The organism is Pararhizobium capsulatum DSM 1112 (assembly GCF_030814475.1).
GTDB classification, from domain to species: domain Bacteria; phylum Pseudomonadota; class Alphaproteobacteria; order Rhizobiales; family Rhizobiaceae; genus Pararhizobium; species Pararhizobium capsulatum.
In genome coordinates, this window is the sequence record NZ_JAUSVF010000001.1 from 681,541 (window position 1) to 795,202 (window position 113,662).

The 113,662-nt window shown below is 60.4% G+C and carries 109 protein-coding genes, 2 tRNA genes, 4 pseudogenes and 1 riboswitch (1 of these 116 cut by a window edge); of the genes and pseudogenes, 81 read left to right on the forward strand and 34 right to left on the reverse strand.

Annotation, left to right across the window (positions count from 1 at the left end; all coding sequences use genetic code 11):
• The first annotated feature begins 90 nt into the window (after nt 1–90).
• The gene (locus tag QO002_RS03165; protein WP_307226601.1) at nt 91–1,473 is read left to right on the forward strand and encodes a nicotinate phosphoribosyltransferase; all 1,383 of its coding nucleotides are present in this window, start codon (nt 91–93) and stop codon (nt 1,471–1,473) included.
• Between the two features lie 82 nt (nt 1,474–1,555).
• Nucleotides 1,556–1,891: a DUF6665 family protein gene (locus QO002_RS03170; protein ID WP_307226603.1), complete on the forward strand. Its 336-nt coding sequence runs from the start codon at nt 1,556–1,558 to the stop codon at nt 1,889–1,891.
• Nucleotides 1,892–2,051: 160 nt separating this feature from the next.
• Here the strand turns inward: QO002_RS03170 and QO002_RS03175 are convergent, their stop codons facing one another.
• Entirely contained in the window at nt 2,052–2,678 is a 627-nt protein-coding gene (locus tag QO002_RS03175; protein WP_307226604.1) for a ribonuclease D, read from the reverse strand.
• Between the two features lie 100 nt (nt 2,679–2,778).
• Between QO002_RS03175 and QO002_RS03180 the strand changes: the two genes are divergently transcribed.
• The 6 genes from QO002_RS03180 (at nt 2,779) to QO002_RS03205 (ending at nt 9,129) form a co-directional block, all read left to right on the forward strand.
• Nucleotides 2,779–3,117 (forward strand): hypothetical protein, encoded by a 339-nt coding sequence (locus tag QO002_RS03180; protein ID WP_307226606.1) that lies wholly within the window; start codon nt 2,779–2,781, stop codon nt 3,115–3,117.
• A 178-nt stretch (nt 3,118–3,295) separates the two neighbouring features.
• Nucleotides 3,296–3,736, forward strand: a complete 441-nt coding sequence (locus QO002_RS03185; RefSeq protein ID WP_307226608.1) for a hypothetical protein — start codon at nt 3,296–3,298, stop codon at nt 3,734–3,736.
• A gap of 140 nt (nt 3,737–3,876) precedes the next feature.
• On the forward strand, nt 3,877–4,545 hold the full coding sequence (locus QO002_RS03190; protein ID WP_307226610.1) for a hypothetical protein: 669 nt from the start codon (nt 3,877–3,879) through the stop codon (nt 4,543–4,545).
• Nucleotides 4,546–5,084: 539 nt separating this feature from the next.
• Complete coding sequence (locus QO002_RS03195) at nt 5,085–6,068, forward strand: O-antigen ligase family protein (protein WP_307226613.1); 984 nt, start codon at nt 5,085–5,087, stop codon at nt 6,066–6,068.
• Nucleotides 6,065–6,841: a metallophosphoesterase gene (locus tag QO002_RS03200; protein ID WP_307226615.1), complete on the forward strand. Its 777-nt coding sequence runs from the start codon at nt 6,065–6,067 to the stop codon at nt 6,839–6,841. The genes QO002_RS03195 and QO002_RS03200 overlap by 4 nt, the downstream gene beginning before the upstream one ends.
• A gap of 140 nt (nt 6,842–6,981) precedes the next feature.
• Nucleotides 6,982–9,129: a GumC family protein gene (locus QO002_RS03205; RefSeq protein ID WP_307226616.1), complete on the forward strand. Its 2,148-nt coding sequence runs from the start codon at nt 6,982–6,984 to the stop codon at nt 9,127–9,129.
• Between the two features lie 176 nt (nt 9,130–9,305).
• Here QO002_RS03205 and QO002_RS03210 read toward each other — a convergent pair whose 3' ends face one another.
• Entirely contained in the window at nt 9,306–9,920 is a 615-nt protein-coding gene (locus QO002_RS03210; RefSeq protein WP_307226618.1) for an MOSC domain-containing protein, read from the reverse strand.
• A gap of 58 nt (nt 9,921–9,978) precedes the next feature.
• Here QO002_RS03210 and recR point away from each other — a divergent pair, with 58 nt between their 5' ends.
• Together recR and QO002_RS03220 are read left to right on the forward strand one after the other, a co-directional pair.
• Nucleotides 9,979–10,584 carry a recombination mediator RecR gene (recR, locus tag QO002_RS03215; RefSeq protein WP_307226620.1) on the forward strand — a complete coding sequence of 202 codons (606 nt, stop codon included), beginning with the start codon at nt 9,979–9,981 and terminating at the stop codon, nt 10,582–10,584.
• A gap of 44 nt (nt 10,585–10,628) precedes the next feature.
• Nucleotides 10,629–11,849, forward strand: a complete 1,221-nt coding sequence (locus tag QO002_RS03220; RefSeq protein ID WP_307233118.1) for a lytic murein transglycosylase — start codon at nt 10,629–10,631, stop codon at nt 11,847–11,849.
• Nucleotides 11,850–11,863: 14 nt separating this feature from the next.
• Here the strand turns inward: QO002_RS03220 and QO002_RS03225 are convergent, their stop codons facing one another.
• Nucleotides 11,864–13,081 carry a PQQ-dependent sugar dehydrogenase gene (locus QO002_RS03225; protein ID WP_307226623.1) on the reverse strand — a complete coding sequence of 406 codons (1,218 nt, stop codon included), beginning with the start codon at nt 13,079–13,081 and terminating at the stop codon, nt 11,864–11,866.
• Nucleotides 13,082–13,283: 202 nt separating this feature from the next.
• Nucleotides 13,284–14,912 carry an MFS transporter gene (locus QO002_RS03230; protein WP_307226625.1) on the reverse strand — a complete coding sequence of 543 codons (1,629 nt, stop codon included), beginning with the start codon at nt 14,910–14,912 and terminating at the stop codon, nt 13,284–13,286.
• 259 nt (nt 14,913–15,171) lie between these two features.
• Between QO002_RS03230 and rimP the strand changes: the two genes are divergently transcribed.
• The 4 genes from rimP to infB all read left to right on the forward strand — a co-directional run bounded on the left by rimP (nt 15,172) and on the right by infB (nt 20,983).
• Nucleotides 15,172–15,804 carry a ribosome maturation factor RimP gene (gene rimP, locus QO002_RS03235; protein WP_307226627.1) on the forward strand — a complete coding sequence of 211 codons (633 nt, stop codon included), beginning with the start codon at nt 15,172–15,174 and terminating at the stop codon, nt 15,802–15,804.
• Nucleotides 15,805–15,869: 65 nt separating this feature from the next.
• Entirely contained in the window at nt 15,870–17,480 is a 1,611-nt protein-coding gene (nusA, locus tag QO002_RS03240; protein WP_307226629.1) for a transcription termination factor NusA, read from the forward strand.
• Nucleotides 17,481–17,510: 30 nt separating this feature from the next.
• The gene (locus QO002_RS03245) at nt 17,511–18,203 is read left to right on the forward strand and encodes an RNA-binding protein (protein ID WP_307226631.1); all 693 of its coding nucleotides are present in this window, start codon (nt 17,511–17,513) and stop codon (nt 18,201–18,203) included.
• Between the two features lie 101 nt (nt 18,204–18,304).
• Entirely contained in the window at nt 18,305–20,983 is a 2,679-nt protein-coding gene (gene infB, locus QO002_RS03250) for a translation initiation factor IF-2 (RefSeq protein WP_307226633.1), read from the forward strand.
• 85 nt (nt 20,984–21,068) lie between these two features.
• Here infB and QO002_RS03255 read toward each other — a convergent pair.
• Nucleotides 21,069–21,512: pseudogene (locus tag QO002_RS03255) on the reverse strand (DoxX family protein); the annotation flags it as partial.
• A gap of 276 nt (nt 21,513–21,788) precedes the next feature.
• Between QO002_RS03255 and QO002_RS03260 the strand changes: the two are divergent.
• Nucleotides 21,789–22,070, forward strand: a complete 282-nt coding sequence (locus tag QO002_RS03260; RefSeq protein WP_307226636.1) for an Rdx family protein — start codon at nt 21,789–21,791, stop codon at nt 22,068–22,070.
• A gap of 60 nt (nt 22,071–22,130) precedes the next feature.
• Complete coding sequence (locus QO002_RS03265; RefSeq protein ID WP_370878535.1) at nt 22,131–22,508, forward strand: YqaA family protein; 378 nt, start codon at nt 22,131–22,133, stop codon at nt 22,506–22,508.
• Nucleotides 22,509–22,511: 3 nt separating this feature from the next.
• On the opposite strand, the gene QO002_RS03270 is transcribed toward QO002_RS03265, so the two are convergent.
• Nucleotides 22,512–22,937 (reverse strand): BA14K family protein, encoded by a 426-nt coding sequence (locus QO002_RS03270; protein WP_307226638.1) that lies wholly within the window; start codon nt 22,935–22,937, stop codon nt 22,512–22,514.
• Nucleotides 22,938–23,275: 338 nt separating this feature from the next.
• Between QO002_RS03270 and QO002_RS03275 the strand changes: the two genes are divergently transcribed.
• The 4 genes from QO002_RS03275 (at nt 23,276) to QO002_RS03290 (ending at nt 25,966) form a co-directional block, all read left to right on the forward strand.
• On the forward strand, nt 23,276–24,703 hold the full coding sequence (locus QO002_RS03275; RefSeq protein WP_307226641.1) for a phosphomannomutase: 1,428 nt from the start codon (nt 23,276–23,278) through the stop codon (nt 24,701–24,703).
• 135 nt (nt 24,704–24,838) lie between these two features.
• Nucleotides 24,839–24,925: transfer RNA gene (locus tag QO002_RS03280), tRNA-Leu, on the forward strand.
• A 108-nt stretch (nt 24,926–25,033) separates the two neighbouring features.
• Complete coding sequence (locus tag QO002_RS03285) at nt 25,034–25,582, forward strand: hypothetical protein (RefSeq protein WP_307226643.1); 549 nt, start codon at nt 25,034–25,036, stop codon at nt 25,580–25,582.
• An 81-nt stretch (nt 25,583–25,663) separates the two neighbouring features.
• The gene (locus QO002_RS03290; RefSeq protein WP_307226646.1) at nt 25,664–25,966 is read left to right on the forward strand and encodes a hypothetical protein; all 303 of its coding nucleotides are present in this window, start codon (nt 25,664–25,666) and stop codon (nt 25,964–25,966) included.
• Nucleotides 25,967–25,988: 22 nt separating this feature from the next.
• Here the strand turns inward: QO002_RS03290 and QO002_RS03295 are convergent, their stop codons facing one another.
• Together QO002_RS03295 and QO002_RS03300 are read right to left on the reverse strand one after the other, a co-directional pair.
• The gene (locus QO002_RS03295) at nt 25,989–26,981 is read right to left on the reverse strand and encodes a lysophospholipid acyltransferase family protein (protein WP_307226648.1); all 993 of its coding nucleotides are present in this window, start codon (nt 26,979–26,981) and stop codon (nt 25,989–25,991) included.
• A complete protein-coding gene (locus QO002_RS03300) occupies nt 26,978–28,276 on the reverse strand; it encodes a cytochrome P450 (protein WP_307226651.1) in 1,299 nt (432 codons plus the stop codon). The genes QO002_RS03295 and QO002_RS03300 overlap by 4 nt, the downstream gene beginning before the upstream one ends.
• A 334-nt stretch (nt 28,277–28,610) precedes the next feature.
• On the opposite strand from QO002_RS03300, the gene QO002_RS03305 reads away from it, so the two are divergent.
• From QO002_RS03305 to QO002_RS03350, 10 genes are all read left to right on the forward strand, one after another.
• Complete coding sequence (locus tag QO002_RS03305; RefSeq protein ID WP_307226653.1) at nt 28,611–29,027, forward strand: NUDIX hydrolase; 417 nt, start codon at nt 28,611–28,613, stop codon at nt 29,025–29,027.
• A 19-nt stretch (nt 29,028–29,046) separates the two neighbouring features.
• Nucleotides 29,047–29,829: an SDR family NAD(P)-dependent oxidoreductase gene (locus tag QO002_RS03310; protein ID WP_307226655.1), complete on the forward strand. Its 783-nt coding sequence runs from the start codon at nt 29,047–29,049 to the stop codon at nt 29,827–29,829.
• Between the two features lie 22 nt (nt 29,830–29,851).
• On the forward strand, nt 29,852–30,517 hold the full coding sequence (locus tag QO002_RS03315; RefSeq protein ID WP_307226657.1) for a DUF2161 domain-containing phosphodiesterase: 666 nt from the start codon (nt 29,852–29,854) through the stop codon (nt 30,515–30,517).
• Between the two features lie 63 nt (nt 30,518–30,580).
• Nucleotides 30,581–34,177: a FecR domain-containing protein gene (locus tag QO002_RS03320; RefSeq protein WP_307226659.1), complete on the forward strand. Its 3,597-nt coding sequence runs from the start codon at nt 30,581–30,583 to the stop codon at nt 34,175–34,177.
• A 280-nt stretch (nt 34,178–34,457) separates the two neighbouring features.
• The gene (gene yghU, locus QO002_RS03325) at nt 34,458–35,363 is read left to right on the forward strand and encodes a glutathione-dependent disulfide-bond oxidoreductase (protein WP_307226661.1); all 906 of its coding nucleotides are present in this window, start codon (nt 34,458–34,460) and stop codon (nt 35,361–35,363) included.
• Between the two features lie 22 nt (nt 35,364–35,385).
• A complete protein-coding gene (locus QO002_RS03330) occupies nt 35,386–35,763 on the forward strand; it encodes a hypothetical protein (RefSeq protein WP_307226663.1) in 378 nt (125 codons plus the stop codon).
• Between the two features lie 256 nt (nt 35,764–36,019).
• Complete coding sequence (locus tag QO002_RS03335; protein WP_307226665.1) at nt 36,020–36,208, forward strand: hypothetical protein; 189 nt, start codon at nt 36,020–36,022, stop codon at nt 36,206–36,208.
• 116 nt (nt 36,209–36,324) lie between these two features.
• Nucleotides 36,325–36,540, forward strand: a complete 216-nt coding sequence (locus QO002_RS03340) for a hypothetical protein (RefSeq protein ID WP_307226667.1) — start codon at nt 36,325–36,327, stop codon at nt 36,538–36,540.
• Nucleotides 36,541–36,603: 63 nt separating this feature from the next.
• The gene (locus QO002_RS03345) at nt 36,604–37,050 is read left to right on the forward strand and encodes a winged helix-turn-helix transcriptional regulator (RefSeq protein WP_307226669.1); all 447 of its coding nucleotides are present in this window, start codon (nt 36,604–36,606) and stop codon (nt 37,048–37,050) included.
• A gap of 505 nt (nt 37,051–37,555) precedes the next feature.
• A complete protein-coding gene (locus tag QO002_RS03350; RefSeq protein ID WP_307226670.1) occupies nt 37,556–38,830 on the forward strand; it encodes an MFS transporter in 1,275 nt (424 codons plus the stop codon).
• A 21-nt stretch (nt 38,831–38,851) separates the two neighbouring features.
• Here the strand turns inward: QO002_RS03350 and QO002_RS03355 are convergent, their stop codons facing one another.
• The 3 genes from QO002_RS03355 to QO002_RS03365 form a co-directional block, all read right to left on the reverse strand.
• Entirely contained in the window at nt 38,852–39,883 is a 1,032-nt protein-coding gene (locus tag QO002_RS03355; RefSeq protein WP_307226672.1) for a hydroxyacid dehydrogenase, read from the reverse strand.
• A 102-nt stretch (nt 39,884–39,985) separates the two neighbouring features.
• Nucleotides 39,986–40,165: a hypothetical protein gene (locus QO002_RS03360; protein ID WP_307233566.1), complete on the reverse strand. Its 180-nt coding sequence runs from the start codon at nt 40,163–40,165 to the stop codon at nt 39,986–39,988.
• A 137-nt stretch (nt 40,166–40,302) separates the two neighbouring features.
• Nucleotides 40,303–40,392, reverse strand: a tRNA-Ser gene (locus QO002_RS03365).
• 290 nt (nt 40,393–40,682) lie between these two features.
• Between QO002_RS03365 and QO002_RS03370 the strand changes: the two genes are divergently transcribed.
• From QO002_RS03370 to QO002_RS03385, 4 genes are all read left to right on the forward strand, one after another.
• Nucleotides 40,683–41,000: a hypothetical protein gene (locus QO002_RS03370; protein ID WP_307226674.1), complete on the forward strand. Its 318-nt coding sequence runs from the start codon at nt 40,683–40,685 to the stop codon at nt 40,998–41,000.
• A 162-nt stretch (nt 41,001–41,162) separates the two neighbouring features.
• Nucleotides 41,163–42,044, forward strand: a complete 882-nt coding sequence (locus tag QO002_RS03375) for a helix-turn-helix domain-containing protein (protein ID WP_307226676.1) — start codon at nt 41,163–41,165, stop codon at nt 42,042–42,044.
• Nucleotides 42,045–42,208: 164 nt separating this feature from the next.
• Nucleotides 42,209–44,416 (forward strand): TonB-dependent siderophore receptor, encoded by a 2,208-nt coding sequence (locus QO002_RS03380; RefSeq protein WP_307226678.1) that lies wholly within the window; start codon nt 42,209–42,211, stop codon nt 44,414–44,416.
• A 341-nt stretch (nt 44,417–44,757) separates the two neighbouring features.
• The gene (locus QO002_RS03385) at nt 44,758–45,750 is read left to right on the forward strand and encodes a BMP family lipoprotein (protein ID WP_307226681.1); all 993 of its coding nucleotides are present in this window, start codon (nt 44,758–44,760) and stop codon (nt 45,748–45,750) included.
• 252 nt (nt 45,751–46,002) lie between these two features.
• On the opposite strand, the gene QO002_RS03390 is transcribed toward QO002_RS03385, so the two are convergent.
• Nucleotides 46,003–46,212 carry a SlyX family protein gene (locus QO002_RS03390; protein WP_307226683.1) on the reverse strand — a complete coding sequence of 70 codons (210 nt, stop codon included), beginning with the start codon at nt 46,210–46,212 and terminating at the stop codon, nt 46,003–46,005.
• Nucleotides 46,213–46,470: 258 nt separating this feature from the next.
• Between QO002_RS03390 and QO002_RS03395 the strand changes: the two genes are divergently transcribed.
• From QO002_RS03395 to deoA, 7 genes are read left to right on the forward strand one after another with little or no spacing between them, the layout of a single operon-like run.
• Entirely contained in the window at nt 46,471–48,006 is a 1,536-nt protein-coding gene (locus QO002_RS03395) for an ABC transporter ATP-binding protein (RefSeq protein ID WP_307226687.1), read from the forward strand.
• Nucleotides 48,003–49,136: an ABC transporter permease gene (locus QO002_RS03400; protein WP_307226689.1), complete on the forward strand. Its 1,134-nt coding sequence runs from the start codon at nt 48,003–48,005 to the stop codon at nt 49,134–49,136. Before QO002_RS03395 ends, QO002_RS03400 begins: the two co-directional genes overlap by 4 nt.
• 3 nt (nt 49,137–49,139) lie before the next feature.
• Nucleotides 49,140–50,111 (forward strand): ABC transporter permease, encoded by a 972-nt coding sequence (locus tag QO002_RS03405; RefSeq protein WP_307226691.1) that lies wholly within the window; start codon nt 49,140–49,142, stop codon nt 50,109–50,111.
• A 3-nt stretch (nt 50,112–50,114) separates the two neighbouring features.
• Nucleotides 50,115–50,507: a cytidine deaminase gene (locus tag QO002_RS03410; protein ID WP_075290877.1), complete on the forward strand. Its 393-nt coding sequence runs from the start codon at nt 50,115–50,117 to the stop codon at nt 50,505–50,507.
• Entirely contained in the window at nt 50,504–51,301 is a 798-nt protein-coding gene (locus QO002_RS03415) for a purine-nucleoside phosphorylase (protein ID WP_307226695.1), read from the forward strand. The genes QO002_RS03410 and QO002_RS03415 overlap by 4 nt, the downstream gene beginning before the upstream one ends.
• A 31-nt stretch (nt 51,302–51,332) precedes the next feature.
• Nucleotides 51,333–52,106, forward strand: a complete 774-nt coding sequence (gene deoC / locus QO002_RS03420; protein WP_307233121.1) for a deoxyribose-phosphate aldolase — start codon at nt 51,333–51,335, stop codon at nt 52,104–52,106.
• On the forward strand, nt 52,103–53,419 hold the full coding sequence (deoA, locus tag QO002_RS03425) for a thymidine phosphorylase (RefSeq protein WP_307226698.1): 1,317 nt from the start codon (nt 52,103–52,105) through the stop codon (nt 53,417–53,419). The genes deoC and deoA overlap by 4 nt, the downstream gene beginning before the upstream one ends.
• Here deoA and QO002_RS03430 read toward each other — a convergent pair.
• Complete coding sequence (locus QO002_RS03430) at nt 53,412–53,930, reverse strand: TIGR02281 family clan AA aspartic protease (RefSeq protein ID WP_307226699.1); 519 nt, start codon at nt 53,928–53,930, stop codon at nt 53,412–53,414. The two genes, deoA and QO002_RS03430, sit on opposite strands and share 8 nt — an antisense overlap.
• Before the next feature lie 187 nt (nt 53,931–54,117).
• On the opposite strand from QO002_RS03430, the gene QO002_RS03435 reads away from it, so the two are divergent.
• The gene (locus QO002_RS03435) at nt 54,118–54,336 is read left to right on the forward strand and encodes an antitoxin MazE family protein (RefSeq protein ID WP_307226701.1); all 219 of its coding nucleotides are present in this window, start codon (nt 54,118–54,120) and stop codon (nt 54,334–54,336) included.
• A complete protein-coding gene (locus QO002_RS03440) occupies nt 54,333–54,656 on the forward strand; it encodes a type II toxin-antitoxin system PemK/MazF family toxin (protein ID WP_307226704.1) in 324 nt (107 codons plus the stop codon). Before QO002_RS03435 ends, QO002_RS03440 begins: the two co-directional genes overlap by 4 nt.
• A gap of 4 nt (nt 54,657–54,660) precedes the next feature.
• Here QO002_RS03440 and upp read toward each other — a convergent pair whose 3' ends face one another.
• The 6 genes from upp to QO002_RS03470 form a co-directional block, all read right to left on the reverse strand.
• The gene (gene upp / locus QO002_RS03445; protein ID WP_307226706.1) at nt 54,661–55,290 is read right to left on the reverse strand and encodes a uracil phosphoribosyltransferase; all 630 of its coding nucleotides are present in this window, start codon (nt 55,288–55,290) and stop codon (nt 54,661–54,663) included.
• A gap of 125 nt (nt 55,291–55,415) precedes the next feature.
• A complete protein-coding gene (locus QO002_RS03450) occupies nt 55,416–56,384 on the reverse strand; it encodes an adenosine deaminase (RefSeq protein ID WP_307226709.1) in 969 nt (322 codons plus the stop codon).
• On the reverse strand, nt 56,381–57,601 hold the full coding sequence (locus QO002_RS03455) for a phosphopentomutase (protein WP_307226711.1): 1,221 nt from the start codon (nt 57,599–57,601) through the stop codon (nt 56,381–56,383). The genes QO002_RS03450 and QO002_RS03455 overlap by 4 nt, the downstream gene beginning before the upstream one ends.
• Nucleotides 57,602–57,783: 182 nt before the next feature.
• Entirely contained in the window at nt 57,784–58,389 is a 606-nt protein-coding gene (locus QO002_RS03460) for a TadE/TadG family type IV pilus assembly protein (protein WP_307226713.1), read from the reverse strand.
• Nucleotides 58,389–58,943 (reverse strand): TadE/TadG family type IV pilus assembly protein, encoded by a 555-nt coding sequence (locus QO002_RS03465; RefSeq protein ID WP_370878536.1) that lies wholly within the window; start codon nt 58,941–58,943, stop codon nt 58,389–58,391. The genes QO002_RS03460 and QO002_RS03465 overlap by 1 nt, the downstream gene beginning before the upstream one ends.
• A gap of 198 nt (nt 58,944–59,141) precedes the next feature.
• Complete coding sequence (locus tag QO002_RS03470) at nt 59,142–59,492, reverse strand: pilus assembly protein N-terminal domain-containing protein (protein ID WP_307233125.1); 351 nt, start codon at nt 59,490–59,492, stop codon at nt 59,142–59,144.
• 394 nt (nt 59,493–59,886) lie between these two features.
• Here QO002_RS03470 and QO002_RS03475 point away from each other — a divergent pair, with 394 nt between their 5' ends.
• The 9 genes from QO002_RS03475 (at nt 59,887) to QO002_RS03515 (ending at nt 68,897) form a co-directional block, all read left to right on the forward strand.
• The gene (locus QO002_RS03475; RefSeq protein ID WP_307226715.1) at nt 59,887–60,063 is read left to right on the forward strand and encodes a Flp family type IVb pilin; all 177 of its coding nucleotides are present in this window, start codon (nt 59,887–59,889) and stop codon (nt 60,061–60,063) included.
• Nucleotides 60,064–60,201: 138 nt separating this feature from the next.
• Nucleotides 60,202–60,714, forward strand: a complete 513-nt coding sequence (locus tag QO002_RS03480; RefSeq protein ID WP_307226717.1) for an A24 family peptidase — start codon at nt 60,202–60,204, stop codon at nt 60,712–60,714.
• A 136-nt stretch (nt 60,715–60,850) separates the two neighbouring features.
• Complete coding sequence (gene cpaB / locus QO002_RS03485) at nt 60,851–61,669, forward strand: Flp pilus assembly protein CpaB (protein ID WP_307226719.1); 819 nt, start codon at nt 60,851–60,853, stop codon at nt 61,667–61,669.
• Nucleotides 61,666–63,234, forward strand: a complete 1,569-nt coding sequence (locus tag QO002_RS03490) for a type II and III secretion system protein family protein (RefSeq protein WP_307226721.1) — start codon at nt 61,666–61,668, stop codon at nt 63,232–63,234. Before cpaB ends, QO002_RS03490 begins: the two co-directional genes overlap by 4 nt.
• A 60-nt stretch (nt 63,235–63,294) precedes the next feature.
• The gene (locus QO002_RS03495) at nt 63,295–63,993 is read left to right on the forward strand and encodes a CpaD family pilus assembly protein (RefSeq protein ID WP_307226722.1); all 699 of its coding nucleotides are present in this window, start codon (nt 63,295–63,297) and stop codon (nt 63,991–63,993) included.
• Between the two features lie 28 nt (nt 63,994–64,021).
• Nucleotides 64,022–65,308, forward strand: coding sequence for a CpaE/TadZ family protein (locus QO002_RS03500; protein WP_307226725.1), 1,287 nt, complete (start codon nt 64,022–64,024; stop codon nt 65,306–65,308).
• 87 nt (nt 65,309–65,395) lie between these two features.
• A complete protein-coding gene (locus tag QO002_RS03505) occupies nt 65,396–66,871 on the forward strand; it encodes a TadA family conjugal transfer-associated ATPase (protein ID WP_307226727.1) in 1,476 nt (491 codons plus the stop codon).
• Between the two features lie 6 nt (nt 66,872–66,877).
• The gene (locus QO002_RS03510) at nt 66,878–67,888 is read left to right on the forward strand and encodes a type II secretion system F family protein (RefSeq protein WP_307226730.1); all 1,011 of its coding nucleotides are present in this window, start codon (nt 66,878–66,880) and stop codon (nt 67,886–67,888) included.
• Between the two features lie 25 nt (nt 67,889–67,913).
• Entirely contained in the window at nt 67,914–68,897 is a 984-nt protein-coding gene (locus QO002_RS03515) for a type II secretion system F family protein (RefSeq protein ID WP_307226731.1), read from the forward strand.
• 222 nt (nt 68,898–69,119) lie between these two features.
• Here the strand turns inward: QO002_RS03515 and QO002_RS03520 are convergent, their stop codons facing one another.
• The gene (locus tag QO002_RS03520) at nt 69,120–69,938 is read right to left on the reverse strand and encodes a tetratricopeptide repeat protein (RefSeq protein WP_307226734.1); all 819 of its coding nucleotides are present in this window, start codon (nt 69,936–69,938) and stop codon (nt 69,120–69,122) included.
• 145 nt (nt 69,939–70,083) lie between these two features.
• Between QO002_RS03520 and QO002_RS03525 the strand changes: the two genes are divergently transcribed.
• Nucleotides 70,084–71,475 carry a leucyl aminopeptidase family protein gene (locus QO002_RS03525; RefSeq protein ID WP_307226735.1) on the forward strand — a complete coding sequence of 464 codons (1,392 nt, stop codon included), beginning with the start codon at nt 70,084–70,086 and terminating at the stop codon, nt 71,473–71,475.
• A 116-nt stretch (nt 71,476–71,591) separates the two neighbouring features.
• Here the strand turns inward: QO002_RS03525 and dnaA are convergent, their stop codons facing one another.
• The 3 genes from dnaA to mutM all read right to left on the reverse strand — a co-directional run bounded on the left by dnaA (nt 71,592) and on the right by mutM (nt 75,550).
• On the reverse strand, nt 71,592–73,169 hold the full coding sequence (gene dnaA / locus QO002_RS03530; protein WP_370878537.1) for a chromosomal replication initiator protein DnaA: 1,578 nt from the start codon (nt 73,167–73,169) through the stop codon (nt 71,592–71,594).
• Between the two features lie 1,043 nt (nt 73,170–74,212).
• The gene (gene rpsT, locus QO002_RS03535; RefSeq protein ID WP_307226741.1) at nt 74,213–74,479 is read right to left on the reverse strand and encodes a 30S ribosomal protein S20; all 267 of its coding nucleotides are present in this window, start codon (nt 74,477–74,479) and stop codon (nt 74,213–74,215) included.
• Between the two features lie 180 nt (nt 74,480–74,659).
• Nucleotides 74,660–75,550, reverse strand: coding sequence for a bifunctional DNA-formamidopyrimidine glycosylase/DNA-(apurinic or apyrimidinic site) lyase (gene mutM / locus QO002_RS03540; protein ID WP_307226743.1), 891 nt, complete (start codon nt 75,548–75,550; stop codon nt 74,660–74,662).
• 171 nt (nt 75,551–75,721) lie between these two features.
• Between mutM and ubiE the strand changes: the two genes are divergently transcribed.
• The 5 genes from ubiE (at nt 75,722) to coaBC (ending at nt 82,890) form a co-directional block, all read left to right on the forward strand.
• A complete protein-coding gene (gene ubiE, locus QO002_RS03545) occupies nt 75,722–76,498 on the forward strand; it encodes a bifunctional demethylmenaquinone methyltransferase/2-methoxy-6-polyprenyl-1,4-benzoquinol methylase UbiE (RefSeq protein ID WP_307226745.1) in 777 nt (258 codons plus the stop codon).
• A 50-nt stretch (nt 76,499–76,548) separates the two neighbouring features.
• Nucleotides 76,549–78,123: a 2-polyprenylphenol 6-hydroxylase gene (ubiB, locus tag QO002_RS03550; protein ID WP_307226747.1), complete on the forward strand. Its 1,575-nt coding sequence runs from the start codon at nt 76,549–76,551 to the stop codon at nt 78,121–78,123.
• Between the two features lie 174 nt (nt 78,124–78,297).
• Nucleotides 78,298–79,554: an efflux RND transporter periplasmic adaptor subunit gene (locus QO002_RS03555; protein ID WP_307226749.1), complete on the forward strand. Its 1,257-nt coding sequence runs from the start codon at nt 78,298–78,300 to the stop codon at nt 79,552–79,554.
• 11 nt (nt 79,555–79,565) lie between these two features.
• Nucleotides 79,566–81,512, forward strand: a complete 1,947-nt coding sequence (locus QO002_RS03560) for a MacB family efflux pump subunit (RefSeq protein WP_307226752.1) — start codon at nt 79,566–79,568, stop codon at nt 81,510–81,512.
• 172 nt (nt 81,513–81,684) lie between these two features.
• Entirely contained in the window at nt 81,685–82,890 is a 1,206-nt protein-coding gene (coaBC, locus tag QO002_RS03565; RefSeq protein ID WP_307226755.1) for a bifunctional phosphopantothenoylcysteine decarboxylase/phosphopantothenate--cysteine ligase CoaBC, read from the forward strand.
• Here coaBC and QO002_RS03570 read toward each other — a convergent pair.
• Nucleotides 82,876–83,718 carry a class II glutamine amidotransferase gene (locus QO002_RS03570; RefSeq protein ID WP_307226757.1) on the reverse strand — a complete coding sequence of 281 codons (843 nt, stop codon included), beginning with the start codon at nt 83,716–83,718 and terminating at the stop codon, nt 82,876–82,878. The genes coaBC and QO002_RS03570 overlap by 15 nt on opposite strands.
• A gap of 339 nt (nt 83,719–84,057) precedes the next feature.
• Between QO002_RS03570 and QO002_RS03575 the strand changes: the two genes are divergently transcribed.
• The 10 genes and pseudogenes from QO002_RS03575 to QO002_RS03615 all read left to right on the forward strand — a co-directional run bounded on the left by QO002_RS03575 (nt 84,058) and on the right by QO002_RS03615 (nt 94,045).
• Nucleotides 84,058–84,906: a MurR/RpiR family transcriptional regulator gene (locus tag QO002_RS03575; RefSeq protein WP_307226759.1), complete on the forward strand. Its 849-nt coding sequence runs from the start codon at nt 84,058–84,060 to the stop codon at nt 84,904–84,906.
• 91 nt (nt 84,907–84,997) lie between these two features.
• Nucleotides 84,998–86,935, forward strand: a complete 1,938-nt coding sequence (locus QO002_RS03580; protein ID WP_307226761.1) for a bifunctional 5-dehydro-2-deoxygluconokinase/5-dehydro-2-deoxyphosphogluconate aldolase — start codon at nt 84,998–85,000, stop codon at nt 86,933–86,935.
• A 271-nt stretch (nt 86,936–87,206) separates the two neighbouring features.
• Entirely contained in the window at nt 87,207–89,060 is a 1,854-nt protein-coding gene (gene iolD, locus QO002_RS03585) for a 3D-(3,5/4)-trihydroxycyclohexane-1,2-dione acylhydrolase (decyclizing) (RefSeq protein WP_307226763.1), read from the forward strand.
• 65 nt (nt 89,061–89,125) lie between these two features.
• Complete coding sequence (gene iolE / locus QO002_RS03590; RefSeq protein WP_307226765.1) at nt 89,126–90,043, forward strand: myo-inosose-2 dehydratase; 918 nt, start codon at nt 89,126–89,128, stop codon at nt 90,041–90,043.
• Nucleotides 90,044–90,078: 35 nt separating this feature from the next.
• Entirely contained in the window at nt 90,079–90,879 is an 801-nt protein-coding gene (gene iolB, locus QO002_RS03595) for a 5-deoxy-glucuronate isomerase (protein WP_307226767.1), read from the forward strand.
• Nucleotides 90,880–90,924: 45 nt separating this feature from the next.
• On the forward strand, nt 90,925–91,329 hold the full coding sequence (locus tag QO002_RS03600) for a GFA family protein (protein WP_307226769.1): 405 nt from the start codon (nt 90,925–90,927) through the stop codon (nt 91,327–91,329).
• A gap of 68 nt (nt 91,330–91,397) precedes the next feature.
• Nucleotides 91,398–91,736 (forward strand): annotated as a pseudogene (locus QO002_RS31100) (AraC family ligand binding domain-containing protein); the annotation flags it as partial.
• 267 nt (nt 91,737–92,003) lie between these two features.
• Nucleotides 92,004–92,393: a helix-turn-helix transcriptional regulator gene (locus tag QO002_RS31105; RefSeq protein ID WP_442417767.1), complete on the forward strand. Its 390-nt coding sequence runs from the start codon at nt 92,004–92,006 to the stop codon at nt 92,391–92,393.
• Nucleotides 92,394–92,465: 72 nt separating this feature from the next.
• Nucleotides 92,466–93,077, forward strand: a complete 612-nt coding sequence (locus QO002_RS03610) for a LysE family translocator (RefSeq protein ID WP_307226774.1) — start codon at nt 92,466–92,468, stop codon at nt 93,075–93,077.
• Nucleotides 93,078–93,370: 293 nt separating this feature from the next.
• Nucleotides 93,371–94,045, forward strand: coding sequence for an HAD family hydrolase (locus tag QO002_RS03615; protein WP_307226776.1), 675 nt, complete (start codon nt 93,371–93,373; stop codon nt 94,043–94,045).
• A gap of 10 nt (nt 94,046–94,055) precedes the next feature.
• Here the strand turns inward: QO002_RS03615 and thiD are convergent, their stop codons facing one another.
• From thiD to QO002_RS03635, 4 genes are all read right to left on the reverse strand, one after another.
• Nucleotides 94,056–94,859, reverse strand: a complete 804-nt coding sequence (gene thiD / locus QO002_RS03620) for a bifunctional hydroxymethylpyrimidine kinase/phosphomethylpyrimidine kinase (RefSeq protein ID WP_307226777.1) — start codon at nt 94,857–94,859, stop codon at nt 94,056–94,058.
• Entirely contained in the window at nt 94,856–95,491 is a 636-nt protein-coding gene (gene thiE / locus QO002_RS03625; RefSeq protein ID WP_307226779.1) for a thiamine phosphate synthase, read from the reverse strand. Before thiE ends, thiD begins: the two co-directional genes overlap by 4 nt.
• On the reverse strand, nt 95,488–96,285 hold the full coding sequence (gene thiM, locus QO002_RS03630; RefSeq protein ID WP_307226782.1) for a hydroxyethylthiazole kinase: 798 nt from the start codon (nt 96,283–96,285) through the stop codon (nt 95,488–95,490). Before thiM ends, thiE begins: the two co-directional genes overlap by 4 nt.
• Nucleotides 96,286–96,333: 48 nt before the next feature.
• A riboswitch (TPP riboswitch) is annotated at nt 96,334–96,430 on the reverse strand.
• Nucleotides 96,431–96,546: 116 nt separating this feature from the next.
• On the reverse strand, nt 96,547–98,130 hold the full coding sequence (locus QO002_RS03635; protein ID WP_307226784.1) for a peptide chain release factor 3: 1,584 nt from the start codon (nt 98,128–98,130) through the stop codon (nt 96,547–96,549).
• Nucleotides 98,131–98,220: 90 nt separating this feature from the next.
• Between QO002_RS03635 and dut the strand changes: the two genes are divergently transcribed.
• Together dut and QO002_RS03645 are read left to right on the forward strand one after the other, a co-directional pair.
• A complete protein-coding gene (dut, locus tag QO002_RS03640; protein ID WP_307226786.1) occupies nt 98,221–98,691 on the forward strand; it encodes a dUTP diphosphatase in 471 nt (156 codons plus the stop codon).
• Nucleotides 98,692–99,573, forward strand: coding sequence for a GNAT family N-acetyltransferase (locus QO002_RS03645; protein ID WP_307226788.1), 882 nt, complete (start codon nt 98,692–98,694; stop codon nt 99,571–99,573).
• A gap of 323 nt (nt 99,574–99,896) precedes the next feature.
• Here the strand turns inward: QO002_RS03645 and QO002_RS03650 are convergent, their stop codons facing one another.
• Entirely contained in the window at nt 99,897–100,340 is a 444-nt protein-coding gene (locus QO002_RS03650; RefSeq protein ID WP_307226790.1) for an Lrp/AsnC family transcriptional regulator, read from the reverse strand.
• 131 nt (nt 100,341–100,471) lie between these two features.
• Here QO002_RS03650 and QO002_RS03655 point away from each other — a divergent pair, with 131 nt between their 5' ends.
• Nucleotides 100,472–101,365: a DMT family transporter gene (locus QO002_RS03655; protein WP_307226792.1), complete on the forward strand. Its 894-nt coding sequence runs from the start codon at nt 100,472–100,474 to the stop codon at nt 101,363–101,365.
• Between the two features lie 56 nt (nt 101,366–101,421).
• Here QO002_RS03655 and QO002_RS03660 read toward each other — a convergent pair whose 3' ends face one another.
• Nucleotides 101,422–101,940 (reverse strand): Dps family protein, encoded by a 519-nt coding sequence (locus QO002_RS03660; RefSeq protein WP_307226794.1) that lies wholly within the window; start codon nt 101,938–101,940, stop codon nt 101,422–101,424.
• Nucleotides 101,941–102,214: 274 nt separating this feature from the next.
• Here QO002_RS03660 and QO002_RS03665 point away from each other — a divergent pair, with 274 nt between their 5' ends.
• Both QO002_RS03665 and cysK read left to right on the forward strand, forming a co-directional pair.
• Nucleotides 102,215–102,832, forward strand: coding sequence for a LysE family translocator (locus tag QO002_RS03665; protein ID WP_307226796.1), 618 nt, complete (start codon nt 102,215–102,217; stop codon nt 102,830–102,832).
• Between the two features lie 132 nt (nt 102,833–102,964).
• Nucleotides 102,965–103,933: a cysteine synthase A gene (gene cysK / locus QO002_RS03670; protein ID WP_307226798.1), complete on the forward strand. Its 969-nt coding sequence runs from the start codon at nt 102,965–102,967 to the stop codon at nt 103,931–103,933.
• 133 nt (nt 103,934–104,066) lie between these two features.
• On the opposite strand, the pseudogene QO002_RS03675 reads toward cysK, so the two are convergent.
• A pseudogene (locus tag QO002_RS03675) lies at nt 104,067–105,188 on the reverse strand (YifB family Mg chelatase-like AAA ATPase); the annotation flags it as partial.
• Between the two features lie 420 nt (nt 105,189–105,608).
• On the reverse strand, nt 105,609–106,394 hold the full coding sequence (locus QO002_RS03680; RefSeq protein WP_307226801.1) for a hypothetical protein: 786 nt from the start codon (nt 106,392–106,394) through the stop codon (nt 105,609–105,611).
• 12 nt (nt 106,395–106,406) lie between these two features.
• Between QO002_RS03680 and QO002_RS03685 the strand changes: the two genes are divergently transcribed.
• The 8 genes and pseudogenes from QO002_RS03685 (at nt 106,407) to QO002_RS03720 (ending at nt 111,949) form a co-directional block, all read left to right on the forward strand.
• The gene (locus QO002_RS03685) at nt 106,407–106,586 is read left to right on the forward strand and encodes a DUF6634 family protein (protein ID WP_307226803.1); all 180 of its coding nucleotides are present in this window, start codon (nt 106,407–106,409) and stop codon (nt 106,584–106,586) included.
• A 63-nt stretch (nt 106,587–106,649) separates the two neighbouring features.
• On the forward strand, nt 106,650–108,095 hold the full coding sequence (locus tag QO002_RS03690; protein ID WP_307226805.1) for an AAA family ATPase: 1,446 nt from the start codon (nt 106,650–106,652) through the stop codon (nt 108,093–108,095).
• Nucleotides 108,092–108,592: a M41 family metallopeptidase gene (locus QO002_RS03695; protein WP_307226807.1), complete on the forward strand. Its 501-nt coding sequence runs from the start codon at nt 108,092–108,094 to the stop codon at nt 108,590–108,592. Before QO002_RS03690 ends, QO002_RS03695 begins: the two co-directional genes overlap by 4 nt.
• Entirely contained in the window at nt 108,592–109,581 is a 990-nt protein-coding gene (locus QO002_RS03700) for a hypothetical protein (RefSeq protein ID WP_307226810.1), read from the forward strand. The genes QO002_RS03695 and QO002_RS03700 overlap by 1 nt, the downstream gene beginning before the upstream one ends.
• 3 nt (nt 109,582–109,584) lie before the next feature.
• Nucleotides 109,585–110,346 carry a metallophosphoesterase gene (locus QO002_RS03705; protein WP_307226812.1) on the forward strand — a complete coding sequence of 254 codons (762 nt, stop codon included), beginning with the start codon at nt 109,585–109,587 and terminating at the stop codon, nt 110,344–110,346.
• A gap of 178 nt (nt 110,347–110,524) precedes the next feature.
• Complete coding sequence (locus QO002_RS03710) at nt 110,525–110,668, forward strand: hypothetical protein (protein WP_307226814.1); 144 nt, start codon at nt 110,525–110,527, stop codon at nt 110,666–110,668.
• Between the two features lie 89 nt (nt 110,669–110,757).
• Nucleotides 110,758–110,904, forward strand: a pseudogene (locus tag QO002_RS03715) (type II toxin-antitoxin system ParD family antitoxin); the annotation flags it as partial.
• A gap of 265 nt (nt 110,905–111,169) precedes the next feature.
• Nucleotides 111,170–111,949: a hypothetical protein gene (locus tag QO002_RS03720; RefSeq protein WP_307226816.1), complete on the forward strand. Its 780-nt coding sequence runs from the start codon at nt 111,170–111,172 to the stop codon at nt 111,947–111,949.
• A gap of 60 nt (nt 111,950–112,009) precedes the next feature.
• Here the strand turns inward: QO002_RS03720 and QO002_RS03725 are convergent, their stop codons facing one another.
• Nucleotides 112,010–112,393: a RidA family protein gene (locus QO002_RS03725; protein ID WP_307226818.1), complete on the reverse strand. Its 384-nt coding sequence runs from the start codon at nt 112,391–112,393 to the stop codon at nt 112,010–112,012.
• A 25-nt stretch (nt 112,394–112,418) separates the two neighbouring features.
• Nucleotides 112,419–113,662 carry the 3' portion of a D-amino acid dehydrogenase gene (locus QO002_RS03730; RefSeq protein ID WP_307226819.1) on the reverse strand. It continues 7 nt past the right edge of the window, so only the last 1,244 of its 1,251 coding nucleotides appear in the window; its start codon lies beyond the right edge, outside the window — the gene reads right to left on this strand; the stop codon is at nt 112,419–112,421.

Sequence of the window (113,662 nt, forward strand, 5' to 3'; positions counted from 1 at the left end):
CATGTCACTCGCCTTTGCTTTGTGCTTGCCGCTCTCCGGGGCCTCGCGTACATCTGGCAAAAATCGACAGCCGCTTCGGGGAGGAGCGATATGGACTTCGGCAACCCAATCCTGAACACCGACAGTTACAAGTTCGGGCATTTTCTACAATATCCGCCGGGAACCCGGGCCATCTCCTCCTACATTGAGACCCGTGGTCAGCCCGACGAGGCGGATGTGTTGTTCTTCGGGCTGCAGATGTTCCTCAAGGACTATCTCGCACGCCCGGTGACGCGCGCCGATGTCGATGAAGCGGAAGCGATTGTCACCGCCCATGGTCAACCTTTCGACCGCGACGGATGGCTCCATATCGTTGAGCGGTTTGGTGGCTATCTGCCGCTTCGGATCGAAGCATTGCCGGAAGGAACGCTGGTGCGGCGCGGCGTTCCGCTCGTCCAGGTCGTTAATACCGATCCGCGATGCTTTTGGTTGACCTCCCATATCGAGACCGCATTGCTGCGCGCCGTCTGGTATCCGTCCACCGTCGCCAGCCAGATCCGCAAGCTGAAGCGTATCCTCCAGCCGATGCTGGAAAAAACAGCTGACAATCCCGAGGCCGTGCTGCCCTTCAGCCTTCATGATTTTGGCGCACGCGGCGCAACCTCCATGGAGCAGGCAGGCCTCGGCGGGGCGGCCCACCTCGTGCATTTCCGCGCCACCGACACGATGACCGGCATCCTCTATGCCCGACGCTATTACGATGCGGCGATGGCCGGTCTCTCCATGCCCGCGTCCGAGCACTCGACGATGACCACCTGGCGCGTGGGCGGAGAAACCCGCGCCTATGCCAACATGGTCGATCATTTCGCGGCCAAAGGCAGCGTGTCCGTCGTTTCCGACAGCTTTGACATCAACTACGCCGTCACCGAGATCTGGGGCAAGGAACTGAGGGAAAAGGTAAAGGCCAGCGGCGGCCGCGTCGTCATTCGCCCCGACAGCGGCGATCCGATCGAAACGCCCGTGCATGTGGTGCGCCAGCTCGATTATCATTTCGGCTCCACGCTGAACGGCAAGGGATACAAGGTGCTGCATCCCTCCGTCCGGGTGCTGCAGGGGGATGGCCTGTCTTCTGCCGACATGGGGCAGATCCTCGGCCGGCTGGAAGCGTTTGGCTTCTCGGCGGAAAACATCTCCTTTGCCATGGGGTCGGGCATCCTGCAGAAGGTGAACCGCGATACCTATTCCTTTGCCATGAAGGCGAACGGTCGAATGGACGACAAGGGCCGCTGGCACGATGTCTTCAAGCGACCTGCGACGATGAATGTGAAGGCTTCTAAGGCAGGGCGGCAGGCTGTCGTGAACACTGCCCTTGGGCTTGAGGCCGTGCGGCTTGCCGACCTCGGCGACCGCCACAACCACCTTATCCCTATCTGGGAAAATGGCCGATTGCTCAAGGACTGGAGCCTTGCGGAGGTGCGCGAACGCGCCCGCTGAAAGCGCCGTTCGGTATGAGAATGGTCTTGCGGATTGGCGTGGCGCGCTCCATGTTTCCTGGCGAGAAAACAGGAAGCTTCCCATGACGGTTCGCCCACCGCAGGCGCTTGCACCTTCCTTCAGCCGTAACAGCGGGCTGAACCTGCTCGAATACGAGCTGATGTCCGAGCGGGCCGATTCGCTTGGCCGCCATGGCCTGAAAGTGGAAAAGGCGATTGCCGCTCTCGCCGCGATTGACCTGCACACCCCGCCGGAGCGGCGCGAGGCACTGTTGAATGAAGCGGCAGATGTCGTCTGGGCGTTCTTCATTCAGCGCGAAATCTGTGGCCTGCGTTCAAATCGCGATGCCATCCAGCGCTATGGCATCCCTAAACAAGTGATTGCCCGACTTGGGATCGTGCGACCGAAGTCGATCTAGAGGATGTCTGGTTCAGATTGAACCAGACATCCTCTAGCTCCTTTTGTTTCCGTTTGTCTTTTCGGGAAAACCGGTTTCCACTTTTCCCTGACAAACTCTAGCCGCCGGAAAGCCGCAGCGATCGGTTCCCCAGTGTTTCAGGACTTTCCAGCTGCCCAATTCAGCTGTGTGCGAAAATGTCGGTTTCTTCCCATCCGAGAAGATCGAGCTTGCAGCGTGTCGGCAGGAACGCGAAGCATGCATCCGCATGCTCCATGCGCCCGTCGCGCAGCAGGCGCGCTGTGAGTTTGTCGCGCAGGGCATGAAGATGCAGCACATCCGAAGCCGCATATTCGAGCTGCGCCTGCGAGAGCTTTTCAGCACCCCAGTCGGAAGACTGCTGTTGCTTGGAGATATCAACTTCAAGCAGTTCCTTGAGATTGTCCTTCAGGCCGTGGCGGTCCGTATAGGTGCGGGTCAGTCGCGAGGCAATCTTGGTGCAAAACACCGGTGTCGTCGTGACGCCGAAGGTGTGAAACAGAACGGCAATATCGAAGCGCCCGAAGTGAAAGATCTTCTGCCGGGTCGGATCCTCAAGCATGGCAACCAGTTTGGGCGCCTGCTTCTGTCCCGCGGCGATCTGGATGACATCGGCCGTTCCGTCGCCGGGGGAAAGCTGGACGACACAGAGACGGTCGCGGCGCGGGATCAGGCCAAGGGTTTCGGTGTCGATGGCAATCGCGCCTCTGTAGCGCTCGGCATCGGCGGCCGGGATATCGCCATTGTGAAACCGTATTGTAGTGGCCATGGAAAATCTCCACATGTCATATAGATGGATGCGCTATAACGCATGTGGCTGTGGAGCGATACCGTTTCAACATGCACAGCAAGGTAAGCTGGAGTAGAGGATGTCATTGTCGAAAATCCGGTTCCTGTTGCCCGCCACCCTGCTGCTCCTGGTTCCTGCGTCCGTCCACGCGCAGCTCGCGGCAGCGAATGAGGCTTCTCCCCCGCGCGAGATCGCGCAATTCTTCAACGACCTGCCGGGCGTTCACGCCCAGGACCTGCTCAACGAGCCAAGCAAGGTGGTTTGCGAGCAAATCGTGCAACACCGGCCAGGCGTCGAGCCGACCAATGGTCTGCGCTACCACGTTCTCAACAGCTGCAGTGATGAAGGTGGTCCTGCATTCCAATCTCCGCAGTTACCGCTTTCCCTTGAGCGTGAAAAACGGGGACTTGGTTACTGAGAAAAGTATTTCGGGCGAACTTCGGCGCCGTGCTCTATGCGTAAGATTCCGGCTACCTACCCGCAAAACCTTGTATCTTAAGCATTTCACGAGAATCCGTATTGACAGTCGCCATAAGAGGATTCTAATGTGGTTAGTATAAGTTTAATGGCGTCAGGCGTACAGAGTCTTTCGCATATTGAGAGGTTTTATTATGTTTAAGAAGACTTTCTTTGTTGCAGCTCTAGCTTTTGCGAGTGTCTCTGCTCTCTCTTCCGCGCAGGCAGCGACGCCGGCAGAGACTGATCTGGCCATTTCGTCCGTCTCCGGATGTGAGGCTTCCTCCTGCGTCGGTCTTGTACAGGCTGCTCTGGCGGCCGCAAACAGCCTTCCGGATGGTGCTGAAAAGGATGCGTTGTTGCAGAAGTTGATTGCTGCTGTTGCGGCAGCAGGTGTTGCGAATCCTGAGATCGCCGGTGAATTGAGTGCCTTGGCCGAGAGCGCAAATGGTTCGCTTTCCGCTGAAGCAAAGGCTGCTGCAGCTACAGCCGCTACAGAGACCACTGCTGGCGCATCCACGGATAGCGGCGCATCGCATGGTGAGCAGGGTGACGGTTTAGGCGGCGTTGACGCAAGCTGATATCGGCTCCAAATTTTGTGTATTAAAAGCGTCCTCTCGGGGCGCTTTTTTTATACCGCAGGTTTCATTCTTTTTTTAAGCGGAATGCGTTACGAAAGAATACTGAACTGTAGGGCATCTTCAGCTCAGGGTCATGGTAGATGAAAAAAACATATATATTCTTTTCTGTAGTATGCCTTGCTCTTGCTGCTGGAAGTCTACACGTCTTGTCTGGAGAGCTTGAACCATTTGTTGCAGAGCGGTTTCCCGACGCAAAGATAAGTGGTGCCTTTTCGGCAGATGCTTTGGCGCATGGCATGTCTTCATATTCAAAGGAAATGATTATGAAGGACTGTTTCGTGGGCATTCGCGGTTATAACAAAGCGGATATCTACAATATCAAGGCAATGAGCGCCGTCGAAAAATGTCGCATACGAGCTTCAGGGATTGTGAAAACAACGCCTACGGACTCCTTTGCCTGGTTGGTACGCGCGGCGGCTTCAATTCGTTTGGGAAAAGTAGAAGAGTTCAACCAGTCTGTCACGAATTCGCAGATGAGCGGGCCAAACGAGCAGTGGATTGCGCGTCATCGAGTTGAGCTAGTCGAAAATTTTCTACCGCAAGCAGATGCTCCAACTCTTGCATCGCATACGATAGATCTTGGAAGTCTTGCTAGCAGCGGGCGCGGGGTAAGATATCTTGCGGGGCGTTACATTTCGAATCCGGATTTCAGAGAGAGAATCACTGCAATCGTCGAGACTTTGCCTCCAAAGGAACAGCGTGCTTTTCTCGCGAACATAAAACGGGTGATGCGTGAAGGTGAGATTTGACGTGATCTAGCGTTGCTGAAGTTGGACGTGTAGCACACGAGGCCATTCATCTTAAAGTCCGCCTGCCATTTTGGAAGATTGGGCTTCATATCGCTCCGCGTACAGAAGACATCTAAGTCATGAAATCATCCACCTCTCCCAATCTGCCGCGCACCCGCCTCAACGGCCAAATCATGTGGCCGATCTTGTTGGTACTTGCAGTTGCGCCCTATCTGTTCGGAAGTACAAAACCTGCGGCGTGGGCGTTGTGGGCAACGATTATATTCGCATGCGGTTTCTACTTCTTTCTGCGTATGGGGTTTTCCAATGCGCGACTGCGTATATCGCCGCGAAATTTCCTGGTCATTGGCGTGCTTTTTTTGTTGTGCGCTTTCTACATGGTCATTCAGGTTACCCCGATCGCTGATCTCTCTCCTGCCATGCCGACAGGGACACAGGGAGAAATTGGTCTTCCGATAGGAACGATAAGTCTAACGCCAGATGATACCGTTTTATCGCTCGTCAGGTGGCTAACCTACGGATTATTGTTCTTTCTCGTTATGCAACTCTCTGCCAACCAGCAGCGCGCGCAGCTTTTTCTGAAAATCGTCTTTTGGAGCATTGTTCTGCATGCGATCCTCGCTCTGCTGTTTCTTCTGCAGTTTGGGGATACGATCCTTGGCATTCCCAAGTGGAAATATTTCGGCGATGCGCTGGGCGGCTTCATCAATAGAAATTCCTTTGCAACGTTCCTGGCGCTGGGGAGCCTCATCGGCATCAACATGCTGCTTCCGGGAACCATGGCGTCAAGCAAATCCAAGGCCGGCAAAGCGCGGGATCGCGTTGGGCAAGACACCATCTTGATCGCGGTCGGCCTCCTGATCCTGTTGGTAACGCTGATCGCCACGAACTCGCGCATGGGCGTGTTTGCGGCGCTCTGCGGCATGGCTTTTTCCCTGGGTCTCGCGTTCTTCAAGCGAATCGAAGGCGTCCAGGGATTTCGCTTTTGGCCGTTCCTGGTTCTTCTTCTTGCCGCGGTCGTCTTTGGCGTCGTCACCTATGGCGCGACATTTACGGAGCGGCTCGGTCGCGCTGGCGACGACGCGGCAATCCGTCAGCAGCTCTATGCGCAGGTGCTCGAGATGATCCGCTTGCGGCCATTGACCGGGTATGGCGGCGAGAGCTTTGAACGCGTCTTTCCGCTGTTCCACCGCCCGCCGGTGAGCGTTGATCTGATCTGGAGCAAGACGCACTCGACCTATCTCGCACTTTGGAGCGACTACGGTTTGATTTTCGGCACGTTGCCAATGTTGCTCGTTGCCTTCGTTTTCTTCCAGCTCCTTTCCATTCATCGCAGAATAGCTGGACAGGATGCCTTGCTGAGATGCGGCATCGGCGCAATCGTGGTCGGCGCGGTTCATTCTCTGGTGGATTTCAGCCTGGAGATCGAAGCTGTGACCTTTGTCTTCGTTTCGATACTTGCCGTGGCCTGCGCGCGACAGTACGAACTTCGCAACATGATAGAGCGAGAGGAGGCCTTGTGATCGCCAACCTTTTTGGCTTCCTGCGCCGCAATCGCGACCCGCAGCCCGTTGGCCAACGGACAAAGCAGATATTGGATACGGGTCCGGACCATTTGTATGCGATTGGCGACGTACATGGTTGTGAAGACCTGCTGGAGAAACTGGAAGCGAAGATCCGCGAAGATGGCCGACATCGGGAGGGCCGCAAATGGATCGTCATGCTGGGCGACTACGTCGATCGAGGACCCAAATCAGCCTCCGTTCTGGATCGGTTGACGGCGCGTGCGCCGGAGGGGTTTCAACGCTTCTGCCTGGCCGGCAACCATGAGGAGGTCATGCTCGATTTCCTGAACCATCCGGCACCTGACCATCGGTGGCTCGATTTCGGCGGGTTGGAAACGTTGTACTCCTATGGCATCCACAAACTGCCGAGCAATCGGCAGGCGATTCACAATGTGCTTCTCAGCCATATTCCGCAGGAGCACATCACCTTTCTGGAAACGTTGCCATCGCTGCTGAGTGTTCCGGGAATTTGCCTGGTGCATGCAGGTATTCGTGAGGACGTGCCTCTGGAAGAGCAGAAGGATGCGGATCTATTGTGGCTACGTCCGCGATCGAGTGAGAGCCCGCCGACGGCCAGATCGTTTGTCGTCGTTCATGGTCACACGCCTGTACCCCAGGTCGAGATCACGCAGGGTCGGATCAACATCGATACCGGCGCCTATATGTCTGCAAAACTGTCCGCCATTCGCCTTTCGAAAAACGAAGCTCCTGCCATTCTTCAATGCGATTAATGATGTTGCAATTTCGCAATTGTCGCTCTGTGTTTATCTGCTAAGACTAATGAGCATAAGAAGGCATTTCTATGCCCGCGAGAAAATTCGCATTTTTTTATTAATAGCGGCAAGATCCGCAAAATAATGGTCGCCACATAATGGATGCAGAAATTGATCTCAAAGGCATTCTCGGAATAGTTCGTCGCCAGATGTGGCTTATTCTGAGTACTATAGCCACCATACTTGTTGTTACGATTATTTTCACATACTCATTAACACCAAAGTATACTGCTACTTCTCTCATTCTTGTCGATACAAGTCAGAAGAATGTTTTGGACGCGACCAACGCCCTCGCTAATCCGAGTGCCGACAACGCGCGCGTTGAGAGCGAGGTCGGCATCCTGAAGTCCAACCGGATTCTTCTTGACGTCGTTCGGGATAACAACCTCGTCACCGATGACGAGTTCGGCCTCAAAGTGTCGATGAAGGATCGTGTCCTGTCGTGGCTACGTGTGCCCCTGCCGCCGGCTCCAACGCCTGACGAGGCTGTGGCCATGGTTCTCGACAAGTTCAAGAATGCCGTGACGGTCAGCCGTTCGGGTCTTACCTATCTGATCAATGTCAGCGCCGTTTCGGTCGATCCTGCAAAGGCCGCCAAGCTCGCGAACTCCGTGTCTGACACCTATATCGAAGCCCAGATCGGGGCCAAGGTGGCCTCCACGCTTGCGGCGCGTAACGCGATCCAGAATCGCGTGCCGTCAGCGAGCGCGGCGATCGTGGAAAACGAGAAGCGTTTCGATTCCTACATCAACGAGAACATTGATCGCCTGGAGCAATCCAATTCCATTGGCCTGAAAGCGCTTCGCAGCGAGTTGGACAAGATCAATGCTCAGCGGACCGCGGAAGCAACCCGTATCGACACCGTTCAACGTTCGCTGCAGACCCAGGATTTTGCCTCGCTGGTCAATGAGCTGGGATCCGACGCTCTGAAGCAGTTGCAGGACCAGCGGGAAACGCTGGCGACACAGATGTCGCAGGTCGCGGAAGGCACCACGGAGGCTATCAACCTTAAAGCTGAGCTTGCCAAGCTCGACGAGAGGCTGACAGCGACTGCGAGCAATGAAGTAAGCGGACTGCAGCAGTCTCTGGGTTCCTATCAGGAACGGGCCAACGACGTCCGCCAGCAGATCCGCACCACCGTGCTCCAGGGCGACCTGCCGCCGGAAGTGCTGACAGAATTCCTGGGCTTGCAGCAATCCGCCGAGAGCGCGCGCGCCCAATACCAGAACCTGCTGAAGCGCGTTCAGGATCTTGATGCCCAGTCGACGCTGCAGCTGCCCGACAGCCGCGTCGCTTCGGCGGCGATGGTTCCCAATTCGCCCTCCTTCCCGAACAAGACGCTGATCATTTCGCTGTCGTTGCTTGTTGCGATCGGCCTCGGTCTCGGCCTTGCGATCCTGCGGGAGTATTTCATTGGCGGCTTCGTTGATGAAAATCAGATCGAAACGGTGCTCAAGCTGCCGCTTTCGGCGATTGCGCCGCGCCAGTCGAGCAGTGACGAGCATAACAAGCTCGCTACGCCAACATCCAGTCTTTCTGATCTGATGGTCACAGCACCGCTTTCGCTCTTTGCGGAATCGGTGCGACGCCTGCGTCTGACCCTTGACCAGCAGGAAAGAAAACGCCCGCAGGCGGCCCGGGGCGAGAGCGATGATGGCCAGATCATCATGGTCTCCTCGGCCCTTCCGAACGAAGGCAAGTCGACGATGGCCCTGTCGCTGGCGCGGGCCTACGCGCTGACCGGCAAGCGGACTCTGCTGATCGACTGCGACCTGCGCAAACCGAGCATCAATCGTCACCTGAACCTCGAGCCGAACCATGACTTCATCGACTATCTGCGCCAGGATCGAAATACGGCAACGCTGACGTCGCTGATCATGCGGGATCCGATGACAAATCTGACCGTGCTTCTCGGCGGCCGGCGCAGCGATATCGCGACCGACGAGTTGGTCATGAGCGAGAAGATGGGCCGCATCCTCGCAAGCGCCCGCAAGCATTTTGACTATATCGTTCTCGATACGCCGCCGATCGAGCCTGTCGTCGATGGTCTCTATCTCGCGCGCCATGCCGACATGATTGTCTTCGTGATCAAGTGGGCCAGCACGCCGCAATCGAGTGCCAAGCACTCCGTCAATGCGCTCAAGGAAAACCGCAATCCCCATGCGGGGATCGTCACGCTGCTCAACCAGCAGGACCGGGCGAAAATGTCGGGTAACTACAGCTACTCGGGTTACTATTCCGAGTAACGACGAAGCGGCACGTATTCCAACTTGTAAGTCTGCATAAAACCCCGAAATCGGAGATTGATTTTCGGGGTTTCTCTTGCGGAGCCAGACGTCGACGCTGTTGTCCGGCGTGTTCTCGATTATTTCGATGAAACGGCGTCATCTTCATCGCGGTCCTGCCGATGGATTAAAGCAACTCAGGCGCTCGTCAGCTTCGCCCGGAGCTTCTGGTGAATCGGTGCTGCCAGATAGCGGTCGCGATCTTCGTCTGAGAGGTTCTTCCCGAAGGTTTCCAGAAGCTCGGGCATGGTTACCGGCGCACCGGTATAGGCATGGTAGGAGACGGCATCGCCCGCTTGCAGCGTCCCGTCCCGCAGCACACGGCAATAGAAGCCCGGCCTGCCCGCTTGGAGGAACCTCCGGGAAAAGGCGGCATTATCCATGCGCACGGCAAGCGTCGCGCAGGGAATGCGCGCCGAGGTCACCTCCAGCGTCACCGTTTCCGTCTCGAACCGGTCACCGACTGCAATCCGCCGGCTGTCGACATCTTCGATGACGAGGTTTTCGCCAAATGTACCCGGTACGATCTCCCGCCCCATCTCCGCCGACCACCAGTCAAGATCGAGGGAGCCCATGCAATAGACGGCCTGATCCGGCCCGCCATGGTGTTTGCGATTGCAGATGGCATCGCCAATCAGCCCCTCGCGATCCACCATTACGCCGGCATCGACGGAATGCTTGAAGATGCCGGTTTTATAGCTCTTGCCGGCGAGGCGCTCGGCGCGGCCGGTGCAGACGGCGACAATTTTCATGGGCGAGGGTGCCTCCATGGCGATTCCGTTCAAGAGGGATATGGAGTAGAACCGGCCAATGGCAAAGCGAGTCACTGGTCCCGAAATCGAAAAACTCATCCAGCTCCTGGCGAAGGTGCCGGGGCTTGGCCCCCGTTCCGCCCGACGCGCGGCGCTGCATCTCGTCAAGAAGAAGGACCAGCTCCTGGGTCCGCTGGCGGAGGCGATGGGGGAGGCGCACCGCAAGGTCTGCACGTGCTCCACCTGCGGCAATGTCGATACCCAGGATCCCTGCAGCGTCTGCACCGACGACCGCCGCGACAATTCCGTGATCATCGTCGTCGAGGACGTCTCCGATCTCTGGGCGCTGGAGCGGGCAGGTGCGATGAACACCGCCTATCACGTTCTCGGCGGCACGCTCTCGCCGCTTGATGGCGTTGGTCCCGAGGATCTGAACATTCGCGGCCTCGTCGATCGCATCGCCAAGGGCGGCGTGCGCGAACTGATCATCGCCGTCAATGCGACGGTGGAGGGTACCACGACAGCCCACTATATCACCGACCAGCTCGAAGGCTTCGACATCAAGATCAGCCGCCTCGCCCACGGCGTCCCCGTCGGTGGTGAACTGGATTATCTGGACGAGGGCACGCTCACCGCAGCCTTGCGGGCGAGGACGTCGATATGAGAGTGCTGCTCAGGCTTCTGAATGCGTGGCGGCATATTCAAACGATGTTGCTTGCCATCCTCCTTGCGCTCACTCCGCTTCCTGCCTTTGCGGCATCCAAAGCCGAGACCGAAGCGCAGTTCCGACAATGGCTGCAGCAGGATCTCTGGCCCGAAGCCCAAAAGGCCGGTATCTCCGCTTCCGCCTTCAAGGCCGCCTTTGCCGATGTGAAACTCAACTGGGATCTGCCGGATCTCGCGCCTCCAGGCACGAAGCCCCCGAATGAGCAGAAGCAGAGCCAGGCCGAATTCTCCTCGCCCGGCGCTTATTTTTCGGAGCAGCGCCTGCAGGGGCTTGCCGCCACCGGTCGCAGTCTTGCCAAAACCCATGCGGCGACGCTCCGGCGGATTGAGAAGAACTATGGTGTGCCCGGTTCCGTCGTGCTCGCCATCTGGGGTCGAGAATCCGGCTTCGGACGCGCAAAAATCCCCCATCCCGTGATGGACGTGCTTGCAACGAAAGCCTTCATGTCCTCACGGCCCGAGCTTTTTCGCCGCGAACTGATCGCCGCCCTTCATATCCTGGAAAGCGGCGATGTGCGGGAGGCCGATATGCGCGGCTCCTGGGCAGGCGCCATGGGTCAACCGCAGTTCCTGCCGTCAAGCTTCCTGCAATATGCCGTCGATTTCGATGGTGACGGCAGACGCGACATCTGGAGTTCAGTGCCGGATGTCCTTGGTTCGATTGCCCACTATCTCTCGGAGAAGGGCTGGCAACGCGGCCGCGACTGGGGTTTCGAAGTTTCGATCCCTGAGGGTGTCTCCTGCGCACAGGAAGGTCCGGATCTCGCAAAGCCGATCTCTGCCTGGGCCAGGGATGGCATCACCCGCATTTCCGGCAAGGCTTTTCCTTCCTCCGAAGCGTCCGCCAGCGGCATGATGCTGGTCCCCGCCGGCCGCCACGGCCCGGAATTCATCGTCACGCCCAATTTTTACGTGATCAAGGAATACAACAATTCAGATCTTTATGCGCTGTTCATCGGCAACCTCGCGGACCGCATTTCGTCCGGTGGCGGTGCCTTCCGCGGCACCTGGGGCGATGTCGGCAAGATGCTGCGTTCCGAGGTCCTGAAGATGCAGAAGAGCCTGCAGGCGAAGGGTTACGACGTCGGCAAGGCCGATGGTCTCGCCGGCTACAAGACCCGCCGCTCGCTTGGCGACTGGCAGACCAGGAACGGTCTCGCCGCGACCTGTTTCCCCGATGTGTCGCTGAAGGCGAAGCTCTGATTTATGGGCTGTCCTCAGCTTTTCGTCAGTCTTAAAATCGTCGAAGAATCCCCGTCTTCCGTCACCGCATAGACGGCGCCATCCGGACCAACCTTCACATCCCGGATGCGCGCATCGAGCGGTACGCGCTCCTCGAATTTCACCTGGTCACCCTCCATGTGCAGCACGACGAGTCCCTGGGCTACCAGCCCGCCGATCAGGATCGCATCCTTCCACTCCGGGATTGCGTCGCCCTCGTAGAAGGCCATGCCGGAGGGGCCGATCACCGGGTCCCAATAGTAGACCGGCTGTTCCATGCCCTCGGCTGCGGTGATGCCGTCGCCGATCGGCCTGCCACTGTAGTCGATGCCATAGGTGATCACCGGCCAGCCGTAGTTTCTTCCAGCTTCCGGCCGGTTCAGTTCGTCGCCGCCCTTCGGCCCGTGTTCGACCGTCCAGAGCCGCCCCCGGCTGTCGATGGTGGCGGATTGCATGTTGCGGTGACCGTAGCTCCAGATTTCCGGCTGGGCATCGTCACGGCCGACAAAGGGATTATCAGCCGGCGCCTTGCCCTCGGCATTGATGCGGAAAACCTTGCCGAAGCCTCTCGACAGGTCCTGCGCATGCACACGCGTCTTTCGGTCGGAGCGCTCGCCGACGGTCACGTAGAGCATGTTGTCCGGCCCGAAGACGAGCCGCGAGCCGAAATGCTTGCTGTTGGAATAGCTCGGTGTCTGGCGGAAGATCACCTTGGTGCCTTCGAGCGCCGCTCCATCTCCGTCCTCGATGAGTTTTGCCGACGCGACGGAGGTGCCGTTGCCGTCGTCGCGCGGCTCGGAGAACGAGAAGTAAATCAGCCGCGATTGCGTGAAGTCCGGTGCTATCGCCACATCCAGCAGCCCGCCCTGGCCGCCAGATTCGACCGTAGGCACGCCTTCAACTTCTTGCGTGCCGCCACCGTTAGGCGACACGAGAACAATCTCCCCATCCTTGGCGGTCGCCAGCATGCGCCCGTCCGGTAGAAATTCCATGGCCCAGAGATGCGGCAAGCCATCGGCGACAACTTCGGTCTTGATCTGTAGTTTGCTGGTGGGCTGCGGCGCTCTGGTCTGGTTTGGGAAGGCCGGCGTCTGCCCTTTGGCATTCGGTGCGCGGGTCTCGAACGGCTGCCCAGCGGATTGCGAAAAAACGGGCGTCGCGGCGAGCGCCAGCGAAAGAATGGTTCCGGTCAAAAGAAGGGGCGGTGCGCGCATCGTTTAGGCTCCTGTCTCTGAAAAACTTGAGCAGCTTGTCTTTGGCGCATCGCGCAGACGCGCCCATGCGTGACGGAACCGATAAGCCCGCATTTCGTTGCAGGCATCCCGTTCAACATCGAATCAACAAGAGTTTATTGCCGTGCGATCAAAGCGCCCGATGCACGTCGCGACTGCTTTTCAAAAGGAGCTGATGCCCGCTTCAGTGCATATCCATCTGCTGCTTGTAACGCTCGTAGTCGTAGGGAAGTATGGTCTGGCGTTCGATCATGCGGTGCACGTAAGGCGCAGTCGCTCCGCGATGCAGCGCGAGCAATTGCTCGCCAATCGCCGCGTCGGCCTGCGTGCGCCGTTGGTTGTGGCGCACATATTCCACCCAGGTCGGCACATGGTAGGTCTCGGTCCAGACATTCGGCTTTTCGAGATCGCGCATCAGCGCCCATTGCCCGGCCCCGTCGCGAATGCGGATGCGCCGCCGCTCGGCCATGACGGTCAGGAATGTCGATACATCCTCGTCGGCAATGTCGTAGTCGATCATCACCACGATAGGCCCGCTTCGCGGCTTGAGGTCGAGCTTCAGCAGCGGCTCGGAAAAACTGTTGAGCGGATCGAGATTGAGCGATTCGAACTGCGGCAGGGAAAGCGCAAAACCGATAGCAGCACCGACCACCATCAGGAATGCCGAACAGAGCAGAGCAAATTCCGCGCCATAATTCTCTGCCGTCAGACCCCAGATCCAGCTGCCGAATGCCATGCCGCCAAAAGTGGTCGTCTGATAGAGCGACAGCGCCCGTCCGACGACCCAGCGCGGCGTCGAAAGCTGTACGGTCGTGTTGAAGAGCGACAGTGCCAGAACCCAGCCGGCACCGGAGCCGAGCAGGGCAACGCTGGTCAGCGCGCCATTGGTGCTCATCGCCGTGATGATGCTCGATACGGCAAAGACAGCAAAGGCGATGCGCACGATCATCTCGCTCGACATCCGCTCGCGCAGACGGGCACTGAGCAGCGCTCCGCCGATCGCACCGACGCCGAAGGCGCCGAGCAGGATGCCGTAAGTCAACGGACCGCCAGCGACCAGATCGCGAGCGACAAGCGGCAGAAGCGCCAGGATCGCACTTGCGGAGAGACCGAAAACGAAGCTCCTGAGCAGAACCTTCAGGATATTGGGAGACATCGCCACATAGCGCAGGCCGGCCGAGATCGCCCGCCCGAGCGATTCGCGCGGCAAGGTCGGCAGAGCCTCGTCTCGCTGCCAGCGAGTCAGGGCAAAGATCAACGCAAAATAACTCAGCGCATTGACGGCAAAGGCGGCGGCTGCGCCCGCGGCAGCAACGATCGCGCCGCCGATCGCAGGGCCGACGGAGCGGGTGATGTTGAAGCCCATGCTGTTCAGCGCCACGGCTCCCGGCAAATCCTCCCGCGGCACCATGTCGCCGACCGAGGCCTGCCAGGCGGGATTGTTGAGCGCCGTGCCGCAGCCGATCAGGAAGGTGAAAAGCAGCAGCGACCAGGGGGTCAATACGCCCATCCAGGCACAGACGGTCAGTGCAACCGACACGACGAGCATGAAGCTCTGGGCGGTGAGCATAATGCGGCGACGGTCAAAATTGTCGGCGAGCGCACCCGAAACCAGCGAGAACAGCATGATCGGCAGCGTGGTCGAGGCCTGCACGAGGGCGATGATGTCGGCCGACTTGGAAAGCGTGGTCATCATCCAGGCCGCGCCAACCGCCTGGACGAGACCGCCGAAATTCGAGGCGAGGCTGGCGATCCAGATGGTTCGGAATATCTGGTGCCGGAAGGGTGCGAGCGGCGAGAGTCGAGACGGCACGGCGTATCCTGCTTTCTATCGGGTGACCGGAAGGAAACTAGAAAAGGATTAGCGCGAGACAACCGGGAGTGCCATCGTGAACGGCAGGATTTCGCGGTAACAAGTGACCTAAATCACCAACCCGATCCAGCTTTACCCGAGATAACTTGCATTTGCCGATGATGAAGCGTATATGACGCTCAAATTCTTGATCGGTTGATGAAGAGTGGGCCCGTCAGGACCCGCTCTTTTTTATTACCGATGGTACGGGAGAGCATCGTTGTCCGACACTACGCCGGCCGCATCTGAGCAGGAACCGCGTCTCGTCATCGAGACCGGCGTTGACCTGCGCGTCGCCGAAATCATCGAGCCCGTCATTGTTCCCATGGGCTACCAGCTGGTGCGCGTGCGCCTGTCTTCGCAGAATGGCGCGACGCTGCAGATCATGGCTGAACGCACCGACGGCACCATGACCGTGGAAGATTGTGAAGCAATCTCGACCGCGATTTCGCCGGTTCTCGATGTGGAAGACCCGATCGACAAGCAATATCATCTGGAAGTGTCGTCGCCGGGCATCGACCGGCCGATGGTGCGTAAGTCCGATTTCGGTCGCTGGGTCGGCCATCTGGTCAAGCTGGAAACGTCGATCCTGGTCGAGAGCCGCAAGCGTTTCCGCGGCAAGATCACCGACGCTGACGAAGAGGGCTTCACCATCGAGCGCGACCAGCCAGCCTATGGCGAGGAACCGGTCGTCAAGATCCCGTTCACGGCACTTGCCGAAGCGCGGTTGATTCTGACGGACGATCTGATCCGCGACGCTCTGACCGCGGACAAGAAGGCCAAGGCTGCCCAGGCCGCACAAGGGATCGCGGCCAACGAAAACTTCGAAGACGAAGATTCGCCGATCAACTGAGTTTATGAGTTCAAGAGCGCGGGACGCCTCCACAGAGGCCCCGGCAATCAGACGGAGACTTTAACATGGCAGTGAGTGCTAACCGGCTCGAACTTCTGCAAATCGCGGATGCCGTCGCGCGCGAAAAAGTGATCGACCGCGAAATCGTTCTGGCCGCCATGGCCGATGCGATCCAGAAAGCGGCCCGCTCGCGCTACGGTTCGGAGAGCAACATCCGCGCCGACATCAATTCCAAAACCGGCGAAATCCGGCTTCAGCGTCTGCTCGAAGTCGTCGAGGTCGCTGAGGATTACTCGACGCAGATCCCGCTTGAGCTGGCCCGTGACCGCAACCCGGATGCCAAGCTCGGCGATTTCATCGCCGATCCGCTGCCGCCGATGGATTTCGGCCGCATCGCCGCCCAGTCGGCCAAGCAGGTCATCGTCCAGAAGGTGCGCGAAGCAGAGCGTGACCGCCAGTTCGACGAGTTCAAGGATCGCATCGGCGAAATCGTCAACGGCACGGTCAAGCGCGTCGAATACGGCAACGTCATCGTCGATCTCGGCCGGGGCGAAGGTATCATTCGCCGCGACGAAATGATCCCGCGCGAAAACATGCGCTACGGCGATCGCGTCCGTGCATACGTCTATGATGTCCGTCGCGAACAGCGCGGGCCCCAGATCTTCCTGTCGCGTACCCATCCGCAGTTCATGGTGAAGCTCTTCACCATGGAAGTCCCGGAAATCTACGACGGCATCATCCAGATCCGCTCGGTCGCCCGCGATCCGGGTTCGCGCGCCAAGATCGCCGTGATCTCGAACGATTCATCGATCGATCCGGTCGGCGCCTGCGTCGGTATGCGCGGCTCGCGCGTTCAGGCCGTCGTCGGCGAGCTGCAGGGCGAAAAGATCGACATCATTCCGTGGTCGCAGGATCCGGCGTCGTTCATCGTCAATGCACTGCAGCCGGCGGAAGTCGCCAAGGTCGTTCTCGACGAGGATGCGGAGCGCATTGAAGTCGTCGTTCCGGACGAACAGCTGTCGCTGGCCATCGGCCGTCGCGGCCAGAACGTTCGCCTGGCCTCGCAGCTCACCGGCTGGGACATCGACATCATGACGGAAGCGGAAGAATCCGAGCGCCGCCAGAAGGAATTCAACGAGCGCACCGCCCTCTTCATGGACGCGCTCGATGTCGACGAGATGGTCGGCCAGGTTCTGGCTTCGGAAGGCTTCGCGGCCGTCGAGGAACTGGCCTATGTCGATCTCGACGAAATCGCCTCGATCGATGGTTTCGACGAGGACACGGCAAGCGAGCTCCAGACCCGCGCTCGCGAGTACCTGGAAAAGCTCGAAGGCGAAATGGATGCCAAGCGCAAGGAACTCGGCGTTGCCGACGAGCTGCGCACCATCGACGGCATGACCGGCCAGATGCTGGTCGCGCTCGGCGAAGACGGCATCAAGACGATGGAAGATTTTGCAGGCTGCGCTGCTGACGATCTCGTCGGCTGGTCGGAGCGCAAGAACGGCGAGACCAAGCGCTTCGAGGGCCTGTTCTCCAAGTTCGAGCTTTCGCGCACGGAAGCCGAGCGCATGGTTCTCCAGGCCCGTCTCGCTGCTGGCTGGATCACGGAAGAGGATCTGGTGCGCGAAGAAGCGGCCCTTGAAGAAACCGTCGAAGGCGCGGAAGAGGACGCATGAGCGCGTCCTCCTTTGTGACCGGGGCATCCCATGTTGCCTGAAGACAACGAACCCGCCGGCGATATCGGCGGGGATGCGGAAGGCGGCGAGATCAATGGCCGCATGTGCATCGTAACGCGGCAGAGCGGATCGACAGACGATCTGATCCGCTTCGTCGCAGCGCCCGACGGGCGTGTGGTGACCGATTTGAAGAAGCAGCTGCCCGGTCGCGGCTGCTGGGTGACAGCCGAACGGGCTGTCGTTGAAAAGGCAATCGCAAAGAAGCTCTTTGCGCGTGCACTCAAGGCCGATGTCACGGCTGGACCGGAGCTTGCCGACGAGGTCGACAGGATACTGTCGGTCCAGCTCGCAGGCATGATGAACATGGCTCGCAAGGCGGCCCAGTTCGTCACCGGGGCTTCGAAGGTGGAGCAGGCCGTGCGCGGTCTGGCCGCAATCGCGACGTTTCATGCGGTTGATGCTGCAGCGGACGGCGTGCGCAAGATAGACCAGGCGCGCAAGGCGATGAGCTTTGTAGTGGCCGACGAACAGGAAATACCCTCCTTCCGCTTCCATACTGAGGCGGAAATGGAAGGGCTTTTGGCAAGTAATGCTTTTATCCATGCCGCGGCGCTTGCAGGGCAGGCGGGTGAGGGTGTAGTGAAGCGCGCAAACATGCTCGAACGTTATCGGGGAACCGTCCCGGACCGAGCCTCTGGCCCTGCGCGCCAGACGAGAACATGACGCGGGTCACCGGCCGAGCCCGGAGCCATCGCGAACGTAATTCGAGAGAACGACAGGGTCTGGTGATACGCATCCGGCCTTGATCTTAGGAACGGAACGGAATGACCGACAACAACGACGACAAGACATTCGGCAAGAAGACGCTGACCCTGCGGCCCTCGGGCGTAAACCAGGGAACGGTCCGCCAGGACATGGGGCGCGGCCGAACCAAGGCTGTCGTAGTAGAAACCCGCAAACGCCGGCCGCATCGTCCCGAAGACGATAAGCCGGTGACGCCGATCACCCCGGTGGCGCGCGCGCCCGAGCCGCGTCCGGCTCCCGTTCAGCAGCAGCGCCCGACACCGGCGCCCCAGCAGCGGCCCGACAACAATCGTCCGCGCACCGGCGTGGTTCTTAACCAGCTTTCCGCTGGTGAGATCGACGCCCGCCGCCGCGCGCTGGCCGAAGCCCAGATCCGTGATGCCGAGGAAGCCAAGGTCCGCGCCGCCGAAGAGGTGCGCCGCGCCGCCGAGGAAGCCGAACGCCTGAAGCGCGAGCAGGAAGAAGCTGCACGCCGTGCCGCTGAGGAAGCCGCCCGTCCGGCCGCCGAACGCGAAGCCGAAAAGGCTGCCGCAGAAGCCAAGGCTGCAGCTGACGCGAAGGCCGCGGAAGAAGCCGCCGCCGCCGCTGCTGCAGCGCCAGCCGTTGTTGCACGCCGCAGTGACGAACAGCCGCGTCCGCAATCGGCCCGTCCGGGCGCTGCCGCACCGGCACCAGCCCTGCGTGGCCGCAAGCCGGAAGGCGAGGACGATGCCCGTCCGAACCGTGGCGCCGCGGCACCTGCTCGTGGCAAGGTTACCCGTCCGGAACCGGCCAAGGTTCCCGCCCGTCCGAAGACCGAAGACGAACGCCGCAAGGGCAAGCTGACGCTGACTGCCGCTCTCGACGACGAGGGCAGCTCGCGTGGCCGCTCCATGGCTGCGATGCGTCGCCGCCAGGAGAAGTTCCGCCGCAGCCAGATGCAGGAAACTCGCGAAAAGGTCATTCGCGAAGTCATCCTGCCGGAAACCATCACCATTCAGGAACTGTCGCAGCGCATGTCCGAACGCGCCGTCGATGTCATCAAGTACCTGATGAAGGAAGGCCAGATGATGAAGCCGGGCGACGTCATCGACGCCGATCTGGCTGAACTGATTGCCAGCGAATTCGGCCACACGGTCAAGCGCGTCTCGGAATCCGATGTTGAAGAAGGCATCTTCGACGTTAAGGACGACGAAGGCGAAATGCAGTCGCGTCCGCCGATCGTCACGATCATGGGTCACGTCGACCACGGCAAGACCTCGCTGCTTGATGCGATCAGAAAGACCAATGTGGTTTCCGGTGAAGCGGGTGGCATCACCCAGCACATCGGCGCCTATCAGGTCGAGCACAACGGCCACAAGATCACCTTCATCGACACCCCCGGCCACGCCGCGTTCACCGCGATGCGTGCCCGTGGCGCCCAGGCGACCGACATTGCGATCCTTGTGGTTGCCGCCGATGACAGTGTCATGCCGCAGACGATCGAATCCATCGCCCATGCAAAGGCGGCCGGCGTTCCGATCATCGTGGCGATCAACAAGATCGACAAGCATGAAGCCGATCCGCAGAAGGTGCGCAACCAGCTGCTCCAGCACGACGTCTTCGTCGAAACCATGGGCGGTGAAGTTCTCGACGTCGAAGTTTCGGCCAAGAACCGCCTCAACCTCGACAAGCTGCTCGAAGCGGTCCTGCTGCAGGCCGAAATCCTCGACCTGAAGGCGGACACGAGCCGCACGGCCGAAGGTACGGTCATCGAAGCCCAGCTCGACCGCGGACGCGGTTCTGTGGCCACCGTGCTGGTCCAGAAGGGCACATTGAAGCCAGGCCAGATCATCGTTGCTGGCGATCAGTGGGGCCGTGTCCGCGCTCTCGTCAACGATCGTGGTGAGCACGTCAAGGAGGCTGGCCCGTCCATGCCGGTCGAGGTTCTCGGCTTGTCGGGTACGCCATCGGCGGGCGACCGTTTTGCCGTGGTTGAAAACGAAAGCCGCGCTCGCGAAATCTCCGAGTACCGCCAGCGTCTGGCGCGCGACAAGGCCGTTGCCCGTGCATCCGGCCAGCGCGGCTCGCTCGAGCAGATGATGAGCAAGCTGCAGAACACCGGCTACAAGGAATTCCCGCTGCTTATCAAGGGCGACGTTCAGGGCTCGATCGAAGCCATCATCGGCGCTCTCGACAAGCTCGGGACAGACGAGGTTCGCGCCCGTATCGTTCATTCGGGTGCCGGTGGCATCACCGAGTCGGATATCTCGCTGGCCGAATCCTCGGATGCGGCGATCATCGGCTTCAACGTCCGCGCCAACGCGCAGGCACGGGCAGCAGCCGAGCGTGCCGGCATCGAGATCCGCTACTACAACATCATCTACGATCTGGTGGATGACGTGAAGTCGGCGATGTCGGGTCTGTTGTCGCCGGAACGTCGCGAAACCTTCCTCGGCAATGCCGAAATCCTGGAAGTGTTCAACATCACCAAGACCGGCAAGGTCGCGGGTTGCCGTGTCGTCGAAGGCAAGGTCGAACGTGGTGCCGGTGTCCGCCTGGTGCGCGACAACGTCGTCATCCACGAAGGCAAGCTCAAGACCCTCAAGCGCTTCAAGGACGAAGTCTCCGAAGTGCCGGTGGGCCAGGAATGCGGCATGGCCTTCGAAAACTACGAAGACATCCGCGCCGGAGACACGATCGAGTGCTTCCGCGTCGAACACATCACCCGCACGCTGTAAGCGCCACGGGTTTGATGGATGCAAAAATGGCGGCCTCTCGGCCGCCATTTTTCGTTTGATGTTTTTTCGCTGGGGCTGATGAAATCTGCTTCCCGATCCTGGCGTCCACCGACTGTGCGTTCGAGCCGCGGATTGCGAAGAACAGGAAGATCGCAGCCCAGAGGATCGACTTTTCGGCGCCGCCGAGGCCTTCGCCCTGAACGACGCCATGGAAATAGACGGTCACCAGCAACACGATCATCGCGGCAAAGGATGCCGGGCGGGTGAAGAGGCCGATGGCGACCAGAATGCCGCCGAAGAACTCAGTTGCGGCAAGAAGCGGCGACCAGAAGACGCCCGGATAGAAACCAAGCCCTTCTACCATGCCGACGGCGCCGAACGGGTTCATGATCTTGCCATAGCCATGGGTGACTAGCAGAACGCCCGCGACCACGCGCAGGATGGTTTCGGCGGTCGTGCCGAGCGGCAGATAGAGGCGGGCAAGGCTGGGCAGGATCGGTTGCGGACGGCTGGAAGAAATGTCGGTCATTGGGTTCCCCGAGGGTTGTTGCACTGCGGCATTCTGTTGCCGCGAATTCCGCCAAGGGCAACCGTCAGGGATTTGAAACTTGATAAATTTAGTTGACATTCCCGCGAGATGATCGTGCGCTTGTCGCTTGTCGCTTGTCGCTTGTCGCTTGTCGCTTGTCGCTTGTCGCTTGTCGCTCGAAAGGTTATTGGCAAGGCCATGCGCCTCTTGCGGGCGGAATGAGCTTTGCCATTTGCCGCAAGAACGGCAGCATGCCCATGAAAGGACATTCGAACGATGAGCGACAAACCCCGCGTCACCATCCTCTACTGTACCCAGTGCAGCTGGCTCCTGCGGGCCGCGTGGATGGCCCAGGAACTGCTCTCGACCTTTTCCGATAGCTTGGGCGAAGTGGCGCTCATCCCCGGCACGGGTGGCAATTTTGAAATCCGCGTCAATGACGAACTTATCTGGGAGCGCAAGCGTGACGGCGGCTTTCCGGGACCGAAGGAGCTGAAACAGCGGGTGCGTGACATCATCGAGCCCGAACGGGATCTCGGCCATACGGACCGGACCTGATCGCGCGTGACAAGCACCCTCATTGGCGTCTTTGTCGCCTCGTTCCTGTCGGCGACGCTGTTGTTCGGCCTGTCCGAGGCAGCTCTGGTGCTTGCGGTGCAGGCAGGCGAGGTCCCGGTGACCGCGCTCTTCGTCGCTGCGACTATGGGCAATGTGCTCGGCGCGGTTCTCAATTTCCTCCTCGGCCGCTTCCTGATCCGTTTTGAAAGCCGCCGATGGTTCCCGCTTAATCCGAGAAACCGCGCAAAGGCCGAAGCGCTGTTTGCGCGCTACGGCCGCCCGGTGCTTCTGTTTTCCTTCCTCCCCGTCATCGGCGATCCGCTGACGCTTGTGGCCGGCCTGCTGCGAACGCCGCTTCCCGTCTTCCTTGCCTATGTGACGATTGGCAAGGCCGCCCGTTATGCTCTCATCCTCTGGGGCATCACTCTTCTCGGCTGATCCTCAGCGATAGGGAGAGTGGCAATATTTGTAGATGCCACCATAGGTCAGGAACCTGTTGGTCTGCGGATTGTAGGAGCGATAGCGCGCAAGGCACCACTCCACGTGCAGATTGGCCGCGTCACGATAGGCGGGTCGAGGCGTCACGTAAACCTCGACGCCCGGTCGATAGTAGGGCCTGTAATACGGCCGGTAGGCGTAGGGTGCTGCATATGGTCGATAGGGTCTGTAGGGGCGGTATTCGTAGGGGCGATAAGGCCGGTAGCCGGTGCCGTTCCATCCGCGATAATCGATCGTTTGAAGCGGGTTGGCTGCGGTTGTCTCAACGGCCGGTGCGGCAAGCGGCACCGCCTGTAGCCCTGCCGATGGCGTGATGATTGAAAGCGCGCTGAACACACTTCCAAATATGAAACTGCGATATCCCGACATGCTGTTTCCTCCCGTCGAAGGCGGCATCGCCCGCATCGTATTGACATATGGCCGCAGTCTCGGTTCGCGACCCGCATCCACTGTGGTTTATCGGGCAGGTACGGCCGCGCGTGCAGCCCAATCTTTGACAACGATTAGAGCACAGATTTTATTCTGGGTATTCACGCGGTCGTGATGCCGCGCCGTCGGCCGCTTGCGTTCAGGAAATCGACGTTTCATAAAGTGATAGCATCACTCTGTTTTGATTACCCCGCAAGCGGCCCGACTTTCCATCGCTGCCCAAAGCCGTAGTTTATCTTTTTCTTTGCCATTCCTGTTTGACGACGAGGATACATCTCTTGAGCCTGAAATTCGGAACCAGCGGTTTGCGCGGCCTTTCTGTCGATCTGGACGGGCCTGCTGCCGCAATCTATTCCACCGCCTTTGCCCGTTATCTCTTTGCCTCCGGCCAGGCCCAGCCCGGCGACCGCATCATGATCGGCCGCGATTTTCGTGCCTCCAGCCCCTCGATAGCGGCAATCTGCGCCGGGGCGCTCTCCCGCGCTGGGTTCAGGGTCGTGGATTGCGGCATGGTACCGACGCCAGCCCTTGCGCTTTATGCCGGCGCGCAGAAGGCTGCCGCGCTGATGGTCACCGGCTCCCATATCCCCGCTGATCGAAACGGCATCAAATTCTATCGTCCGGATGGCGAGATCGCCAAACCCGACGAGGAGGCGATTGGCGCCGAAGCCTCGAAGCTGATAGTCGAAGGCGAGCCGATCGATGCCACCCCCGCGGAAGCTGAAGACGGCATGGCCCCCGCAAGCGAGCAGTTCCTGACGCGCAACAAGGCCATCCTGCCGGAAAAGGCGCTCGCCGGCCTGCGCATCGGCGTCTACCAGCACAGCACGGTCGCCCGTGACCTGTTCATGGATGTCCTGTCACATTACGGCGCAGAGGTTATTGCGCTCGGCCGATCCACCGATTTCATCCCCGTCGATACGGAAGCCGTCTCCGCCGCCACCATCGAGAGCCTCAAGGGCTGGGCAAGCGAACATCGGCTGGATGGCATCGTCTCCGCCGACGGCGACGGCGACCGGCCGCTGGTGGCGGATGAGGCCGGCATGCCCCTGCGTGGTGATTTCATCGGGTTGGTGGCCGCCCAGTTTGTCGGTGCCACCATCGCCGTCACACCCGTCACCTCCAATTCCGGCTTGGAACGCCATATTCCGGTGCTGCGCACCCGCGTCGGATCGCCCTATGTGATCGAAGGCATGACCTGCGCGATCGCGAACGGAGAAAAAGGTGTCGTGGGCTTCGAGGCCAATGGCGGCACTCTGACGGCCACGCCTTTCACCATCAACGGCACCACGCTGACGCCGCTCCCAACGCGTGACAGCTTCCTGCCAGCGCTTGCAGTTTTCTCTTTCGCCAAATCGAAGGGCATCACCCTTTCGGCGCTTGCCGCAAGCTATGCGCTGCCGGTCGCGGTTGCCGATCGCATTGAAAATTTCTCGTCTGAGACGAGTGCAGCCTTGATGGCGTATCTGCGGGCAAGCCGTGAAAATCTCGCCGCCTTCCTGTCTAGCATCGATCGTCCGGAGACCGTCAGCGACATTGATGGGCTGCGCGTCACCCTTGCCGATGGCCGCGTCATCCACTTCCGCCCCTCGGGTAATGCACCGGAAATGCGCTGCTACGTCGAAGCAGAAACCGAAGCGGCGGCCTTGGCTTTGCTTGAAGAGGGGTTGAAACGGATTAGCGGCTTTTCAGAGGGGCACGCGTAGTTGCTTTCGTCTGAAATTTTGAAAGCGAAAAACAACTGGAATCAGAGGCTTCCAATATTTTTTTGAGGCCTCTGACACAAAACTGCAAAAACCCTGTTGACACCTGCGGCCCGTCCCCTTACATCCCAGCCCGTCGCCCAGATGGCGGAATTGGTAGACGCGCCAGCTTCAGGTGCTGGTACTCGAAAGGGTGTGGAGGTTCGAGTCCTCTTCTGGGCACCATTCCATTCTTCAGCATTGTTTATGCTGATTTTTTCCGAACATTTTTTCTAACTGTGCAGCCTTCGGGCTGCTGGAAAAAATGGATTCGGGTGTTTCCGGGATGACGTTGTGGATAGCAGGCATCTCAATCGGGACGCGGCTTTGACGCCGGGAACACTGGAAAACAGCAGCTCGTTTCGCTCGCCGCAGGTATACGACCTCGCCGCCCTGCTTTCCTTCCCGAAGATCGAAGAAACCCTGACCGGTATCGGCCGCGAACTTACCCAGATCCACGACGAGACGCCGCGCATTGTGCATTACGTCTCGGACCTGCACCGATGGCTGATCACGCAGATCGCCCTTTCTCTCTATTTCGATCAGGTAACAGGCATCGATCCTGCGGGATTGACGGTCTCACGGCTTTTGAAAATGAAGCCCCTCAAGCCATATGCCAGCCGAAATACCTTCTCTTCCCATTTCCTGCAGATGCGGCGCTTCAACATCTTCATGGTCGAAGCGCAGGGAGATATGCGCACGCGCCCGCTTATCCCCGGCGAAGATGCACTGCGACTGATTCGCATCTGGCTTGATGAACATCTGGCCGCGCTCGATGGTCTCGACGGCGGTGAGAGAGTTGCTTTTTCCAAGGCTCATCCCGCCTTGCTCTACCACGCCTAGCCGCGCATCGCCCGTGATCTTCTTGCCAATCCACGCTGGTCCGATCCGCCGGCAAGCATTGGAATTTTCACCCTTTCCGGCATGGGCAGCAATCTGCTGCATGACCTTTTGGCGCGTGTTCCCTTCCCGCGTAATCGCGAGGAACATTCGAATATCGGTCCGCTGCGCCCCCGCAATCTCGTTACCCGTTACGGTGTTTCCCGCAGCCAGGTCGTCCGCCTGCTTTCCCGCGCACAGGAGGTCGATAATCTTGGCTGGAGCAAGCCGCCCTATGACGGCGATGTCTGGATTTCCAAGCGTCTAGTCGATGACTACATGGCGTGGCAGGCAGTCAAGCTCGCGACCATTTCCCAGGCATTTGCAGAGGCCCAGGCTCTTCTTTGAGATTGACGGTAACGGGCCTGCGTCACAGCGTGTGGTCCAGAAAATACCATTGATTGATGTGGCGGCTGACGATGGGCTCGATAACGCCGTTCAACCGCTCCACATCATCGGCCAGCGCCGCGCCGGGATCGTCTGTCTCTGGCAGATCGATCGGCTTCAGCCATCGGCAAATGAAGCGCGATCCCCCTTTGCGCACCACATAAAACGGAACGATCCGCGCGCCGGCATGCCGGGCAAGACGCACCGCGATCGCCAGATTTCCGGAAAGGTGCGTCGGCCGGCCGAAAAAGGGAGCCATGATGCCGTCGTCGAAGCCTTCATCGCCGAAGATTGCGACAAGGCCGTCATGCGCCATCAGGCGCTTCATGGCGGGCCGCACGCCCTTGACGCCCGGGGGAAACAGTCCCAGGTCCAGCCTGTTGCGCACGTGGCGCGCAATCCTGTGTTCGACCCGGCTTTCCGGCGGCATGTAGAAGGTGGTGATAGGAATTTTCAATCGACGATGCGCAACCGAAATCAGTTCCCAATTGCCAAGATGCAGACCGAGCACGACAACCGGACCCTGCGCATAGGCCTCGCGCAAATTTTCCTCGCCTTCAAGCGTGACGCTGTCAGATGCATCGATGCGGGCAAGGACGGAAAATTCCGCCATGACGCGCCCTTTGCTGCGCCAGTGCAGACGGGCGGTGGAGGCCGGATCGAGATCCGGGCGTATCCGCGCCAGATTTTCCGCGATGCGTTGATTTCGTGCCGGAAAGAGATGGCGGATCGCACCGTAGTGGAAAGCGCCGAGCTCTGAAGCGAGCCCGGCGGGAAGGAGCCGCAGCAGATTGTAGCTCAAGAGCTTCGGCAGATCGCGCAGCGTGTCATGGATCCAGTAGCGGAAAAAACGACGGCGAGCATCCGCACCCTTGACGATGTCGGCAAGCGGCGGCGCCTTTTCGTCTTCCCAGACGAATGCCTTGCGGGTGGTCAGTGCAGGATCGTCGGATTTGGTCCGTAGATTTTTTTTCATCTTGGATGGATTGTCACCGGCAGGCCGCCCATCGGGCGCAGTGTAAGTCTCGATGCAGGACGAACGGCGATGCCCGGCACAAGTCGTACCTTAAACCGCTGCGCGAGAATGGCGAGGCACAGGATAGATTCAGTGAGGCCGAATTGAAGCCCTGCGCAGATGCGCGGTCCGCTCGCAAAGGGAATATAGGAGTAGGGAACCGGACGGAATCCACCAAGAAAACGTTCCGGAATGAAGTGGTTCGGCTTGTTCCAGATGTCGGTGTTCCGGTGCAGCAGCCAGGGCGATATGGTAATAAGGGCGCTGGGAATGACATCAATGTCGCCAATGCGATCGGCGTCGCGGGCCTGCCGCCCGAGCAGCGGGACCGGTGGGTAAAGCCGCAAGGTTTCTTCAATCACGGCGCGACAATATTCGAGCTTCGGCACGTCTGCGAGCGTCGGCGGTGTGTGGCCGCAAACCCGTTCGATCTCGGCGTGCAGTGCATCTTCAGCCCAGGGCGCGTTGGCGAGCAGATACCACGCCCATGTCAGCGTTGCTGCCGTCGTTTCCTGCCCCGCCATGAAGATGGTGGCGGCTTCGTTGCGAAGGGCGCGCAGATCAAGCCCCAGTTCCGGATTTTTCTGCTGCCGGCGAACGAGCAGATCCAGCATCGAACCGTCCTGCGCCTTTCCTTCCAGATGATTGCTGGCGACACGGTCGATCACGGTGCGGACGCGTGTGATCGCCCGCTTCAGGCGCGGGGTCTTGAGAAGCGGGATGCCGTTGTCGAAACCTGCGACATAGGCAAGATTGACGTTATCGACGAGGCCTTGAAAGCTGTTGAAGCCTTCGACGATTTCGCCGGCATCGTTCGGCCCGATCTTATCGCCAAAAACGGCGCGTGCGATAATTTCTGCCGTCAGGCCGCCCATTTCCGCCAGACCGTCGATGACGGTGCCTGCCGGCAGCAGGCTCCACCGTTTCACCAGGTCGAGGGTCGATTCTTCCATATGGTGAGCGAAATCCGGAAGCCGGTTTTTATGGACGATATCGCTGACGAGTGGCCGTCTGCGCTTCCAGGTCTCGCCATCGGAGATGAAAAGCCCGTCGCCCAGGAGGTATTCCAGCGCGCGGCGCATTGCCGGGCTCTTGCGTTCGAAATTGTCGTTTCGCGTCGCAAGCACGTACTTGACCTGCTCCGGCACGTTGACCACGACCAGCTGCCGCCCGAGGCCGCGCATCTGGGAAATGCGGCTGCGATAATCATTCTTGCGGAAAACACTCAGATAGTCCTTTCGGACGAGCAGGAGCATTCTGAGATAATCGCGAGGCGGGCCAGTAAACGGAGCGGGCCTGGCTGGCTCGAAATATCCGTCGCCCTGCCTTTCGATGATATTCGGCGGGGCCACCCGAAACGACAAACGCATATAAAGATAATCCTGAACTGGGCATGGGAAAAATCGGCCGAAATTTGGCAGTAACAAATCCGACAGTACATGGCGGCAGAGAAACATACATATGATAATTTACGACCGTTTATTGTTCGCAGAGGGTAGCCCGGCGAGCCCCCCATGCCTTGACGCGTTCGCCGCCGCATCTCGGCAACCGGCCCTTGCCTAAAGTCGCCCGTTCCGTTCTTGTGGCCTCATGATGGCAACAATCCGAATCGCAGCCGCCTTTGTCCTGAGGGAAGATGGTGAAACGCTTCTTGTGAGAAAGCGCGGCACTCGTGCTTTCATGCAGCCCGGCGGCAAGCTTGAGCCGGGTGAAGACGCGCGATCGGCGCTTTTGCGTGAGATCGAGGAGGAAATCGGCCTCGCCTTGACCAGCGACCGGCTCGTGCCGCTCGGTCATTTCGAAGCCGACGCCGCCAATGAACCGGGAAGTCGCGTGGTCGCCGATGTCTTTCGCATCGATGTCGCGATGCTGAAAGTTACGCCAGCAGCCGAGATCGAAGAAATCGTCTGGATCCTGCCGGAGCAGGCCGAGGCGCTCGACCTTGCGCCTCTCACCCGCGATCATATCCTGCCCGCCTATCGCGCCAGCCTTGTGGCGGCGTCCTGAACCGACGAGGAGTATGCAGATGACGATGATGGATTGGAAGACGATTACGATTCCCGATCTTGCGGACAAGGCGGTGCTGATCACCGGCGCCTCCACCGGCATTGGTGCAGCGCTCGTTCGCGCCTTTGTCGCACAGGGTGCAAAGGTCGCCATCCACTACAATGAGAGCCGCACCGCTGCCGAAGCACTCTCGGACGAGGTCGGCAAGGACGTGACATTCCTCGTGCAGGGCGATGTCTCCCAGGATGGCGAAACGGAGCGGGTCGTCGAGGCCGCTGCCAGCCATTTCGGTCGACTTGACGGCCTTGTCAACAATGCTGGCGGCATGCTCGGCCGGGTCACTACCGCCGAAATGACCGATGCCCAATACGAGCGCGTGATGAACCTCAATGCCCGCTCGGTGCTTGCCGCCACCCGCGCCGCGCATCCCCATCTCGCCCGCCAGGGCGGCTTCATCATCAACACCACCTCGATTGCCGCCCGAAACGGCGGTGGTGGTGGCGCGATCCTCTACGCCGCCTCCAAGGGGTTTGTTTCCACGATCACCAAGGGCCATGCCAAGGAATTCACGGGCGACAAGATCCGTGTCAACGGGGTGGCGCCCGGTGTCATCACCACGCCGTTCCATGAGCGCTATACCTCGCCGGAAATGCTCGATGCGCAGCGCCGCACGGTGCCGATGGCGCGCCTTGGTACGCCGGACGAATGCGTCGGCGCCTATCTGTTCCTTGCCTCCGAGATGCTCTCGGGCTACGTCACCGGCCAGATCATCGAGGTCAACGGCGGCCAGTTGATGCCGTGACGGCAAACCAGGGAAAGACGGCTTGGAAACCGAACTCTATCTGCCGATCAAGCGGTTTCTCGAAGCGGCCGGCTATGCAGTCAAGGGCGAAATCGGCGGCTGCGATATCGTCGGCCTCGGTGCCGATGATCCGCCCGTTGTCGTCATCTGCGAACTGAAGCTCTCCTTCAATCTCGAACTCGTGCTGCAGGCGGTTGATCGCGCAGCAGCAAGCGATGAGGTCTGGATCGCCGCCCGCGTCTCGGCAAAAGGCAAGGGCCGCGAGCGAGACCGCCGCTTTCGCGATCTCTGCCGTCGCCTGGGCTTCGGCATGCTCGGCGTTTCCGATCTCGGCGTGGTCGATATCCTCGTCAGTCCGGCTGCGATCCTCCCGCGCAAGAACACCAAACGCCGCTCCCGTCTGGTTGCCGAGCATCAACGCCGCAAGGGCGACCCGACCGGTGGCGGCGCCACCCGCCAGCCGATCATGACGGCCTATCGCCAGCGCACCCTCGACATGGCCCGCCTGCTCGAAGCCGGCCCGCTGCGCCCGCGCGACCTCAAGGCCGCCGCTCCCGATGCCGCCGCCATCCTCCTGCGCAACGTCTATGGCTGGTTCGACCGGCTCGACCGCGGCATCTATGGCCTCAATGACACAGGGCGCGCGGCGATTGCCCGCTGGCCCGGCATCGCCGCCGTCGAAGATTGACAATTCCTCACATGCGCAACCATAGTCTGCGCCATTGAGCGGGTGTTTTCTGCGGTGTTGGGGATGAGGGTTTGTATTGCCGTCGTTGCGGCACTGGGGAGCATATTGCCGATCGCGGCGTCTGCAAGGGCGGATGTCGTCGCGCGTCCGTCCACCGCCGAAGGCTCCGTCATTTCGCGCAAGTCGGGCGAAGAAGCGCGCTTCATCGAACTCCACAATTGGCGTGGTGTGGATGTCGATCAGGCGCTGCTTGCCGGGGATATCCTGCGCACCAACGCCGTAGGGCGTCTGGCCATCCTTTTTGCTGACGATACGCAAGTGCGTATGGGGCGGAACACCACCCTCGTCGTCAAGTCGATCAATACCAGCGCCGATAGCCGCCTGGAGCTTCAGGGCGGTACCATCTGGGCTCGCGCCAAACGCGGTGGCAATGGCATTGCGGTTGATACGCCGGCAGCCGCCGCCGCTATCCGCGGCACGGACTGGACGTTGACGGTCGAAGGCGATCACACCACGCTCTCCGTCTTGGAAGGCTCCGTGTCGCTCTCCAACCCACAAGGCTCCGTCACGGTTGCGAGAGGCGAGGGTGCCACGGTTTCGATCGGTCAGGCGCCGCGCAAATATACGCTCGTCAATCTGGAAGAGCGCGAGCAGATCCTGCTGTACAGCGAGCTCCGCGGCATTTTCTCAGGTCTGGCGGTCAGCAACCGCAAACCCGCAGCACTGCGGGCCGAGCGGGCACGCATCCTTGCGCTTGGCGAGAATGTCCGCAGCCCGGAAGACCGCGTGCTGCTGGCGGAAGCCGCGCTTGAATATGACGGCTTTGCCGCGGCAAAGGCGGCTCTCGCCTCCCTGCCACGGCCATTGCCCTCTCCACTCGAGGCCCGTGCCAAGCTGGTCGAGGCGATGATTGCCGGCGATGACCTGCGTTATGAGCAAGCCGCAAACCTCTTCCGCGCCGCCATGCCGGGCCTCAGCCGCGATCGCCGCGCATCAGCCGCATACGGCCTCTGGTTTGCCGAAGCGCTTGCCAATCCCGACCGGCAGCTCCCCCCGCCAAACATCGCCAGTTACGACGACAGCCCCGTCGCCATCCTCGCTCAGGCCTCCGTCATCGCCAACGACCGCGGAATGGCCGCCGCGATCGATTTCCTCAAGGCTGCCGAGAAGCGCTTTCCTGACGACGCCCGCCTGCCGACCGCCATTGCCGGCCTTGCCTTCGAACTCGACCGCCGGGACGAGGTGCGCGAGGCTCTCGCCCGCGCCCTGGCGCTTGATCCCGATAGTCCGGCAGCGCTCCTGACCAGCGCGCGTTTCCGCACGGCCATCGACAGCGATCTCGATGGCGCGCTGGCCGAGTTGGAGCACGCCGTAAAGGTGGCGCCGGGGGCGGATGCTGTCTGGAACGAGATCGGTATCGTCCAGAGTGATCGCAACGCCATCGTCGAGGCCGATGATGCCCATCGCCGGGCGATCGAGCTTAATCCACAGAACGCCGCGCTCTATGCCAACTATGCCCGTTTCCTGATGGACAACGAGCAGATCAGGGCGGCGAAGTCGGCGCTCGATATTGCCGAAAAGCTCGATGCCAAGTCCTATGCCGTTCTTGCCGCCAAGGGGCGTTATCTCCTGCGCATGGGTCAGACGGATGAAGGCGAGCGCACGCTGCTCGAAGCTTCCTCGATCAATCCGACTTATGGCGACAGCCTGATCGGCCTTGCGATTGCCGCCTATCAGTTGGGCAATGAGGAAGAAGCGATCCAGGCGCTCGACAATGCCGATCGCTATGAAAACGACAACCCCTCCATCCCGTTGATCCGCTCCGGTATCGCGCTCGACCAGTTCCGGGCCGATGAGGCGATCATACAGGCGCGCGAGGCGCTGAAACGCCGCCAGGCGCGCGGCGGCTATTACAGCGGCTACGATGCCAACCGGCAGGTCACGTCCTTCCTCGGCATCACCCTCGACAATCTGGGCTTGAGCGAGTGGGGCGAGTATTACGCTGACCGCGGTTACGACCCGTTCAAGGGCTCGTCCTATCTCGACGAGGCGGATTCCGGGCGCAACACCCCGTTTAGCGGCGATGCACCGCTCCTGACCCCGCAGGAGCGCAAGCAGCCCGGCAGCTCGACCTTCTCCTCGCAGATGCAGGCCCTGATGCTCGACCCGATGGCCGTTGCCGGCGAAACCAGGCGCAATTCGCTGGAAGGACGCGCGTTCTTCGAGGCTGCTTTGACCGGTGGCGTTATGTGGGAAAAGGACGGAGATCTCGGCTGGCGCGATGATCTTCTGTTGCAGGGCACGAGCTACGCAACGGTGCCGATGAGCTACTATCTCCAGGCCGAGATGGTCCGGCCGGAAAGCCCGCGCGAAAACGACCGTGACGACCTCAAGGGCGTAAACGCCGAAATCGGCCTGCGTCCGACGCTGGAGGATAACATCTTCCTCTTCGCCAATGCGGGCCACCGCGATCAGGGCTATCCTGGTCCGGATTGGAATCCCACGCCCTATGACGTGAGCGATACCGACTTTGCCAATATCGGCATCGGCTGGGCACACACGATCTCGGATCGAAACGTCATCCAGGCCTTTGTGGCTGGAAACGACATCCGCGAGCATACGGAATTCGATTATGTCGATTTCTTTGGTGACTTGAATCAACTGAAGGAAAACACGCGGCAGCGCACTTTGACCGCGGGCATTTCTCATATGCTCGGCATAGGCCCGGTCACGCTGCGCTACGGTGCAGAAGGCAGCGTCTGGAAGGGCGACTACGACTATTCGGTTTACACCTTCTGGAATGGCGACGAATACGTCTCGCCGAATTTCGAATCCAATGGCCGTTCCGCGCGCCTTTACGCAGATGCCCTGTGGGAAATCGATCACTCGCTTCAGGTGCAGGGTGGCATCTACTACAATTGGGCGGAAGATTATGACGATTGCGGCTGCGTCGACCCGCGCATCGGCATCGCCTGGGCGCCAATCGAGAACCATTGGCTGCGTGCCTATTACCGCGAAGATACCAGCCTCGATTCCAGTTATACGCTTTCGCCGATCTCCACTGTAGGCCTGGCACCGCTCGATCTGCCGCTTGTCACGACAGGTCAGTCGAAGACGGCCGCAGTCCGTTGGGATGCAGAATGGTCAGAGCGCTTCTTTACCGCGGTCGAGTATCAGCACCAGACTTTGGATGGCCTGTCGCTCCGTGTGCCGGATGTGCTCTACACCCGGTTCGGCGCCAGCGAAGGTCGTATCGATCGCCTTAATCTCAGTGCCAATTACTGGATCGGCGGCGGCTTGGGTGCTTATGGGTCTTTTACATTGATCGATAGCACAAACACGTCTCCAGGTGTTCCGGAGGATATCGGCTTGCCCTTGGTCCCGGAATACCTGGCCCAGCTGGGGCTTACCTATGTCGATCCGTCCCGTTGGACCGCAACCGTCGGCCAGACTTTTGTGGGGAAGCGCGCCGGCACCGATAGCGGCCTGGAACTCGATCCCGTCTCGCTCACCAATATCGGCGTCTCCTGGAAGTCGCCGGATGGCCATCTCGAAACAAGCCTGCAGCTTCTCAATGTCTTCGATACGGATTTCGACGTTGCCGAGGGCGTAGCCGCCCCCGGCCGCACGCTGCTTGGCAGCATCCGCGCGCGGTTCTAGGTCGAATTTGCGTTGCTCCTCAAGAGCCGGCCATTGCTTGATTGAGCCCGGGGATATGTGGAAATAAACAAAATAGGCCTTGAGCGAAAAACCACGTTCGGCACTAGAGAAATCCCGCGTGTCGCTTCCCATATGCCTACTGCATAATTCCTTAAACCGGAATCGGTTCAAGGATAAAATTATGCAGCAGAAGGTTACAGCGACCTCGGTGCCTCATATATGAGGCACGGCGCTGTAATGTGCTTCCAAGCACATCGCTCAGTAAATAAGGACCGATTTCATGACCGATAAATCCCCCGCCGATAATTTCCCCGCCGGCTACGAAGTTCCCAAGGTCTGGACCTGGGACAAGGGCAATGGCGGCCAGTTTGCCAATATCAACCGCCCGATCGCCGGCCCGACCCATGACAAGGATCTGCCGGTCGGCAAGCATCCCCTGCAGCTCTATTCGCTGGCGACGCCGAATGGCGTGAAGGTAACTATCATGCTGGAAGAGCTTCTGGCTGCCGGCCATACGGGCGCGGAATACGACGCCTGGCTGACCAGGATCGGCGAAGGTGACCAGTTCGGTTCCGGCTTTGTCGACGTCAACCCGAATTCGAAGATCCCGGCTTTGATGGACCATTCGACGCCGGAGCCGACCCGCGTCTTCGAAAGCGGCTCGATCCTGCTGTATCTTGCCAACAAGTTCGATGCCTTCCTGCCCAAGGACCACAAGGCGCATACCGAAACGATGAACTGGCTGTTCTGGCAGATGGCCTCGGCACCCTATCTCGGCGGCGGTTTCGGTCATTTCTATGCCTATGCTCCGATGCATATCAAATACGCCATCGATCGGTTTTCGATGGAGGTGAAGCGCCAGCTCGACGTCCTCGACCGGCATCTGGCCGACAACCGCTATATGGTAGGCTCCGAATATTCGATCGCCGACATCGCCATCTGGCCCTGGTACGGCAGTCTGGCGCTCGGCAAGCAGTATGGCGAATCCGGCGCCTTCCTTGAGGTCGAGAGCTACAGGAACCTGCAGCGCTGGACGGCTGAAATTGCCGAGCGCCCGGCGGTCACGCGCGGCCGTATCGTCAATCGTGCTTTCGGCGAGCCTTCGGAACAGCTACACGAACGTCACGATAGCTCGGATTTTGAAACGAAGACGCAAGACAAGATTGCCCAAGGCGCAGCGAGCTGACGCCAGGATTGAGGAGAATATGATGGCCAGACCGCCCGAAATGACGAAACACAGGGGTTTCCCCTCCGGCATGCCGGGCCATGGCCATCACTTCACCATCCGCCGGGCAAATGAGAAGGGGGCAACGCCGCTCAAGGCATTGGCTCGCCTTGCACGCCCGAACACGATCGAGCAGAAGGTGGATGCCGCCTTCCTGCACGCGCTGTGGCATCATTTCGGCAACGAGCCCTTCGAACGCGGCAATCTCGATGCCGGCCGTCTCAATCTCCTTTTTGGTCGTGAAGTCGTGCCGGCGGAAACCCCCTTCGACCCCACGTCCTACGAAGCCTTGCTTGTCATCGACGAACGGGTTGGTCGCAAGAACTTCCCGGAAGCGTTCGAAGATGTGTTCGAGGTGTGATCTCCCTTGTTCTGAAGGTCGGCATCGGTGCCATCGCCCGGAATCACTGCGGCGTGACACCCCTCTCGAACTCCTTGAAGAGCGCATCGGAAGCTGTTGAGACGCTGATTAATCACTCCCCATAAATAGTAGTTCAGAAATGCTGAAAATACCGCATCCTATGGATGTGCTCAGTGATTCGCCCCAGGTGGCCGCGTTCAGGTCGGATAGGTGAGCCGAACGATTTCGCTAAATGATTTAGCCGGGGGAAGGCGCAATGCACAAGCGCGATGAAGTCGAGAACTGGGCAGTTCACAGGGCACAGCAGATTGTAATGCGGGAAGGTATGGACCTCGTGCTTTCGGCACGGGATCTTGATCCCAAGATCATCCGCATCCGGGGCAAGCAGCTCGCCATGGCAATCGCGACCTCGCTCGTCGAGGCGTCCGCCGTCCAGGCCGATTGATACCGGGCAGGGAAGGGCGCGGGGGCGAACTTCTCTGGCAACCCCCTAAATCTGACAATTGTTATTGCGATCGCCGTAGCTACACTCGAACAGCGAGTTGCAACGGGGGTTGTGCAATGTCTTTCCTTTCGGATATGGCGCTTGAGCAGAGCGAAATCGAAGTCGTATTCGGCGCGCTCGAAGAGTGGTGCCAAAAGACGAATGTGAAGATCGACAGCCCAGACGGGCGCGATGTCGCAACCGTGATGCTCGGCCTCTACAAGACCGGCCACAACAGCAAGCCGGCGATCCTGGAAGCCATGCTCAAGGTCAACGGCCTGGAGCAGGTTTGAGCAACGTCCTTTCGGTGACGAGGGCTACTTGCATGGTGCAAGTCGAGTTTCTATATTCGACCCATGCAGCGCAAGAATTTCGATGAGATGAATTGCCCGATTGCCCGCACCCTCGACAGGGTGGGGGAGTGGTGGAGCATTCTCATCCTGCGCGACGCCTTTTTCGGCCGCACCCGCTTCGACGAGTTCCAGAAGAGCACCGGCATCGCACCCAATATCCTGACGCGACGGCTGAAATCCCTGGTCGAGGCCGGCCTGCTGGAGAAGCGCGCCTACCAGGAGCGCCCCACTCGCTATGAGTATATCCTGACCGACATGGGCCGCGATTTGCAGCCCCTGTTGATCGCCCTTTCCGATTTTGGCAACCGCTATTTCGCCGACCGCGGCGTCACCATGCAGATCACCGACAAATCCACGGGCAACCTCGCCATCCCCACCTACGTCGATGCCGCCACAGGCAAGACAATCGACCCCGCCAGCTTTGCCATTCGCTCGGTCCGCCAGCGCTAAAGCATGTCGCGCAAAAGTGCGCAGCGGTTTTGCGACAACGACATGCGTAAAAACAGACACTTAAAGCGCTAGGCGTGAATCTGAAAGATCGCGACGCGCTTTAAGGGCCGTTGCACTGCGCGACGGTCGCGTTGAAAAGGCGTGTTCCCGATATGCCCGTAACAATCTGGAAGGCGTTGGCAAAACTGGCGGCTGCCCAAGCCCGCTCTTCATCCTCCTTGCTTGCGGGGAGAGGCCAGCGGCAAGAGAATACTGTGGCTATTGCCGGAGTTCGTCGTCCTCGGTCTCCAACGCCCTGCCGAGCGCTACACCAATGCTGGCCGTCCCCTATAGGCTGGCTCCCTGAACATTATCTCCCCTCTCTCCGAACGTTCTTGCTGAAGGGAGACTTAACTCCGCTCCACCATTTTCGCAGTAGTTACTTGCATTATGAAAGTAACTACCTTATACAGCGCCACTCAAACTGCGCGTCACCCGCCGCCAACCGCCAAACGGGAGATATTGAATGCTGTCCTCCGCCATCTCTGCCCGTCTCTCCGAGCGCTCCATTCACTATGGATGGGTGGTCGCCGCCACCGCCTTCCTCACCATGCTGGTTACGGCGGGCACCATCGGCGCGCCCTCGGTGCTGCTCCTGCCCCTGCAGCGCGAGTTCGGCTGGGAAGCCTCGTCGATCTCCGCGGCACTTGCCATCCGCTTCTTCCTCTTCGGCCTGATGGCACCCTTTGCCGCCGCGCTCATGAACCGCTACGGCCTGCGCCGCATGGCGCTCACCGCGCTCTGCATCATTTTCTCCGGCATGGGGCTGTCGCTGTTCATGACCGAGCTTTGGCAGCTGATCGTGCTCTGGGGCTTCGTCATCGGCATCGGCACGGGGCTTACCGCCATGGTCATGGGTGCGACCATCGCCACGCGCTGGTTCACCGCCCGCCGCGGTTTCGTCGTCGGCCTTCTGACCGCCAGCACTGCCACCGGCCAGCTCGTCTTCATGCCGCTGGTCGCGGCCCTGACCGAAGCCTATGGCTGGCACAGCGCCGTCATCTTCATCATCGCCATGCTGCTTGTCTGCGCCGTCGCCATGCTGCTTTTCATGCGCGACCGTCCCTCCGATCTCGGCCTCAGGCCCTACGGCCAGACGGTGGACGAACCCCCGGCAGCTGCCGCGCTTTCAAGCAATTCGCCGATCGACATATTGATCGAGGCCGCAAAGACACGGATCTTCTGGGTGCTGTTCCTGTCGTTCTTCGTCTGCGGCCTGTCCACCAACGGCCTGATCCAGACGCATTTTGTCTCGCTCTGCGCCGATTACGGCATGACCCCGGTCGCCGCCACGGGTTTCCTGGCAATCATCGGCATCTTCGATTTTGTCGGCACCGTCGCCTCCGGCTGGCTGTCGGATCGCTACGACAATCGCTGGCTTCTGTTCTGGTATTACGGGTTGCGCGGCCTCTCGCTGATCTGGCTCCCTTTCACCGGCTTCGAGTTTATCGGCCTTTCCGTCTTCGCCGTCTTTTACGGCCTGGACTGGATCGCCACCGTGCCACCGACCGTGAAGCTCACGGCCCAGCATTTTGGCCGGGAGAAGGCAAACATGGTCTTCGGCTGGGTGTTCTTCGGCCATCAGGTTGGCGCCGCCACGGCGGCGTTCGGCGGCGGCTACATCCGCGACAGCTATGCGAGCTACCTGCCGGCCCTGATGGTCGCCGGCATCGCCTGCCTGATTATCGCGCCGTTCGTCCTCTCCGGCGCACGACAGCGGATGCAGCCCGCCGCGGCATAGCGACGTGCGCAAAGGCCGGTGTCAGTTCACGGTCACCGGCTTTGAGCGTATGCGCGAAACGGTCTCGCGTTCGGCCCGCTTGCAGCGCATCGGCGGCAGGTCGCGGTCCATGAGGTCCATATCCTCAAGCACCATGTCGCCCATCTTCTTGAAGGCGCTGTCGAGCGCACCCGCCCGGTGGGCGGAGCGCAGGAAACCCTTGAGGTGGCGCACCGGATGATCAAGCGGCAACGGCTCCTGTGGATAGACATCGCTCGCCGCCACGATGCGCCCGCTCTCGACGGCGACCATCAGGTCACCGAAGTCGACCACATTCGCCCGGCTGAGCAGGATGAAGGCGGCGCCATCCCGCATCTTCGCGAAGGCCGTGGCGTCGAGGAAACCCTGGTTTTCGCTGGTAGCGGCTGCAACCACGAAGATGAAGTCGCTATTGGACAAAACCTCGTCCAGCCCCGCCGGCTCGACACCATGGTCACGCAGGATCGAGGCCGGCATCCACGGATCGAACGCCCGTGTTGTCGTGCGAAAACCTGATAGCACCCGGTTCAGCGCCTTGCCGAGATCGCCGAAGCCGATGATACCGACTTCCGAGCCGGAGAGGAGCCGAGCCCGGCCATTGCCCTCGCCACCCCAGAGCTCGCGTCCCTCGCGAAAATCGAGATCCGCATCGACAATGCCGCGGGCGATGTTGAGCGCCATGGCAAGCCCAAGCTCGGCCACCGGCTCGGCAAAGACCTGACCTGTCGTCACCACATGGATGCCGCGCTCAAACAGCACCTCATAGGGCATGTTGTTGATGAGGTTGCTCTCGACATTGAGGATGGCCCGAAGCTTGGGCATGCGCTCCAATGTCTGGTGGCTGAGCGGCGGCTGCCCGATGATGTAGCTGATCTCACCGAGAATGGCGTCGTCCAGCCCGGCAACATCCTCTGGATCGGTCTCGATAATCCGATAGCGTTCGTCAAGCGCTGCCCGCGCCTCTTTGGTGAAGATGAGATCAAGCGTGCGTGGCTCCGGCGCACTGATGACGAGTTTTTTCTGCCCCGCAGCCATTCCTGTTCCTCCCGCCGGCAAAAGCCGGCCCTCTCCTGGAGGAAGGTGTATCGAGAGGCGAATGTTTTGAAAAGAGTGGGGAGGTTCCGGCCCGCCCGCCGGTCAGCGCTTGATCAGACGCTTGGCCGCTTCCTGGGCCGCGATCTGCGCTTCGAACATGGTCGCGAACTGCCCCTGGGCAGGATAGATGACGCCGCGGTGGTTGAGCACGAAACACCAGCGCCCATTCTGTCGCTTTTCAACCGTGATCTTGCTTTCCGTCGGCTTGTCCGTCGCCATCATCGTTCCTCACCTGCTCGCTGGAGCCGCCGTCATTATCCGTTCGAAGGGGGGCATGGCAAGCGAAAGCCCCGTTTCAAGTGGCATCCTATAAGGTATAAAGTTCGACTTCGGTCGAAGAACATGAAAACTGCAGAAAATGGCGGACAGAGCGGGATTCGAACCCGCGGTACGCTTTCACGTACACACACTTTCCAGGCGTGCGCCTTCAACCACTCGGCCACCTGTCCGTTGTCATCGCACCGTCGGTTGGAGCCGGTGGATCGGAGGCGCTTGCGCGTTCTCCAGAAAGGTTCATCAAGGACGAACCGTGTCACACCGGCGCAGTAACCGGGGACGGCGCGATATATACCGATGAATTCCGCCGGATCAACTGAATTCTGACAGTTTTTTGACTTCTTCATCTCAACTGTTCCAAAATCCAGCGATTGCCGTTCCCATCCGACTTGCCTAAGTCTTTGCGCGAGCTAGCTATCAAGCGCGGTCTCGATCTCTGGACCCGCAAGATTGGAGGGTTTGAATGCGGTTTCTACTGCGGTTTGCAAGTTTCCTGTCGCTCATCATCGGCGTTCTCGCCGCATCGGTGGATTCCATCCAGTCCGTCTCGGCGTCGCAAGCCGTTTTGACGCCGCTCGGAAGCGCCCTTTCCGCGACGGGTGAAACGGGGCTGGCTCTGGTTCAATCGCTGGAGCGACCGGCTGGCGCGGCGGGCCTGTTGCAGCCCGTGGCGCATTGGGTTCTGATGCAGCCGGCCTTTGCCGTGTTCCTGATGCTGGCCTTGTTGCTTTGGATGATTGCCTATCGCAGGCCGCCTATCGCGGGTCGTTTCTCGGCATAGCGCGGTGGACGCCCTTGGCGCGACCATGGCGAAAAAGTCACAACGCCCGTCGTTTCGGGCCTTCCGGTCATTTTAGCGATTGCGATAACGGGTCCCGTGGCCTAGGAAAACATGACTATTGAAGGCAGGTTTTAATAGTCCGCGACCGGACCGGATTGGGCCATGACTTTTCAGCCCCGCATGAACAATCGCATCAACGGCTTCTCTGTCATTGGCGGCCTCAATCGGCGTCAGTGGAACGGTGTTGTCGCGGATTTATGGAATGTCAACTGCGCGCCGTTGGCAGGCGGGTTCTACGTGGCGGACAATCCGCGCCTGTTCATCGTGCTTGATGCGAAAGGCGGGCGACCGAATATCCGGTTGCGCCAGCCGCAGAGCGGGTTTTCCGAAGAGGGGCAGGGGCAGGTCGCCTCCTACATTCCTGCTGGCATGGAACTGTGGGCCGAAATGATCGATGTCGAGTATGTCCGCCATCTCGACCTGCATTTCAACGTCGAGATATTGAGCCGCCGTTTGATGGAGGATCTCGATACCGCGCAACTCGAAGCGCCGCGGCTGATGTTTTCCGATCCGCGTATTCTCTCTCTCGCCGAACTTATCGCGGCGGAATGCGTCAATCCGCAGCCCCTGCATGATTTGTACGGGGATGGACTTTCGCTGGCGCTGTTGATCGATGTGATGCGACTCGGCCCTTCCAGACAGCGCAAGCGCAGCGCCCTGGCCAGCTGGCAGTTGCGCCGGGCAATCGACTATATCGAGGAAAATTGCCTGCGTGGCATCCGTATGGAAACTCTGGCGGAGCTTACCGGCCTGTCGCAATCCCATTTCAGCCACGCCTTCAAGGCTTCGACCGGCCTTCCCCCGCATCAGTGGCAGATGAAGGCCCGCATCGATCGCGCCAAGCAGATGATCGTCAAAGCCGACCAGCCGATAAGCGTCGTTGCCGTCGAAACCGGCTTCGCCGATCAGGCGCATTTTACCCGCGCGTTTCGCAAGGTCGTCGGTGTCACGCCCGGAAGCTGGGCGCGCAGTCAAAAGACGTGATGGGCAATTGCTGGCGAATGCGCGATTGGCCCAAAAACAGTCAAAGACCGCAGAGAAAGACAATCCCCATCGGAATAGCTGAGTTAGAAACTCATATTATTTATGGGGCGGCAAGGGCCAGTCGAGCGGGACTGGACATATGCCGGCAATTTCTGGGGTGACATATGCGTATCAAGGGAACGGGCCTGAACCGGTTTCTGATGGCGGGCGTTTCGCTCGCTGCGGTGACGATGACGGGTGTTGCGATGCCGGTCTCGGCATTTGCACAAGACGCCGCATCGGGCGGCGCCACGGCACTGGAGCGGCTTTCGGTCGAAGGCGGCAAGGTAACGCAAAAAGAGGCCAAGGGTCCGGTAGACGGCTATGTCGCCAAGGCGACTGATACCGGCTCCAAGGCCGCGATGACTATTTCGGAAATTCCACAGTCCGTTTCGGTGATCGGTCGCCAGGAGCTGGACGATCGCGGGGTCGTCACGAAGGTCGATGAAGCGTTGCGTTATACTCCCGGTGTCACCAGCGAACCTTTCGGCAGCGACCCGGATACGGACTGGTACTACATTCGCGGTTTTGACGCGACGCAGACCGGCGTCTTCCTTGATGGCCTCAATCTCTACAGCTTCTCCTTCGGCGGTTTCCAGACCGATGCCTTCATGCTGGAGCGAGTCGAGGTGCTGAAAGGCCCGGCGTCGGTTCTCTATGGTGGTTCCAACCCGGGCGGTATCGTCGACCTCGTGCGCAAGCGCCCACAGGACGAGCCGCTCTATTACACCGAAATCGGCATCAACAATTTTGGCAATGCCTTCTTTGGCTTTGACGCCAATGACAAGCTGAATGCAGACGGCACGATCAACTACCGGATTACCGGCAAGATCGCGGGCGGTGATAACTACAGCGATTATTCCGAGGATCTGCGAGGCTTCGTCATGCCGCAGATCACCTATACGCCGGATGATGCGACGAGCCTGACGGTCTATGCGATCATTTCCGCTCTCGACCAGACCCATGTCGGCAATGGCTTCCTGCCCTATGAAGGCACGGTGACGTCCACGCCCTTCGGTAAGATCGACCGCGACGTCTTCCCCGGCGAGCCGGATCATGACTATGGCCGCTATGACCAGCAGATGATCGGTTATGAATTCGAGCACGAATTCGACAATGGCTGGAAGGTGAGCCAGAATGCGCGCTATGCGCATCTCGACAAGAAAGAGCTGATCTACTACCCGTATGGCTGGCTCAACACCACTGATCCTGCCAGCGACAACTACTACAAGCTCTATCGCGTGGGCTTCAATCACGACACCTCTGCCGACAGCTTCAATATCGACAACCGCGCCGAGAAGGACTTCGATACCGGTCCGGTCAAGCACTCCTTCCTCGCGGGCATCGACTACAAATATTATCAGATCGACCAGACACAGGCATCGCCCTTCTGGATGACGCCGGCGACGCCGATCGACCCCTTCAATCCGATCTACGACCTGCCGCAGCCCGATAATCTGACCTATCGCGATGACGTCACGACCATGCAGCAGATCGGCATCTACGCGCAGGATCAGATGCGCTTTGGCGACGGCTGGCTGCTGACACTCAATGGCCGCTATGACTACGTCGATATTGAAGACGATGCGAAGGTTGGCACCAGCTATTCGACGCATGACGGTGCGTTGAGCGGCCGTGCCGGTCTTGCCTACGAATTTGCCAACGGCGTAACGCCCTATGTCAGCGCCGCCACTTTCTTCAATCCCTTGATCGGCACTGTATACGGTGGTGGGGCGATGAAGCCGGAAGAAGGCCATCAGATTGAAGGCGGCATCAAGTACGAGCCCACCTTCATCGACGGTCTGTTAACGGCCTCCGTTTATCATATCGTGAAGCAGAACGTGTCGCTCACCCGACCGCTTGACTTCCTGCAGGAACAGATCGGCGAGGTAACCTCCACGGGTATCGAGCTCGAAGGCAAGATCAATCTCAACGAGAAGTGGAAGCTTCTGGCCTCTTACAGCTACAATGATCTCGAGGTGACCGAAGATCTCAATCCGGCCTTGATCGGCAAGCGCCCCTATCTTATCCCGGAACAGCATGCTGCGTTGTGGCTTGATTACACATTGACTGAAGGTGCACTCGAAGGTGTGAGCATTGGCGGTGGTCTGCGGTATCAGGGGAAATCCTACGCCGATAACCTCAATACGTTGACAGTGCCAGATGCGCTGCTGGCCGATGCGGCCGTCCGCTATGAGAAGGACGGTTGGCGCGCGTCCTTGAACGTCGCCAACCTCTTTGACAAGGAATATGTCAAGGGTTGCCAGGGTGCTTCCACCTGCGGCTATGGAGACCAGCGCACTGTCACCTTGAAGCTCAGCAAGACCTTGTGACGCCACCGAAAGCCGGAATTTTAGGGCCGTCGCACGATCCGTGCGGCGGCCTTTTCTTTGTTGCAGCGGTACGGGAAGCTAAAAAGCAACGAGCATTCCGGCGCTCAAAATCCGGCGCTTTTGCCGCTGAAATCGGCAGGTTTTGAGCGGTTTTTGAGCAATTTACCTTTTTTTACCAACTGAAAAATTTCGGGTGAATTTTCGTTTGAGGCATGCAAGGATGCGCGCCAGCCAGACCTCCCGGACGGGAGGCCGGTGGTTCCGCAGACATGCTTCCCGATAAGAGGAAGCGTGCGGGAGGACCCAACAAAAAAGATCAATAGCAACAACAGGGCTGCACAATGAAGAAAACCCTCCTCGGTCTCCTTGCCTTTTCCATGGTGTCTGCAACGGCGCTCGCTGCCGACGTAAAGCCGGCGATCATTTACGATCTGGGCGGCAAGTTCGACAAATCCTTCAACGAAGCGGCTTTCAACGGCGCTGAAAAGTTCAAGACCGAAACCGGTATCGAATACCGCGAGTTCGAAATCGCCAACGATGCGCAGCGCGAGCAGGCGCTTCGCCGCTTTGCCGGCGACGGCAACAACCCGATCGTCATGGCCGGCTTTTCCTGGGCTGCAGCCCTTGAGAAGGTCTCCGTCGAATATCCGGACATCAAGTTCGCCATCATCGACATGGTGGTCGACAAGCCGAACGTGAAGTCGGTCGTCTTCAAGGAACAGGAAGGCTCCTACCTCGTCGGCGTTCTGGCCGGCATGGCCTCCAAGTCCAAGACCGTTTCCTTCGTCGGCGGCATGGACATTCCGCTGATCCACAAGTTCGCCTGCGGCTACGTCGGCGGCGCGAAATCGACCGGCGCTGACGTCAAGGTTCTCGAAGCCTATACCGGCACCACGCCGGACGCCTGGAACGACCCGGTCAAGGGTGGCGAAATTGCCAAGTCGCAGTTCGACCAGGGTTCGGACGTCGTCTACCACGCAGCTGGCGGTACCGGCGTTGGTGTTCTCCAGGCCGCCGCTGATGCGGGCAAGCTTGGCATCGGCGTCGATTCGAACCAGAACGGCATGCAGCCGGGCAAGGTTCTGACCTCGATGCTCAAGCGCGTCGACGTTGCCGTCTACGAAAGCTTCATGAGCGCCAAGGATGACAAGTTCGCCTTCGGCATCTCCAATCTCGGCCTCAAGGAAGATGGCGTCGGCTATGCTGTCGACGACAACAACAAGGCCCTGATCACCCCGGAAATGCAGGCTGCCGTCGATAAGGCCAAAGCCGACATCATTGCCGGCACGGTTCAGGTTCACGACTACATGTCGGACGAAGCCTGCCCCTACTAAGAACGGCTACGAAATGAGAAAACCGCCGGTCATTGGGCCGGCGGTTTTTTGTTGGGCGACGACGTACGCATCCTCTCCGTCATGGTCGGGCCTGACCCGACCATCTGCTGGCCTCTCGATTCGACGAGAGGCTGATAGATCCTCAGGTCAAGCCTGAGGATGACGTCAGAATATGAGGTGGGCCGCGCGGTATGCAGCGTGGGCAAGATATGTGGCGAGACGGCTGCTGATGACGGCGCTCGTCTTTGTGGCTCAGTAATGAGGCGGCCGCGTAATTGCCGGCGCTTCAAGGCTCTGTTCTTCCAGGTTCAGGAACCGCTCGGTCAGGCGATCGAGCTTGGCACGGACTTGCTCCATCACCTTCCACTGCTCGGTCAACTGGTCCGACAGTTCCTCGATAGCCTTCGCCTGATGAGCGATGGTTTCCTCAAGGTGGGTAACACGTGCGTTTTCGTCGCTCATGGGGTCTTCCTGGATGTTGCGGCTTTGCGCTCTACCATAAGATTGAAGGAAGCCGAAAGCGGCGTGTTATTTTCAGCGCGAGCGAAACAAATCGGCTCTGGACTCTCTGTGGCGAAGCGGGAAGACTGTGGTTTCGTTCGATTTTGGGCTTACGCCGCTGAAATTCGAATGATAAATATATACCAACTGGTAAAAAAATCGATGTCCGGGCCATCCGCCAGAAGATGGAACCGGGCCACTTGGGGAATATAGGCCGACATGAGCGATCTAGCCATCGAGCTCAGGGGCATAGACAAGAGCTTTGGCCTTGTTCATGCCAACAAAGATATCAATCTCAAGGTCCGCAAGGGCACGATCCATGGGATCATCGGCGAAAACGGGGCCGGAAAATCGACCCTGATGTCGATCCTCTACGGCTTCTATCAGGCCGATCGCGGCGAGATCGTCGTTGACGGCAAGACCGTGACCATCAAGGACCCGAACGCAGCTATCGCCAGCGGCATCGGCATGGTGCACCAGCACTTCATGCTGGTCGAGAATTTCACCGTGCTGGAAAACATCATGCTCGGTGCGGAAGACAGCCAGGTGCTCAACACCAGCATTTCCAAGGCCCGCGTCGAGCTGAAGCGGCTGGAAAAGGAATATGCGCTGGAGGTCAATCCGGATGCGCTGATCGAGGAGCTTCCCGTCGGCCTGCAGCAGCGGGTGGAAATCCTGAAGGCCCTGTACCGCAAGGCCGATATCCTCATCCTCGACGAGCCGACAGGCGTGCTGACGCCGCCGGAGGCCGATCATCTGTTCCGTATCCTCGGGCAGCTGAAGGACCAGGGCAAGACGATTATCCTCATCACCCACAAGCTGCGCGAGATCATGGCGATCACCGACGAGGTGTCGGTCATGCGACGCGGCGAGATGGTGGCGACCCGCAACACGAAGGAAACCTCGGTCGAGGAACTGGCCGAGCTGATGGTCGGCCGCCGCGTTCTGCTTCGTGTCGAGAAAGGCGAGGCCAATCCGGGCGCCATCAAGCTGTCGGTGAAGAACCTGACGGTGCGCGACAGCCGCGGCGTGACGATGGTAGACAATGTCTCCTTCGATCTCCGTTCTGGCGAGATCGTCGGCATTGCCGGCGTGGCGGGCAATGGCCAGTCGGAATTGCTGGAGGCGATTTCGGGCATCCGGCGCGCCATCTCCGGTTCCGTTGTGCTGAATGGCTCCGATGTCGATGTCACCGGTTATGCCGATCCCGGCGAATTGCGCGCGCTCGGCCTCGGCCATGTGCCGGAAGACCGCCATCACGTCGGCCTCGTCCTGAAATTCGAGGAGAGCGAAAACGCCATCCTGGGCTATCATCGCGACAAGCGCTATCTCAACGGCCCCTTCCTCAATGTCGATGCGATCCGCGCCGATGCGGAGGAAAAGATCGAGAAATACGACATCCGCCCGCCGAATGCGCGGCTGAAGACGGCGAATTTCTCCGGCGGCAACCAGCAGAAGATCGTGCTGGCGCGCGAAATGGAACGCGGGCCTGATGTCCTGATCATCGGCCAGCCGACGCGCGGCGTCGATGTCGGCGCCATCGAATTCATCCACAGGCGGATCATCGAGATGCGCGACAGGGGGATGGCCGTGCTGCTCGTCTCCGTCGAACTCGATGAAATCCGCGCGCTTTCCGATCGCATCCTCGTGATGTTTGCCGGCCGCGTTGTCGGCGAACGGTCCACGGACGCGACAGAAGGCGAGCTCGGCCTTCTCATGGCCGGCGTCGAAGGCCCCAAGGAGGCCGCCGAATGAGCAATCCATACGCAAAATTACCCAACTGGGCGGAATACGGCCTGATCCCACTGGTCAACCTCGTCGTCGCCTTCCTGGTCGCCGGCCTCGTCGTGCTTCTCGTCGGCGAAAATCCGCTGAAGGCCGCCTATCACATGGTCAACGGCGCCTTCGGCCGCGGCGAATACATCGGCTTCACGCTCTACTATGCCACGACCTTCATCTTCACCGGCCTTTCAGTGGCCGTCGCGTTCCATGCCGGGCTGTTCAATATCGGCAGTGAAGGCCAGGCCTATATCGGCGGCATCGGCGTGGCGCTCGCCTGCCTCTGGCTCGATCGCACCATGCCGTGGTTCTTGGTGTTTCCGCTGGCGATCATCGGTTCGGCCGCTTTTGGCGCGCTCTGGGCTTTCCTGCCGGGCTGGCTGCAGGCCAAGCGCGGCAGCCATATCGTCATCACCACCATCATGTTCAACTTCATCGCCTCGAGCTTGATGGTCTATCTGCTGACCCGCGTATTGAAGCCGCTCGGCTCGATGGCGCCGCAGACCCGCACCTTCGAAGCCGGTGGCCAGCTGCCGAAGCTCGACTGGCTCCTGTCGATCTTCGGCCTGGATATCGGTAATGCACCGTTCAACATCTCGTTCCTTTTGGCGCTGCTGGCGGCCTTCGGCGTCTGGGTGCTGATCTGGCGCACCCGTTTCGGCTACGAGATGCGCACGATGGGCCACAGCCCGTCGGCCGCCCGCTACGCTGGCATCAGTGAAACCCGCATCACCATCATCGTCATGATGATTTCCGGTGGTCTTGCCGGCATGATGGCGCTGAACCCGATCATGGGCGAGCAGTTTCGCATGCAGCTCGATTTCGTGCAGGGCGCGGGCTTCGTCGGCATTGCCGTTGCACTGATGGGACGTTCGCATCCGGCCGGCATCATCCCGGCAGCGATCCTGTTCGGCATGCTCTATCAGGGCGGCGCCGAGATAGCCTTCGAAATGCCGGCGATCTCGCGTGACATGATCGTCATCATCCAGGGGCTGGTCATCCTGTTTGCGGGCGCACTCGAAAACATGTTCCGTCCCGCTATCGGCCGGGCCTTTGCCTCGTTTGGGCAACGCTCAGCGGCTGCTGCACAGACGAAGGGGGCCTGAGCCATGGATTTCTTTCACACGATCATCGCCCTTCTCGAATCGACCATTCGCGTCTCCGTGCCGCTGATTTTTGCCGCTCTTGCCGGGCTGTTTACCGAGCGGGCAGGGGTGTTCGACATCGGTCTTGAAGGCAAGATGCTGGGAGCCGCCTTTGCCGCTGGCGCGGTTGCGGCCGTCACCGGCTCGGTCTTTGCCGGCCTGCTCGCGGCGATCCTGATTTCGGTCCTGCTGTCGCTGGTCCACGGCTACGCCTCCATCACCCAGCGGGGCAGCCAGATCGTTTCCGGTGTCGCCATCAACTTCGTGGTGGCGGGATCGACTGTCATTCTCGGCGAGGCCTGGTTCCGTCAGGGCGGCCGCACGCCGGCTTTGTCTGGTGACGCCCGCTTCCAGACCTGGAACCTGCCTTTTGCCGATGCCGTGAAGGACGTGCCGATCTTCGGGCCTATCTATTCCAACCTGCTTTCCGGCCACTTCCTCCTGACCTACCTCGCCTTCGCGCTGGTGCCGATAAGCTGGTGGATTTTGTATCGCACCCGCTTTGGCCTGCGCCTTCGTGCCGTCGGTGAAAATCCGGGTGCGGTCGATACCGCCGGTATCTCGGTGATCTGGCTGCGTTATCGCGCCGTTATCTGCTGCGGCATTCTCTGCGGTTTTGCCGGCGCCTATCTGTCGCTCGCCATGAGCGCCGGTTTCGTCAAAGGCATGACGGCGGGCAAGGGCTATATCGCGCTTGCGGCGCTGATCTTCGCCAAATGGCGGCCGCTCAACATCATGCTGGCCTGCCTGATCTTCGGCTTCCTTGATGCACTGGCGATCCGCCTGCAGGGCAATCCGCTGCCGCTGATCGGCCAGGTGCCGGTCCAACTGATGCAGGCGCTGCCCTATATCTTGACCGTCATCCTGCTCGCTGGCTTTATCGGCAAGGCAATCCCGCCCAAGGCTGGTGGCATCCCCTATGTGAAGGAGCGCTGATCGATGGAAAATGATCTCTTCGAAGCCGCCCGCGAGGCCATGTCCAAGGCGCACGCACCCTATTCAAAGTTCCCGGTCGGCGCGGCAATCCGCGCCGAAGACGGCAAGATCTATTCCGGTGCCAATATCGAGAACCTGTCCTTTCCCGAAGGCTGGTGCGCCGAAACGACCGCGATCAGCCACATGGTCATGGCCGGCCAGCGCAAGATCCTCGAAGTCGCCGTCATCGCCGAAAAACTAGCGCTCTGCCCGCCTTGCGGCGGCTGCCGTCAACGGCTGGCCGAATTTTCCGGCGCCAGCACCCGCATCTTCCTCTGCGACGAGACCGGCGTGAAGAAGACCTTGGCGCTCTCCGATCTGCTGCCGCATTCCTTTGAGACCGAGGTCATCGGTTGACCGCCGCTGCGGAGATGCTGAAGGCCCGCCTCGGCGGGCTTGCCCCCCGTTATGGCATCGTGCTTGGCTCTGGCCTCGGCTCGCTGGTGGAAGGTGTGGCGGATGCTGTGCGCATCTCCTACGCGGATATCCCCGGCTTCCCCGTCAGTGCGGTGTCCGGCCATGCCGGCGAACTGGTGGCCGGCAAGATCGGCGGCGTGCCGGTCATCGTGCTGTCGGGACGCGTGCACTATTACGAGCGCGGCGATGCCAACGCCATGCGCGGGCCGATCGGGACGCTGAAGTTGCTCGGCGCCGAAACCTTGATCCTCACCAACTCCGCCGGCTCTCTGCGCGAAGACTTAGCCCCGGGCTCGGTGATGATGATCACCGACCATATCAATTTCTCCGGCGAAAGCCCGCTGATCGGCGTCGACAGCGATGCCCGCTTCGTCGGGCTGACGGCAGCCTATGACGCAGAACTGGCAGACGCCATCCGTGCGGCCGCGATCAAGCTCGATATTCCGCTCGGCGCCGGCGTCTATATGTGGTTCTCAGGGCCGAACTTCGAAACACCAGCGGAAATCCGCATGGCGCGCATTCTGGGCGCCGATGCCGTCGGCATGTCGACCGTGCCCGAAGTCATCCTGGCACGTTTTTTCGGCCTGAAGGTTGCCGCGGCTTCGGTTATTACCAATTATGGAGCTGGAATGACCGGCGCCGAACTCAGCCATCACGAAACCAAGGATATGGCGCCCGTCGGCGGGCAGCGTCTCGCAGCCATCCTGAAAGAGATGATATCTGCCCGGTCATGAGCCGAGGCGGGAGAGGAAACGGACCAAGATGATGCTCGAAGCCAACAACCGTCAGGTGGCGGCGCTCGCCCTGTCGCTGCTCGATCTGACCGATCTCTCGGACAATTGCGCGCCCGAGGCCATCGAAAAACTCTGCGCCCAAGCCGTTACGCCCTTTGGCCACACCGCCGCAATCTGCATCTGGCCGCGCTTCGTTGCTCAGGCACGGGCGATCCTTGGGCCGAACAGCGCGGTGAAGATCGCCACGGTCGTCAACTTTCCCTCCGGTGATCTGACGGTGGAAACCGTTGTCGCCGAAACGGAGAAGGCGATCGCCGATGGCGCCGACGAGATCGACCTCGTCATCCCCTACAAGGCTTTCATGGCTGGTGATGAGCAGGCCGTGCGCACGATGATTTCTGCCGTCAAGGCTGTCTGCACCCCGCCGGTGCTCTTGAAGACCATTCTGGAAACCGGCGAGCTGAAGGACCGCGGCCTGATCCGCAGCGCCTCTCATATAGCCATCCAGGAAGGCGCCGATTTCATCAAGACTTCTACCGGCAAGGTCGCGGTCAATGCGACGCTGGAGGCGGCCGATATCATGCTGACCTGCATCCGCGAAAGCGGCCGCAAGGTCGGCTTCAAGCCAGCAGGCGGCGTGCGCACCGTCGGCGATGCACGCCTCTACCTCAATCTGGCCGCGACGATCCACAGTCCGGATTGGCCGATGCCCTCCACCTTCCGTTTCGGCGCATCCGGACTGCTCGGCGATATCCTCGCGGTGCTGGAAGGCCGGGAGCCCGCCGTGGCAGCGGCTGCCTATTGACGATGATCCCCCAGGAGATCATCCGGCGAAAGCGCGACGGCGAAACCCTTTCAAGCGAGGATATTGCCGCTTTTATCAGCGGCCTGTCCGATGGCTCGATCTCCGAAGGCCAGGTTGCGGCCTTTGCCATGGCAACCTGGTTCTCCGGCATGTCCATTCATGAGACGGTGGCGCTGACATCGGCCATGCGCGACAGCGGCGACGTGCTCGATTGGAGCGGCTTATCAGCGCCCGTCGCTGATAAGCATTCGACCGGCGGCGTCGGCGACAATGTCTCCTTGATGTTGGCCCCGATCGCGGCCGCCTGTGGCCTCGCCGTGCCGATGATCTCGGGCCGGGGCCTCGGCCACACCGGCGGCACGCTCGACAAGCTGGAATCGATCCCGGGCTATAACATCAAACCGTCAGCCGAACTCTTCCGCCGCACCGTCGAAGAGGTGGGTTGTGCGATCATCGGCCAGACGGCCGCGCTCGCCCCTGCCGACCGCAGGCTTTATGCGATCCGCGACGTCACCGCGACCGTCGATTCCGTGCCGCTGATCACCGCTTCCATCCTGTCGAAGAAGCTTGCCGCCGGGCTGCAATCGCTGGTGCTGGATGTAAAGATCGGCAGCGGCGCCTTCATGGTGAGCCTCGAAGAGGCAGAAACGCTGGCCCGTTCGCTCGTCGGCGTCGCCAATGGTGCCGGCGTCAAGACCACAGCCTTGATCACCGACATGAACGAGCCGCTGGCTGACGCCGCCGGCAATGTGCTCGAAATCGAAAACTGCCTCGCCTTTCTGCGTGGCGAAAAATCCGGCACAAGACTTGAAGCCATCGTCATGGCCTTTGCCATGGAAATGCTGCTGTTATCGGGGGTCGCATCAAGCCCTGCGGAAGCCGAAACGCTGGCGCGCCGCGCGCTGGAAAGTGGGGCGGCACTGGAGCGTTTCGGACGCATGGTACACCTGCTCGGTGGCCCACATGATTTCGCGGAGCACAGTGATCGTTATCTGCAAAAGGCGCCAGTGGTTCTCCCTGTCGAGTTGATGCATGGCGGCTATCTCTCAAGCTGCGATGCCCGTGGCGTCGGCATGGCGGTCATCGCTCTTGGAGGCGGGCGCACCCATGCCGATGATATCATCGATCATCGCGTCGGCATCGGCGGCTTGAAACCCTTGGGCACAAAGCTGGAGAAGGGTGACGTCCTGGCGGTCGTGCATGCTGTCGATGAGGTTGCGGCAGAGGCAGCGCGCGAGCGGCTGCTCTCACTTTATACGCTCACGGAAGAAGCCCCGCCCGCGCGACCGATCATTCTCGCCAAGATCAATTGACAAGGTGCAGCGCGCCGTTCTCGACCCGGTAGGACGACAGCCGGTTGAGGAAGCTCATGCCGACGAGCATGCCGGACAGCGAAGCATCCGGCAGCACCATCGCCTGGACATTGTCGACGCTGATCGTGCCGATTTTCACGCGGTCGAGAACCACGGAGGCCGCCTTGACGATGCCGTTTGCCGTGCTGGCACGGGCATTGTACTGCAGGCTGCCTGGCGCGATCCCGAGGCTGCGCGACATCGACACATTGATGGCGATGACGCTCGCACCGGTATCGATCAGGCCACTCTGCTTGCGGCCATTGATCTCGAAGGTGCCGAAAAAGTGCCCCTGCGTCGCCTCAATCGTCACGCCCTTGCCACCGGCATAGCTCGCTGCCGAGGTGGCTTTCGGCCGTGAGGCCTCGCGTGACACCGTATCCGCCCGCTCCAGATATGTCGTTGCAACGCCCGGCAGAACCATCGCCACCAGTGCAATGCCGGCTGCAAAGATCGAAAGGCGCATAAGCATTGATCTGCCTCCGTCATGAGGGCGAATGAGAACTGAAGTGAAGCACGGCAGTAGCTAACGCCACATCAACAAAGGGGCGGCACCAGCGGCTACCTTTCAAACGGGTTAAGATTTGATTTCCAACCGATCCTGCTTTCCTTGTCCTAAAGGAACGAGTATGTTACATGTAACGAAAAGGAGCGCTTCTATGCCCGCATCCGTCAATGAACGCGTAAACAAGCGTCGGGAAGCCTTGCGAGCAGCTGGACTTCGGCCGCTTCAGATATGGATACCCGATCTGCGCAAGCCGGGTTTTGCGGAGGAGTGCCGCCGTCAGGCGGTTCTTGTCGCCCTCGCCGATGGGCAGGATGACGATCTGCAAAGCTTTATGGATGCAGCCCTCGTCGATGACGCCAGCGACGAATGAAGCGAGGCGATCTTGTGACCATCGCCATGCCCGGTGATTTCGGCAAGCCGCGCCCGGCCCTGATCATCCAGGCGGATCAGTTTACGGAAACCGCGACTGTTACGGTGCTTCTGATTTCGGGAACGCTTGTGGAGGCACCCTTGCTGCGCATCACCGTGGAGCCTACGATGCAGAATGGCTTGCGCAAGACCTCGCAGATCATGGTGGACAAAGCGATGTCCGTCCGGCGGGACAAATTGGGGCAGGCTTTCGGCCATTTGCCGGACGAGGCTATGGTGTCCGTAAACCGCTCGCTCGCGCTTTTCCTCGGTTTTGCCTGACCGCTTACTTCGTCCCATACATCCGGTCGCCGGCATCGCCGAGGCCGGGCATGATGTAGCCTTTTTCATTGAGATGGCTGTCGATGGAGGCGGTGTAGATCGGAACGTCCGGGTGCGCGGCCTGGAAGTTGCGGATGCCCTCGGGGGCTGCCAGCAGGCAGAGGAAACGCAGGTTCTTCGCGCCGCGTTCCTTCAGTTTGTCGATCGCGGCGATCGAGGAGTTGCCGGTGGCAAGCATCGGGTCGACGACGATGACGAGGCGTTCCGACATCGCTTCCGGCGCCTTGAAGTAATATTCGACGGCCTCCAGCGTCTCGTGGTCGCGGTAGACGCCGACATGGGAGACGCGGGCGGATGGGACGAGTTCCAGCATGCCTTCGAGCAGGCCGTTGCCGGCGCGCAGGATCGAGGCGAAGACCAGCTTCTTGCCTTCGAGAACCGGCGCCTGGATCGTCTGCAGCGGTGTCTCGATGGTTTCCATCGTCAGTTCGAGATCGCGGGTGACCTCGTAGCAGAGCAGCGTGGAAATCTCGCGCAGCAACCGGCGAAAACCGGCGGTCGAGGTTTCCTTCTTGCGCATGATGGTCAGCTTGTGCTGCACGAGCGGATGATTGATGACCGTTACGCCGTCCATGGCCAAGCCTCCTGAAAATCTGGATAGGACATTCTTTTTCACCGAAAAGCCCTGACCTGCAAGGGGTGAGTGCCGCTTTGCCGCGTCATCTCCCTGTCATCCCCAGCCGTCAGGCCCGTTTCACGCTAAAGTTTGGCCAGAAGCCGAGCACGAGTAGGCTCGTCCACGAACGCGGCCTCGATCGCCGTGCGCGTCATCCCGTTGATCTCGTTATCGCTGAAGCCTAGGACATGCGAGGCGATCTCGTATTCCTGTGCCAGCGATGTGTGGAAGAAGGGCGGATCGTCGGAGTTCAGCGTCACCCGGCAGCCGGCGTCACGAAGGGCGCGCAGCGGATGGGACGGGAAATCCGGGAACACCTTGAGGGCGACATTGGAGCCCGGGCAGGTTTCGAGCACGACGCCTTCGTCGGCGATGCGCGCGACGAGATCGGCATCCTCAATGGCCCGCACCCCATGGCTGATGCGCGCCGGGCGCACATGGTCGAGCGCGTCTCGCACACTGAAGGCGCCGGCCATCTCGCCGGCATGGATGGTGATGCCAAGACCGCTGTCGCGGGCGATATCGAAGGCACGGGTAAAATCTGCGATCTTGTGCATGCGCTCCTCGCCGGCCAGGTTGAAGCCGGTGACCAGCGGATGGGCGCGCTCGGCCGCGTAAAGCGCGGTCTTTTCCGCCCGTTCTGCACCGTAGTGACGGATGATGGTGATGATCATCCGGCCTTCGATGCCGGTCTTGGCTTTCGCCGCCTCGATCCCGGCGGCAAGCCCGCGAATATAGGCATCCGCACCGATACCGATGGTGTTGCCGTGATCGGGGGAAACGATGATTTCGCTGTAGATCGTGCCGGCGTCGGCCAGTTCGGTGAGGTAGGTTTCTGCGAGCAACGCATAGTCTTCTTCGGTGCGGAAGAGTTCGGCTACCTTGTCGTAGCAGATCAGAAAATCGGAAAATTCGGTCCAGACATAGGCGCCGTCGCGAATGATGTCGCTGACATCGACGTTGTATTTGCGCGCCATGTCGAGCGCGAGCGCTGGCGAGGCCGCACCTTCGATATGGCAGTGCAGCTCGGCTTTCTTCAGATGTGCAGTCAAAGGAAACTTCTCCCATGCAGGCCCGGTGCAATGCCCAGATGCCGGGCGACGGTTTCGCCGATGCCGGCAAAGCCGTTGATGATGCCGATGGAGCGTGGTGCGATGTCCGGCCCGAAAGCAAGCACCGGCACGCGCTCGCGGGTATGGTCTGTGCCGCGCCACGTCGGGTCGCAGCCGTGATCGGCGGTGATGATGGCGAGATCGCCGGGCTTCAGCTTGTCCTGGATTTCCGGCAGGCGCGCATCGAAGGCTTCGAGTGCCGCGGCATAGCCCGGCACGTCGCGGCGATGGCCATACAGCATGTCGAAATCGACGAAATTGGTGAAAACGAGATCGCCATCCTCGGCCTCGTCCATGGCCTTCAGCGTGGCATCGAACAGCGCCATGTTGCCATTGGCCTTGATGAGCCGGCCAATGCCCTGATGGGCGAAGATGTCAGCGACCTTGCCGACGGCATGCACAGTGCGGCCGGCCGCCGTCAGCCGGTCGAGCAGCGTCGGTTCGGGCGGCAACACGGAATAATCGCGCCTGTTGCCGGTGCGGCTGAAATTGGCTGGTGATGTGCCGATGAACGGGCGGGCGATCACCCGGCCGATATTATGGTCGTCGAGCAGGCGGCGCACGACGTGACAGAATTCGAGCAGACGATCGAGGCCGAAGGTCTCCTCGTGGGCGGCAATCTGAAAGACGGAATCCGAGGATGTGTAGCAGATCGGCTTGCCGGTGCGCATATGCTCCTCGCCGCAGCGGTCGATGATGTCCGTGCCCGAGGCATGGCAGTTGCCAAGAATGCCCGGAACATCGCCTTCGCGACAGATCGCCTCGACCAGTTCCGACGCAAAGGCATCGCCCTCGGTCGGGAAGTAACCCCAGTCGAAACGGACCGGCGTGCCGGCGATTTCCCAATGGCCGGAGGGCGTGTCCTTGCCGCGCGAAACTTCGCTTGCCGCGCCATAAACCCCGGTTGCGGCTTCATCGACGGACAAACCTGCCGGTATGCCGCCGGTCGCAAGTCTTGCCGCATGGACAAGGCCAAGCGCAGTCATGTTGGGGATATTCAGCGGTCCTTCGCGTAATCCCGGGCGATCGCCAGCACCAGCGGCACAGAATTCGGCGATATGACCAAGCGTATCGGCACCCTCGTCGCCGAAGGCGGCTGCATCCGGCGCGTTGCCGATACCGAAGGAATCAAGAACGAAGAGAAACACGCGCGCCATTGTTCACCTGAAAGTCTCCACCCGATTGCGGCACGCATCACTTGCCGCGTGTCACTTTCGTTGGCTGTTCGACCCGAAGCCGCAGGCTTCGCAAATCCAAGCCATAGGCGGCCGATTGCCATTTTTCCGAAGGCAACGGATACCGTGCTCGGGTGAGGATTGCAAATGGCCGCAGGCGCAGTTTAGGCCGGGCAGTCCTTGCAGGTGATCTGCTCACCCAGCCGCTGCTGGTAGTAATAGGTCTTGGAGATGGGGATTTCGTGGGTGGATTTGGAAAGGGTTGGCGACATCAGCATCAGGTTGTGCCGCACGAGTAGTTCCGAGCGCACCACGAAAGTATCCACCAGCGACAGCTCGGACGGAATATCTGCAGTTGTTCCCGCCTTGTATGGCGCTTTTCCAGCTTCGTCGCGTGACCAGACCACGGTTCCCTTCCCGGCTGCCGAAACCTTGATGCCCGTGATCTTCAGGGAGTAGTTGTCGACCGAGTAGGGCGCCATCGCCGCCCTGACGACCTCCTTCATGCCATCGAGCGTAGAGATGCTCACTTCCTTCTTCTGGGTCAGAAGGTCGGCGACAGTGCTCGATGCATGGGCAACCTTACGGCTAACGCCGACGCCGACGGAGATTTCGAAGGCCCCGAGATAACCCATCAGCAGCAGCGGGATGATGATGGCGAATTCAACGGAGCCGATGCCCTGCCGATCGCCGATCAAGGCGCCGAGGCGACTGTTGAAGAAACGGGTTGCCAGACGCTGCTTGAGATTTGCCGCGGCGGTTTTCATCATCAATACGCCTCGTTGACGACGGTGTTTGTCGCCACCATGAGGTAATCATGGGGCATGGAGCTTCCGGCCGACCGCAGCTTGGTTACATAGGGGCGGACAAGGTCCGTCATGACCTCCCAGCGATAATAGCTGCGCACGACATTGATCTTCTCAGCACCGCCGGGAGTGAAGACGGTGGCGGTGTTCAAGTCGGTGCCGGTACGCGGAATTTCCGTGGGGATATCGGCGAAGGTCGTGAAGCTGCGAACATCGATATAAAGCCGATCCGTATCGCAGCTCAGGAAAAAGGAGATTTCGTCGCAATAGAGTTCGCGGAACTGGTCCTTGGTCTTGTCGGTGGTGCGACCGAGGCCGAAGGTGACTTCGCCTGTTCTGATCTTGCGCGCCATGGTGTCGTTGGCATTGGCCAGCACCTGTTCGCCGAAGAACGCGACGAATGTTTCGATCGACGCAAATGTCACAACAAAAAACGGAAGGGCCAGGATGGCAAATTCAATGGCCGTCGCGCCACCTTTTTCCCGGGCCAAACGACGAAACAGGCCGGCCGGCCGCATAGGCTTTGCCTTGCCGGTTTTCGCAGCTGTGTTTTCAGCAATGACCTGCTGGTTTTCCGTACCGTTCATCGGTGGGCCCTCTCGTCTTGAAAGGACTATAGGAATTGAGCGTTGATAAATCGTATGCATGGCACATTCGAATTTGAATGGTGCCGCATACCTTTCGCTAAGCATTCAGCAACGGCGAAAGGGTCTGATTTAGTTTTTGGCGGCGGCCCGGTCTGCGTGCACTTCACAATTTGGCGTGCAGGAGAGCACCGAGCGTTGCGTCTGGCGATAGACGCGAACCGTATTGCCCTCGTCGATCGACACGAGAATGCGTTCATCGACAAGCGCATTTCCATCGGCATCAAGAATAACGAGATTTGTCGTACCGAAGGCTCGGCCTGTGAGGACGATGGTCCGGGCATCCGCGACCGTTGCGTCGGCGACGTCGGAATTGCCGATGATGACCTTGGCGACGGGCCGGTCGAGTTTCAGGACACGCGCGTGATCCATATAGACGCGCATCATGTCTTCCTCTTCCTGCGCGAAGGAAGCAGCGGGCATGACAATAGTCAGGGCAAGACCCGCCAGGGCAGGCAGCGCCCAGGCGGCACAAAGTGCGAACGTGTTCGATTTCATGACAGTTCCCCGACGGATATTGACGGCAGAGCATCGCCGGTTTTGGTGAATGAAGGGTTAATTGCGCCGGTATCGTCCCGTGTCGTCGCTCGGACAAGGTGTTTCTCAGGCTTTAGCGCGCCAAGGCCAGATCACGCGTTCAATTTTACACGTTCAGTTTGCGAGACATTTACCATACAAACCGGGATCAGGCCTTAACCGCGTGGTAACTTACTTCCTTAAGCGGTTTGAAATTGGCTCTCCTGTAGCTTTTGCCTCGACCGATCAACGGAAACAGTTGGCGGCAGTGCTGAACAACAAGTGAAGTAGGAGAGATAATATGACCAAGCTTTTCACGCGTTTCATGAAGGATGAATCCGGCGCGACCGCCATCGAATACGGTCTGATCGCAGCCCTCATTTCCGTCGCTCTCATCACCGGCGCAACCGCCCTCGGTGACCAGCTCGACACCACGTTCAAGGACCTGTCGACGAAGCTCGACGACGCCGGCAAGTAATTAGCTTATCCGCCTAGGATCAGGGCCGTCTCTTCAAAAGGGGCGGCCCTTGGCATTTGTGAATGGAGCTTTATCCAATCCTTAAGCGTCAAGCGTAATGCTATCGACGAAATTCACTTTCACCTGTCTGGAAGAGCGATGACGGAAGCCGCGATCTTTGTTGTATTTCCTCTCTGCCTCGCCATGGCAGCCTTTTCCGACCTCTTTACGATGACGATCCCGAACCGGGTATCGGCGATCCTGCTGGCGACCTTCGTCGTCGTGGCGCCCTTTGCCGGCCTCGGCCTTCAGGATATCGCCTTTCACGTCAGCGGCGGATTGATTGTCTTTGCGTTCTGTTTTGCGCTTTTTGCGCTCAACATCATGGGTGGGGGCGACGCGAAGCTTCTGACTGCTGCGGCAGTATGGTTCGGGTTCAACCATTCGCTCTTCCTGTTCCTGGCTTATGTCTCGATCTTCGGCGGTGTTCTGACGCTGGTCATCCTGGTTCTGCGAAAGCAGGAAAATGCGCTGCTGGCCTCCGGATTGCCGCTCCCGCATCTGCTGTTTACCGCAAAGAAGATCCCCTACGGCATCGCAATCGGTCTAGGCGGTTTCTTTGCCTACCCGTCTTCGCCGCTCATGATGGCCGTACTCGGACAGATGCAATAGGTCAGGTCTATGTTTTGCGCCGTCCGACAGGGATGGTGACCATTCGTTAACCACACTGCTAAGCAACTCGTTAACCTTAATTACACCAATTTCAGATCATTCTGCCCCGACGTAATTCCGTGGGGCGGGAAAAAACATGAAACCGGTGCGCGTAATCATTCTGGCGGTGGCTGTCATTTCGGCAGGACTGGCCGGCTTTCTTGCCCTGAAGCTGACAGGTGGACGGACTGTCATCGCGGCTGGCGAGCCAGTCGTTGAAAAGGAACCGACAGTCAACGTGTTGGTCGCCAGCAAGAGCTTGCCCGTCGGCTCGCGGCTCGATGGCGATTCCATACGCTGGACGACCTGGCCCGAAAGCGGCCTCGTCGACGGATTGATCACCGACCAGAACCGTCCCAATGCCGTGACCGATCTGACCGGCGTCGTCGTGCGCATGCCGCTTTTCAATGGCGAACCTGTCCGCCAGGAAAAGATTGCTGACGCCTCGTCCCGAATCATGTCTGCGCTGCTGCCCGCCGGCAAGCGTGCTGTCGCGACCGAAATCACGGTTGCCACCGGCGCGGGGGGCTTCATCCTGCCGAACGACCGGGTCGACGTGATCATGGTGCGCAAGGCCGACACCGGCAGCTTCATCACTGAAACCGTCCTCAGCAATGTCCGCGTTCTGGCGATCGATCAGCAGATCGAGGAAAAAGAGGATGGGTCCAAATCCGTCGTCGGCACGACTGCGACGCTGGAGCTGACGCCGGACCAGTCCAAGGTCATGACGGTCGCCCAACAAATGGCCGATCGGCTGTCGCTGGCTCTGCGCAGCATCGCCGATGCGCAGGAGCCGGATACGGTTGCCGCCGATTATCTGCTCAGCGGCGACGGCCAGCCGGCCATTCAGGTCATCAAGTCGGGTTCTATCGTCAAGTCGGATGACGGCGTCGCCCAGGAAAGCAGCAACCAATGATCGCGCGGAAAATCAAAGTGAACCGGATTGTAAAAACTCTTCGCTCGTCCGTCGCCGGCGGTCTTGCTCTCTGCCTGGCCTTTTCCGGAATGCCCGGCCAGGGTTTCTTCGCGCAGGCTGCAAGCGAATCCCTGGTTCGGATCGTCGATAGCGGTCCTGGCGTCAAGAAAACCATCAAGCTCGGCCTCAACAAGGCGATCGTCGTTGACCTGCCGACGGATGCTCATGATATTCTCGTTGCCGATCCGACCCTTGCCGATGCGGTAACGCGCTCTTCACGGCGCATCTATCTGTTCGGCAAGACGGTCGGCCAGACGAATATTTTCGTCTTCGGACCCAACGGCGAGGAAATCGTCAGCCTGGATCTGGAAATCGAGCGCGACATCGCGGGGCTCGAGGCAAACCTGCGACGCTTCCTGCCGGAATCCGACATCAATGTCGAAATCATCTCCGACAACATCGTGCTGACGGGAACGGTTCGCACGCCGCTCGATTCGACCCGTGTCGTAGAGTTGGCCCAAGCCTTCCTCAAGGGCGGTGAAGCGACAACCCGCAATATTACGGCGCAGGGCAACAACGGCGATGCCGACATCTTTGCCGAAGATCGGCAGACCTCCCAGATCGTCAATCTCCTGACGATCGAAGGCGAGGACCAGGTGATGCTGAAGGTGACGGTCGCCGAAGTGTCACGTCAGGTCCTGAAGCAGCTCGGGATCAGCGGCAACATCTACAGCGATACGAGCGGTGATGGAATCACGTTCAGAAATCCAGCCAATCTCGGGAACGCGATCAATCCCGTCGCTTCGGCGATAACTGGCGCGATCGGTTCGGGATCGATGAATTTCGCCAGTTATATCAATGCGATGGAGCAGGCTGGTGTCATGAGGACTCTGGCGGAGCCGAGTCTGACTGCTATATCCGGAAAAGAGGCAAAATTCTTCGTTGGTGGTGAATACCGTCTGCCGAGTGGACAGGAAATTAGTTCCACAACTGTAAACGGTGTTCAGGTCCCAACTCTCACGCGTGAAACCACTGATGTCGAATACGGGGTTGAGCTGAACTTTAAGCCGGTCGTTCTCGGGCCTGGGCGTATCGCGCTCGACATCGAAACGAACGTTTCGGAACCGACCTTCGAGGGGTCCAACGTGGTTGGCAATACCAACCGCGAGATTCCCGGTCAGACCTACATGTCGATCCGCAAGCGTGAGGCCTCCACCAGTGTCGAATTGCCATCCGGCGGTTCCATCGTCATCGGCGGCCTGATCCAGGACAATATTCGTCAGGCGATGTCCGGACTGCCGGGTGTCTCGAAGATCCCGATCTTCGGAACGCTCTTCCGCAGCAAGGATTTCGTTCGCAACGAGAGCGAACTGGTCATCATCGCGACGCCCTATCTGGTCAAGCCGGTGGCCCGCAGCGCCATTTCGCGGCCGGATGACAACTTCAATCCTACCGGTGACCTGTCAGGTTATTTCCTCGGCACCGTCAACCGCATCTATGGCAATGCCCAGGCGCACGCTCCGGCCGGCCAGTACCACGGCAATGTCGGCTTCATCTACAAATAGGCGGGAACGGACATGATCGACACGCTCTTCACGAACCGTTCCCATAAAAGGCTTCCGACCATGCGGTCCACTCAGCTTTCCAGTGCAGCCCGTTCCATCCGTCTCCTCGCGCTCGGCACGCTTCTTGTTGCCGGCGCCGGCCTTGTCGGTTGCGCGCGCGACGGCACGACGACCGGCTCGCTGCCGGACGACTACCGCACCCGCCATCCGATCGTGATCGCCGAGTCCGAACATGTCATCGACGTGCCGATCGCCTCCGGCGACCGGCGCCTCACCGCCGGTGCGCGGGACGTCATTCGCGGGTTCGCCCAGAGCTACAAGGGTTCCTCGACCGGGGTCGTACAGATTCTGCTGCCGTCCGGTTCGCCCAACGCTGCTGCTGCCGACACCATGCGCCGCGAAATCCGCAACACGCTCGCGTCGGCTGGCGTCCCGGCCAACAGGCTGGTCGAGACGCGATATCAGGCAGGGGACACCGGCGATGCTGCGCCTGTCCGGCTTCGCTACACGGCGATCACCGCGCAGACCGAGCCATGCGGCCAGTGGCCGAGCGATCTCGCCCTCAACACGATGGAAAACAAGAACTACGAGAATTTCGGGTGTGCGACGCAGGCGAATATGGCTGCCCAGATCGCCAATCCAATGGATCTTCTCGGGCCGCGTGAAATGTCGCCGATAGATGCCGTACAGCGTGGTGAGGTTATCAAGGATTATCGCGGCACCAATAGTGGCACGACCATCACCATCAACACGAACTGACAGCCGCACGGCCTGACGGGATAGCACCATGAGCGCGATTGACTACAAGATCGAGACCGGAGCGGACGAAACGGAAGGTCTGGCTGAGGCGCGGACAGGTGATATCGATCACCTGCGGCCGTTGCCGCGGATTTCCGTGCACGCCTTCTGCGAGACCGAAGCCCTGCAACGGGTCATGGAGCGATGCGGTCACGACAGGCGCATGGCCAAGGTCACGATGCGCGTCAACAGCGGCACGATCGCCGCTGCCGCCAACATGTTCTCGACCATGGCGACGCCAAACCTGATCATCCTGGAGACATCTACCGAGCCGCAGCATCTCATGGAAGAGCTTGCGCCGCTCGCCGCGGTCTGCGACCCGTCGACCAAGGTGGTGATCATTGGTCGCTATAACGATATTCCGCTCTATCGCGACCTGATCCGCAACGGCATTTCCGAATATATCGTGGCACCTGTCTCGATGCCGGAGGTTCTGGGCACCATCGCATCGATTTTCGTTGATCCGGACGCCGAGCCGCTTGGCCGTACGATTGCCTTTATCGGCGCCAAGGGTGGCGTAGGCTCCTCCACGCTCGCGCACAATTGCGCCTGGGGTATTTCCAACCTGTTCTCCACCGAAGTCGTCCTTGCCGATCTCGATCTCCCCTACGGAACCGCCAATATCAATTTCGACCAGGATCCCCCGAGCGGGATCGCCGAGGCCGTATTTTCGCCGGAGCGGCTGGACGAGGTGTTCCTCGACCGCCTGTTGACCAAGTGCTCCGAGCGCCTCTCGCTTCTGGCGGCTCCCTCGATGCTTGATCGCGCCTATGATTTCGATCCGGCCGCCTTCCAGCCACTGACGGAACTCCTGCAGCGCAACGCGCCGGTCTCCGTGCTCGACGTGCCGCACCAGTGGTCGGAATGGACGCGCAATGTGCTCTCCGAAGCCGACGAAGTGGTCGTGACCGCCGTGCCGGACCTTGCCAACTTGCGCAATGCCAAGAACCTGTTCGATTGCCTGAAGAAGCTCAGGCCCAACGACAAGATGCCGCATCTGGTGCTCAACCAGGTCGGCATGCCGAAGCGGCCGGAGATTACGCCGGGTGATTTCTGCGATTCGCTGGAAATCGAGCCGGTGGCGATCATCCCGTTCGATGCTGTGTTGTTCGGCAATGCTGCCAACAGCGGACGCATGATCGCGGAAATCGACAAGAAGGCACCAATCGCCGAAACCCTGTCGCAGCTCGCGCATCTGGTGACCGGCCGTGCTGAAGTGAAGAAGGCAAAAAAGGGTGGCCTCGGCAAGATGTTGGGTCTGCTGGGTCGCAAGTAACAGGCGCCGGACTATCCGGCCAGAAGCGATGTGCCTCGAAGCGTCCGATAGACGCGGAGGTTCCGGAACGTAGAGCGGGTTGAAAGCATGTTTGGGAAACGCGGAAACGAAGGCTTCGGCAAGAGCGGCTTGAACGCTCCTGCGCCCGCGCCTGTGGTGGCGTCTGCAGTTGCTGCAACGGCGGAGCGGACAACGGCAGCCCCCGTGCTTTCTGAGCCCGAACGCGCCTCGGCACCGGTTCGCGCGCAGCCGGCGCCAGCACCCGCGCGCCGTCGCCCCGCCCGCACGGAAGACTATTACGACACCAAGAGCCAGGTCTTCTCCGCGCTTATCGACACGATCGATCTTTCCCAGCTCGCCAAGCTCGACAACGAGAGCGCGCGCGAGGAAATCCGCGATATCGTCAACGATATCATCACGATCAAGAACTTCGCGATGTCGATTTCCGAGCAGGAAGAACTGCTCGAGGACATCTGTAACGACGTTCTGGGCTACGGTCCGCTGGAGCCGCTGCTCGCCCGTGACGATATCTCCGACATCATGGTCAACGGGGCCGGCCAGACCTTCATCGAAGTCGCCGGCAAGACCATCGAGTCTGAAGTCCGTTTCCGCGACAACGCGCAGCTCCTGTCGATCTGCCAGCGCATCGTCAGCCAGGTTGGCCGCCGCGTCGACGAATCCTCGCCGATCTGCGACGCGCGTCTTCCGGACGGCTCCCGTGTCAACGTCATCGCGCCGCCGCTTGCCATCGATGGCACCGCGCTCACCATTCGTAAGTTCAAGAAGGACAAGCTGAAGCTCGACCAGCTCGTCAAGTTCGGCGCGATCACCCCGGAAGGCGCTGTCCTTCTCCAGATCATCGGCCGCGTGCGCTGTAATGTTGTCATCTCCGGCGGTACCGGCTCGGGCAAGACGACGCTGCTCAACTGCCTCACAGGCTTCATCGATGCCGACGAGCGCGTCATCACCTGCGAGGATACGGCCGAACTGCAGCTGCAGCAGCCGCATGTGGTGCGTCTCGAAACCCGCCCGCCGAATATCGAAGGTGAAGGCGAGATCACCATGCGCGATCTCATCAAGAACTGCCTGCGCATGCGCCCTGAACGCATCATCGTCGGCGAAGTGCGCGGACCGGAAGTCTTCGACCTGCTGCAGGCGATGAACACCGGTCACGATGGCTCGATGGGAACCATCCACGCAAACACGCCACGCGAATGCCTGTCGCGTATGGAATCGATGATTGCCATGGGCGGCTTTACGCTGCCGGCCAAGACGGTCCGAGAAATCATTGCCGGCTCGATCGACGTCATCGTCCAGGCCGCTCGCCTGCGCGATGGGTCGCGCCGCATCACCCACATCAGCGAAGTGATCGGCATGGAAGGTGATGTCATCATCACCCAGGACCTGATGCGCTACGAGATCGACGGCGAAGACGCCAATGGCCGCATCATCGGCCGCCACAAGTCGACCGGCATCGGTCGCCCGCATTTCTGGGATCGCGCCCGTTACTTCAATGAAGACAAGCGCCTGGCGGCAACGCTCGACGCCATGGAAAAGGATTGATCGGCAATGTTCGGGATCGACATCACCGTTCTGGCGATCGCGGCACTCGCGGCACTCTCGACCGCAGGGCTTGCCTATGGCGTGATGTTCTCCCGGATAGAGACCGAGAAGAAAGCCGAAAACCGTGTCCGCAAGGTCGCGGCGAGCGAGACCGACCGGGTCAAGGTCAAGGCAGCCCGGGACCGCATGACCGAGATGTCGAAGCGTCGAAAGTCGGTGCAGGATTCGCTGAAGGACCTGGAGAAGAAGCAGCAGGAAAAATCGGCCAAGGCCGCCCCGAACATGAAGATGCGGCTTGTGCAGGCCGGACTTGGGATCAGCGTCACCCAGTTTTATATCATGAGCGTGGGGCTCGCCATCGTCATCGGCGCCTTTTCGTTTGTGGCCGGTGCCATGCTTCCGATCGTCGCGGGCCTGACCTTGATTTCGGCGGCTGGTCTGCCGCGCTGGATCGTCAACTTCCTGATCAAGCGCCGTTGCAAGCAGTTTCTCGACGAGTTTCCCAACGCGCTCGATGTTATGGTGCGCTCGATCAAGTCCGGTCTTCCGCTCAACGACGCCGTCAGGCTGATCGCCAATGATGGCCAGGAACCGGTCAAGACGGAATTCAGGCGTATCATCGAAGCCCAGCAGGTGGGTCTCAATATCCCCGAAGCCTGCGCGCGCATGATCAACAACATTCCGCTTTCCGAGGTCAATTTCTTCGCGATCGTCATCGCCATCCAGGCGCAGGCCGGCGGCAACCTGTCGGAAGCGCTCGGCAACCTCGGCAAGGTGCTGCGCGAACGCAGGAAAATGAAGGCGAAGGTTCAGGCCCTTTCGATGGAGGCAAAGGCATCCGCCGCGATCATCGGCGCGCTGCCCTTCATCGTGGCGACGCTCGTCTACCTGACATCGCCGGATTACATGATGATCCTGTTCACCGATCCACGTGGACATCTGATCATGGGTGTTTCCGGCTTCTGGATGAGTGTCGGCATCTGGGTCATGCGCAACATGATCAACTTCGACATCTAACGCAGGCGAGGCAGGAAGTTCCCCCATGAGCGAAGGTTTGATCGCTATCCTGACTGACCCGAATGTGATCGTTGCCGTGCTGGTGTCGGTCGCGGTGCTCGCCACCTTCTACTCGCTGGCGGTTCCCTTCCTTGAGCGGGGCGATCTCGGCAAACGCATGAAGACGGTTGCAACCGAACGCGAGCAGATCCGTGCACGAGAGCGCGCCCGCCTCAATGCTGAAGGCAGTGGCAAGGCCTCGCTCAGGACCAAGAACAACAGCTCGGTGCGCCAGATCGTCGATCGCCTCAACCTGCGCAAGGCGCTGGTTGACGACAAGACCGTCAACCGGCTGAAATCGGCCGGTTACCGGTCACAGAATGCGCTGAACACCTTTCTGGTCGCGCGGTTCTGCCTGCCCTTCATCTTTCTCGCCGTTGGCGCCTTCTACATTTTTGGCCTCGGCTATCTCGGCGCCAAACCGTTGCCGATGCGCATTCTGGCGGTCGTTGGTTCGGCCTATCTCGGGTTCTACGCGCCAAACATCTTCATTTCCAACGCGGTCACAAAGCGCCAGCACTCCATTCGCCGCGCCTGGCCGGACGCGCTCGATCTTCTGCTGATCTGCGTGGAGTCCGGTATTTCGATGGAGCTTGCCATGCGGCGGGTGGCCGATGAAATCGCGGCGCAATCCACGGCGCTGGCCGAAGAGCTGGTGCTGACCACCGCCGAGCTTTCCTTCCTGCCGGACCGGCGCGTGGCGCTCGAAAATCTCGGCACACGCACCGGGCTTGATGAGGTGAAGTCAGTCATGCAGGCCCTGATCCAGGCGGACCGTTACGGCACGCCGATTGCGCAGGCGCTGCGTGTTCTGGCGCAGGAAAGCCGCGACCAGCGCATGAACGAGGCCGAGAAAAAAGCGGCTGCTCTGCCGCCGAAGCTGACCGTGCCGATGATCCTGTTCTTTCTGCCGGTTCTTATCGCCGTCATTCTGGGACCGGCCGGCATCCAGGTTTCCGACAAATTCTGAGTTTTCTCTCCCTTCTTCCCATCAGGGAGAAGGTTCCCTACAGGGCAGATGAGGGGCCGCATAGCTAAGAATTTGCCGCCTCACTCGTCGCCTTGCCTATGTTCGGCACGTCTCCCCGCAGGGGAGAAAAGGGCGATCGTAGCTCTGCTTCCACATCCTCAAAACAGCAAAACGCCCCACCGCAGAGCTGCGGCAGGGCGTTCGCATTTCGGAAAGCCGGTGTCAATTCGTCCCGTTGTCGCCCGCCGCCTTGTCATTCTTGGCGAGCTTTTGCCAGGCATTCTGTTGCGAGAGCATCGAGCGAAGATAGGCAACATTGGCTTCCGCCTGATCAGGGGCCAGTTCGCGGCGCGCGATTTCCTCGGCTTCCTGGAAGCGGCCCTGCAGACCGACTGCGAGCGCGAGGTTCTGGCGCACGCTGCTGTCGGCGCCAGGCTGGCTTGCGGCGGAGCGCAGATAGGTCTCGGCCGTCTTCAGGTCCTTGCCGAGCACGTAGGACATGCCGAGATTGGAGAGGATGGATGGTTCGTTCGGTTGAATGTCCAGGGCATCGCGGTATCTCTGGCGCGCCTCGGTGGACCGGCCGAGTTGATCGAGGATCGCGCCTTCAGCCGATTTCAGCTTCCAGTCCGGACGGTCGGGGGTCTGGGCGCGGGTAATGGTGTTCAGCGCCTGTTCCAGCTGGCCCGCCGCTGCCTGCGCCTTGCCGTAGGCCGCCAGCACGTCGCGGTCGTTGGGAAAGGCGATGGCGACCTGCTGCATGACCGCAAGCGCCTGTTCGTTACGCCCTGTCATGCGCAGCGCGTTGGCGTAGTTGAGCCCGGTATTCCGGTCCTTGGGATTGCGCTCATAGGCCTTGCCGATGCTGTCGGCGGCCTGGGCAAGCTGAGAGGCCGTCATGGACGACGACACGCTCTGAGACGAGGAGATGGAACCGGTCGTGAGTTCCTTCTTCTGGCCCGCGCAGCCTGCAAGGGCTGCCGCCATCATCACGACGGAAATACCGGAGACCATCCGGGAAGAAATAAAATGCCTGGCCATTGCCCCATGCCCCCATGCCGTAAATTCGCGCACCGGACACAAGCAACACAAAAGCGGCGCAATCTTCGCTCCAGCAATAGTCTGTTAACCCTAATAGAGTGTTAATCGCGGCATTCAGCGACTTCATGCCCTTAAGGATTTTTGCATGGCTCCCTTCCAGTTCATCGACCGCGCGTCTCCCTTCAACACCAGCGGTGGCAAGACCCTGCCGATCTTCGCCGTGACGCCCGCCCATGTGGAGCTCGGCGCCATCGACCCGATCGCGCTCGACTGGGCGCGCAAGGCGGGTTTCAAGGCCGAATCCGGTGCCGTGCTGCTGATCCCGTCGGAAGACGGCCATCTCGGTGGCGCCTTGTTCGGTCTCGGCGCCAATCCGTCGGAAGCCCCGTTCCTCACCGGCAAGCTGGCGCGTGCGCTTCCGGCAGGAAAGTGGCACATCGAAATCGCACCGCTGACGGCAAATCGCCTCGCGCTCGGTTATGGCCTCGGCTCCTACCGTTTCGATCGCTACAAGTCGTCGGCGTCCGGGGCGCCGACATTGATGATCCCGGCAGACGCCGACGCCGTCGACATCAAGCGGCAGCTCGCCGGTGTCTTCCTTGCCCGCGACCTCATCAACACCCCGACCAACGACATGGGGCCGGATGCGCTGGAAAAGGCTTTTCGCGCACTCGCCGACCACTACAAGGCGACAGTCAAGACCGTCGTCGGCGATGATTTGCTGGCTAAGAACTTTCCGCTCATCCATACCGTTGGCCGCGCCAGCGCCGAAGCCCCCCGGCTTCTGGAGCTGCGCTGGGGCAAGAAGGGTCATCGCAAGATCACGCTGGTTGGCAAGGGTGTGTGCTTCGACACCGGCGGCCTCGATATCAAGCCGTCCTCCTCGATGCTGCTGATGAAGAAGGATATGGGCGGTGCCGCCAATGTCATGGGCCTTGCGCTGATGATCATGGACGCCAAGCTGAAGGTCGATCTGCGGGTACTGGTGCCGGTGGTCGAAAACTCGATTTCCGCGAATGCCTTCCGCCCGGGCGACATCTACCGCAGCCGCAAGGGGCTGACGGTTCAGATCGACAACACGGATGCGGAAGGCCGATTGATTCTCGCCGATGCGCTGGCTCTGGCGGATGAGGAAGATACCGATCTGATCATAGACATGGCGACATTGACGGGTGCAGCCCGCGTCGCGCTCGGCCCCGACCTGCCGCCCTTCTATACGGATGACGAAAACCTCGCCCATGATCTGGCGGAAGCAAGCCTGACGGTGGATGACCCGCTGTGGCGCATGCCGCTCTACAAGGGCTATGAAAAGGATATCAACGCCCGCATCGCCGATCTGACCAATGCCCCCTCAGGCGGTATGGCCGGCTCCATCACCGCCGCGCTGTTCCTGAAGCGCTTCGTGACCAATGCGAAAAGCTGGGCGCATTTCGATATCTTCGGCTGGGCACCGGTCGAGCGGCCACATTCGCCGCTGGGCGGTGAGGCACAAGCGATCCGCGCGCTCTATCACCTGATTGCAGCGGGCAAGAAGTAGAAGGCTTGCTTCCTCTTCTCCCCGCCGGGGGAGAAGAGGAATGCAACGCAACGCCAGCATCTTGTAAGCCAATGCCTGCCCTTGGTGGCAGGGAGCGGCTTTCGCCCCAGCCCGCCTTACTCGTTGATCAGCCGCTTCAGAAGCTCGATCTCGTGGCTGAGCTTGGTATCGCCGGAAATCAGGTCTTCGATCTTGCGCACCGCATGCAGTACGGTCGTATGGTCGCGCCCGCCGAAGCGGCGGCCGATCTCCGGGAAGGAGCGGGGCGTCAGGGTTTTCGCCAGATACATGGCGATCTGGCGCGGTTTGACGATGACGCGGGTGCGCCGGTTGGAGACGAGTTCCTGGCGTGACACGTTATAGTGCTTGGCGACGACACGCTGGATGTCCTCAATGCGCACCCGGCGCGGCTCGCCGGCATTGACAAGATGCCCCAGCAATTCGTCGACCCGTTCGATCGACAGCTGCGGCTCGAAGCTGCGGCGGAAAAGCAGCTGGTTGAAAGCGCCTTCCAGCTCGCGGCCGCTGGCCGTGATGTTGCGGGCGACATGGCTCAGGATATCGGCCGGGATATCGAGCGATGCATCTTCCCGGCGGGCGGTTTCGAGCCGTTGCTTCAGGATTTCGAGACGCATTTCATAGTCCGGGCCGTCCATTTCGATGGCGACGCCGCCCTGAAGACGCGAGCGCACGCGCGGATCGAGCGATTCCAGCTCCCACGGCGCGCGGTCGGCGGCAACGACAACCTGCTTGGCGCTGTCGAGCAGCATGTTGAGCAGATGGCAGAATTCGTGCTGGATCGATTTGCCCTGCAGGAACTGCATGTCGTCGATGACCAGCAGGTCGATATTGCGCAGGGCTTCCTTCAGCGACAGCGCATCATTGTCGCGGATGGCAGTGGCAAAGCGCCACATGAAATACTCAGCCGTCAGGTAGACGACGCGCGAGTTGCGCGGACTCTGGATCGCGGCATTGGCGACTGCCTGCAGAAGGTGCGTCTTGCCGAGGCCAACGGAGGAATGAATGAACAGCGGGTTGAAGCGCACCGCGCCGGCGCCGGCTTCCGCAATCGTCTTGGCCGCGGCAAGCGCCACCCGGTTGGACGATCCCTCGACGAAGCTGTCGAACGTGTAACGCTGATCGAGCGGGGAGCCGAAGAGCGGGCCGGAATTGGACGGCGCGGTTTTCTGGACGCCACCAATAGCGGCGGTCGCATGCTGCGCGATGCTCTGCGGCGTGCTGCGGCGGTTCTGGCTGGGGGAGGCGACCTCTACCTGCGGGCTCTGGGCAGCTTCATCCGACAGGCTCGGGCGCGCGCCGCGGGTTGCGGTGCGGACCAGAATCTCGATCTTGAGTATCTCGGCATCTTCCTGCTGGAAAAGGCTGGTGATGAGGTCGAGATAACGGTTGTTGATCCACGACTTCAGAAAGGTCGTGGGCACCGAGAGACGTACCACGCTCTTGGAGACCGAATGCAGCTTCAGGCGGCCGAACCAGCTGGCATAGACGTCAGGACCGACCTGGGCTTTCAAGCGCGCACTGACCCGCTCAAAAAGTGCGTTGTGCCTCATGTCGCTTTTCTCTCCCGCCGCATCAGACCGCTGGCCTGCGATCTGAAATGTATTCTCCCCGTTTTCGAACACACTTGCCGTCGTCACCGAATTACTAAGCATATTGCCGCCTTCCAATACCATTCCATGGAGCCGCCATTGCTGCCGACCCCGACCATATATGCCCAGCACTGCGGCCCTTCCTGTCAAAGGCATGCCGCAGCCTGAACGCTCTCCATGACATCAGGGAGCCTCATCCTCCCTTCCGCCGCGGTTTCCGCACGAATGCGCCATACCTGTGGCAAACGCATGTCCCCCGTGCGGGCTCAGTTCGTTTCACACCGTTTTGCGGTGTTCTTCCTCCCGTTCTCCTCAGGCCAGAAAACCGCCCTCGTTTTGCGGCTCCCGAGCCCTCCCCAGAACAGAAGCATCCGAAGATGTTCATTTCCTGCGAGCTGTTTTATCAAAACGGCTTGGTATTCATGTGGCCCACATGAATACCAAGCCGTTCCTCCGGCACCATGAGGGTTCCGCGGAACCCCGCTCAGAACGAACAGGCACATATATCGTGTCCCCGATCGCTCCTGTTACGCGTCGACGCCAATCGCAATCATAAGATGCAAAAAAAGCGCTCCGTGACCACGCATGTTCACGGCTACAACTCTACTCGACTAAATGATGGAACGTTGTGGAACCACCCCGTTACAAAGGACTAGGCGAAATTATCCTACTTGTGGAAAAGAGGCTCTTTCGTCTCGTTTACGGGTATACCCCGCGCCCTCTGTCCAAGGCATTTAGGCAGGATCGTATGACCAAATCAATCGCGATTTTTAGGGCTGCCGAGCGGTGGCCGGTTGACTCTTTATGCGTGTGCTGCATGCAGCAACGGAAGGCGATTAAGAATCGCTTTTGAATCAAGGGCTTTGAAAAAGGCTCTGGAAATTAGCTGGCGAAAAACAAAAAAAATAAAAAATCTCTTGACTCGTCACAGAGATTAACGGTCCCCGGCGGGCGTCGTGCGAGTCTCGATGTCCTCTCGCAACATATTGGTTTTCTTGGATAAATTTTGTCATTGGCAAGACATAATGACAATTATGCGTATTAACCATGACCGCTGTCGGGAGCTTGAATCCAAATAGCCCGGTCAAGGATGACCGGGCTATTCGAAAGAAGAATACTGAGCCGGATTAAGCCGAAAGGGCCTTAACGCGGCTTGCAAGGCGCGAGACCTTGCGCGATGCCGTGTTGGCATGCAGCACGCCCTTGGTGGCGGCGCGCATCAGTTCCGGCTGGGCTGCCTTCAGGGCGGCTTGGGCGAGAGCCTGATCGCCGGATGCGATGGCTTCTTCGACCTTGCGGATGAAACCGCGAACGCGCGAACGGCGGGACTTGTTGACTTCCGTACGGGCGGCGATCTTGCGGGTCGCTTTTTTCGCCGAAGTTGTATTGGCCATTTGGTGTCTCTCTTCGAAATCTGACAAAAACTTCCGTCTCGCCGTGTCGGGTCACTGCGACCTGTCATCCAAGCAATTCGGGAGCAATATCGGAAAACCTTGGAGCGGCTTTCCAAACTGAGGGCGGCATATAGCGGTAAAAGCCCCATTCGTCAACGCGCTATTTTAAGCCGCACCATCTCATTTCTGGCAGGATGGGCAATAAAAGGTCGATCGCCCCGCCTGCACGATGCGTGTGATAGTCCCGTCGCAGCCGGGCGTGCGGCAAGCTTTGCCTTCCTGGTCATACACCGAAAAGGAATGCTGAAAATAACCGAGCGTGCCGTCCGTCTGGATATGATCGCGCAGCGACGAGCCGCCGGCGGCGATCGCATCGGCGATGACCGCACGGATGGCCTCTGTCAACGTCGTCAGTGCCTTCGTCGGTTTGCCGTTTGCACCGACCACCGAACCTGCAGGTTTCATCGGCGAGAGATGGGAACGCCACAATGCCTCGCAGACATAGATGTTGCCGAGGCCGGCAATATTGCGCTGGTCGAGCAGGGCGGCTTTCAGCGGCTGGGCCTTGCCCTTGAAACGGGCAGCGAGATAGGCGGCGTCCAGCACGTTGCCGGTCGGCTCCTCGCCGAGGCTCTTGAAGAATGCGTGCGCCGATAGCGTATCGCGCGAAACGATATCCATGAAGCCGAAGCGGCGTGGATCGTTGTAGATGACACGGGCCGGGCCGTTTGCCGTCAGAAGATGGAAGATGACGTGGTCGTGCTTCTCGTTCTTGCTGCGCTCGTGATGAAACGTGCCCGGCGTTTCCGCACCATCTCCAGCTTCGATGCGAAACGAACCGGACATGCCGAGATGGGCAACGATGACGTCGCCGGTTTCGAGCTCGATCAGCAGGTATTTCGCCCGCCGCGACAGCGACTGGATGAACTTGCCCTCGAGGCTTGCCGCAAAGCCGTTGGGAAAGGGAAAGCGCAGGTCCGCGCGCCGCAGTTCTGCCCGTTCGATCAGCGCGCCTTCCATGGTCGGCGCCAGGCCGCGCTTGACCGTCTCGACTTCCGGAAGTTCCGGCATCACCACTCCTTTACAGGCTTTCGGCTGCGATCATTTGTCGATTTCCTTGGCCGTGCACATATCCTATAGGGAGGGTGCCGGACAGATGGAACGCAGACCTCACAGAGATAGCGTCTGTCTTTCGAATTCGCTATGGTCCGCGCCTGATGTTGAGAGTTGGAGACTGGCTAAATGACAGGTGAACGCACGTCGGCCGATGGCGGCATGGAGACCTCCTACGGCTTTCGCCAGGTAAGCGAGGGCGAAAAGCAGGCGCTCGTCAACGATGTGTTCCACAAGGTTGCCAAGCGCTACGACATCATGAACGACGTGATGTCGGTCGGTCTGCACAGGGCCTGGAAGGATGCCATGATATCTGCGCTCAACCCGAGCCGCAGCGAGGATTACAGCACGCTCGATGTTGCGGGCGGCACCGGCGATATCGCCTTCCGCATCATCGAGGCCTCCGACCGCAAGGCCCATGCCACGGTGCTCGATATCAATGGCTCGATGCTGGCCGTCGGCGCCGAACGGGCAAAGAAGAAGGGCCTTGCCGACAATCTCACCTTCGTCGAGGCCAATGCCGAGGAACTGCCTTTCGAGGCGAGTTCCTTCGACGCCTATACGATCGCCTTCGGCATCCGCAACGTGCCGCGCATTGATGTTGCCTTGTCGGAAGCCTACCGGGTGCTGAAGCGTGGCGGTCGCCTGCTGGTGCTTGAATTCTCCGAAGTCGAAATGCCGCTGCTCGACAAGGTCTATGATGCCTGGTCGTTCAACGCGATCCCGCAATTCGGCAAGATGATCACCGGCGATGCGGAGCCCTATCAGTATCTGGTGGAATCGATCCGCAAATTCCCGAACCAGAGCGATTTTGCCGCAATGATCAAGACGGCCGGCTTCTCCCGCGTCACCTATACCAACTACACCGGCGGCATTGCTGCCTTGCATTCCGGCTGGAAGATCTGACGCATGCCGCCTTTTTTGATGCTGCGTCACATGACTGCCGGTGATATCAGATGAGTACGCCCGGAGCCTATCTTCGCCTGGTCCGTATCGGTTGGGTTCTCGTGCGTGAGGGTGTCGTCTCGGCATTGCCGTCGGAAGACCTGCCCGCCTTCGCTCGGCTCGGTCAATCGGTCGCCGGGTTGCTGTCGCGCCGCCGTGCCCTTCATCATGATCGCAGCGATCGGCTGGCGCGCGCCATCGAGCGTCTTGGTCCGTCCTATGTGAAGATCGGCCAGTTCCTCGCCACGCGGCCGGATGTGGTCGGCGCGGATTTTGCCAATGATCTGGCCTTTCTGCAGGACCGGATGGCGACCTTTCCCATCGAAGAGGCGCGCGCGGCGATCGAAGCCTCGCTGGGCCGCTCCGTTTCGGAGCTCTACGGCCACCTCGACGCACCGATCGCTGCCGCCTCGATCGCTCAGGTTCATCCGGCGACGGTGCTGGATGGGGGCGTCGAGCGCAAGGTTGCCGTCAAGGTCATCCGCCCCGGCATTCGCCAGCGTTTTGCCCACGACCTGGAAGCGATGTACCTCGTTTCTCGGCTTCAGGAACGTTTTCTGCCCCATACACGGCGCCTGCGCCCCGTCGAAGTGACGAAGACGCTGGAGCAGACGACCAAGATCGAGATGGATCTGCGGCTGGAGGCTGCGGCCCTGTCGGAGATCGCCGAGAACTCCAAGGCCGATCCTGGCTTTCGCGTGCCAGCAGTCGACTGGGAGCGGACGGGCCGCGATGTCGTGACCATGGAATGGATCGACGGCATCAAGATGTCCGATGTCCAGGGTCTGGCTGCGGCTGGTCATGATCTCGATGCGCTCGCCGATACGCTGATCCAGTCCTTCCTGCGCCATACCCTGCGCGACGGCTTCTTCCATGCCGACATGCACCAGGGCAATCTGTTCGTCGATCCGGCCGGCATGATTGTCGCCGTCGACTTCGGCATTGTCGGTCGCCTCGGCAAGAAGGAGCGGCGGTTCCTCGCCGAAATCCTCTATGGCTTCATCACCCGCGATTATCGCCGGGTCGCCAACGTGCATTTCGAGGCGGGCTACGTGCCCTCGCATCATGACGTCGCAAGCTTCGCCCAGGCGATCCGGGCGATCGGCGAGCCGATCCACGGCCAGCCGGCTGAAACCATCTCCATGGCCAAGCTGCTGACGCTGTTGTTCGAGGTGACCGAGCTCTTCGACATGCAGACGCGGCCCGAGCTGGTCATGCTTCAGAAGACCATGGTCGTCGTCGAAGGTGTCGCTCGCACCCTCAATCCGCGCTTCAACATGTGGAAAGCGTCGGAACCGGTGGTTGGAGCCTGGATCCGCGACAATCTCGGTCCGAAACGCATCTTCTCGGATGTACGGGAAGGCCTGCATGCTGCCCTGCGCCTTGCGGAAGCAGCGCCTGAAATTGCCGCCAAGACCGAAAAATTCTCCCGCCAACTCACAGAAATGGCCGAGAACGGGTTCCGTTTCGATGCCCAGACGGCAGAAGCCATAGGTCGTTCGGAAGCACGCCATAGCCGCACCGGACGGCTTGCACTCTGGGTGATTGCGGCGACACTGATCTACATCGCCTGGAAGCTCGTTTAATGTTTGTCGTTTCCGAAGTTGGGTAGTATCCGCTTCGGAAACACTCCGAAACGAAAAAACCAAAACATTACAAAGATTTCATCCGCTCAGACTTCATTCAGGCGCAGTTAGCTATTACGTGAAGGGATAGTTGGCAGCGCTGGCTGCTCCTTTCAAGCGAGGACGTGCAGAACGATGGCGGATGTTTCCCGGAAAATCGATGCGCAACCGGCGGCCGAGGAAGATGCTGCGCCTGCACTGTTGCCGCGTCGTCCACGCCGCCGCACCCGCCGCGGCTGGCTCCTTCTGCCTGTTCTGATCGCAATCGGTGCGGCCGGCTGGTACGGCTGGAACCAGTACAAGGGGGAGACAACAGTCGCTTCGGTCGTGACCGAAACCCCGGTGCGCGGCACGATCGAAAACAGCGTGACGGCGTCTGGTCTGCTCAGCCCCGTCAAGGATGTTGACGTCGGTGCACAGGTCTCCGGCCAGCTGAAAAGCCTGAAGGTCGAGATCGGTGATACGGTCAGGCAAGGCCAGCTGATCGCAGAGATGGACAGTGCCTCGATCGAGACCCAGATCGAGATCGCCGAAGCCGAGCTCGCCAATCTCGAAGCGCAGATGCTCGACAAGAAGGCGCAGGTGGTTCTTGGCGCTGCCAATCTGACCCGTCAGCAGAACCTCGTTGCCAGCAATGGCGCGGCGCAATCGGCGCTGGACGAAGCCGTGGCCAATCTGGCGACCGCCGAGGCGAATGTCGCGGCGCTCGAAGCGCAGATCCGCAAGCAGGAGGCGACCCTCAAGGACGCCCGCATCAGCCTCGGCTACACCAAGATCTACGCCCCGATGGCCGGCACCATCGTCGAGACATCAGCCAAGGAAGGCCAGACGCTGAATGCCAACCAGTCGACGCCGACGATTGTCACGGTTGCCGACCTGTCGACCATGACAGTGGAGGCGGAGGTTTCGGAAGCCGATGTTGGCAAGCTCCGGGTTGGAATGGATGCCTATTTCACCCTGCTCGGCCAGCCCGGCAAACACTATGAAGGCAAGCTGCGCCAGATCAAGCCGACGCCATCGACTGAAAACAACGTCGTGCTCTACTACGCGCTGTTCGACGTGCCCAATCCTGAAGGTACGTTGATGATGAACATGACGGCCCAGGTGTTCTTCGTCCAGGCGCGTGCCGAAGATGTGCTGACGGTTCCGGTCGCCGCCGTTCACACCGGCTCGGATGGCAAGAGCAGCGAAGTGACGGTCGTGACCGGCTCGGGTGCTCAGGAAACCCGTGTCGTCGAAACCGGCGTGAAGAGCCGCGTGCGCGTCGAAATCAAAAGCGGGCTCGAAGAGAATGACCGTGTGGTCGTCGGTGCCGGCTCCGGTGACGGCGGCACGAAAAATCGCAGCGCGAACCGGCGCGGCATGGGCGGCATGCCGCCGCCGATGTTCTAGGGCGGCGGGTCATGGCTCCGATCATTTCACTCAAGGATATCCGCAAGACCTTCGTCAACGGCGATGTCGCCGTAGACGTCCTGCGCGGCGTGTCGCTGGATATCCGCGCCGGCGAGTTCGTCGCCATCGTCGGCGCTTCGGGTTCCGGCAAGTCGACGCTGATGAACATCCTCGGATGCCTCGATACGCCGACCGGCGGGCAATATCTGCTCGAAGGCGAGGATGTCTCCGATCTCGATGCGGACGAGCTTGCCGCCCGCCGCCGCCAGCTCTTCGGCTTCGTTTTCCAGAGCTACAATCTCGTGCCGACCGCAACCGCGCAGGAGAACGTCGAAATCCCCGCCATCTATGCCGGCATGCCGGGGGCTGACCGCCGCGCACGCGCCGAGACGCTGCTGACCTCGCTCAATCTCGGCGAACGGCTTGATCATCTGCCCAGCCAGCTTTCCGGCGGCCAGCAGCAGCGCGTCTCGATCGCACGCGCCCTCATGAACGGCGGCCAGATCATCCTTGCCGACGAACCCACCGGCGCGCTCGACAGCCAGAGCGGCCGCGATGTGATGGCGACGCTCCGGCGCATGAATGGCGAAGGCCACACCGTCATCATCATCACCCACGCGCCGGAACTTGCCGAGGCTGCAGACCGGGTGATCGAGATCAGCGACGGCCGCATCACCGCCGACCGGATGACCGGCAATGTCCACCGCATGGCAAGAGGCGTCGTCAAGCCGGCCGTGAAGGCCAAGGGCACGGCCGCCATCTCGACCGACCTTGCCGAAGCCGTGCGCATGTCGTTCCGGGCCTTGAAATCCAACCTCTTCCGCACCGTCCTGACCTTGCTCGGCATCGTCATCGGCGTCAGCTCCGTCGTCGCCATGCTGGCGATCGGCACCGGCGCGCAGGATCAGGTCTTGAGCCGCATTTCCGCCATGGGCTCGAACCTGCTCGTGGTCCGGCCCAATATGTCCAATTTCCGTGGCGGCGAGGGCGGCAGCATCGTCTCGTTGATCCCGTCTGATGCCGACGCCATTCTCAATCTGCCGAATATCAGCTTTGCGGTACCGGAAATGCAGAGCACGCTGACGGTGCGGGCCGGAAACAAGGATACCCAGACGACCGTTAACGGCACGGTGCCGCAGTTCACAACGGCCAAGTCCTGGGAGGTGGAGGACGGCGCCTTCATCGAAAAAGCCGACATGGACAGCTACGCCAGCGTCGCCGTGCTCGGACGCACGGTTGCCGATGCGCTGTTTCCTGACGGCGCCGATCCGCTCGGCCAGTATATCCTGATCAAGAACATTCCCTTCCAGGTCATCGGCGTGATGGCCAAGAAAGGCGCGACTGCCGGCGGCAACGATCAGGACGATACCGTTCTGGTGCCGCTTTCGACCGGCAACCTGCGTCTGTTCGGGGCAAGAAACGTCCGCTCCATCACCGTGCAGGTTAAGGATGATGGCGCCATCAACGTCACCCAGGATCAGATTCAGGCATTGCTGGATGAACGTCACAATCGGCAGGATACGCAGATCACCAATCTCGCCGCCATCCGCGAAACCTTCACGGAAACGTCGAATATCCTGAAGATATTCCTCGGCTCGATTGCCGCCATCTCGCTGCTGGTCGGCGGGATCGGGGTCATGAACATCATGCTGGTCTCGGTGACAGAGCGTACCCGCGAGATTGGCATCCGTATGGCAACCGGCGCGCGGGCGCGCGATATCCTCACCCAGTTCATCGTCGAGGCGCTGGTCGTCTCGGCGCTCGGCGGTCTGATCGGCATCGCCCTCGGTCTCGGCATCGGCGGCATCGCCCAGGCGTTGGGTATCGCGGTGACCTTCTCCGCCGGCCCGGTCCTCCTTGCCTTTGCCAGCGCCTTCCTGACCGGCCTCGTCTTCGGTTACCTGCCGGCTCACAACGCCTCGCGCCTGCAGCCGGCTGTGGCGCTTGCTTCCGTGTGAAAGGCCGGGAATTGTTTCCCGGAACCCCTCTCGGACGGGGAGGTGCCCGGCAGCGCGGAGGAGGGAGAGGCAATTTCCGCAATCAAGGGACAAACGCCGCAAGCCTTTGATTTGATGAATGCCCGCGATAGAGTGCCAGCGCACATCCATGCCTGCCATATCGGATAGAACCATGATCCTTCAGGGAAAACGCATTCTCCTCATCATCTCCGGCGGCATCGCGGCCTATAAGATCCTCGATCTCATCCGTCGCCTTCGGGAGCGCGGCGCATCCGTCCGCCCGGTGATGACGGCGGGCGCGCAGGCTTTCGTAACGCCGCTTGTCGTTGGCGCTTTGGCGGCCGACAAGGTGTTTACCGAACTCTTTTCCCGCGAGGACGAGCAGGATGTCGGCCATATCCGGTTGGCCCGCGATTGCGACCTCGTGCTGATCGCGCCAGCAACGGCCAACCTGATGGCGAAGATGGCAAGCGGCCTCGCCGATGATCTCGCCTCAACGATCCTGTTGGCGACCAACCGGCCGGTGCTCGCCGCACCCGCCATGAACCCGAAGATGTGGGCGCATCCCGCCACCCGCCGTAACCATGCGACGCTCGTCGGTGACGGCATCCGCTTCGTCGGCCCGGCCTCCGGAGAGATGGCCGAAAGCGGCGAGAAGGGGGAAGGCCGCATGGCCGAACCGCTCGAGATCGTCGCCGCCGTCGAAACCTTGCTCGATACCGGTGACAAGCCGCTCGCCGGCAAGAAAGCCATCGTCACCTCCGGCCCCACCCATGAGCCGATCGATCCCGTGCGCTATATCGCCAACCGCTCGTCAGGCAAGCAAGGCCATGCGATCGCCGCCGAGTTGTCCCAGCTTGGCGCTGAGGTGACGCTGGTCTCCGGCCCCGTCATCATTCCCGATCCCAAGGGTGTCAAGGTCATTCATGTCGAGCGGGCTGAAGAGATGCGTGATGCGGTGCTGTCAGCCCTGCCGGCCGATATTGCCGTCATGGTTGCCGCCGTCGCCGACTGGCGCGTGGCATCCGCCGCGGGCAACAAGATCAAGAAGCAGCCCGGCGAAACCCCACCGTCGCTGCTGCTTACGGAAAACCCGGATATCCTGAAAACAGTAGGTCATCACGCCCAACGCCCCAAGCTGGTCGTCGGCTTTGCCGCAGAAACACAGAATGTCGCGGAAAACGGCCGCTCCAAGCTGGAGCGCAAGGGGGCGGATTACATCATCGCCAATGACGTTTCGCCGGAAACCGGCATCATGGGCGGCGACCGCAACCGGGTGAAGGTCATTGGCAAGGCCGGCGACGAGGACTGGCCGGAGATGGACAAACAATCAGTCGCGGAAAAGATCGCCCGGCTGATCGCCTCACATTTTGCGTGAGAAGGCCCGGTTGTTGGAAACCGCATGCTGCGTCTGCGGACTGGCATCGCGGCCACCGGTGCCGAACAGCCGGACATCGACACCGTTTTCGCCGACAATGACGGCGGTCCCATCCGGGATTTCCACCCAGGCATTGTCGTCGTCGTTCAGCGGCTCGGAAACGAGGCAATAGCCGCCGCTTGGTCCCATCGGCGCAGCATAAAGCGTTGGTGCGCGCCAATCGGAGGCATAGCGCACGGCATAGAGATCACGGCCGTCGGAGAAGGCGGCGGTGAAACGCACCAGCGTCTGCAGCTCCAGATGCTCGGATAGCCGCTCGACGAAGGCAAGCGTCTCGGCCATCGCGCCGAGCGGATCGTGCTCCAGACCGAATTGTAGCGCCAAAAGAAACAGCAGTTCGCTGTCGGTCGTGCCGGTGCGGGCCGCATAGAGATCGTTGTCGAGCATCGCCTCCATCGGCCGCCGCAGCTGCTCGAAATCGCCGATCTGGCCGTTGTGCATGAACGACCAGCGGCCATGGACGAAGGGATGGCAATTGTCGCGTCGCGTGCCGCCGCCGGTCGCGGCGCGCACATGGGCGAGGAAGAGGGGCGAGCGGATCTGGCGGGCGATGCTTCTGAGGTTGCAGTCCGACCACGCCGGCAGGATATCGCGGTAGCGGCCGGGCTCCGGATGGTCGCCATACCAGGCGATGCCGAAACCGTCGCCATTGGTTGCTGTCTTGGCGCGGGTGGCGCAATGGGACTGCTCGATCAGCGAATGGGCCGGCGATGTCACCAGATCTTCCAGATAGAGCGGTTCCCCGCGATAGGCTGCCCAGCGGCACATGATCGGAACTCCAGCTTGGCAGCGAAAGAGCTGCCATTGACGGTCGGTTAACCATGATTTCATCTGATCATTCAACGCAAAACCGTAAAAATGCGTTAACGATCACTCCCCCACGGTTGATGCAAGAGCGGATAGTCGATTTTCGGGCGAAATTTGGTTCCTCGGGAAACTGATGGTCGCCGTTGGTGCGAAAATGCCGGGACCTGCCCCCTCTCAAGCTTGATGCGGCCACCGTGATCACACGGTCCCGTCGGGTTCCGATCAAAAATGGAATGAACGTTCTGTCCTCTTGTCGAGTGATCGGCTAGAACCATCCGGGGATAGATAAAAGGGTGAACGATGAACCAGGCCACCACACCGCGGGATTTCGAAGCGCTGAAGGCGGCGATCCTTCAACGTAAGGCAACGCTGCCCAAGCGGTTGAAGCAGGTGGCGGCCTATGCGCTGGATAATCCGGATGAAATCGCTTTCGGCACGGCCGCAAGCATTGCCGTGTCGGCAGATGTCCAGCCGTCGACGCTGGTGCGTTTCGCGCAGCATTTCGGTTTCGAAGGTTTTTCCAGCCTGCAGCAGATTTTTCGCGCACGGTTGCGGGAGCGGGCGCCGGGATACGACGAGCGGCTGAAGGCGCTGGCGGAAAAGGGCAACAACGAACTTGAAAGTGGCGCGATCCTGAACGGCTTTACCGCTGCCGCCCACAAGTCCCTTGACGCCCTGACGGGCTCGATCGATCCCGCACGCCTGGAAAAGGCCGTGAACCTCTTGGCCGATGCCGCAACCATCTACCTGATCGCCAAGCGCCGGGCTTATCCGATCACCAGCTACATGGCCTATGCCTTTGGCAAGTTGAAAATCCGCTGTCAGATCGTCGGCACGGCAGCCGGCATCGACGACGACCTTCTGGCCTTTGCCGGTCCCAAAGATGCCACTTTTGCCGTCAGCTTTTCACCCTATGCTGCGGAAACTGTGGGGCAAGCCTTGGCCGCTGCGGGCAGAGGCATTCCTGTTGTTTCCCTGACGGACTCCGCATTTTCGCCCTTGGCAGAGTGTTCCACCGTATGGTTCGAACTTGCCGAAGCCGATCATGCCGGCTTTCGCTCGCTATCCGCCAGCATGGCCTTTGCCATGGCGTTGACCGTCGCCGTCGCCGAAAAGCGTCAGCAGAGTGCAACGAAATTAATGGAATGAAAATTCCATATTGACTTGAAGTCGGAATTTATGTTTCATTCAATAAAAGCTTGAAACAATCGGGCTACAAGCAGACTGCCGGGAGGAAGATGTGACCGAGAGCCACGAAGCGTCGGCCGAAAAGCGGCTCGATATCATCACGATTGGCCGTGCATCAGTCGATCTCTATGGCCAGCAGATAGGTACCCGCCTCGAGGATGTCGCAAGCTTTGCCAAGTCCGTCGGCGGCTGCCCGACCAACATCTCCGTCGGCACCGCGCGTCTGGGTCTGAAATCGGCCCTGATCACCCGCGTCGGCAAAGAGCAGATGGGCCGCTTCATCCGCGAACAGCTCGCGCGTGAGGGTGTCGAGACGGCGGGCATCGTCACCGATCCCGAACGGCTGACTGCGCTGGCGATCCTGTCGGTCGAGAGCGACCATTCCTTCCCGCTGCTGTTCTACCGCGACAACTGCGCCGACAATGCCTTGTGCGAAGCCGATATCGACGAAGCCTTCATCCGCTCGTCCCGCGCCATCCTCGTCACCGGCACGCATTTTTCTAAGCCGCACACCGACGCCGCCCAGCGCAAGGCGATTCGCATCGCCAAGGCCAATGGCGGCAAGGTCGTGTTCGATATCGATTACCGCCCGAACCTCTGGGGCCTCGCCGGCCACGATGCCGGCGACAACCGTTACATCGCCTCCGAGCGGGTTTCGGCGCATCTGAAGACGGTGCTTTCCAAGTGCGACCTGATCGTCGGCACCGAAGAGGAAGTGCTGATCGCCTCGGGCGAAGAAAACCTGCTCTCGGCGCTCAAAACCATCCGCGCCAATTCCTCCGCCACCATCGTCCTGAAGCGCGGCCCCATGGGCTGCATCGTCTATGACGGCCCGGTGCCGGACGATCTGGAACAGGGCATCGTCGGCAAGGGCTTTCCGATCGAGGTCTACAATGTTCTCGGTGCCGGCGACGCCTTCATGTCCGGCTTCCTGCGCGGCTGGTTGCGCGGCGAGCCCCATGCCACCTCGGCCACCTGGGCCAACGCCTGCGGCGCCTTCGCCGTTTCCCGCCTGCTCTGCGCGCCGGAAATCCCGACCTGGACGGAGCTGCAGTTCTTCCTCGAAAATGGCAGCAAGGAAAAGGCGTTGCGCAAGGACGAGGCAATCAACCACGTCCATTGGGCCACCACCCGCCGCCGCGACATTCCCCAACTCATGGCGCTCGCCATCGATCATCGTATCCAGCTCGAAGACCTGGCGGCGGGAGACGCCGACAAGCTAGCGCGCATCCCTGCCTTCAAGGTCCTGGCCGTCAGGGCCGCCGAACGCATCGCCGCCGGCCGTCCCGGCTTCGGCATGCTGATCGACGACAAGTTCGGCCGAGAAGCCCTGTTCGCGGCCTCGAGGAACCGCGATTTCTGGATTGGCAAGCCGATCGAACTTCCGGGTTCCCGGCCGCTGCAGTTCGAATTCAGCCAGGATCTCGGCAGCCGCCTGATCGACTGGCCCGTCGATCACTGCATCAAGGTCCTGAGCTTCTATCACCCGGATGACCCGGCCGAGCTGAAGGCAACCCAGATCGCCAAGCTGCGCTCCGCCTTCGAGGCCGCCCGCAAGGTCGGCCGCGAAATCCTGATCGAGATCATCGCCGGAAAACACGGCACGCTTGCGGACGATACGGTCGCCCGCGCCCTGACCGAGCTTTATGATGCCGGTTTGAAGCCGGATTGGTGGAAGCTCGAACCGCAGGCAAACCGCGCGGCCTGGGCGGCGATTGACAAGGTCGTAGAGACCCGCGACCCGCTCTGCCGCGGCGTGGTGCTGCTCGGGCTGGAAGCGCCCTATGAGGCGCTGAAAGAGGGTTTCGCTGCGGCCAAGGGCGCGCGTACCGTCAAGGGTTTCGCTGTGGGACGCACGATCTTCGCCGATGCCGCCAAGGCGTGGCTAGGCGGATCGATGGATGATGAAGCTGCGATTGCCGACATGGCGATCCGCTTTGGAGCGCTGGTCGAGTTGTGGCAAGGGTTGGATGAGACGAAGGCCGCGTGAGGCCCACCCTCTCCCAGCGGGGAGAAGGTGGCGCACAGCGCCGGATGAGGGGCGGCTTGCTCAGCATTTGGCGTCCCGCCCCCTCATCGCCTCGCATCCGCTCGGCACTTCGCCCCGTTGGGGAGAAGTGGCATCCGGGAGTGGTGTAACGGAAAAGAACAATCTCCCCCCTTGAGGGGGGGATGTCACGCAGTGACAGAGGGGGGTAAAACCCTCCCCACAAAGGCAGACAATGATACCGGACCTGGTCCGCGTATGGGAGGAGAAAACAATGGCCCAGAAAACCGTTCGCCTGACCATGGCGCAGGCGGTGGCGCGGTTCCTGACGCGGCAGATGACCGTGATCGACGGCGAGAAGCTGCCGATCTTCGGCGGCGTCTTCGCCATTTTCGGCCACGGCAACGTCGCCGGCGTCGGCGAGGCGCTGCATGCCATTAAGGACACGCTGCCGACCTATCGCGGCCAGAACGAGCAGGGCATGGCCAATGCGGCGATCGCCTTCGCCAAGGCAAGCTTCCGCCGCCGCTTCATGGCCTGCACCACCTCCATCGGCCCCGGCGCGCTCAACATGGTGACCTCGGCAGCACTCGCCCACGTCAACCGCCTGCCGGTCCTTCTCCTGCCCGGCGACGTCTTCGCCAACCGCCGCCCCGATCCGGTGCTGCAGCAGGTCGAAGGTTTCGCCGATGGCACCATCTCGGCCAATGACTGCTTCCGCCCCGTCTCCCGCTATTTCGACCGCATCACCCGTCCGGAACAGATCATCCCGGCCCTGCGCCGCGCCATGCAGGTGCTGACCGACCCGGCAGACTGCGGACCGGTGACGCTCTCGCTCTGCCAGGATGTGCAGGCGGAGGCTTACGATTATCCCGAAAACTTCTTCGACGAGAAGGTCTGGGTGCCCCGCCGCCTCCGCCCGGATGCCGACGAACTCGCCTCCGCCATCGCTGCGCTGAAGGCGGCAAAGACCCCCGTCATCATCGCTGGCGGCGGCGTGCTGTATTCCGAAGCCAGCGCCGCACTCGTAGCGTTTGCCGAAAAACACGGTATCCCCGTCGTCGAAACCCAGGCCGGCAAGTCCGCGCTGCCGCATAGCCACCCGCTCAACATGGGCTCCGTCGGCGTCACCGGCACCTCCGCCTCGAATGCGTTGACGGAAACGGCGGACGTGGTTCTTGCCGTCGGCTCCCGCCTACAGGATTTCACCACCGGCTCCTGGGGGCTGTTCAAGAATGACGACCTGAACATCCTCGGCCTCAACGTGCAGCCTTTCGATGCGGCCAAGCATGAAAGTCTTCCCCTTGTCGCCGATGCCCGCGAAGGCCTTGAGGCTCTGAGCGCCGGCCTTGGATTGTATAAGGTTGATGCCGCTTGGACAGACAAGGCCGAGACGCTGAAAGCGGAATGGTTGAAGGCCGCGAACAAAGCAACCGCGACCACCAATTCAGCACTCCCCTCCGACGCGCAAGTCATCGGCGCCGTCCAGCGCGCCCGCGGCGGTAAAGCAACGACGCTTGTCTGCGCCGCTGGTGGTCTGCCGGGCGAGCTGCACAAGCTCTGGCAGGCTGAAACGCCCGGCAGCTACCATATGGAATACGGCTTCTCGACCATGGGCTATGAGATCGCCGGCGGTCTCGGCGTCAAGCTGGCGAAGCCGGACAGCGACGTCATCGTCATGGTCGGCGATGGCAGCTACATGATGCTGAATGCCGAGATCGCCTCCTCGATCATGCTCGGCGCCAAGCTGACCATCGTGCTGCTCGACAATGCCGGCTACGGCTGCATCAACCGGCTGCAGATGGCGACCGGTGGTGCGAACTTCAACAACCTCCTGAAGGATACTCACCACGTCACGCTGCCCGGCATCGATTTCGCTGCCCACGCCGCCGCCATGGGCGCCGTCTCCCGCAAGGTCGCCTCGATCAGTGAGCTGGAAACCGCGCTGAAGGAAACGGTCGGTGAGACCCGCACGACCGTCATCGTCATCGACACCGACCCGCTGATCACCACCGATGAGGGCGGGCACTGGTGGGATGTTGCCGTGCCCGAAGTGTCGGAGCGTTCCTCTGTCAACGAGGCCCGAAAGACTTACGAAAAGGCGCTACTCGCCCAGCGCTTCGGTTAAAGTCCGAACCCAGATCACTTTCGAAGAGCCTGCTGCGGGCTCGCAAACAACGCTTGGAGAATTTCATGAAAGCCAAACTCGGCATGTCGCCCATCGCCTGGTGGAACGACGATCTTCCCGAACTCAGCGACGACGTTTCGCTCGACGAATGCCTGCGCCAATCCCGCAGCGCCGGCTTCACCGGCATGGAGCAGGGTCGCCGTTTTCCCAACAATCCAAATGACATGCTGCCGATCCTGCGCGCAGCCGACGTGACGCTCTGCGGCGGCTGGTTCTCCGGCACACTGGTTGACGAGGATCTGTCGGCCAACAAGGATCGCATCGCACCGATGATCGCGCTGTTCAAGGCCGTCAATGCGCCCTGCATCGTCTATGGCGAAGTCGGCCGCTCGATCCAGGGCGACCGCTCTAAGCCGCTCGCCACCAAAACGCGCCTTGGCGATGACGAGATGAAGGCCTACGGGCGTCGCGTCACCGCATTCGGCGAATGGTGCGCCGATCAGGGCATGCCGCTCTCCTACCATCACCACATGGCCGCCGTCGTTGAAACCGAGCCGGAGCTCGACGCCTTCATGCGTAATTCCGGCGAGGGCATCCCGCTGCTCTTGGACGCCGGCCATCTGGCCTTCGCCGGTGGCGACGTGATGCGCGCCATCGACAATCACCATGCCCGCATCAACCATGTGCATGTGAAGGACATCCGCCAGCCGGTGGTGGATGGACTGGATCGCAGCAAGCAATCCTTCCTCGATGCCGTGGCGCTCGGCGCCTTCACCGTGCCGGGCGACGGCTCGCTCGATTTCGGCGCCATCGTCCAGCGTTTCGCAGATTATGGCTATGAGGGCTGGTTCGTGGTCGAGGCCGAGCAGGATCCCCGCAAATCGCCGCCGCAGAAGATGGCGGAGATCGGTTATGCCGAACTCATGCGCGTCATGACCGCTGCAGGGTATACGGTGGAAACGGAAGGTTTTCCGAAGGGCTGACGGCCTGTCGGGAAAGGGATAGAAGGACAAAGCTCATGCCAAACCTGCTCGTGAAACCCAAGGGCATCGCCGGCCGCGTCCACGAGATCACGCCGGAAAGCGCCGGCTGGACCTATGTCGGCTTCGCTCTCGACCGTCTCGCGGCCGGTGAAAGCTCCAGCGGAGAAACCGGCGACAAGGAAGTCTGCCTCGTCCTCGTCACCGGCAAGGCCAAGGTTTTCGTCGACGGCGAGGATTTCGGCGAACTCGGCGAGCGCATGACCCCGTTCGAGGGGCAGCCCTATGCCGTCTATGTGCCGAAGGGCAGCCATTGGCAGGTCACCGCCACCACGGCGCTCGAACTCGCCGTCTGCTCCGCGCCGGGCGGAGAGGGTTACAAGGCCAAGGTTATCCGCCCCGGCACCCACCCGCTGATGACCCGCGGCAAGGGGACCAACACGCGTTATGTCACCAACATCATGCCAGAAGACGACGCCTCTGCCCATTCCCTGCTGGTGGTGGAAGTCATCACCCCCGGCGGCCACACCTCATCCTATCCCCCCCACAAGCACGATCAGGACAATCTCCCTGCCGAAAGTTTCCTCGAGGAAACCTACTACCACCGTCTCAATCCGTCTCAGGGTTTTGCCATGCAGCGCGTCTATACCGACGACCGCTCATTGGACGAAACCATGGCCGTGGAGGACGGCGACGTGGCATTGGTGCCCAAGGGTTACCATCCGGTCGCCGCGATCCATGGTTACGACCTTTACTACCTCAACGTCATGGCCGGCCCCTCCCGCATCTGGAAATTCCACAATGCGCCGGAGCATCAATGGCTTTTCACCGGCATATGATGCGCTACCTTCTTCTTAGAGCGCTCAGCGAAGAGGGAGGCGGCCATGAGAATAGACGGACAATGTCATTGCGGGTTCATTTCCTATGAAGCCGAGATCGACCCGCAAAACGTTTCCATATGCCACTGCACCGATTGCCAGCAACTGACCGGCAGTGCCTATCGTGTCACGGTCCGCTGCAACCTCACCGATTTCGATCTCACCGGCGGTGCGCCGAAAATCTACGTGAAGCACGGTGACAACGGCAAGCGACGCTACCAGATGTTCTGCCCCAATTGCGGCTCGCCCATCTATACGACCGGCACGGGAGAGGATGCCTCCGAAATCGGCATTCGTGTTGGCACGGTCAACCAGCGGCGGGAACTCGCCCCGAAAAAGCAGAAGTGGTGCTCTTCCGCCCTGCCGTGGAGCGCATCGATCGAAGCCTTGCCGGGCCGGCCTGGCGAATGACCGCCCTCGCCGAACCCCGCCCACCAAAGCGCAAGCCTGTCGTCGTGCGCCGTATCCTGTTTAGCGGTATGGAGGCGGTCGAAGCCGACACGCGGCAGAGCTTTCCGCGCCATATCCACGACACCTTCGGCATCGGCCTCATCCACCGCGGCGCCCAACGCTCGGCCAGTGGCCGCGGCCCGGTCGAGGCGGGCGCCGGTGATGTGATTACCGTCAATCCGGGTGAAATTCATGATGGCCTGCCGATTGGTGGGGATGGCCGTGCCTGGCATATGCTCTATCTCGACCCGGAGCTGATGGGTGAGGCCTGTCGTGATGTCAGTGAAGCAAAGTATCGCGTGGCCGAGTTTTCCGATCCCGTGATCCGCAACCCTATTATCGCATCCGATTTCGCGCGGGTTTACGCGACCATCACCGGCCGAAGTTTGGCAGCGGAAGATGCCCCGAACGCCCTCTTCTCCTCATCTGGGAGGTGGCCCGAAGGGCCGGATGAGGGTGCCTTGCCGCACACTCGGACCGCGCCGTCCCACCCCCCTTCTGTCGGCTGCGCCGGGAGGCTACCCCCGCCAATCTTCCCCCTTGAGGGGGAGATGCCCGACAGGGCAGAGGGGGGTAAAAGCCACAAGCTCGAACCCCACGGCAGCCCATCATCGGCGGAACAACAAACCGCGATCATGGCCGCCGAAGCCTGGCTGCTCCAAACCTGCGCCACCCTGCTTGTGCAGCAATCTACCATAAGACCCGGCATTCCCGCATCCGTGCGCCACGCCCGCATTCTGATCGACGATGACCCAACCGCACCGATCTCCCTCTCCGATCTTGCCGAGGCAAGCGGCCTCAGTCGCTATCAGGTCCTGCGCGCCTTCTCCCAATGGATGGGCCTTACTCCCCACGCCTACATCGTCCAGCGCCGTCTCAATATGGCGCGGCGGTTTATCGGCACAGGCATGCCGCTCGCCGACGCCGCTGCCGCAAGCGGCTTTTCCGACCAGAGCCATATGACCCGGCTTTTCACCCGCTTTTTCGGCTTCAGCCCCGGCATGCTCGCAGCCGGCCGGCGCTGACTCTGCAATTGCGTTCAAGACTTAAGGCCAACTTCCCGGTTGACTGGCTGCAGTCCAACACGGGAGCCCACAATGAGCCTCGATTACATCTTCACATCGCTGATCGTCATCCTGCTGCCGGGAACCGGCGTGCTCTATACGCTCGCCTGCGGCCTGAACGGCGGCGTGCGTGGCAGCATCCTGGCAGCTGTCGGCTGCACGCTCGGCATCCTGCCGCATCTGGCAGCAAGTGTCGTCGGCCTTGCGGCCCTTCTGCACACCAGCGCACTCGCCTTCGAAATCGTCAAATATCTCGGCGTCGCCTATCTGTTCTACATGGCATGGCGCGTAGCCCGGAATACGGAAAGCCTTGAAGTCAACGAAAACGCACCGCGCCTTTCCGCCACCCGCACAATCGCCACCGGCTTCCTGCTCAATATCCTGAACCCGAAACTGTCGCTGTTCTTCCTGGCCTTCTTGCCGCAATTCGTCGCCGTCGATTCCACAAATCAGACGATGGCGATGATCGGCCTTGCCCTAATCTTCATGGCCCTGACCTTCGTCGTTTTCATCGGATATGGCCTTTTCGCCGCCTTTACCCGCCGACAGATCGTATCACGGCCGGGCGTGACCTTTTGGCTACGCCGCTCCTTCGCCGCCGCTTTCGGGCTGATGGGGTTGCGACTGGCGCTCGGTGGGCGCTGATGGCGGAAATCCTCACGGAACAAGACTGTTGTTTTCCATGCTCTGCGCCCCGCCCGGCATCCCCGTCAAGGTAGGGCAATCACTTATGGAAGTCCCCTCTCGACAAGGAGGGAGGGGCTCAACCCAGCCATCCGCCTCCAGCTTGTGGGAAGGGTTGGGGAGGGGCTGAACTGGCGTGCCCCGAGGCTGATCGCCTCTCTCGCTCGATATCCGTTTGATCCGACGCGCAAAACTTCGTATTCGAAAGGCCCCTCCAGAGCGTCAACGCCCGGATCATCAAGGAGCTATCCCAAGTGTCATCCCCCACGTCGCCGGTTTTCGGCAAGAAATATTCCGCCTTCCTGTTCGACATGGATGGCACCTTGCTGAATTCGATTGCGGCTGCTGAACGGGTCTGGAGCCGCTGGGCGGAACGTCATGGGCTGGATGTTGCGACCTTCCTGCCGACCATGCACGGTAAGCGTGGCGTCGATACCATTCGCCAGCTTGGTCTTCCGGGCGTGGATCCGGTAGCGGAAGCAGCCCAGGTGACACAGGATGAAATCGATGATGTCACCGGCGTCATCCCGATCCCCGGCGCCATCGATTTCGTCAAAAACCTGCCCGCCGAGCGTTGGGCGATCGTTACCTCCTCGCCCATAAAGCTCGCCAAGGTCCGCATGGCTGCTGCCGGCCTGCCAGAGCCGAAATTCATCGTGACGGCGGAAGATGTTTCCCGCGGAAAGCCAAGTCCGGAATGCTATCTGCTCGGCGCAAAGCGCGTCGGCTTCGATCCGACAGAATGCCTGGTGTTCGAAGATGTGGCTGCCGGTGTTCTGGCCGGTGAAGCCGCTGGTTCGGATGTCATGGTCATTACCACGACCCACACCCATCCGCTCGAAACCTCCCATCCCGGCATCAACGGCTACCACGGCATCGTGGCCGCCACGGATGAGAATGGTAATCTGTATCTTACTGATAACCGGTGACAGATCGCGATCAGTCCTTCCAGAGATGATGAAAATGCTGCACCGGCCCATGGCCGGAGCCGACGGAAAGATCGGCTGCGGCGGCGATAGCACCCAGCAGATAGTCTTTAGCAGTCTCGGTGGCGGTGCCAACGTCCGCACCCTTGGCAAGCTCGGCGGCAAGTGCGCTTGAAAGCGTGCAGCCGGTGCCATGGGTGTTTGCCGTCGCAATACGTGCACCCTCGAACCAGCGGACACCGCGCGTCGTCACAAGCACATCCGGGCTGTCGCCCTCATCAAGATGGCCGCCCTTGACCAGCACGGCCTTCGGGCCGCGGGCGAGAAGCCGGCTTGCCTGCGCCGCCATGCCGTCACGATCATCAGCGGGCTCCTCGCCGAGTAGAGCGGCTGCTTCCGGCAGATTGGGCGTAACGAGCGTCGCCAGCGGCAGTAGCCGGCGGCAAAGCACCTCCACGGCATCCGGCGCCAGCAGCGGCGCACCGCCCTTGGCAATCATCACAGGGTCGAGCACGATGGGGATATCGCGGTGCGCGACTAGAACGTCGGCCACGGCTTGCGCAATGCCGGCATTGGCGATCATGCCGATCTTCACCGCATCGACCCGGACATCGGCGAAGACGGCAGCGATCTGCTGTGCCACGAAATCGGGCGGCACGGCCTGCACACCGGTCACTCCTTGCGTGTTCTGCGCCGTCAGTGCCGTCAGCGCCGCCATACCGTAGACGCCACGGGCGGCAAAGGTCTTGAGATCAGCCTGAATACCGGCGCCTCCGGAGGGATCGGAGCCGGCGATGGAGAGAACATTGCAGATCATCGGCGAGCCTCCTTGATCAGGATGGCAAGCGCACGGGCGGCCTCACGCGGATCGGGCGTGCCGCAGATAGCTGAGACGACTGCAAGGCCATCGGCGCCGGCGTCGAGAACGGCCTTGACATGGCTGCCTTTAAGCCCGCCGATGGCGACGGAGGGCACCGGGCTCGCCGCGACAAGAGCAGCAAGACCATCGAAACCAACGGGCTGTTTGTGATCCGGCTTCGTCGCCGTCGCAAAGACGGGCCCGACACCGACATAATCGACGATGCCGGGATCTAGCCTCCGGGTGGCTTCCAGCGTCTCCACGGAAACGCCGAGTATCATCTTCTTGCCGATCTGCTTGCGTGCAAGTGCGGGGTCGCCATCATCCTGCCCGATATGCAGCCCATCCGCGCCGATCCGGCAAGCTGCCTCGATATCGTCATTGACGATCAATAACGCGCCGGTGCCTGCCAGCGCCCGTTTCAGCGTCAAGCCAGTCTCGACAAGCCGCTCGGTACCGCCGGTCTTGTCACGCAGCTGTACGATCGTCGTACCGCCTTCGACGGCTGCCCGCGCCGTCTCCACCATGCCATAGCCGGCGCAGAGGTCGGGATCGAGAACCAGATAGAGCGAGAGGTCGAAGCGCTTCATGCCGTCGTTACCGTGGCATCGAGCGCGGCCGGATCGAGGGCTGCAAGCGCATCGAGGAAGCGCCACTGGAACGAGCCCGGTCCTTCCGCGAGCTTCGCAGCCTCGGTCCCGGCCGCAGCAAAGGTAGCAAGCGCGGCAATCGTCGCATCGAACGGCGCATCCGGGCGCACTGCCACGAAGGCGCCGACAAGGCAGGTGAGTGAGCATCCGAGAGCGGTAATCTTCGGCATGAGCGCCGAGCCGCCATGGATATGCGCAGACCGTAAGCCATCCGTTACGAAATCTACCTCTCCTGTCACGGCAACCACAGCCCTATGCTGGCGTGCAAGCAGGATGGCCGATTGCTCGGCAAACTCGACCGAATCCCCGCTATCCACGCCTTTCCCGGCACCTGTGCCGCCGGCAAGGGCGATAATCTCGGAAGCATTGGCGCGAATGATCGCCGGCTTCAAACCCATGAGGCTGCGTGTCGCATCCCGTCGGAAGCCGGTGGCGTAATGCGCAACCGGATCGAGCGCCCAGGGCTTGCCCGCAGCATTGGCAGCTTTCGCGGCCGCCTCCATGCCGGCAATCCACTGCGTCGACAGTGTGCCGATATTGATTGTGAGCGCACCGGCGATGCCGGCAAACTCGCCGGCCTCCTCTGGGGCATGCACCATGGCGGGCGAAGCGCCGGCGGCCAGCATGACATTGGCGGCGATGTTCATCGCCACGTAATTGGTGATGCACTGGACGAGCGGGGCGCGCGCGCGCATCTGCGTTAAAAACCGGCTTGCGGGAATGGTGTTCGTCATCTCGGCCCCTTTCGACGGGGGCGGACGTCGGGCGGGCCACGAGGCTGCGGCAGGCCCGAAACGACTCCCTCCGCCAGCATGATCTGGTTCAGGTTCAAAGGGTGCTTCTCAGCCCGGCTTTCGCCAGACGCCCCTGTCTTTCACCTCTTTTGTGCCAGAGATGGGTAAGCCTGTCACGCGGAAATTTCGAAGTCGAATGCCATAAACAATGAAACAGTCCAAAAGGACGGTTTCATTGTTTCAAATCTAAATAGGCCGAAATCAGGCCGCCTTGGCGACGTGATATTCCTTGATGGCGACCATCTTGATTGCCGGGAAACGCTCCGCCTCGTAACGCAGCGAAAAGCTGTCCTGCGCCAGGAAAACCGGGTCGCCATCCAGATCGCGGGCGATATCGCCGCGCTTGACGGTGAGGAATTTTTCAAGCTCCGCCGGCTGGTCGGACGAGATCCAGCGGCAGACTGAAAAGCGGGCCATATCGAAGGAAACCGGCAGCCCATATTCCGATTGCAGCCGCTCCTTCAGGACGTCGAGTTGCAGCGCGCCGACGACGCCGACGATGGCCGGCGAGCCATCTTCGGGCTGGAACAGCTGCACAACGCCTTCCTCGGCCATCTGCTGCAGCGCTTCCTTCAGTTTCTTCGCTTTCATCGCATCTTCCAGCCGCACGCGGCGCAGGATTTCCGGCGAGAAGTTCGGCACGCCCTGGAACACCAGCGCCTCGCCTTCGGTCAGCGTATCACCGATCCTGAGCGTCCCGTGGTTTGGGATGCCGACGACATCGCCGGCATAGGCGGTATCGGCCAGTTGGCGTTGCGAGGCAAAGAAGAACTGCGGCGCAGTGAGGCCGAGCTGCTTGCCGGTGCGCGCCAGTCGCGCTTTCATGCCGCGCTCCAGCTTGCCCGAGCAGATGCGGGCAAAGGCGATACGGTCGCGGTGGTTGGGGTCCATGTTCGCCTGGATCTTGAAGACAAAGGCGGTCATGCGGTCTTCCGCGGCATGCACGGTGCGGATGTCGGCCACCTGATCGCGCGGCGGCGGCGCAAAATCGCCCAGCGCATTGATGAGATCGCGAACGCCGAAATTCCTGAGCGCCGAGCCGAAGAACACCGGCGTCATATGGCCTTCGAGAAACGCCTGACGATCGAACGGACGGCAGGCCTCGATGGCCAGTTCCGTTTCGTCGATGAAGGCCTGGCGTTCATTTTCGGGCAGCCGGCCAGCCACGGCCTGGGGGCCGTTGACCTTGGTCGGGGTAATCTCGGTATCCGAGCCACGCACGGTGTTTTCAGCGATATTATAGGAGCCGCAGAAGGTCTTGGAGCGGCCGATCGGCCAGGTGATCGGCGCCGTGTCGAGTGCCAGCTTCTCTTCCACCTCGTCGAGGATCTCGAAGGGATCGCGGCTTTCCCGGTCCATCTTGTTGATGAAGGTGAGGATCGGGATGTCGCGCATGCGGCAGACTTCGAACAGCTTCAGCGTCCGCGGCTCGATGCCCTTGGCGGCGTCGATGACCATGACGGCCGCATCGACAGCCGTCAGCGTGCGATAGGTGTCGTCCGCGAAGTCTTCGTGGCCGGGCGTATCGAGGATGTTGAAGACGTTGCCGTCATATTCGAAGGTCATCACCGAAGTGACGACCGAGATGCCGCGCTCGCGTTCGATCTTCATCCAGTCCGAGCGGGTCTGGATACGGTCCTTCTTGGCCTTGACTTCGCCTGCGAGCTGGATCGCGCCGCCGAACAGCAGCAGCTTTTCGGTGAGCGTGGTCTTGCCGGCATCGGGGTGGGCGATAATCGCGAAGGTACGGCGGCGGGAAACCGCCTCTGCAAGGCTTTCGGCCATAATCATGAATCCTGTGAATTGCGGGCTATCTAGCCATTCCGGGGCGAGATTGCAATTGACCTTGGGTCCGCGGGGGCAAAGTAATGCCGCATGACCTTGCACGCTGAAACCCGCCCGATGCTGAAACTCGTTCGCCTTGCCCATGGCGACGGGCTGGACCTGCCGTCTTATGAAACGACGGGTGCCGCAGGCATGGACCTGCGCGCGGCTGTCGCAGCCGATGCGACACTTACCCTGCAGCCCGGCGAACGCGCGCTGGTTCCGACCGGTTTCATCTTCGAAATCCCTGATGGTTACGAGGCGCAAATCCGCCCACGCTCCGGTCTTGCCTTCAAGCACGGCATCACCTGCCTCAACAGCCCCGGCACCATCGACAGCGACTATCGCGGCGAAGTGAAGGCGCTGCTGATCAATCACGGAACGGAACCCTTCATCGTCGAGCGCGGCATGCGCATCGCCCAGATTGTGATCGCGCCCGTCACGCAGGTTGCGGTCTGCGAGGCGGCCGAGACGAGCGAAACCCTGCGCGGTGCAGGCGGCTTCGGCTCCACCGGCGTCTGAATGCCGGGCGCGGAAGGGCTTACCTACCGCGAGGATTACTTCGCCGATCCCGCCGCGTGGCGCGGTCTGGTCAATCTGCTTCATGATACCTTCGGGATCGATGTCGGTCAGCTCGACCGGTTGGGCGGACCTGATCCCACAAGCCGGGCTTTTGCCTATTTCGACGAAGCCGGCGTCTGCGTTGCCAATTTCAGTCTGTTTTCCATGCCGATGGTGATCGATGGCCGGGCTGTCCGGGCCGTTGGTTACCAGTCCGGCGCTGTTCGGCCGGAGTGGCGTGGTCGCGGCCTGTATCGCGACCTGATGCAAAGGGCGTTTGCCTGGGCGAATGCGGCGGGCTGCGAACTCGAACTGCTGCTGACCGACAAGCCAGCGCTCTATGAAGCTTATGGTTTCCGCGCCGTGGCGGAACATGATTTCAAGGGTTTGGCGCCCATGGCGGACAGCGGCGTCGCGAAAGGCCGTCTGCTTGATCTCGATAACCCCGGCGATCTCGCCTTGACGACGCGGCTCCTGGCGACGCGTGCGCCGGTGTCGAGCCGTTTTGCCGTTACCCGGCAGGGCGAGATGTTTCTGCTCAGCGCCGTTTTCGATGGCGACATCCGCCTGAGCTACAGCGCATCGCTCGATCTGATCGTAGCGTGGCAGATGGATGGGGCCGAGTTCAAGGTTCTCGATGTCGTCGCCGCCAAGATGCCGCCGCTCTCCACGATCCTCGCCGCGATTGGAACAACGGCGACGGAAGTCACCGTGTGTTTCCCACCGGACAAGCTGGGGTGGGAGGGAGAGGCCTTGGAGAGGAGGCCTCATGCCGGGCTGATGATCCGCGGCAACGTATCGCTGATTCATCCTCTCGCTCTTTCGCCGATGGCAGGCTTCTGAGGTTTCGGGCCCCGCGCAAACACCGCTGTAGCGCTTTTCCTCTTCTTTCCTCTTCTCCCCAGCGGGGAGAAGTGCCGAGCGAATGCGAGGCGATGAGGGGGGCATTGCCGCACGTTCGGTACCAGCGTCCCCCTCATCCGGCCCTTCGGGCCACCTTCTCCCCGCTGGGGAGAAGAGGGAGATTGCCGCCGTTTCAGCATTCCCCCAACAACGGGGACGTACCGATCGCACTTCCTCGGACGGCACTTGCCGCCGCATGTTGCGTACACAGGATCGTCCATACGCCGGCAAGCGCCATTCGCGCAGATCGGCCATGCCCATCGTCAGCCGCCCGTCAACGGCGGCAGCCGCCGTTTCACCGGACTGGATTTGACGATCGAGGTGTTGGTCTGGGCCTTTTCGGCGATGCGGTCGAGGATCGTGTCCAGCTGCTCCATGTCCCTGACCAGCAGTTTCGCGACGAAACAGTCGTCGCCGGTGATCTTGTCGCATTCGATGAATTCTGGCGTGTCGATAATCAGCTTCTCGACGATATGCAGCATGCCCGGCATAGGGCGCACGCGGACCACTGCCTGAAGCGTGTAACCCAGCGTCGAGGGGTTCACGTCCACGGTATAACCGGTGATGACGCCGCGTTCGTCGAGCTTTCGCAGCCGATCAGCCGTGCTGGGCGAAGACAGGCCGGCTTCAGCCGCCAGCTCTTTCAGCGAGATGCGGGCATTGGCGGAAAGCAGGTCGAGAAGTTTTCGGTCGACATCGTCAAGCACGGGAACCTCGAAGGTAATTTGGAATGATTGCCTGAAAATGGAAGACGATGTCAGCATTTCACCTGTTTGAAATTATGTAAACACCCCATTTCACCAGCTATTCTCCTTGCATGTTCATGAGGGATGTGGCGATGGCGAACGAGCAGATCCGGCGCGGCCGGTTGGAGATGATAGCGGCAATGCTGATTTCGGGGACGATCGGCTGGTTCGTGCTGATGTCCGGGCAGCCGGTGGTCGATGTCGTCTTCTGGCGCTGCGCCATCGGCGCCGTGGTTCTGATGATCGTCTGTGCCCGGCTCGGTCAGTTTCGCAGGGGCATTCTCACGAGGCGGACACTGCTCATTGCCATTGCCGGCGGTGTTGCCATCGTTCTCAACTGGCTGCTGCTGTTCTCATCCTATAGCCATGCCTCCTTCTCGATCGCCACCATGGTTTACAATACCCAGCCCTTCATGCTGCTGGGCTTAGGCGCGCTTTTCCTCGGCGAGAAGGTGACGGGCGAAAAACTGTTCTGGCTCGGCCTTTCCTTTCTCGGCATGCTGGCGATTGTAGAGGGCAAATCCGGTGGCGGGGAGGATTATCTCGTCGGAATTCTGCTGGCGCTGGGGGCCGCCTTCTTCTATGCGCTGGCCGCGGTCGCCGCCAAGCGGCTGAAGGGCACGCCGCCGCATCTGATCGCCCTGATACAGGTGGTGACGGGCACCCTGATGCTGGCCCCGCTGGCGAATTTTTCCGACCTGCCGACATCGCTCGCGGTCTGGTCAAGCCTTGCCACGCTCGGCATCGTTCACACCGGCCTGATGTATGTGCTGCTTTACGGTGCGATCCAGAAGCTGCCAACCCATCTGACGGGTGCTTTGTCGTTCCTTTATCCGGTAGTGGCGATCCTCGTCGATCGGTTTGCGCTTGGACACGAGCTGCAGTCGGTGCAGCTTGTCGGATCGGCCGTGATCCTGCTGGCGGCGGCAGGCGTGACGCTGGGCTGGCAGCCTGGCCAGCTTGTTGCGCGGCGGCGCGCCGTCTGAGCCTGTTTCGCCAAGGGAAAGGGCGGCGCTCGATCCTTTGAGCGCCGCCTCGTCTGTTACTTCGCCTGGCGGGTTGTCTCGAACAGGAACCAGGTGCGGCGCTCGGCCTCGTCGATCCAGTTTTCCAGCAGGCTTGCGGTCGCGACGTCGTTGTGTTCGTCGCAGAGAGCATGGGTTTCGCGCAGCAGCGAGACGAGGTGCTTGTTGTCTTCGCAGAGCTCGGCCAGCATATCCTCCGGTGTCACATAGTCGGCGTCATTATCGGGAATGCGCTGCAGGCGCGAGGCATGGCCGATGGAGCGTAGCGTCGTGCCGCCGATCTTGCGGGCGCGCTCGGCGAGATCGTCCGTCGTTGCAAAGATCTGCTCGGACTGCTCGTCCAGCAGCAGGTGATAATCGCGAAAATGCGGCCCGGACATATGCCAATGGAAATTCTTGGTTTTCATATAGAGCGCGAAGATATCTGCCAGCAGCGCAGTCAGCGCCGCGGAGATGTCTGTGATCGCGTTGGATGCGAGATCGGACGGGGTCGTCAACGGTGCGCGGCGGCGCTTTTCGGCAGATGTTGAGGGCATGATTTTCTCCTTGCGAAACGAAAGACAGAAAAGGTGACAGGGCGTTAAAGACAGGCGGTCGGGACGATGCCTTGGCCGGAGAGGTGGCTGTCTTGTCTCATATAACGCGCTTCATCTGTTTTCCCGTCGTCAGGGTGAAGTTTTTACAATGATCTGCGGGGCTGGGCGTGCCGGCTTTCGAGGCACGGACGCAGTAGCGCCGGATTCCAGGATCGCTTGAAAGCGCTGCCGCGAAAGCGTAAAAACCGACAAAAATGAACCGGAGCGAAACACCATGACATTTGCGGTCCTGCTGGCCTATTGCGGCGCCCTTTTCATCGCGGCCGCTATTCCCGGCCCCGGCATGACCGCGATTGTTGCGCGGGCGCTCGGCTCCGGTTTTCGCGAGACGTTTTTCATGGGGCTGGGGCTTGTTCTCGGCGACCTGATCTATCTGACCGCCGTCATTCTCGGTCTCGCTTTCGTGGCGCAGACATTCACCACGGCCTTCATGATCATCAAGGTCCTTGGCGCGCTTTATCTCGTCTATATCGCCTACAGGCTGTGGACCGCGGGCTTGTTGCCGCAGAACATCGAGGCCCGCAAAAGCAGCAGCCTGGGCCTGTCGTTTCTCTCCGGACTGCTGGTGACGCTCGGCAACCCCAAGACCATGCTGTTCTATGTCGCTCTCGTGCCAACGCTGATCGATCTCAGGGCAATCGGCATCGACAGCTATCTTGTTCTGGTCGGGGCAACGTTCGTCGTTCTGATGGCGGTGCTGATCCCCTATATTCTGCTCGCCGCGCGGGCGCGGGCGCTTCTGAAACAGCCCAAGGCACTGCGCTCGCTGAACCGCATTGCGGCCGGCATCCTGGGATCGACAGCCGTGTACATCGCCACCCGCGCGGCCTGAGAAAACCATTTGCGCGATCGCGCGGCACCCTGCGGATTTTTTCTCGAGCGATGAGCGGTTGCTCGATCTGGCGCCCTCGTCATTGCCCGGCGGAAGCCCTATCTTTGGCCAACAACCACAAGGGAGATGAGCATGTCCGATCAGCGCAAACCCGGCCGCGGCCGTATCTATTCGTCCATCACCGAAACCATCGGTGATACGCCGATCGTGCGGCTCGACAAGTTGGCCAAGGAAAACGGCGTCAAGGCGCATCTGCTGGCAAAGCTCGAATTCTTCAACCCGATCGCCTCCGTGAAGGACCGCATCGGCGTGGCGATGATCGAAACGCTGGAAGCCCAGGGCAAGATTACCCCCGGCAAGACCACGCTGATCGAGCCGACCTCGGGCAATACCGGCATTGCGCTCGCCTTTGCCGCCGCCGCCAAGGGCTACAAGTTGATCCTGACGATGCCCGAGACCATGTCGATCGAGCGCCGCAAGATGCTGGCGCTGCTCGGCGCGGAACTGGTGCTGACCGAAGGGCCGAAGGGCATGAAGGGGGCGATCGCCAAGGCCGAGGAACTGGCAGCGACCTTGCCGGACGCGATCATTCCGCAGCAGTTCGAAAACCCGGCCAACCCGGAAATCCACCGCAAGACCACGGCCCAGGAAATCTGGAACGATACGGATGGCAGCGTCGATATCCTGGTTTCCGGCATTGGCACCGGCGGCACCATCACCGGTGCCGGCCAGGTGCTGAAGGCGAAGAAGCCGTCGATCCAGGTGATCGCCGTCGAGCCGGAGGAATCGCCGGTTCTTTCCGGCGGTGTGCCAGGCCCGCACAAGATCCAGGGCATCGGCGCCGGCTTTGCGCCCGCCATCCTCGATACGAAGATTTATGACGAGGTCGTCACCGTCAACAGCGCGCAGGCCGTGGAGATGGCCCGTCATGTGGCGCGGCTCGAGGGCGTGCCGGTCGGCATTTCCTCAGGCGCCGCGCTGACGGCCGCAATCAAGGTTGGCCAGCGCCCGGAAAACGAAGGCAAGACAATCGTCGTCATCATTCCCTCCTTTGCCGAGCGCTATCTTTCGACCGTGCTCTTCGAAGGTCTGGGAGCTTAACAGGGTCCGGACAGGCAGGGATATTTCCCTGACCTGTCGTGCTTCCGCTATTCTGGCGCCGCGCTTCATCGTTATTGCGCGGCGTTTGTCTGTCGTGGCGGTCGGCATCGCCCTGCGTCCTTCGCATCCCCGCTCATGCGGCCGCCGTCAGCCGTTCGCTCGGCATCCGGTAGGAGATCGCCTCGGCGATGTGGATGCGGCCGACAGTGTCATGGCCGTCGAGATCGGCAAGGGTGCGGGCGACTTTCAGGATGCGGTGATAGCCGCGGGCGGAGAAGCGCATCTTTTCGGCAGCGTCGCGCAGCAATTGCAGGCCGCTGGCATCGGGCGCGGCCATGACCTCGATCATTGTCGTCGTGCAGCGGGCATTGCTGGTGATCCCGGGAAGGCCCGCAGCGAGGAAGCGGTCTCGCTGGAGCTCACGGGCGCGGGCGACGCGGGCGGCGACGCTGCTGCTACCTTCGGCCATGCCGGGGCGGATGAGGTCCGCGGCGGTGACGGCCGGCACGTCGATGCGGATATCAATGCGATCGAGCAGCGGACCGGAAATGCGGGCCTGATAGTCGCTGGCGCAGCGCGGACCGCGGGCGCAGCTGTGGCCGGGCTCGCCGGCCATGCCGCAGCGGCAGGGGTTCATTGCGGCCACAAGTTGGATGGCGGCTGGGTAGGTGACGCGGTGGTTGGCGCGGGCGATCACGCATTCCGCCGTTTCGAGCGGCTGGCGCAGCGCATCCAGCACCTGCGGGGTGAATTCGGGGAATTCATCGAGGAACAGCACGCCGTTATGGGCAAGCGAGGCTTCACCCGGCTTGGCACGCAGGCCGCCGCCGATCATGGCGGCCATCAGGAGATTATGGTTCCCGGCAGCGGCCACTTCCAGCGCCCGCTTGGCGCTTTCCTGGCCCTTGATATCGGCGAGATCGGGCATGTTGGCAACCGGTGCGCGGATCGCGGGTTCCGGGCGGGAGAGGACCTGGGTGCCGCGGAAGTGGTTGGCAAGCGCAATCAGGCTGCGGGGTGCGAGGATGTCGATATCGGCGCCGGCCCAGGCGGCTTCGGGACCGCTGTCGGCGGGGCAGATGAGGCCCTTGTCGAGCGCATTGGCGCCGATGGCGGCGGGCAGGGCGCCGGCCACGGACGCGATGGTACCGTCAAGGTTCAGTTCGCCGATGACGACATAGGGCGAAAGCGCATCGGCGGGGATAGCGCCGAGAGCCGCCATCAGGCCAAGCGCGATGGGGAGATCGAAGTGGCTGCGTCTGCCACATTCAGTAGAGGTTATTCGTACAAGTGTATTCTAGCTTACTTCTCGGGGAGAAGTTATCGTTCCAGCGCCTTGTTTTCATGTGTCAGTAGACATGCGATCGTCAAATTGCTCAGTTCCCTGTTCGATCCTCCCGGAGGATCGAACCTTCCGCACGGGGCGATGTTCCCCGTCCCGATACCTCCGGACAGCCATGATAAGGGATCGCTGTCACCGAAGGCCGTAGCGAATGCGAAGGACAGGCGACCCGTCGCCTGTTGACGGCTATCCCGTTCATGGCACCATGGATCACCGGGCGGAAAACAAAAAGAGTGTGTGAGGGAGCCGGTCGCTAGACCGGCTCCCTCACACTCCGTTTTTCTGGAGGGGGTCCGGGGGAACCAAATGCTGATGTTCGCTTGGTGTCAGCCTTTAGTCGATCCACCGTACGCCGACGCCGTAGAAGAGTCTGGTGCTCGCGTCGCTCCAGCCTAAAAACTCGACACGGTTTTGCTCGTAATAGTTTTGCAAAGCCTTGGAGGATGCCACCCAGTCATGGCCCGTTTCCAAGCCCTTCAGGGCGGCAATTGTCAGCCCAGTTTCCGCAGCCACTTCATTGAGCGATTGATTTAGCAAGGCACGGGCCGCCCGGAACGATATTCCGAAACGTTCGTTGTGAAATTGACCTCTATCGTGACCTAAATGCGCTGGTCCGTCGGGTGCCAGCCATCTCGCGCCGGCACGAGACACCTTGGTACCAATTGACGCTTGACCAACGAATTCGATCCCCAGGGTGACGTAAAAATCGACTAGTTGGAGATTGAGGTCGAACATTGATTGAGATGTCTCAGCGTTGGAGATGTACCTGCGAGTGACCTCAGCGAGTACGGCGACTTTCTGCTGAGTTAATGCCGTGAGCGCGCGCGCGACCCGCAGAGTTTCAGGTGGAGCAGGTAATCTCATTTCGTTGACAAGCCGGTTGGCGAAATAAATGTCAACGAATTCGATTTGGGGTCTTTTAATATCCAGAGCGGCGGCTATAAACAGCCAATAGGGATAAAAAAACAACCAAAGTGATTCGGGTGGTCCATGGGCAGGAGTGATTCGGGTAGTTGGCGCATCGATAGTAAGTTGCCTGGGCAACTGCGAGGCCTTGCAGATGATCTTGAGGACATTCATCGCTGCGTTGTCGGGATATCTCCTGAGGTCGTGCTTCAAGACTGGTTTTTGATGAAGCGAGCGGTGCCGTGCTTGGTCGGGCGCTCGACTGGCCACCCTATGATCTTGGATAGTCACGCTGCTTGTACGAGTGAGCTCTATTACTTGGACACAGAGCGTGGTGTCGCCCGAACCTTGTCTCGGTGGTATCGGCTGGAGCGTGCTACGGGCGTTGATCTTCGACGGCACTAACTGGTTCGATCGTGGCGGCCGGCTTTGCTCGCTGTTTGATAAGTTTAAAAATTGGGGGTTTGAATGCCGAAAACTCTGTCCGGCAAACAATCGCGCGTGCCATGGCGTAAGGTAAGAAACGAGCGAGGCGCGGCTCTGACTCTGCCGGCCTTCATGGCCTACTGTGCTGTAGCGGGCGCGCTGCGATCCTGGAACAGGGTCGGCGCGAAGGCCATAGTGACGCTGATGGCACCCGATGACTTCTATTTCCCCATTTACGCGGAAGCTGCCCGCCACTTCGCTTCGCAAATCTGGAAGACCATGGTGTTCGAGTCCAATGTCTTCGAATGGAGCGACAAGTCCTTCCGACATGAGGCGGAGGCGCTGCGCGACGAGAGGGCGATATTCTTTGCGTCGACCGCCTATGAATTTAAGGAGGACGATCGTCTTCTCAGCGACGCGGTGATACCACTTGGCTCTCGCACACCAAGGCATGCCGAGGTCGCGCTCCGGCGGGCCGGGCTCCCTGCATCCCGCGAGAACGTCGAACTGCTGCTGACTGAACCGTGGCCGCGCCTTTATAAGGCTTTCCAGGATCGACGCGATCCTCTGCAGGCATTTCAACGGCTGCGAAGTCTTCCGAAACGAACGCCGTCTGTTGAGGTGCCGGTTGAGCCTAAGTCTGTCGGCCCGACCTTGTCTGAGATGCACGGTTACGGGCCGTTGCTGAAGTGGGGCTATGATCTCGCGCAGGACCTTGCCCGCTACAAAGCCGGTCTGATTCCTTGGAGTGACGTAGATGCTGGGGTCTTGATTTCGGGGCCGCCTGGGGTCGGTAAAACCATGTTCGTGAGCGCACTCGCCAATACCTGCGACGTGCCGATCGTGATCGGTTCGGTATCAAAATGGCAAGAGGCTGGCACACTCGATCATCACCTTAAAGCGATGAGAGAGACGTTCATAGAAGCAAAGACTAAAGCACCCTCGATACTCTTCATCGATGAAGTCGACACGATTCGCTCACGAGGTGGAACGAACAGAAACGACGGCTACTTCAATTCTATCGCGGTCGGCTTTCTGGAACTGATGGACGGCGTCGAGCGCCGGAATGGCGTTGTCGTTGTTGGTGCATGCAATTTTCCGGAGCGGTTGGACAGTGCTATCAAGAGGCCAGGGCGGCTTGACCGGCACATTGAGGTCGGACTGCCCGACGCCGTGGCGCGTCAATCGATCCTGAAGTTTCACAGCGGCATCACGCTCGATGCCGGTGAGGCCGAGCAATTTGATATCGCGACCGATGGTTTGTCCGGAGCCGACATCATGCAACTGGTCCGGGATGCGAAACGCTCTGCCCGGCGCGAATCAGAAGATGTCAGTAGTCGGCACATAGTCAGCCATCTTCGGCCCATGTCTGCGCTATCGGGTGAATATCTCCGCTTTCTGGCAATCCACGAAGCGGGCCACGCGATTGTCGGATTCGAATTAGGGCACGGCAACGTAACCGCATCAAAATTTCGAGCTACCGAGTGAACGACGAATATCGCGAACTGGGTTACGTGGAATACGAGCACGTAGGAGCGAAACGAAAGTCCCGAGCGCACTACGAAAACGCGATTGCGGTCTGCCTCGCAGGGATCGCGGCAGAGATAGAGTTCTTCGGCTCGTTTGCCGACGGCGCTGCCGGAACAAGCTCTTCTGACCTTAACCGCGCGACCGATATTGCCACCGCACTGGAAGGAGCGTTGGGCATGGGGCACACCCTGGTCGTGGAACGGCTTGACGAGGCCGACTTCGCTGCCATGCGTCGATACCAGCCTGAACTTCGAAGAGAGGTCCATAAAGTTCTTGAGGCGGAGCTTGGAAGGGCGACGTCTATCATTCGCGCTCAACGACGCGCGGTGGAGGAGCTTGTGGAGCGCTTGTTGGAATCCAGGACTATGACGGGTGAGGAGGTTGTCGAACTTATTCGCCGTTATCGGCGGACCCCCATCAGCCTTGCGAAAACGCAACCAAGGACGGGTAGCTGATGGCAAAGCGTACACGATCCGCCAGTCGCAAGACAAGCCAGCCAGCCATGCCCGGTTCCTTGGGGGAAGCGCTTGACGAAATCGGCTTCGAACCCCTTGGTCATCGGATTGTCGTTGGCAAAGGTGTTGTTGCACGACCAGATCAGCATCGCGACTGGGTTGGCCCGGTCATCGAGTATTTAGCACAAACCCTGCCAAGCGCTCAGGATGGAGGATGGGACCATTATTGCATCAGCGCGTACGAGGTGGCGTGCGAGGCTCTGGTTGCCCTCGGGCGTGCAGTTGAGGTGGAGGGAGGAGCGAAGCCTGTCGCCCAACCGGAACTTCCAGCGATTCTGCCACGCTGGGATGATATCGCGACAGCCGTCGTTGGTGTGTCCAGTCAATCGGGCGATTTGAGCTACCGGTACTTCGCTGGGAGGCGCGGCGCACGAAAGCCAGCCTGTCTCCTTGGGTCTAATATCCGCCCAGCGCATGGAAGCGGTCCGGCTTACCTGGAACCACGGGCGTTTCCCGTTTTCCAAAGTCTCGGATTAATTTTCGAGGGTCGTTGGACAGAACAGGCGGAGACAATTCTCTGGCGTGACTCCCCCGAGGAGTGGGGCATAGACTTCACCGAAAACGGCCGGTTCATCGACGCGTGCAAAGCAGCGGTGGCGAGTGTGCCGGAGGAAATGGTCATGGAAATAAGGAGGCTGGCCACTATCTCGGAGGAAGCGATCGAAGAGTGGCTGGAGCTCTTCGGACGCCGCGCCCCCGCTCCAAAGACACGGGAAGATGCCCTCCGATCATTGCGGTTTTGGAGCTGCATAGGCGTCGATCGGCTGTTCGCCGAGCGATGGCGGTTGGACGGTGGGTGGCTCTCCGTCGAGGAATCCAAGCGCACCCTTTACTTGCAATATGACCAGGTCGCCATCGAGATGAGGAAGGAATTCGTAAGCCTATCTTTGCCAGAGTTCCAGTTTCTCTCCCGACGGAGCATGGATTAGGCTATGAAAATCTGGATGGTCTCGGACCTACATCTCGAATTCGGCGAACCCTTTAACGTCGAGCCGCCGTCAGACGCAGATATCATGGTCTGCGCCGGCGATGTGCTGATAAAGGGAGTAATTCCGAGCTTGGCGTGGCTGACCAAAAGGATGGCCCACAAGATACCGGTCATCTTCGTGGCGGGAAATCACGAGTTTTATGCCGCGTCGGTGCAGGAAAGTCTGAGCGAGGCCAAGCTGGTAGGCTCTCCTAACGTTCATTTCTTGGAAAATGATGTCGTGGAAATCGACGGCGTGCTTTTTGTTGGCGGCACGCTATGGTCCGATTTCCGGCTTTTCGGATGCAATCCCCAAATTGCCATGTCTTATGCCCAAAGCGGAATGAACGACTTTAAAAAGATCAAGTTTTCCAAGACGCCGTTTTCCAAGTTCCGGCCGATGCATGCATACAAAAAACACGTCAAGACGAGAGACTTCATCGCTGCTGAACTTCGAAAGCGCTCTGGCCAGAAGACAGTGGTCATTACCCACCATGCGCCGTCTGCGCGTTCAATCGCTGCCGACTTTAAGCACGATCCGCTGTCGGCCTGCTACGCTTCAGACCTTGAGGACCTAATTCGCGAGACTGTTCCCACGGTGTGGGTGCATGGACATGTGCACCATCGCAACGACTACACAATTGCCGAAACACGTATTCTGTCCAATCCCCGTGGATATCCCGGCGACAATACTGGCTTCGAGCCAAGGTTCGTTGTGGAAATTTAAAGAATCCGGCAGGCTGCGGGATGGTTGACTGTCAGCACCTGGTGCCCTGAACCGCCCGAAAATATGCGCCAAATGCCGAAAGGCGCTGTAGAATAGCCGGTGCAACTACGTCTACGAATACTTGGATTCACCAATGCCGAGCCGAAACACGCAAGACCCTCACGAAATAGAGAGACAAATGACTGTCGCCCGCCTTCGTTTCGAGAAAGCTGCCGCAGAAATGGCAGCCGAACACCGTTTTGGCGGCCTTGATGTTCGATCCACCGAGCTAGAGATAATGGAAGAAGCAACCCGACTCGTCAAAGAGGCTCGAACCACTTGATAGCAACGTATTCGGCTGTCCGAGCAGTATCCTCGATTCGCTGGAGAAAGCCGATGACCTCATCGATCTCGACAACCGACTACCAAGAGCTCCGCAAGAAGACGGAAGCTGAGACGGTCGAGACGGCAGCTCTTCGCGAACTGCTTCAACGTCGTTTGAAAGAGCCGCTTATCCCCGCGATTGAAATGGCAGTCCGCGTCGCCGCAACGATTGAGCGGAAGCGGCATTCACTCTGACCGTTAAACGAAGGGCCGCGATCTGCGTCGCGCCGTTCAAGGCGATTTTGTTGTCTTCTCAACAAATTGAAAAAGATCGGTTACTCCGCTCCAAAGACACCTCTGACGTCTGTCGGAAACTATGGGCGATGGCGAAGAGGAGTTTTACTCAACGATCATTGAGTTTTTTGCTGGAACGCCAGCGCGCCGACAATGATACCTTTCCAAAAGCCGCTCTCCCGGCCCGGATACGATCAATGGCCATATAGGTAAGCAAATGCACGTAATGGCACTCCTGAAGTCCGAAATGTTTGCAATATCAATCGAGCGGCAGAAGGCGTCTATCAACGATCTTTTCCCCGATTGGAATGAGTATGATCGTTTCGGGCTTGTCATTGATGAAGCCTTCGGTGGGATTGGCGCAACGCATTTGCTTCAGGTCGCAATGACCGCCTACTACGATGTTAAAGCGTCTCGCCGTAGCACACTGACGGTCTATCCCGAGATTTACGCGTTCCATATCGGACGCGGGTTCGGCTCCCACGCGCATTATGATTTTTGGCCTGCACGGCGTGAGGTAATTCTGAAAACCAGCGACCATCGCGAAGTGTTAGACGCAATCAATGATCGGGGCATAACTCGGCTTGCTGTTCCCGACAGAGCAATGAAGGATGTTGTTCATAGGCCAAAGGAAGAAGACGCCGCCTTTGACCGCATCTCTTCTGCCTTTGTTTACGATGCATCAGGTCGAACCAGCGGAGCCAATGTGACGATCTCCGGCTTGGACCGGCGCACGGAGTTCAATCCGACGCAAACTCTGCGGCCTCTGTCTGAACTCAAAATCAACCGAATTTCGTCTGCCACTGGCCGGCCCGTTAAGGAGGCGGACGATACGTTTTTACATTGGATCACGGAACGAGATGCTGACGTTACCGATCAGGATCGTGAATTCGCAAAAGCGCGACGGGCAGCCCTCAAGTCCGGCGACCTGGTGGAAGAAACTTATCGACGGGTCAGTGTTGCCGAAGCGCTAAAACGACTGGCTTCAGCGGGAATTCCGGCATGAATAGCGTCACCGACGATTGCGGCGGCGTCCTATGGGAAGTCGTGGGCGGCGTCTATTATATCAATTACCAACAGCAATGACCGCCTCGATTTCAACCTTTGCGCCCTTTGGAAGCTTGCTAACTTCAAAGCAAGCCCGCGCGGGATAGGGCTTGGCAAAGAAGCCTGCATAGACCTCGTTGATTCCGGCAAAATGGCCGAGGTCGGTTAGGAGGACGGTCGTCTTGACGGTGTTGGCGAGCGTGGTGCCGGCGGCAGCGGCAATGGCGACCAGATTCTTCAGGCACTGATCGGCCTGGGCGATGGCATCGTCGGAATTGAACTCGCCTGTCGCGGGATCGATCGGCAGCTGGCCTGAGACGAACAGCAGGTTGCCAACCCTGATCGCCTGCGAAAAAGGTCCGACAGCGCCCGGCGCTTCGGTCGTGTCGATTTCTTCGAGCATGAATTTGTCTCCTGTTGAATTACGGTCAGGCATAGCGCGCGATCGCGAGATCGGTCGCGTCGATAACGGGTTTACGGCCCGACACGAGGTCGGCGATGACGCGGGCCGAACCCGAACTCATGGTCCAGCCGAGCGTGCCGTGGCCGGTGTTGAGGAAGAGGCCGCCGACCTTGGTTGCGCCGATCACCGGCGTGCCATCCGGCGTCATCGGGCGGAGACCGGACCAGAAGCTCGCCTTCGACACATCGCCGCCGGGGAAAAGATCGGTGACGGAATGCTGCAGCGCCAGGCGGCGGGGCTCTCCGAGATCGTTGGTGTAGCCGGAGATTTCCGCCATGCCACCGACACGAATCCGGTCGCCGAGCCGGGTGATGGCGATCTTGAAGGTTTCGTCCATCACGGTCGAGATCGGCGCGCGCGCCTCGTCGGTGATCGGAATGGTCAGCGAATAGCCCTTGACCGGATAAACCGGCAGGCGAATATCATGCGGCCGCACCAGAAGCGGCGAGAAGCTGCCGAGCGCCACGACCACCGCAGTGGCTTCCAGCCGGCCATGGGCGGTGATGACGCCCCGGACACGGCCGCCCTCGACATCGAGACCGCGGATGATGCTGCCATAGTTGAAACGAACGCCGAGTTCCGCAGCTTTTGCCGCCAAGGCATTGGAGAACTTGAAACAGTCACCGGTCTCGTCCTTCGGCGTCAAAAGGCCGCCGACGATCTTCTCGCGCACATGCTTCAGTGCCGGCTCGACGCGAATGCAACCATCCAGATCAAGCACTTCATAGGGAATGCCATCTGCCGCCAGCGCCTTGACGTCTTTGGCCGATGCATCGAGTTGGGCCTCGGTCCGGAACAACTGCAGCGTGCCCTGCATGCGTTCGTCATAGGTAATGCCGGTTTCCTCGCGCATCGCGGCAAGCGAGATGCGGCTATAGTCCGCCAGTCGCAGCATGCGGCTCTTGTTGATGGCATAGCGCTTCGAGGTGCAGTTGGAGAGCATCTTCAGCATCCATGAAATCATGGCTGCATCGACCTTCGGGCGCAGGATCAGGGGCGCATGTTCCATGAACAGCCATTTCAGCGCCTTCATTGGAATGCCGGGGGCAGCCCAAGGCGAGCAATAGCCGAAGGATACCTCGCCGGCATTGGCAAAGCTGGTCTCCAGCGCCGGCCCGGGCTGGCGATCGATGACCGTGACCTCATGGCCGGCCTTGGCAAGCTGGTAGGCCGATGTGATGCCGACAATGCCGGCACCGAGAACAATGA

Bases quoted from the DNA above. Each gene is read 5' to 3' on its own strand.
- QO002_RS03700 (WP_307226810.1), top strand. From the start codon at position 108,592: ATGGCAAAGCGTACACGATCCGCCAGTCGCAAGACAAGCCAGCCAGCC.
- QO002_RS03610 (WP_307226774.1), top strand. From the start codon at position 92,466: ATGAGCCTCGATTACATCTTCACATCGCTGATCGTCATCCTGCTGCCG.
- deoC (WP_307233121.1), top strand. From the start codon at position 51,333: ATGCTCGAAGCCAACAACCGTCAGGTGGCGGCGCTCGCCCTGTCGCTG.
- QO002_RS03355 (WP_307226672.1), bottom strand. From the start codon at position 39,883: ATGGCTGCGGGGCAGAAAAAACTCGTCATCAGTGCGCCGGAGCCACGC.
- recR (WP_307226620.1), top strand. From the start codon at position 9,979: ATGGCAAAGCGAGTCACTGGTCCCGAAATCGAAAAACTCATCCAGCTC.
- QO002_RS03395 (WP_307226687.1), top strand. From the start codon at position 46,471: ATGAGCGATCTAGCCATCGAGCTCAGGGGCATAGACAAGAGCTTTGGC.
- iolD (WP_307226763.1), top strand. From the start codon at position 87,207: ATGGCCCAGAAAACCGTTCGCCTGACCATGGCGCAGGCGGTGGCGCGG.
- ubiB (WP_307226747.1), top strand. From the start codon at position 76,549: ATGAGTACGCCCGGAGCCTATCTTCGCCTGGTCCGTATCGGTTGGGTT.
- cpaB (WP_307226719.1), top strand. From the start codon at position 60,851: ATGAAACCGGTGCGCGTAATCATTCTGGCGGTGGCTGTCATTTCGGCA.
- coaBC (WP_307226755.1), top strand. From the start codon at position 81,685: ATGATCCTTCAGGGAAAACGCATTCTCCTCATCATCTCCGGCGGCATC.
- QO002_RS03335 (WP_307226665.1), top strand. From the start codon at position 36,020: ATGCACAAGCGCGATGAAGTCGAGAACTGGGCAGTTCACAGGGCACAG.
- QO002_RS03600 (WP_307226769.1), top strand. From the start codon at position 90,925: ATGAGAATAGACGGACAATGTCATTGCGGGTTCATTTCCTATGAAGCC.
- iolE (WP_307226765.1), top strand. From the start codon at position 89,126: ATGAAAGCCAAACTCGGCATGTCGCCCATCGCCTGGTGGAACGACGAT.
- QO002_RS03575 (WP_307226759.1), top strand. From the start codon at position 84,058: ATGAACCAGGCCACCACACCGCGGGATTTCGAAGCGCTGAAGGCGGCG.
- thiM (WP_307226782.1), bottom strand. From the start codon at position 96,285: ATGACGAACACCATTCCCGCAAGCCGGTTTTTAACGCAGATGCGCGCG.
- QO002_RS03460 (WP_307226713.1), bottom strand. From the start codon at position 58,389: ATGATGAAAACCGCCGCGGCAAATCTCAAGCAGCGTCTGGCAACCCGT.
- QO002_RS03635 (WP_307226784.1), bottom strand. From the start codon at position 98,130: ATGGCCGAAAGCCTTGCAGAGGCGGTTTCCCGCCGCCGTACCTTCGCG.
- QO002_RS03495 (WP_307226722.1), top strand. From the start codon at position 63,295: ATGCGGTCCACTCAGCTTTCCAGTGCAGCCCGTTCCATCCGTCTCCTC.
- QO002_RS03490 (WP_307226721.1), top strand. From the start codon at position 61,666: ATGATCGCGCGGAAAATCAAAGTGAACCGGATTGTAAAAACTCTTCGC.
- QO002_RS03300 (WP_307226651.1), bottom strand. From the start codon at position 28,276: ATGCTCCTGCTCGTCCGAAAGGACTATCTGAGTGTTTTCCGCAAGAAT.
- QO002_RS03330 (WP_307226663.1), top strand. From the start codon at position 35,386: ATGGCCAGACCGCCCGAAATGACGAAACACAGGGGTTTCCCCTCCGGC.
- yghU (WP_307226661.1), top strand. From the start codon at position 34,458: ATGACCGATAAATCCCCCGCCGATAATTTCCCCGCCGGCTACGAAGTT.
- QO002_RS03405 (WP_307226691.1), top strand. From the start codon at position 49,140: ATGGATTTCTTTCACACGATCATCGCCCTTCTCGAATCGACCATTCGC.
- QO002_RS03515 (WP_307226731.1), top strand. From the start codon at position 67,914: ATGAGCGAAGGTTTGATCGCTATCCTGACTGACCCGAATGTGATCGTT.
- QO002_RS03520 (WP_307226734.1), bottom strand. From the start codon at position 69,938: ATGGCCAGGCATTTTATTTCTTCCCGGATGGTCTCCGGTATTTCCGTC.
- QO002_RS03660 (WP_307226794.1), bottom strand. From the start codon at position 101,940: ATGCCCTCAACATCTGCCGAAAAGCGCCGCCGCGCACCGTTGACGACC.
- QO002_RS03350 (WP_307226670.1), top strand. From the start codon at position 37,556: ATGCTGTCCTCCGCCATCTCTGCCCGTCTCTCCGAGCGCTCCATTCAC.
- QO002_RS03210 (WP_307226618.1), bottom strand. From the start codon at position 9,920: ATGAAAATTGTCGCCGTCTGCACCGGCCGCGCCGAGCGCCTCGCCGGC.
- QO002_RS03685 (WP_307226803.1), top strand. From the start codon at position 106,407: ATGAAGCGAGCGGTGCCGTGCTTGGTCGGGCGCTCGACTGGCCACCCT.
- QO002_RS03465 (WP_370878536.1), bottom strand. From the start codon at position 58,943: ATGCGGCCGGCCGGCCTGTTTCGTCGTTTGGCCCGGGAAAAAGGTGGC.
- QO002_RS03380 (WP_307226678.1), top strand. From the start codon at position 42,209: ATGCGTATCAAGGGAACGGGCCTGAACCGGTTTCTGATGGCGGGCGTT.
- QO002_RS03410 (WP_075290877.1), top strand. From the start codon at position 50,115: ATGGAAAATGATCTCTTCGAAGCCGCCCGCGAGGCCATGTCCAAGGCG.
- thiD (WP_307226777.1), bottom strand. From the start codon at position 94,859: ATGATCTGCAATGTTCTCTCCATCGCCGGCTCCGATCCCTCCGGAGGC.
- QO002_RS03220 (WP_307233118.1), top strand. From the start codon at position 10,629: ATGTTGCTTGCCATCCTCCTTGCGCTCACTCCGCTTCCTGCCTTTGCG.
- QO002_RS31105 (WP_442417767.1), top strand. From the start codon at position 92,004: ATGGCCGCCGAAGCCTGGCTGCTCCAAACCTGCGCCACCCTGCTTGTG.
- QO002_RS03500 (WP_307226725.1), top strand. From the start codon at position 64,022: ATGAGCGCGATTGACTACAAGATCGAGACCGGAGCGGACGAAACGGAA.
- QO002_RS03645 (WP_307226788.1), top strand. From the start codon at position 98,692: ATGCCGGGCGCGGAAGGGCTTACCTACCGCGAGGATTACTTCGCCGAT.
- QO002_RS03570 (WP_307226757.1), bottom strand. From the start codon at position 83,718: ATGTGCCGCTGGGCAGCCTATCGCGGGGAACCGCTCTATCTGGAAGAT.
- QO002_RS03480 (WP_307226717.1), top strand. From the start codon at position 60,202: ATGACGGAAGCCGCGATCTTTGTTGTATTTCCTCTCTGCCTCGCCATG.
- QO002_RS03510 (WP_307226730.1), top strand. From the start codon at position 66,878: ATGTTCGGGATCGACATCACCGTTCTGGCGATCGCGGCACTCGCGGCA.
- QO002_RS03360 (WP_307233566.1), bottom strand. From the start codon at position 40,165: ATGATGGCGACGGACAAGCCGACGGAAAGCAAGATCACGGTTGAAAAG.
- QO002_RS03310 (WP_307226655.1), top strand. From the start codon at position 29,047: ATGACGATGATGGATTGGAAGACGATTACGATTCCCGATCTTGCGGAC.
- mutM (WP_307226743.1), bottom strand. From the start codon at position 75,550: ATGCCGGAACTTCCGGAAGTCGAGACGGTCAAGCGCGGCCTGGCGCCG.
- QO002_RS03320 (WP_307226659.1), top strand. From the start codon at position 30,581: ATGAGGGTTTGTATTGCCGTCGTTGCGGCACTGGGGAGCATATTGCCG.
- QO002_RS03305 (WP_307226653.1), top strand. From the start codon at position 28,611: ATGATGGCAACAATCCGAATCGCAGCCGCCTTTGTCCTGAGGGAAGAT.
- ubiE (WP_307226745.1), top strand. From the start codon at position 75,722: ATGACAGGTGAACGCACGTCGGCCGATGGCGGCATGGAGACCTCCTAC.
- QO002_RS03190 (WP_307226610.1), top strand. From the start codon at position 3,877: ATGAAAAAAACATATATATTCTTTTCTGTAGTATGCCTTGCTCTTGCT.
- QO002_RS03455 (WP_307226711.1), bottom strand. From the start codon at position 57,601: ATGGCGCGCGTGTTTCTCTTCGTTCTTGATTCCTTCGGTATCGGCAAC.
- QO002_RS03710 (WP_307226814.1), top strand. From the start codon at position 110,525: ATGACTGTCGCCCGCCTTCGTTTCGAGAAAGCTGCCGCAGAAATGGCA.
- QO002_RS03655 (WP_307226792.1), top strand. From the start codon at position 100,472: ATGGCGAACGAGCAGATCCGGCGCGGCCGGTTGGAGATGATAGCGGCA.
- QO002_RS03390 (WP_307226683.1), bottom strand. From the start codon at position 46,212: ATGAGCGACGAAAACGCACGTGTTACCCACCTTGAGGAAACCATCGCT.
- QO002_RS03245 (WP_307226631.1), top strand. From the start codon at position 17,511: ATGTTGCCTGAAGACAACGAACCCGCCGGCGATATCGGCGGGGATGCG.
- QO002_RS03690 (WP_307226805.1), top strand. From the start codon at position 106,650: ATGCCGAAAACTCTGTCCGGCAAACAATCGCGCGTGCCATGGCGTAAG.
- iolB (WP_307226767.1), top strand. From the start codon at position 90,079: ATGCCAAACCTGCTCGTGAAACCCAAGGGCATCGCCGGCCGCGTCCAC.
- QO002_RS03165 (WP_307226601.1), top strand. From the start codon at position 91: ATGGACTTCGGCAACCCAATCCTGAACACCGACAGTTACAAGTTCGGG.
- QO002_RS03195 (WP_307226613.1), top strand. From the start codon at position 5,085: ATGCAACTCTCTGCCAACCAGCAGCGCGCGCAGCTTTTTCTGAAAATC.
- QO002_RS03435 (WP_307226701.1), top strand. From the start codon at position 54,118: ATGCCCGCATCCGTCAATGAACGCGTAAACAAGCGTCGGGAAGCCTTG.
- QO002_RS03295 (WP_307226648.1), bottom strand. From the start codon at position 26,981: ATGAAAAAAAATCTACGGACCAAATCCGACGATCCTGCACTGACCACC.
- QO002_RS03705 (WP_307226812.1), top strand. From the start codon at position 109,585: ATGAAAATCTGGATGGTCTCGGACCTACATCTCGAATTCGGCGAACCC.
- QO002_RS03205 (WP_307226616.1), top strand. From the start codon at position 6,982: ATGGATGCAGAAATTGATCTCAAAGGCATTCTCGGAATAGTTCGTCGC.
- QO002_RS03400 (WP_307226689.1), top strand. From the start codon at position 48,003: ATGAGCAATCCATACGCAAAATTACCCAACTGGGCGGAATACGGCCTG.
- QO002_RS03665 (WP_307226796.1), top strand. From the start codon at position 102,215: ATGACATTTGCGGTCCTGCTGGCCTATTGCGGCGCCCTTTTCATCGCG.
- thiE (WP_307226779.1), bottom strand. From the start codon at position 95,491: ATGAAGCGCTTCGACCTCTCGCTCTATCTGGTTCTCGATCCCGACCTC.
- dut (WP_307226786.1), top strand. From the start codon at position 98,221: ATGACCTTGCACGCTGAAACCCGCCCGATGCTGAAACTCGTTCGCCTT.
- QO002_RS03560 (WP_307226752.1), top strand. From the start codon at position 79,566: ATGGCTCCGATCATTTCACTCAAGGATATCCGCAAGACCTTCGTCAAC.
- QO002_RS03260 (WP_307226636.1), top strand. From the start codon at position 21,789: ATGAGCGACAAACCCCGCGTCACCATCCTCTACTGTACCCAGTGCAGC.
- QO002_RS03505 (WP_307226727.1), top strand. From the start codon at position 65,396: ATGTTTGGGAAACGCGGAAACGAAGGCTTCGGCAAGAGCGGCTTGAAC.
- QO002_RS03225 (WP_307226623.1), bottom strand. From the start codon at position 13,081: ATGCGCGCACCGCCCCTTCTTTTGACCGGAACCATTCTTTCGCTGGCG.
- QO002_RS03170 (WP_307226603.1), top strand. From the start codon at position 1,556: ATGACGGTTCGCCCACCGCAGGCGCTTGCACCTTCCTTCAGCCGTAAC.
- QO002_RS03725 (WP_307226818.1), bottom strand. From the start codon at position 112,393: ATGCTCGAAGAAATCGACACGACCGAAGCGCCGGGCGCTGTCGGACCT.
- QO002_RS03720 (WP_307226816.1), top strand. From the start codon at position 111,170: ATGGCACTCCTGAAGTCCGAAATGTTTGCAATATCAATCGAGCGGCAG.
- nusA (WP_307226629.1), top strand. From the start codon at position 15,870: ATGGCAGTGAGTGCTAACCGGCTCGAACTTCTGCAAATCGCGGATGCC.
- QO002_RS03475 (WP_307226715.1), top strand. From the start codon at position 59,887: ATGACCAAGCTTTTCACGCGTTTCATGAAGGATGAATCCGGCGCGACC.
- QO002_RS03340 (WP_307226667.1), top strand. From the start codon at position 36,325: ATGTCTTTCCTTTCGGATATGGCGCTTGAGCAGAGCGAAATCGAAGTC.
- QO002_RS03270 (WP_307226638.1), bottom strand. From the start codon at position 22,937: ATGTCGGGATATCGCAGTTTCATATTTGGAAGTGTGTTCAGCGCGCTT.
- QO002_RS03180 (WP_307226606.1), top strand. From the start codon at position 2,779: ATGTCATTGTCGAAAATCCGGTTCCTGTTGCCCGCCACCCTGCTGCTC.
- QO002_RS03290 (WP_307226646.1), top strand. From the start codon at position 25,664: ATGGGCAGCAATCTGCTGCATGACCTTTTGGCGCGTGTTCCCTTCCCG.
- QO002_RS03385 (WP_307226681.1), top strand. From the start codon at position 44,758: ATGAAGAAAACCCTCCTCGGTCTCCTTGCCTTTTCCATGGTGTCTGCA.
- dnaA (WP_370878537.1), bottom strand. From the start codon at position 73,169: ATGGTATTGGAAGGCGGCAATATGCTTAGTAATTCGGTGACGACGGCA.
- infB (WP_307226633.1), top strand. From the start codon at position 18,305: ATGACCGACAACAACGACGACAAGACATTCGGCAAGAAGACGCTGACC.
- QO002_RS03525 (WP_307226735.1), top strand. From the start codon at position 70,084: ATGGCTCCCTTCCAGTTCATCGACCGCGCGTCTCCCTTCAACACCAGC.
- QO002_RS03345 (WP_307226669.1), top strand. From the start codon at position 36,604: ATGCAGCGCAAGAATTTCGATGAGATGAATTGCCCGATTGCCCGCACC.
- rpsT (WP_307226741.1), bottom strand. From the start codon at position 74,479: ATGGCCAATACAACTTCGGCGAAAAAAGCGACCCGCAAGATCGCCGCC.
- QO002_RS03370 (WP_307226674.1), top strand. From the start codon at position 40,683: ATGCGGTTTCTACTGCGGTTTGCAAGTTTCCTGTCGCTCATCATCGGC.
- cysK (WP_307226798.1), top strand. From the start codon at position 102,965: ATGTCCGATCAGCGCAAACCCGGCCGCGGCCGTATCTATTCGTCCATC.
- QO002_RS03430 (WP_307226699.1), bottom strand. From the start codon at position 53,930: ATGCTTATGCGCCTTTCGATCTTTGCAGCCGGCATTGCACTGGTGGCG.
- QO002_RS03470 (WP_307233125.1), bottom strand. From the start codon at position 59,492: ATGCCCGCTGCTTCCTTCGCGCAGGAAGAGGAAGACATGATGCGCGTC.
- QO002_RS03440 (WP_307226704.1), top strand. From the start codon at position 54,333: ATGAAGCGAGGCGATCTTGTGACCATCGCCATGCCCGGTGATTTCGGC.
- QO002_RS03555 (WP_307226749.1), top strand. From the start codon at position 78,298: ATGGCGGATGTTTCCCGGAAAATCGATGCGCAACCGGCGGCCGAGGAA.
- QO002_RS03375 (WP_307226676.1), top strand. From the start codon at position 41,163: ATGACTTTTCAGCCCCGCATGAACAATCGCATCAACGGCTTCTCTGTC.
- QO002_RS03175 (WP_307226604.1), bottom strand. From the start codon at position 2,678: ATGGCCACTACAATACGGTTTCACAATGGCGATATCCCGGCCGCCGAT.
- upp (WP_307226706.1), bottom strand. From the start codon at position 55,290: ATGGACGGCGTAACGGTCATCAATCATCCGCTCGTGCAGCACAAGCTG.